The sequence below is a fragment of the Pseudomonas sp. GG8 genome (genome assembly GCF_052976945.1).
The window spans coordinates 4942244-5057586 of the sequence record NZ_JBRIIP010000001.1; the positions used below are offsets into that span (position 1 = coordinate 4942244).

82 protein-coding genes, 3 tRNA genes, 4 rRNA genes and 1 pseudogene (2 of these 90 running past the window's edge) are annotated in these 115343 nt (G+C 57.6%); 43 read left to right on the forward strand and 47 right to left on the reverse strand.

What is annotated here, in order from left to right; all coding sequences use genetic code 11:
- A protein-coding gene (gene mgrA, locus ACVBEG_RS23370; protein ID WP_322177283.1) for an L-glyceraldehyde 3-phosphate reductase crosses the window boundary here: on the reverse strand, positions 1-745 show its 5' portion. Its footprint begins 293 nt before the window's first position; the window shows 745 of its 1038 coding nt (coding positions 1-745); the start codon lies at positions 743-745; the stop codon falls past the left edge of the window.
- A 270-nt stretch (positions 746-1015) separates the two neighbouring features.
- On the opposite strand from mgrA, the gene ACVBEG_RS23375 reads away from it, so the two are divergent.
- A complete protein-coding gene (locus tag ACVBEG_RS23375) occupies positions 1016-1783 on the forward strand; it encodes an SDR family oxidoreductase (protein ID WP_447108345.1) in 768 nt (255 codons plus the stop codon).
- A gap of 38 nt (positions 1784-1821) precedes the next feature.
- Here ACVBEG_RS23375 and betT read toward each other — a convergent pair whose 3' ends face one another.
- Together betT and epsC are read right to left on the reverse strand one after the other, a co-directional pair.
- Positions 1822-3822: a choline transporter BetT gene (gene betT / locus ACVBEG_RS23380; protein ID WP_322218883.1), complete on the reverse strand. Its 2001-nt coding sequence runs from the start codon at positions 3820-3822 to the stop codon at positions 1822-1824.
- A gap of 273 nt (positions 3823-4095) precedes the next feature.
- A complete protein-coding gene (gene epsC, locus ACVBEG_RS23385; protein WP_322177281.1) occupies positions 4096-5049 on the reverse strand; it encodes a serine O-acetyltransferase EpsC in 954 nt (317 codons plus the stop codon).
- Positions 5050-5264: 215 nt separating this feature from the next.
- Between epsC and ACVBEG_RS23390 the strand changes: the two genes are divergently transcribed.
- From ACVBEG_RS23390 to ACVBEG_RS23445, 12 genes are all read left to right on the forward strand, one after another.
- Entirely contained in the window at positions 5265-6263 is a 999-nt protein-coding gene (locus tag ACVBEG_RS23390) for a D-cysteine desulfhydrase (protein WP_322177280.1), read from the forward strand.
- Positions 6264-6495: 232 nt separating this feature from the next.
- Positions 6496-7293 (forward strand): cystine ABC transporter substrate-binding protein, encoded by a 798-nt coding sequence (gene tcyJ, locus ACVBEG_RS23395; RefSeq protein WP_219063744.1) that lies wholly within the window; start codon positions 6496-6498, stop codon positions 7291-7293.
- Positions 7293-7958: a cystine ABC transporter permease gene (tcyL, locus tag ACVBEG_RS23400; protein ID WP_219063783.1), complete on the forward strand. Its 666-nt coding sequence runs from the start codon at positions 7293-7295 to the stop codon at positions 7956-7958. Before tcyJ ends, tcyL begins: the two co-directional genes overlap by 1 nt.
- Positions 7959-7961: 3 nt before the next feature.
- Entirely contained in the window at positions 7962-8705 is a 744-nt protein-coding gene (gene tcyN, locus ACVBEG_RS23405; RefSeq protein ID WP_322177279.1) for an L-cystine ABC transporter ATP-binding protein TcyN, read from the forward strand.
- A 286-nt stretch (positions 8706-8991) separates the two neighbouring features.
- Positions 8992-9711: a hypothetical protein gene (locus tag ACVBEG_RS23410; protein ID WP_322218879.1), complete on the forward strand. Its 720-nt coding sequence runs from the start codon at positions 8992-8994 to the stop codon at positions 9709-9711.
- Between the two features lie 238 nt (positions 9712-9949).
- A complete protein-coding gene (locus tag ACVBEG_RS23415; protein ID WP_323565796.1) occupies positions 9950-11191 on the forward strand; it encodes an SfnB family sulfur acquisition oxidoreductase in 1242 nt (413 codons plus the stop codon).
- A 19-nt stretch (positions 11192-11210) separates the two neighbouring features.
- Complete coding sequence (locus ACVBEG_RS23420; RefSeq protein ID WP_322218875.1) at positions 11211-12416, forward strand: SfnB family sulfur acquisition oxidoreductase; 1206 nt, start codon at positions 11211-11213, stop codon at positions 12414-12416.
- A complete protein-coding gene (locus tag ACVBEG_RS23425) occupies positions 12416-13777 on the forward strand; it encodes an LLM class flavin-dependent oxidoreductase (protein WP_323565798.1) in 1362 nt (453 codons plus the stop codon). Before ACVBEG_RS23420 ends, ACVBEG_RS23425 begins: the two co-directional genes overlap by 1 nt.
- Before the next feature lie 67 nt (positions 13778-13844).
- Positions 13845-14633 carry a MetQ/NlpA family ABC transporter substrate-binding protein gene (locus ACVBEG_RS23430; RefSeq protein ID WP_416151983.1) on the forward strand — a complete coding sequence of 263 codons (789 nt, stop codon included), beginning with the start codon at positions 13845-13847 and terminating at the stop codon, positions 14631-14633.
- Between the two features lie 2 nt (positions 14634-14635).
- A complete protein-coding gene (locus ACVBEG_RS23435; RefSeq protein WP_322177274.1) occupies positions 14636-15757 on the forward strand; it encodes a methionine ABC transporter ATP-binding protein in 1122 nt (373 codons plus the stop codon).
- Positions 15747-16391, forward strand: a complete 645-nt coding sequence (locus tag ACVBEG_RS23440; RefSeq protein WP_322177273.1) for a methionine ABC transporter permease — start codon at positions 15747-15749, stop codon at positions 16389-16391. Before ACVBEG_RS23435 ends, ACVBEG_RS23440 begins: the two co-directional genes overlap by 11 nt.
- 63 nt (positions 16392-16454) lie before the next feature.
- Positions 16455-17081, forward strand: a complete 627-nt coding sequence (locus tag ACVBEG_RS23445) for a class I SAM-dependent methyltransferase (RefSeq protein WP_322218867.1) — start codon at positions 16455-16457, stop codon at positions 17079-17081.
- On the opposite strand, the gene ACVBEG_RS23450 is transcribed toward ACVBEG_RS23445, so the two are convergent.
- The 10 genes from ACVBEG_RS23450 to ACVBEG_RS23495 form a co-directional block, all read right to left on the reverse strand.
- Positions 16996-19338, reverse strand: coding sequence for a glycoside hydrolase (locus ACVBEG_RS23450; RefSeq protein ID WP_323565806.1), 2343 nt, complete (start codon positions 19336-19338; stop codon positions 16996-16998). The two genes, ACVBEG_RS23445 and ACVBEG_RS23450, sit on opposite strands and share 86 nt — an antisense overlap.
- Positions 19339-19467: 129 nt before the next feature.
- Positions 19468-20487: an ABC transporter substrate-binding protein gene (locus ACVBEG_RS23455; RefSeq protein WP_323565799.1), complete on the reverse strand. Its 1020-nt coding sequence runs from the start codon at positions 20485-20487 to the stop codon at positions 19468-19470.
- A gap of 39 nt (positions 20488-20526) precedes the next feature.
- Positions 20527-21381 carry an ABC transporter permease gene (locus ACVBEG_RS23460; RefSeq protein ID WP_323565800.1) on the reverse strand — a complete coding sequence of 285 codons (855 nt, stop codon included), beginning with the start codon at positions 21379-21381 and terminating at the stop codon, positions 20527-20529.
- Between the two features lie 188 nt (positions 21382-21569).
- On the reverse strand, positions 21570-22451 hold the full coding sequence (locus ACVBEG_RS23465) for an ABC transporter ATP-binding protein (protein WP_322218858.1): 882 nt from the start codon (positions 22449-22451) through the stop codon (positions 21570-21572).
- 16 nt (positions 22452-22467) lie between these two features.
- Positions 22468-23364: a TauD/TfdA dioxygenase family protein gene (locus tag ACVBEG_RS23470; protein ID WP_322177268.1), complete on the reverse strand. Its 897-nt coding sequence runs from the start codon at positions 23362-23364 to the stop codon at positions 22468-22470.
- A gap of 197 nt (positions 23365-23561) precedes the next feature.
- Positions 23562-24344: a MetQ/NlpA family ABC transporter substrate-binding protein gene (locus tag ACVBEG_RS23475; protein WP_219063730.1), complete on the reverse strand. Its 783-nt coding sequence runs from the start codon at positions 24342-24344 to the stop codon at positions 23562-23564.
- Between the two features lie 206 nt (positions 24345-24550).
- Positions 24551-25501 (reverse strand): sigma 54-interacting transcriptional regulator, encoded by a 951-nt coding sequence (locus ACVBEG_RS23480; RefSeq protein ID WP_330201616.1) that lies wholly within the window; start codon positions 25499-25501, stop codon positions 24551-24553.
- A 126-nt stretch (positions 25502-25627) separates the two neighbouring features.
- Positions 25628-26209, reverse strand: a complete 582-nt coding sequence (locus ACVBEG_RS23485; protein WP_322177266.1) for an alpha/beta hydrolase — start codon at positions 26207-26209, stop codon at positions 25628-25630.
- A 263-nt stretch (positions 26210-26472) separates the two neighbouring features.
- The gene (locus ACVBEG_RS23490; RefSeq protein ID WP_322177265.1) at positions 26473-27135 is read right to left on the reverse strand and encodes a response regulator; all 663 of its coding nucleotides are present in this window, start codon (positions 27133-27135) and stop codon (positions 26473-26475) included.
- Positions 27136-27163: 28 nt separating this feature from the next.
- The gene (locus ACVBEG_RS23495) at positions 27164-27856 is read right to left on the reverse strand and encodes a Crp/Fnr family transcriptional regulator (RefSeq protein ID WP_322177264.1); all 693 of its coding nucleotides are present in this window, start codon (positions 27854-27856) and stop codon (positions 27164-27166) included.
- A gap of 90 nt (positions 27857-27946) precedes the next feature.
- Between ACVBEG_RS23495 and ACVBEG_RS23500 the strand changes: the two genes are divergently transcribed.
- Positions 27947-28471: an Mpo1 family 2-hydroxy fatty acid dioxygenase gene (locus ACVBEG_RS23500; protein ID WP_447108346.1), complete on the forward strand. Its 525-nt coding sequence runs from the start codon at positions 27947-27949 to the stop codon at positions 28469-28471.
- A gap of 89 nt (positions 28472-28560) precedes the next feature.
- On the opposite strand, the gene ACVBEG_RS23505 is transcribed toward ACVBEG_RS23500, so the two are convergent.
- From ACVBEG_RS23505 to dibA, 6 genes are all read right to left on the reverse strand, one after another.
- Complete coding sequence (locus ACVBEG_RS23505) at positions 28561-29550, reverse strand: sulfate/molybdate ABC transporter ATP-binding protein (protein ID WP_323565803.1); 990 nt, start codon at positions 29548-29550, stop codon at positions 28561-28563.
- A gap of 3 nt (positions 29551-29553) precedes the next feature.
- Complete coding sequence (gene cysW / locus ACVBEG_RS23510) at positions 29554-30426, reverse strand: sulfate ABC transporter permease subunit CysW (protein ID WP_322177261.1); 873 nt, start codon at positions 30424-30426, stop codon at positions 29554-29556.
- 10 nt (positions 30427-30436) lie between these two features.
- Positions 30437-31258: a sulfate ABC transporter permease subunit CysT gene (gene cysT / locus ACVBEG_RS23515; RefSeq protein WP_219063721.1), complete on the reverse strand. Its 822-nt coding sequence runs from the start codon at positions 31256-31258 to the stop codon at positions 30437-30439.
- A 91-nt stretch (positions 31259-31349) separates the two neighbouring features.
- A complete protein-coding gene (locus tag ACVBEG_RS23520; RefSeq protein WP_322177260.1) occupies positions 31350-32357 on the reverse strand; it encodes a sulfate ABC transporter substrate-binding protein in 1008 nt (335 codons plus the stop codon).
- A gap of 95 nt (positions 32358-32452) precedes the next feature.
- A complete protein-coding gene (gene oscA / locus ACVBEG_RS23525) occupies positions 32453-32635 on the reverse strand; it encodes a sulfur starvation response protein OscA (protein ID WP_322218840.1) in 183 nt (60 codons plus the stop codon).
- Between the two features lie 195 nt (positions 32636-32830).
- Positions 32831-34750 (reverse strand): phosphodiesterase DibA, encoded by a 1920-nt coding sequence (gene dibA, locus ACVBEG_RS23530; RefSeq protein WP_447108347.1) that lies wholly within the window; start codon positions 34748-34750, stop codon positions 32831-32833.
- 154 nt (positions 34751-34904) lie between these two features.
- On the opposite strand from dibA, the gene desA reads away from it, so the two are divergent.
- Together desA and ACVBEG_RS23540 are read left to right on the forward strand one after the other, a co-directional pair.
- Positions 34905-36089, forward strand: coding sequence for a delta-9 fatty acid desaturase DesA (gene desA, locus ACVBEG_RS23535; RefSeq protein ID WP_447108348.1), 1185 nt, complete (start codon positions 34905-34907; stop codon positions 36087-36089).
- A gap of 139 nt (positions 36090-36228) precedes the next feature.
- A complete protein-coding gene (locus ACVBEG_RS23540) occupies positions 36229-37218 on the forward strand; it encodes a GGDEF domain-containing protein (protein ID WP_447108349.1) in 990 nt (329 codons plus the stop codon).
- Positions 37219-37288: 70 nt separating this feature from the next.
- Here ACVBEG_RS23540 and ACVBEG_RS23545 read toward each other — a convergent pair whose 3' ends face one another.
- From ACVBEG_RS23545 to gabD, 3 genes are all read right to left on the reverse strand, one after another.
- Positions 37289-38500: an HDOD domain-containing protein gene (locus ACVBEG_RS23545; RefSeq protein WP_447108350.1), complete on the reverse strand. Its 1212-nt coding sequence runs from the start codon at positions 38498-38500 to the stop codon at positions 37289-37291.
- A 131-nt stretch (positions 38501-38631) separates the two neighbouring features.
- Positions 38632-39912, reverse strand: a complete 1281-nt coding sequence (gene gabT / locus ACVBEG_RS23550; RefSeq protein WP_322177254.1) for a 4-aminobutyrate--2-oxoglutarate transaminase — start codon at positions 39910-39912, stop codon at positions 38632-38634.
- A gap of 140 nt (positions 39913-40052) precedes the next feature.
- Positions 40053-41495 (reverse strand): NADP-dependent succinate-semialdehyde dehydrogenase, encoded by a 1443-nt coding sequence (gene gabD / locus ACVBEG_RS23555; RefSeq protein ID WP_322177253.1) that lies wholly within the window; start codon positions 41493-41495, stop codon positions 40053-40055.
- 352 nt (positions 41496-41847) lie between these two features.
- On the opposite strand from gabD, the gene ACVBEG_RS23560 reads away from it, so the two are divergent.
- Positions 41848-41924, forward strand: a tRNA-Arg gene (locus ACVBEG_RS23560).
- A gap of 263 nt (positions 41925-42187) precedes the next feature.
- Positions 42188-43468: a bifunctional O-acetylhomoserine aminocarboxypropyltransferase/cysteine synthase gene (locus ACVBEG_RS23565; protein ID WP_322177252.1), complete on the forward strand. Its 1281-nt coding sequence runs from the start codon at positions 42188-42190 to the stop codon at positions 43466-43468.
- A gap of 117 nt (positions 43469-43585) precedes the next feature.
- On the opposite strand, the gene ACVBEG_RS23570 is transcribed toward ACVBEG_RS23565, so the two are convergent.
- From ACVBEG_RS23570 to ACVBEG_RS23585, 4 genes are read right to left on the reverse strand one after another with little or no spacing between them, the layout of a single operon-like run.
- On the reverse strand, positions 43586-43774 hold the full coding sequence (locus tag ACVBEG_RS23570; protein WP_322177251.1) for a YgaP family membrane protein: 189 nt from the start codon (positions 43772-43774) through the stop codon (positions 43586-43588).
- A gap of 13 nt (positions 43775-43787) precedes the next feature.
- Positions 43788-44207: a DUF6691 family protein gene (locus tag ACVBEG_RS23575; protein ID WP_447108351.1), complete on the reverse strand. Its 420-nt coding sequence runs from the start codon at positions 44205-44207 to the stop codon at positions 43788-43790.
- A 2-nt stretch (positions 44208-44209) separates the two neighbouring features.
- Positions 44210-44680: a YeeE/YedE family protein gene (locus ACVBEG_RS23580; protein ID WP_322177249.1), complete on the reverse strand. Its 471-nt coding sequence runs from the start codon at positions 44678-44680 to the stop codon at positions 44210-44212.
- A 20-nt stretch (positions 44681-44700) separates the two neighbouring features.
- Entirely contained in the window at positions 44701-45585 is an 885-nt protein-coding gene (locus ACVBEG_RS23585; RefSeq protein WP_447108352.1) for an MBL fold metallo-hydrolase, read from the reverse strand.
- Positions 45586-45683: 98 nt separating this feature from the next.
- On the opposite strand from ACVBEG_RS23585, the pseudogene ACVBEG_RS23590 reads away from it, so the two are divergent.
- The 6 genes and pseudogenes from ACVBEG_RS23590 to ACVBEG_RS23615 form a co-directional block, all read left to right on the forward strand.
- A pseudogene (locus ACVBEG_RS23590) lies at positions 45684-45917 on the forward strand (AAA family ATPase); the annotation flags it as partial.
- Between the two features lie 147 nt (positions 45918-46064).
- A complete protein-coding gene (gene cydP / locus ACVBEG_RS23595) occupies positions 46065-46226 on the forward strand; it encodes a cytochrome oxidase putative small subunit CydP (protein ID WP_369124888.1) in 162 nt (53 codons plus the stop codon).
- Positions 46223-47809: a cytochrome ubiquinol oxidase subunit I gene (locus ACVBEG_RS23600; RefSeq protein WP_322177247.1), complete on the forward strand. Its 1587-nt coding sequence runs from the start codon at positions 46223-46225 to the stop codon at positions 47807-47809. The genes cydP and ACVBEG_RS23600 overlap by 4 nt, the downstream gene beginning before the upstream one ends.
- Positions 47810-47820: 11 nt before the next feature.
- Positions 47821-48963: a cytochrome d ubiquinol oxidase subunit II gene (gene cydB / locus ACVBEG_RS23605; RefSeq protein ID WP_322177246.1), complete on the forward strand. Its 1143-nt coding sequence runs from the start codon at positions 47821-47823 to the stop codon at positions 48961-48963.
- A gap of 12 nt (positions 48964-48975) precedes the next feature.
- The gene (gene cydX / locus ACVBEG_RS23610) at positions 48976-49092 is read left to right on the forward strand and encodes a cytochrome bd-I oxidase subunit CydX (RefSeq protein WP_322177245.1); all 117 of its coding nucleotides are present in this window, start codon (positions 48976-48978) and stop codon (positions 49090-49092) included.
- Entirely contained in the window at positions 49082-49369 is a 288-nt protein-coding gene (locus ACVBEG_RS23615) for a cyd operon YbgE family protein (RefSeq protein WP_322177244.1), read from the forward strand. Before cydX ends, ACVBEG_RS23615 begins: the two co-directional genes overlap by 11 nt.
- 115 nt (positions 49370-49484) lie before the next feature.
- Here the strand turns inward: ACVBEG_RS23615 and ACVBEG_RS23620 are convergent, their stop codons facing one another.
- Positions 49485-50438, reverse strand: coding sequence for a threonine dehydratase (locus ACVBEG_RS23620; protein ID WP_322177243.1), 954 nt, complete (start codon positions 50436-50438; stop codon positions 49485-49487).
- 88 nt (positions 50439-50526) lie between these two features.
- Between ACVBEG_RS23620 and ACVBEG_RS23625 the strand changes: the two genes are divergently transcribed.
- Positions 50527-51915: an aminotransferase-like domain-containing protein gene (locus tag ACVBEG_RS23625; protein ID WP_322177242.1), complete on the forward strand. Its 1389-nt coding sequence runs from the start codon at positions 50527-50529 to the stop codon at positions 51913-51915.
- A 52-nt stretch (positions 51916-51967) separates the two neighbouring features.
- Positions 51968-52252, forward strand: coding sequence for a hypothetical protein (locus ACVBEG_RS23630; RefSeq protein ID WP_257604449.1), 285 nt, complete (start codon positions 51968-51970; stop codon positions 52250-52252).
- A 121-nt stretch (positions 52253-52373) separates the two neighbouring features.
- Here ACVBEG_RS23630 and ACVBEG_RS23635 read toward each other — a convergent pair whose 3' ends face one another.
- Positions 52374-53867: a YdgA family protein gene (locus ACVBEG_RS23635; RefSeq protein ID WP_322218823.1), complete on the reverse strand. Its 1494-nt coding sequence runs from the start codon at positions 53865-53867 to the stop codon at positions 52374-52376.
- Positions 53868-53979: 112 nt separating this feature from the next.
- Between ACVBEG_RS23635 and ACVBEG_RS23640 the strand changes: the two genes are divergently transcribed.
- The 4 genes from ACVBEG_RS23640 to ACVBEG_RS23655 all read left to right on the forward strand — a co-directional run bounded on the left by ACVBEG_RS23640 (position 53980) and on the right by ACVBEG_RS23655 (position 58882).
- On the forward strand, positions 53980-54666 hold the full coding sequence (locus ACVBEG_RS23640; protein ID WP_322177240.1) for an HAD-IA family hydrolase: 687 nt from the start codon (positions 53980-53982) through the stop codon (positions 54664-54666).
- A gap of 337 nt (positions 54667-55003) precedes the next feature.
- Positions 55004-56494 carry an OmpA family protein gene (locus ACVBEG_RS23645; RefSeq protein WP_323569261.1) on the forward strand — a complete coding sequence of 497 codons (1491 nt, stop codon included), beginning with the start codon at positions 55004-55006 and terminating at the stop codon, positions 56492-56494.
- Positions 56495-56516: 22 nt separating this feature from the next.
- Entirely contained in the window at positions 56517-58049 is a 1533-nt protein-coding gene (locus tag ACVBEG_RS23650) for a hypothetical protein (protein ID WP_322177238.1), read from the forward strand.
- Complete coding sequence (locus ACVBEG_RS23655) at positions 58049-58882, forward strand: hypothetical protein (RefSeq protein WP_322177237.1); 834 nt, start codon at positions 58049-58051, stop codon at positions 58880-58882. The genes ACVBEG_RS23650 and ACVBEG_RS23655 overlap by 1 nt, the downstream gene beginning before the upstream one ends.
- Positions 58883-59231: 349 nt before the next feature.
- On the opposite strand, the gene ACVBEG_RS23660 is transcribed toward ACVBEG_RS23655, so the two are convergent.
- From ACVBEG_RS23660 to ACVBEG_RS23685, 6 genes are all read right to left on the reverse strand, one after another.
- Positions 59232-60725, reverse strand: a complete 1494-nt coding sequence (locus ACVBEG_RS23660; protein ID WP_322177236.1) for a TolC family protein — start codon at positions 60723-60725, stop codon at positions 59232-59234.
- 36 nt (positions 60726-60761) lie between these two features.
- Positions 60762-67733 carry an Ig-like domain-containing protein gene (locus tag ACVBEG_RS23665; RefSeq protein ID WP_447108353.1) on the reverse strand — a complete coding sequence of 2324 codons (6972 nt, stop codon included), beginning with the start codon at positions 67731-67733 and terminating at the stop codon, positions 60762-60764.
- A gap of 64 nt (positions 67734-67797) precedes the next feature.
- On the reverse strand, positions 67798-68619 hold the full coding sequence (locus ACVBEG_RS23670) for a sulfotransferase family protein (RefSeq protein WP_447108354.1): 822 nt from the start codon (positions 68617-68619) through the stop codon (positions 67798-67800).
- 244 nt (positions 68620-68863) lie between these two features.
- Entirely contained in the window at positions 68864-70960 is a 2097-nt protein-coding gene (locus ACVBEG_RS23675) for a site-2 protease family protein (protein ID WP_447108355.1), read from the reverse strand.
- Positions 70961-72280 (reverse strand): efflux RND transporter periplasmic adaptor subunit, encoded by a 1320-nt coding sequence (locus tag ACVBEG_RS23680; RefSeq protein WP_322218810.1) that lies wholly within the window; start codon positions 72278-72280, stop codon positions 70961-70963. It abuts the gene before it with no gap.
- Positions 72277-73059: an efflux RND transporter periplasmic adaptor subunit gene (locus ACVBEG_RS23685; protein WP_322177232.1), complete on the reverse strand. Its 783-nt coding sequence runs from the start codon at positions 73057-73059 to the stop codon at positions 72277-72279. Before ACVBEG_RS23685 ends, ACVBEG_RS23680 begins: the two co-directional genes overlap by 4 nt.
- Positions 73060-73237: 178 nt before the next feature.
- Here ACVBEG_RS23685 and ACVBEG_RS23690 point away from each other — a divergent pair, with 178 nt between their 5' ends.
- Positions 73238-74245 (forward strand): aldo/keto reductase, encoded by a 1008-nt coding sequence (locus tag ACVBEG_RS23690; RefSeq protein ID WP_322177231.1) that lies wholly within the window; start codon positions 73238-73240, stop codon positions 74243-74245.
- A 33-nt stretch (positions 74246-74278) separates the two neighbouring features.
- Here the strand turns inward: ACVBEG_RS23690 and ACVBEG_RS23695 are convergent, their stop codons facing one another.
- From ACVBEG_RS23695 to ACVBEG_RS23705, 3 genes are read right to left on the reverse strand one after another with little or no spacing between them, the layout of a single operon-like run.
- The gene (locus ACVBEG_RS23695) at positions 74279-75655 is read right to left on the reverse strand and encodes an HlyD family type I secretion periplasmic adaptor subunit (RefSeq protein WP_447108356.1); all 1377 of its coding nucleotides are present in this window, start codon (positions 75653-75655) and stop codon (positions 74279-74281) included.
- Positions 75645-77798, reverse strand: a complete 2154-nt coding sequence (locus ACVBEG_RS23700; RefSeq protein ID WP_322218803.1) for a type I secretion system permease/ATPase — start codon at positions 77796-77798, stop codon at positions 75645-75647. The genes ACVBEG_RS23695 and ACVBEG_RS23700 overlap by 11 nt, the downstream gene beginning before the upstream one ends.
- Before the next feature lie 47 nt (positions 77799-77845).
- On the reverse strand, positions 77846-79192 hold the full coding sequence (locus tag ACVBEG_RS23705) for a TolC family outer membrane protein (protein WP_322177228.1): 1347 nt from the start codon (positions 79190-79192) through the stop codon (positions 77846-77848).
- A gap of 562 nt (positions 79193-79754) precedes the next feature.
- On the opposite strand from ACVBEG_RS23705, the gene ACVBEG_RS23710 reads away from it, so the two are divergent.
- The gene (locus ACVBEG_RS23710) at positions 79755-91538 is read left to right on the forward strand and encodes a retention module-containing protein (RefSeq protein WP_447108357.1); all 11784 of its coding nucleotides are present in this window, start codon (positions 79755-79757) and stop codon (positions 91536-91538) included.
- 98 nt (positions 91539-91636) lie between these two features.
- Positions 91637-91975, forward strand: coding sequence for a tryptophan synthase subunit beta (locus tag ACVBEG_RS23715; RefSeq protein ID WP_322177226.1), 339 nt, complete (start codon positions 91637-91639; stop codon positions 91973-91975).
- Between the two features lie 58 nt (positions 91976-92033).
- On the opposite strand, the gene lapD is transcribed toward ACVBEG_RS23715, so the two are convergent.
- Both lapD and lapG read right to left on the reverse strand, forming a co-directional pair.
- Positions 92034-93980 (reverse strand): cyclic di-GMP receptor LapD, encoded by a 1947-nt coding sequence (lapD, locus tag ACVBEG_RS23720; protein WP_322177225.1) that lies wholly within the window; start codon positions 93978-93980, stop codon positions 92034-92036.
- 8 nt (positions 93981-93988) lie between these two features.
- Entirely contained in the window at positions 93989-94699 is a 711-nt protein-coding gene (gene lapG, locus ACVBEG_RS23725) for a cysteine protease LapG (protein ID WP_369124889.1), read from the reverse strand.
- A 310-nt stretch (positions 94700-95009) separates the two neighbouring features.
- On the opposite strand from lapG, the gene ACVBEG_RS23730 reads away from it, so the two are divergent.
- The 5 genes from ACVBEG_RS23730 to ACVBEG_RS23750 all read left to right on the forward strand — a co-directional run bounded on the left by ACVBEG_RS23730 (position 95010) and on the right by ACVBEG_RS23750 (position 102201).
- Positions 95010-95783, forward strand: a complete 774-nt coding sequence (locus tag ACVBEG_RS23730) for a GntR family transcriptional regulator (protein ID WP_322177223.1) — start codon at positions 95010-95012, stop codon at positions 95781-95783.
- Between the two features lie 711 nt (positions 95784-96494).
- Positions 96495-97271 (forward strand): DUF3050 domain-containing protein, encoded by a 777-nt coding sequence (locus ACVBEG_RS23735; protein ID WP_322177222.1) that lies wholly within the window; start codon positions 96495-96497, stop codon positions 97269-97271.
- Positions 97268-98224: a diiron oxygenase gene (locus ACVBEG_RS23740; RefSeq protein WP_322177221.1), complete on the forward strand. Its 957-nt coding sequence runs from the start codon at positions 97268-97270 to the stop codon at positions 98222-98224. The genes ACVBEG_RS23735 and ACVBEG_RS23740 overlap by 4 nt, the downstream gene beginning before the upstream one ends.
- Positions 98221-101694: a non-ribosomal peptide synthetase gene (locus ACVBEG_RS23745; protein ID WP_322177220.1), complete on the forward strand. Its 3474-nt coding sequence runs from the start codon at positions 98221-98223 to the stop codon at positions 101692-101694. Before ACVBEG_RS23740 ends, ACVBEG_RS23745 begins: the two co-directional genes overlap by 4 nt.
- A gap of 21 nt (positions 101695-101715) precedes the next feature.
- Positions 101716-102201: an SRPBCC family protein gene (locus tag ACVBEG_RS23750; RefSeq protein ID WP_322177219.1), complete on the forward strand. Its 486-nt coding sequence runs from the start codon at positions 101716-101718 to the stop codon at positions 102199-102201.
- A 71-nt stretch (positions 102202-102272) separates the two neighbouring features.
- Here the strand turns inward: ACVBEG_RS23750 and rrf (ACVBEG_RS23755) are convergent.
- The 8 genes from rrf (ACVBEG_RS23755) to ACVBEG_RS23790 all read right to left on the reverse strand — a co-directional run bounded on the left by rrf (ACVBEG_RS23755) (position 102273) and on the right by ACVBEG_RS23790 (position 110718).
- Positions 102273-102388 (reverse strand): 5S ribosomal RNA (gene rrf, locus ACVBEG_RS23755).
- Positions 102389-102496: 108 nt separating this feature from the next.
- Positions 102497-102612, reverse strand: a 5S ribosomal RNA gene (gene rrf, locus ACVBEG_RS23760).
- Positions 102613-102758: 146 nt separating this feature from the next.
- Positions 102759-105649: ribosomal RNA gene (locus tag ACVBEG_RS23765) — 23S ribosomal RNA — on the reverse strand.
- A 236-nt stretch (positions 105650-105885) separates the two neighbouring features.
- Positions 105886-105961 (reverse strand) — tRNA-Ala (locus ACVBEG_RS23770).
- Between the two features lie 30 nt (positions 105962-105991).
- Positions 105992-106068: transfer RNA gene (locus ACVBEG_RS23775), tRNA-Ile, on the reverse strand.
- Positions 106069-106151: 83 nt separating this feature from the next.
- Positions 106152-107690 (reverse strand): 16S ribosomal RNA (locus ACVBEG_RS23780).
- Together the 16S, 23S and 5S rRNA genes with 2 tRNA genes alongside form the textbook arrangement of a ribosomal RNA operon.
- Positions 107691-108269: 579 nt before the next feature.
- The gene (locus ACVBEG_RS23785) at positions 108270-109490 is read right to left on the reverse strand and encodes a CaiB/BaiF CoA transferase family protein (RefSeq protein ID WP_323565625.1); all 1221 of its coding nucleotides are present in this window, start codon (positions 109488-109490) and stop codon (positions 108270-108272) included.
- Between the two features lie 46 nt (positions 109491-109536).
- Complete coding sequence (locus ACVBEG_RS23790; protein ID WP_322177217.1) at positions 109537-110718, reverse strand: acyl-CoA dehydrogenase; 1182 nt, start codon at positions 110716-110718, stop codon at positions 109537-109539.
- 161 nt (positions 110719-110879) lie between these two features.
- On the opposite strand from ACVBEG_RS23790, the gene ACVBEG_RS23795 reads away from it, so the two are divergent.
- The 5 genes from ACVBEG_RS23795 to ACVBEG_RS23815 form a co-directional block, all read left to right on the forward strand.
- The gene (locus ACVBEG_RS23795) at positions 110880-111800 is read left to right on the forward strand and encodes a LysR family transcriptional regulator (protein ID WP_322177216.1); all 921 of its coding nucleotides are present in this window, start codon (positions 110880-110882) and stop codon (positions 111798-111800) included.
- Between the two features lie 425 nt (positions 111801-112225).
- Entirely contained in the window at positions 112226-113347 is a 1122-nt protein-coding gene (locus tag ACVBEG_RS23800; protein ID WP_322218782.1) for a Re/Si-specific NAD(P)(+) transhydrogenase subunit alpha, read from the forward strand.
- Positions 113348-113358: 11 nt separating this feature from the next.
- On the forward strand, positions 113359-113682 hold the full coding sequence (locus ACVBEG_RS23805; RefSeq protein WP_322177214.1) for an NAD(P) transhydrogenase subunit alpha: 324 nt from the start codon (positions 113359-113361) through the stop codon (positions 113680-113682).
- Positions 113679-115115, forward strand: coding sequence for an NAD(P)(+) transhydrogenase (Re/Si-specific) subunit beta (locus ACVBEG_RS23810; RefSeq protein ID WP_322177213.1), 1437 nt, complete (start codon positions 113679-113681; stop codon positions 115113-115115). Before ACVBEG_RS23805 ends, ACVBEG_RS23810 begins: the two co-directional genes overlap by 4 nt.
- A 203-nt stretch (positions 115116-115318) precedes the next feature.
- A protein-coding gene (locus tag ACVBEG_RS23815; RefSeq protein WP_322177212.1) for an acetyl-CoA hydrolase/transferase family protein crosses the window boundary here: on the forward strand, positions 115319-115343 show its beginning. 1469 nt of this gene lie beyond the right edge of the window; the window shows 25 of its 1494 coding nt (coding positions 1-25); the start codon lies at positions 115319-115321; its stop codon lies off the right edge, out of view.

Below are 115343 nucleotides of genomic sequence, written 5' to 3' on the forward strand. Positions count from 1 at the left end.
CGCCCGGGCGATTGACCCGCGAATCCTTCGGCACGCCATTCAGGTATTTGTCGGTCAACAAACCTTGCGCCAGTGCCGTAAAGGCGATCACTCCTGCGCCGAGTTCTTCGGTGGCGTCCAACAGGTCTTTTTCGACCCAGCGGTTGAGCAGGTTGTAAGCCGGTTGATGAATCAGCAGCGGCACTTTCCATTCGTTGAGCAACGCCGCCATTTCGCGGGTTTTCGACCCGGAATAAGACGAGATGCCGATGTACAGGGCCTTGCCTTGCTGCACGGCGGTGGCCAGGGCGCTGGCGGTTTCTTCCAGCGGGGTCAGCGGGTCGAAACGGTGCGAATAAAAGATATCGACGTAATCGAGGCCCATGCGCTGCAAGCTCTGATCGAGGCTGGCCAGCACGTATTTGCGCGAGCCGCCGCCCTGACCATAAGGCCCCGGCCACATGTCCCAACCGGCTTTGCTGGAGATGATCAGCTCATCTCGGTAATGCTTGAAGTCTTCGCGCAGCAGACGACCGAAGTTGATCTCGGCGCTGCCATAGGGCGGGCCATAGTTGTTGGCCAAATCGAAGTGGTTGATGCCCAGATCGAAGGCGGTACGCAGCAGTGAACGCTGAGTGTCCATCGGCGTGCTGTCGCCGAAGTTGTGCCACAGCCCAAGGGACAAGGCCGGTAAAACCAGGCCGCTACGGCCGACGCGGCGGTACGGAATGGATTCATAACGGTTTTCGGCAGCGATATAAGTCATCGAATCCTCTCTCGTTAAAGGTGCATGGGTGCGACCCCTGAACGTAGCTCGCAGTTCCTGCTTTTTTTAATACACCGATTGCTGCAACGGGGTCAGGCGAGCTGGCCGAGCATACCCGTAAGCGCCCCACCCCAATAGTCCGACTAATCAAGACGCCCCCGTACTGCACTGTATTGTTGAGATTTATTGAACAGTAAAGGCAATTTACGGCCATTTATCGCCCTGAATAAACATGTGAATCTACAAACACATTCAGTCAGGAGGTGCAGCATGATCCCTACTACCCAGAATCAGGCCACTCACACCCGCGCGCGCAAAGTCGCTATGGTTACCGGCGCATCACGCGGCATTGGCGCTGAAATCGCCAAGCGTCTGGCTGCCGACGGTTTCGCCATCGCCGTCAACTACGCCAACAGTGCTGCCGAAGCCGACACCTTGGTCGCCCGGATCGTCGCCAACGGCGGCCAGGCTGTTGCCATCAAGGCTGACGTATCGAACGCGGCCGACGTGCGCACTCTGTTCGACGTGACCGAACAGCAACTGGGCCGTGTCGACGTGCTGATCAATAACGCAGGCGTGATGAATCCCTCCCCCTTGGCCGACACCAGCGACGAGTTGTTCGAACAGACCTTCGGGATCAACACGCGTGGCACCTTCAACACCCTGCGGGAAGCCGCTACGCGGATGAATGACGACGGTCGTATCGTCAATTTCTCCAGCACCGCCCTGGCACTGAACCTGCCGGGTTACGCGATCTACAACGCCACCAAGGCGGCCGTCGAATCCTTCACCCATGTGTTTGCCAAAGAACTGCGCGGCCGCAACATCACCGTCAACGCCGTCGCGCCTGGGCCCGTTGCGACTGAGTTGTTCCTGCACGGTAAAAGCGAAGAGCAGATCCAGCAGTTCGCCAAGATGCCACCGTTGCAACGCCTGGGTCAGCCAGAAGACATCGCCAACGTCGTCTCCTTCCTCGTCGGCCCGGATGCCGGCTGGGTCAACGGGCAGATTTTGCGCGCCAACGGCGGGCTGGCCTGAAGCCCGATCATCGGGGCATTCAGGCGCTTTTTTTTGCATCAGCGCACCAAATGCAGGAACTGCAAGTGCCGCTCGTATTGGTCAAGGATGTCGTTGATCACCTGCTCCCTGGTGTAGCCGACCAGATCGTAATCCTGACTGCCTTCACTCAAGTGAACTTCGGCGCGGTAGTAACGCCGATTGTTCATGCCTTTCGAACCCATGCCGGCGCGAGCAAAGGTCGGCGTGAAATAACCGCGCATCATCACGTGATAGATGAACGGACGCTCGTCGCCGTGGCCGACTTCCAGGCTGACGCTGTCGTTGCTCGGATCGGGCTGGGTCACCACCTTCAGGCCCTTCTCGACGAACACCGCCGTGACCTCTTCGATGGCCGGACGCACCGTCTGCTCAAGGAAACGATAGACCTCGTCGCGTGACGGGAAGTGCACAGCCTGGGTCAAGCGCTGTCGCCACCCGCCACGCCCAAGGCGCGAGCCGGACACCGGCGCCAGCGAATGCAGCTGGGCGATTTGCCGCTGCGACTCCAGATAGAAAGCCTTGTGCAGCCCCCACATCATCAGCAACAGAATCAGCGAGAACGGCAACGACGTCAGCACCACCGCCGATTTCAGCGAATCGATACTGCCAGCAAACAACAACCCGCTGGTGATCAGGGCAGTCGCTACGCCCCAGAACACCCGCAGCCATTTCGGTCCATCCTCGTCTGCACTCCCGCCACGCGCGGACAGGGTCGACAGCACCACGGTGCCAGAATCCGCCGAGGTGACAAAGAACACAAAGCTGATGAACACCGTCACGGCAATGACAGTTTTGCTCCACGGGTAGTTTTCCAGCAGCAGGTAGAGGGTCATCGAAGGGTCGTCGATGGCTGACTGCCCGAGCGCGACCATGCCGTGATTGAGTACCTGGTCAATGGCGCTGTTACCAAAAATCGACATCCAGGCCAAGGTGAAACCCAGCGGAATCAAGAGCACGCCGCAGACGAACTCACGGATGGTGCGGCCACGGGAAATACGCGCAATAAACAGCCCGACAAAGGGCGACCACGCGATCCACCATGCCCAATAAAACACGGTCCAGCTGCCCAGCCAGTCGCCGGTTTTATCGTAGGCGTAAACATCGAAACTCTTGGTGGGCAGCGCGCCCAGGTAATCACCGATGTTCTGCACCAGCGTGTTCAGTAGATGCTGGGTGGGACCGGCGAACAACACGAACAGCAGCAGCGCGCAGGCCAACAACATGTTGATGTCGGACATGACGCGCACGCCCTTGTCCACGCCCGCGATGGCCACCAGAATCGCCGCCCCCATCATCAGGGTGATCAACCCCACCTGAATCCATTGGGTATGTGGCATACCGAACAGATAGTCGAGGCCTGAATTAAGGTGCAGTACGCCAAAGCCCATGTCAGCGCCCAGCCCGAACACCGTGGCGATGATGCCGAAACCATCCACCGCATAGCCAATAGGACCGTTGATGCGCTTGCCGATCAGCGGGTACAACGCCGAGCGCAAGGCCAGCGGCAGGTTATGCCGATAGGCGAAATACGCCAACGCCATGCCGACAAACGCGAACACACCCCAACCATGCAAACCCCAATGCAGAAACAGCAGCTGCATGGCCTGTCGCGCCGACTCGGTGGTACCGCCCTCGCCCTGTGGCGGTTGCAGCATGTGGGTGAGCGGCTCGGAAACGCAGAAAAAGAACAGGGTGATGCTGATCCCGGCAGCGAACAACATGCCGGCCCAGGACAAATAACTGAACTCGGGTTCGTCGTGGTCGGCACCGAGCTTGATCTTGCCGTAGCCAGACAAGGCGGTGACCACCACGAAGACCAGATACAGGGTCATCGCCAGCATGTAATACCAGCCGACCGTGTTGGCCGCCCAGTTTTGCGCCGCCAGTAACCACTCGCCGGAGCGTTGCGGAAAGACAATCACCAGCAGCCCGAACAGCAAAATGAAACCCGCCGCAAAATAAAAAACCGGCGGATTCATCCGAACTTGGCTGCTGACCTGCGGGGTAGGCGCACTCATAGGGACTGCGCCTCATGGAAGAGGGAAGTAACCGGGAAAAACGAACTCAAGGGGTAAGCCTCCTGTTGTGAGCGGGCAGCGAACCACCGAATTTAACTTGAACGAACGGTCAAGTTAAACATAAATGGCCCCGCGAGGACTAATCGCAGGCGGGTTGTCGCTCGCTTGGTATGGAGGTGTGACGCATGGAGAGCACTAATCGTTCCCACAGAAAAGCAATCTCTGTGGGAACGAATTCATTCATGAGAATGAGGTGTCAGGCGACTCAGCGCCCTACTTCTGACACCCATCATCCTGCTGCAACAGGTTAGCCTGGGTCAGGTTGCAGCCAGCCGGTACGCTGCGGGTCAGCCAGACGTTGCCGCCAATGGTCGAACCTTCGCCGATGGTGATGCGCCCAAGAATGGTCGCACCGGCATAGATCACCACGTCGTCTTCGACTATCGGATGACGGGCGTGGCCTTTTTGCAATTGACCGTCTTCGTCCGCCGGGAAGCGTTTCGCGCCCAGAGTCACAGCCTGATAGATGCGCACACGTTCGCCGATGATCGCGGTTTCACCGATGACCACACCTGTCCCGTGATCGATAAAGAAGCTCTGGCCAATCTGCGCGCCGGGGTGGATGTCGATGCCGGTGGCCGAGTGTGCAATCTCCGAACTGATCCGTGCCAGCAACGGCAGGCCGGCGCGGTACAGGTGGTGCGCCAAGCGGTGATGAATGACCGCCAGAATGCCCGGATAGCACAGCAACACTTCGTCGACGCTGCGCGCAGCCGGGTCGCCGTGGTAGGCCGCCAGCACGTCGGTGTCCAGCAAACGGCGAATCACCGGCAAGGCGCTGGCGAAATCCTGAATCAGCTGCACCGCGTGCGTGTCGGCAGCGGCGACGTTCTTGCCATGTTGACGCGCCACATAGCGCAGTTCCAGGCGAGCCTGCGCCAACAACGCATTGAGGGACACGTCGAGGGTATGGCCGACGTAGAAGTCCTCGCTCTCTTCGCGCAAGTCCACCGGCCCCAGGCGCATCGGGAACAACGCCCCACACAGTGCTTCGAGAATGTCGCGCATGGCCGCTCGTGAGGGCAGCTCACGACCGCCATGCTCACCACTCACACGCCCATTACGCGTGCGCCAGTCATCACGCGCCGCACGCAATTGGTTGACGATTTGCTGCAACTGCCAGTTATCGGTACGGCTGTCGGCCGATGCCTCTGGAATATCGCTCACGCTCACCACTCCTTCTGCATTCAAGGTAAAAGAGCCACGTTCACGGTCGCACGATAACGGCCGCTGATGCTCCCACTCTACGGCAAACTTTTGCGACGAAAAATTAACAATTTCCGTAGGGCCTTTGCCGAACACCGTCCATTCCTGCAAATGTTGCACAGGGCTCAGTCGGTTGCCTATAGTCCATCGACTCACTTCCCGGCCAATTGACCACCATGATCAAACAACAGCTCGCTCGTTTTAACCGCCTGAAATTGCTCGGCGCCCCCACTCCACTGGAAAAACTGGAGCGTCTGTCTGCCTGGACCGGCCGGGATATTTATGTCAAACGCGATGACACCACCACACTGGCACTGGGCGGCAACAAGGTGCGCAAGCTCGAATACCTGGCTGCCGACGCGTTGGCCCAAGGTGCCGACACGTTGATTACCGCCGGAGGAATCCAGTCCAACCACGTGCGCCAGACGGCCGCGCTGGCTGCACGTCTGGGCCTGGGTTGCGTCGCGCTGCTGGAAAACCCCATCGCCAGCACCGACACCAGCTACTTGAGCAATGGCAACCGCCTGTTACTGGACCTGTTCGACGCCAAGGTCGAGCTGGTCGAGAACCTGGATAACGCCGATGAGCAACTGCATGCCCTCGCCGCCCGTCTGCGGGCTGGCGGCAAAAAGCCTTATTCGGTGCCGATTGGTGGCTCCAACGCGTTGGGCGCGCTGGGGTATGTGCGCGCAGGGCTGGAGTTGGCCGAACAAATCGAGCAGACCGGGCTGACATTTGCCGCCGTGGTCCTCGCGTCTGGCAGTGCTGGCACGCAAAGCGGCCTGGCCTTGGGACTCAGCGAAGCGTTGCCCCGGTTGCCTGTGGTGGGCGTTACCGTGTCACGTAGCGAAGAAGCCCAGCGGCCGAAAGTCGAAGGACTGGCACAGAGAACTGCAGAGTTACTGGGCATCAATCTGCCGAGCAGCTTCAAGATCGACCTGTGGGATGAATATTTCGCACCCGGTTACGGCGCACCCAACGCGGGCACCCTGGCCACAATCAAGCTGGTCGCCAGCCAGGAAGGCCTGTTGCTCGATCCTGTGTACACCGGCAAAGCCATGTCTGGGCTGCTCGACGGCATCGGTCGCCAGCGCTTCAATGAGGGTCCGATCATCTTCCTGCACACGGGCGGCGCGCCGGCCTTGTTCGCTTATCCCGGCGCCTTTTCGGGCTGATTTTCCAGCCAGCCTCCATATTCCAATTAGAAATATATAAATTATTTTTAATTATTTTAATTCATATGCAGCAGCCCCTATAGTCACACGGCGTGCAGGATTAGCCACGCCCTGTGAAGGCTCACTAAGGGAATAAAGTCGCCTGAAATAACTGGATTAAGTTTCAAGGCCGCAGTAGCGTTCATTGGGTCTGATTCTTGCCTGTCGCTCAAAACACCATAAGGGGCTCGTCATGAACATTGCTGCCATCCGCCGGACATTTCTTCTTTCCACATTGAGCCTTGTGCTCGGCTCCAGCCTGATCGGGCAAGCCGTCGCCGGGGACCAGCTGCAAAAAATCAAGGACAGCGGCACGATCAATGTCGGCCTTGAAGGCACGTATCCGCCGTTCAGCTTCGTGGACGAGAAAGGCGACCTCAACGGCTTTGAAGTCGAGTTCTCCCAAGCCCTCGCCAAAGAGCTGGGGGTGAAAGCCAAACTGCAACCGACCAAATGGGATGGCATCCTCGCGGCGCTGGAATCCAAACGCCTTGATGTGGTGATCAATCAGGTGACCATCTCCGAAGAGCGCAAGAAGAAGTACGACTTTTCCGAGCCCTACACAATCTCCGGGATTCAAGCGCTGACCCAGAAGAAGGACGCAGGCAAGTTCCCGACACCTGACTCCCTTGCAGACAAAAAAGTCGGCGTCGGCCTGGGCACCAACTACGAACAATGGCTCAAGGAAAACGTGCCTAAAGCCATCGTCAAAACCTATGACGATGACCCTACCAAATTCCAGGACCTGATCGCCGGCCGCACTGACGCGATCCTCGTTGACCGTCTGGCCGCATTCGAAATGGTCAAAAAAACCAATGACAAGCTAGCCGTGTCCGGCGCGCCGTTTTCCCGCCAGGAATCCGGTATCGCGATACGCAAAGGCGAGCCCGAGTTGGTCGCCGCCATCAACAAAGCCATCGACAAACTGCGTGCCGACGGGACCCTCGCCAAGTTGTCGCAGAAGTACTTTGGCTCTGACGTGACCCAATGATTGAAGAGAGTCTGAAGCTAGCGCTGGACTCCGCGCCCTTTCTGCTCAAGGGCGCATATTTCACGGTCATCCTCAGTCTGGGCGGGATGTTCTTCGGCTTGCTGCTGGGCTTCGGCCTGGCATTGATGCGTTTATCGCACCTCAAGCTGCTGAGCGGAATTGCACGGGTATATGTGTCGTTCTTTCGCGGCACACCCTTGCTCGTCCAGTTGTTCATGATCTATTACGGCCTGCCACAACTGGGGATAGAACTGGACCCGCTGCCCGCAGCGCTGATCGGTTTTTCCCTGAACATGGGCGCTTATGCCTGCGAAATTCTGCGTTCAGCCATTGGCGCAGTGGATCGCGGACAATGGGAAGCTGCGGCCAGCATCGGCATGACCCGTGCGCAAACCATGCGCCGGGCGATTCTTCCGCAAGCCGCGAGAACCGCTTTGCCGCCGCTGGGCAACAGCTTCATTTCACTGGTCAAGGACACCGCGTTGGCGGCAACCATTCAGGTGCCCGAGCTGTTCCGTCAGGCACAGTTGATCACTGCGCGGACCTTCGAAATTTTCACCATGTACCTTGCCGCCGCACTGATCTACTGGATCCTTGCCAGCCTGCTCGCGCACCTGCAGCACCGCCTGGAAGCGAGGGTCAACCGACATGATCAGGAGTCTTGAAGCATGATCGTGGTTGAAAAACTGACCAAGAAATTCAAAGGGCAGACGGTACTCAACGGCATCGATTTGACCGTCGAAGCTGGCGAGGTTGTGGCCATCATCGGACCCAGCGGTTCCGGTAAAACCACCCTGTTGCGTTGCCTCAATTTTCTCGAAGAACCCACCAGCGGCAAGATCATCGTCGGTGACATCGAGATCGATGGCAGTCGCCCGCTGAGTCAGCAGCAAGGCTTGATTCGACAACTGCGCCAGCACGTGGGTTTCGTCTTTCAGAACTTCAACCTGTTCCCCCATCGCACCGCGCTGGAAAACGTGATGGAAGGCCCGCTGGTGGTAAAAAAAATGCCCCGCCCGCAAGCCGAGGCGCTGGCGCGTAAGCTGCTGGCCAAGGTCGGCCTGGCCGGCAAGGAAGACGCGTACCCACGGCGACTGTCCGGCGGCCAGCAACAGCGGGTAGCGATTGCCCGCGCCTTGGCCATGGAGCCCGAGGTCATTCTGTTCGATGAGCCCACCTCAGCGCTGGACCCGGAGTTGGTGGGTGAAGTATTGACGACCATCCGCGCCCTGGCGGAAGAGAAACGCACCATGGTCATCGTGACTCACGAGATGAGTTTTGCCCGGGATGTCGCCAACCGGGTGATCTTTATCGACAAGGGCGTGATCGTTGAACAAGGCGACGCCAAGGCGCTGTTTGCCAACCCTAAGGAAGAGCGGACTCGCCAGTTTCTGGAACGAAGCAGGCACTGATCAACCCTGCAGATAACAAAAAACAGCGCTCACCCGGCGCTGTTTTTTTTCGCGCCTGACATTTCTTGGGGTTGCTGAGTAGGACGCAGTACTGAGACCCAAGTAACCCACAAGCCGTACAAATGTAGGAACTGTCTGATTCCATCCGAAGCTCGCGTTTCACGCTCGCACTGCCTTGACACTCGTTCCCATCCTCTCTTAGCTGGCTATCACGATTCATTGATATCCATTCATAGAGGTATCCGCGGCGCCGCGTGTTAGCCGCTGATCACGAGGAGTATTCAACATGGCTTGTGCGACCCAAACGTCCCATCAGATCAAACTGCATGCCCCTTATTTGCCCCAAGCAAACAAGCACGGTATTGGCGTGAGTGCCGCCGCGCATCTGCGGGTCACTATCAAGCCTTATGCGGCCATGGACGAGGGCGACCTGATCGAACTGTTCTGGGGTGGCCGTTACGTTGCATCAAAGCTGCTGACGACCGCAGATATCGGCGAGACCCTGGCACTGCGTGTCCCGGAAAGTTTTTTACAGAGCGGCAAGGTCAAAATCTGGTACCAGATCCAAAAAATCGGCAGTACGCCGTCGCTCTCCGCGAGCATAGATGTATGGGTAAAACTCGATTGTCCTGGTGGTCACCCCAACCCGTTGAGCCCAGAAGAAAACCAGAGCCTCGCGCCCTTGGCTGTACCCGACGCCCTGCTGCGCCACGGGCTCACCGCAAAACAGCGGAGAAGGGGTGTTGAGCTGACCATTGAGGCGTACCAAAACATGGCCGCCAAAGATGAAATCACCCTGCGCTGGGGGGATGTGCGCATGGATCTGCCAGCCATCGATGCCAGCGATGTGGGCAAGCCCATTACATTGAATATTCCGCCGGCATTGATTCTGGAAGGAGGCGAAGACCATCAGCTGGAAGTGACTTACTGCATTATCGACCGGGTGGGCAACACGTCACGCTGGGCACCACCACGCGCACTTAACGTCAGTGGCGTCGCTGATTAATACACCACGGAGCTTTAAATCACGATCTGCAACTCTCCCGTCTATGCTTATTCCAAAAAGTAAGTTTATTTAATTTTTATACACGCTTAGGGTATATATACCGGACCACCGGACCACCGTCAGTTTGTTTTCGCCGCAGAGACGCGGCTTATGTCGATGTGAGGTTTGGAATGGTCACTTTCACAATTACCCCCGTGCAGATCGCCAGGGCATTGCGTACCGCCACGGAGCGGCGCTGATGTCGGATCTCGTGGCTACACCTCTCCAGAGCGATCTGGACATCGCCCCGCTGCTATTGCCAGCGAAGGTCCTGAGTAACGACGCCCAAGCCATCGCCGCTGCCCATGAATTGGCGCAGCTCGCGCGCTTGCAGGCGGCACAGCGTGATCGTCAGCGCAAACTGCCGTGGGCCCAAATAGAACACTTCACCCGTAGCGGGCTGGGGAGCATTTCCATCCCCCGGGAATACGGCGGCCCGCAGGTTTCATTCGTGACCCTGGCGGAGGTGTTCAAGATCATTTCCGCCGCCGACCCTGCGTTGGGGCAGATCCCGCAGAATCAGGTGGGCATCCTCAATTCGTTGTTGGGCAGCGCCAACGAAACACAAAAAAAACAGGTGTTTCAAAGCGTGCTGAACGGCTGGCGCATCGGCAATGCCGGGCCTGAACGCGGCACCAAAAACACCCTGGATATCAAAGCTAGAATCACCGCCAAGGGCGACGGGTTTGTCCTCAACGGCCAGAAGTTCTATTCCACCGGGGCGCTGTTCGCGCATTGGGTGGCAGTCAAAGCACTGAACGATGACGGTCGACAAGTGCTGGTATTCGTCCCGCGTGGCACACCGGGTTTGCGCATTGTCGATGACTGGTCCGGCTTTGGCCAACGCACCACCGCCAGCGGTACGGTGCTGCTCAATAACGTGCCGGTGGAAGCCGAGCACATCATCGAGAACTGGCGCCTGGCGCATACGCCGAACATTCAGGGCGCCGTGTCGCAATTGATCCAGGCGGCCATCGATGTCGGGATCGCTCGCGAAGCCATCGACGACAGCATTCGTTTTGTCCGCGAGCGCTCGCGCCCATGGATCGATGCCAACGTCGAACGGGCCAGCGACGATCTGTACGTGATCGCCGACATCGGCAAACTGAAACTCGAACTGCACGCCGCCGAAGCATTACTGCGCAAAGCGGGTCAGGTGCTGGATGAGGTCAACGCCGCGCCCGTGGACGTAGCCTCTGCCGCTCGCGCCTCGATTGCCGTTGCAGAAGCCAAGGTCCTGACCACTGAAATCTCCCTGCTCGCCAGCGAAAAGCTGTTCGAGCTGGCAGGCAGTCGCGCCACTCTGGCCGAGTTCAACCTCGACCGCCATTGGCGCAACGCTCGCGTTCACACGCTCCACGACCCGGTGCGCTGGAAATACCACGCCGTCGGCGCTTACCACCTGAACGGCACAGTGCCGGCCCGGCATTCCTGGATCTGACCAGAGCACTGGAGAACGTATGAGCCTTATATCTCACCTGCCGCAAACGGCAGCAGTGATCGACAGCGACGCCCAAGCCTTGAACATGGCCGCCGATCTGGCTGAACATTTTAAGCGCGACAGCGCCCTGCGTGACCGTGAACGCCGCTTGCCACACGAAGAACTGGAACTGTTTTCCCGCTCCGGTCTGTGGGGCATCAGCGTGCCAAAAGCTTTCGGCGGTGCGGGCGTTTCCATCGTCACCCTGGCCAAGGTCACACAACTGATCGCCGAGGCTGACTCGTCCCTCGGACAGATTCCTCAGAACCATTTCTATGCCCTTGAGGTGCTGCGCGTGAACGGCAGCGCTCAACAGCAAAAACGCCTGTACGCGGAAGTACTAGCCGGGCAACGCTTCGGTAACGCACTGGCCGAGTTGGGCACCAGAACCGCTCACGACCGCACTACGCGCCTGACCCAGGACGGTGATGGCTATCGCATCAACGGCCGCAAGTTTTACGCGACCGGCGCCTTGTATGCGCAGCGCATACCGACCTCGGTGGTGGACGAACAAGGTGTGCAACAACTGGCCTTCGTCCCGCGTGACGCTGCGGGCCTGACGGTGATCGATGACTGGAGCGGCTTCGGCCAGCGCACCACCGGCAGCGGCTCTGTGGTGTTCGATAACGTGTTTGTCAGCGCCGATGACGTGGTGCCGTTTCAAACTGCCTTCGAACGCCCCACTACCGTAGGCCCGCTGGCACAGATTCTTCATGCGGCCATCGACACCGGCATCGCCCGCGCGGCCTATGAGGACGCCTTGCACTTCGTCCGCACTCGCACCCGGCCATGGATTGATTCCGGTATCGAAAAAGCCGTGGACGATCCATTGACCCTGCACAGCTTCGGCAAGCTTGGCGTTCGCCTGCACGCGGCCGAAGCGCTACTGGAACGCGCCGGTGAGTTTCTTGATCGCGCCCAAGCCGACAGCACCGCTGAAAACGTCGCCGCCGCGTCCATTGCGGTGGCCGAAGCACGCGCCATCAGTACCGAAATCTCTCTCGCAGCGGGCAGCACCTTATTCGAGCTGGCGGGCAGTCAAGCCACATTGGCCGAGCATGGCCTAGACCGTCACTGGCGCAACGCCCGCGTGCACACCCTGCACGACCCGGTGCGCTGGAAATATCACGCCATCGGCAATTACTACCTCAATGATACAAACCCGCCACTGCGGGGGACCCTCTGATGACCAAGAAAAAAATCCTCCTCAATGCGTTCAACATGAACTGCATTGGCCATATCAACCATGGCCTTTGGACGCATCCCAGGGACAACTCCACCGAGTACAAGACTCTCGAATACTGGACTGAGCTGGCGCAACTGCTGGAGCGCGGCCTGTTCGATGGCTTGTTCATCGCCGATATCACCGGTGTGTACGACGTGTACCAGAGCTCGGTGGATGTAACGCTCAAAGAGTCGATCCAGTTGCCGGTCAATGACCCGCTTATGCTGCTGTCGGCCATGGCGGCGGTCACGAAAAATCTGGGGTTCGGCCTGACCGCCAACCTCACGTATGAAGCGCCGTATCTGTTTGCCCGACGCATGTCGACCCTCGACCACCTGAGCCGTGGCCGCGTGGGCTGGAACATTGTTACCGGTTATCTGGACAGTGCAGCCAAGGCCATTGGCCTGAGCGAACAGGTCGAACACGACCGTCGTTATGATCAGGCCGATGAATACCTGGAGGTGCTGTACAAACTCTGGGAAGGCAGCTGGGAAGATGACGCGGTGATCAATGATCGCCAGCAACGGATCTATGCCCAGCCCGAAAAAGTGCACAAGGTTCGGCACAAAGGCGAGTTCTACCAGGTCGAGGGTTATCACCTTTGCGAACCGTCACCGCAGCGCACCCCGGTGTTGTTTCAGGCAGGCACTTCTGATCGCGGTTTGCAGTTCGCCGGGCGCCATGCCGAGTGCGTTTTTATCAGCGGACAAAACAAGGTCGCGACCCGCGAGCAAGTGGACAAGGTTCGCGCCAGCGCCAAAGCCGCCGGGCGTAACCCCGAGGACATCAAGGTGTTCATGGGCTTGAATGTGATCGTCGGCGCCACCGAGGAACTGGCCCGCGCCAAGCATCGGGAGTATCTGGAATACGCCAGCGCCGAAGCAGGCGTTGCGCATTTTGCGGCCTCTACCGGGATCGACTTCGCGGAATACACACTGGACGAGCCGATCCAGTACGTGAAAAGCAACGCGATCCAGTCGGCGACCAAGAGCCTGAAAAACAATGATTGGACCCGCCGCAAACTGCTCGATCAACACGCGCTGGGCGGGCGCTACTTCACCCTGGTCGGCTCGCCGGAACAGGTGGCTGACGAACTGGAATCCTGGATCGCCGAAACCGGTCTCGACGGCTTCAACCTGACCCGCACCGTGACCCCGGAAAGCTATGCGGATTTCATCGATGTGGTGATTCCGGAACTGCAACGCCGTGGTTCTTACAAAACCGCTTATGGCAGCGGCACCCTGCGCGAGAAGCTGTTTCGCGAGGGCCCACGTTTACCTGCGTCGCATGCGGGAACGGGGTATCGACATGCGGGGAAATAACAATGCAACTGTTGCGCACGGTCAGACAACATCAACTCCAGCCCTTATTACGCCCAGGATTTCAGCCATGACCAAAACAATAATCACCCTGGCCCTCGCGCTCTTCACTCTCAACGCCCACGCCGACGATAAACCGCTCAAAGTCGGCACTACCGCCGCCTTTGCCATCCCGCTGGAAGCGGCCGTCGCAGAAGCCGGCAAGCAAGGCCTGAAGGTCGAACTGGTGGAGTTCAGCGACTGGATCGCCCCGAACGTCAGCCTCGCGGCAGGCGATATCGACGTGAATTACTTCCAGCACGTCCCGTTCCTGGAAAATGCCAATGCCGCAGCGGGCTTCCATCTGGTGCCTTACGCGTCCGGGATCATCAACAACGTCGGGCTGTATTCGAAGAAGTACAAAAGCCTCGATGAGCTGCCGACTGGCGCCACCGTGGCCATCGCCAACGACCCGATCAACAGCGGACGCGGCCTGCAACTGCTGGCCAAAGCCGGGCTGATCACCCTCAAACCTGGCGTCGGCTACAAGGCCACCGAAGAAGACATCGTTGCCAACCCGAAAAAAATCAAACTGATTCAGGTCGAGGCTGTGCAACTGGTGCGCGCCTACGATGACGCTGATCTGGTGCAGGGCTACCCGGCCTACATTCGCCTGTCGAAAACCTTCGATGCCGGTTCCGCGTTGCTGTTCGACGGTCTGGATCATAAGGAATACGTGATCCAGTTCGTGATCAAGCCCGAGAACAAAAATGACCCGCGTCTGGCCAAGTTCGTCGACATCTACCAGCACTCGCCCGTTGTTCGCGCCGCCCTGGATAAAGCCCATGGCAAACTCTATCAAGCCGGCTGGGAAGGCTGAACATGAACGCGACCGCCCAACGCCAGTTACAGCATGAATCGCCCAGGGCCGAGCAGCCCTCGGAGCTGCACCCGGACTTGAATCGGGCCCATGTGCGTTTTATCAACCTGGGCAAAACCTATGACAGCCAGCACGGGCCGGTGGATGCACTGCAGAACATCGACCTGGCGATTCAACGCGGTGAGGTGTTCGGCATCATCGGCCGTAGCGGCGCGGGCAAGTCTTCATTGATTCGGACCATCAACCGCCTGGAGCGCCCGAGCAGCGGTCGGGTGCTGATCGATCAGGTGGACATCAGCGAGTTCGACGAAGACCATCTGGTGCAGCTGCGTCGGCGTATCGGGATGATCTTTCAGCACTTCAACCTGATGTCGGCCAAGACCGTGTGGCAGAACGTCGAACTGCCGCTCAAAGTCGCCGGCGTGCCACGTGAACAGCGCCAGCGCAAAGTCGCCGAACTGCTGGAACTGGTCGGTTTGCAAGACAAGCACAAGGCCTACCCGGCACAACTGTCGGGCGGACAAAAACAGCGCGTGGGGATTGCCCGCGCCCTGGTCCATGATCCGGCGATTCTGCTGTGCGATGAAGCCACCTCGGCGCTGGACCCGGAGACCACGCAATCGATTCTCGGTCTGCTACGCGAGATCAATAAACGGCTGGGCCTGACCATCATTTTGATCACCCATGAAATGGCGGTCATCCGCGATATCTGCGACCGGGTGGTGGTGCTTGAACACGGTCAAATCGTCGAGCACGGCCCTGTGTGGCAGGTGTTCGGCAACCCTCGGCACGACGTCAGCAAAACCTTGCTGGCGCCGCTGCAACACGGGCTCCCCGAGGATGTGCAAGCGCGCTTGAACCCCGAGCCACAGCACCCCACGGCTGCGGTGGTACTGGACGTGCATTTCACTGGCGTTGGCGGCGAAGAACCGGACCTGGCCGCGCTGTTCAATTCCCTTGGCGGGCGGATCAGCCTGTTGCAGGGTGGGGTTGAGCGCATTCAGGGCCGCGCACTGGGACATCTGGTGATCGAGGTCGCCCACTCGCCCCATGACCTGGACGAGTTACTCAATCGCGCCCGCACACTGGCGCAACGCGCGGAGGTATTGGGTTATGTGGTTTGATCGACTGCTTCAAGGTGTCATCGATACGTTTTTGATGGTCGGTGTATCGTCATTGATTGCCCTGCTGCTGGGCATTCCGCTGGCAGTGATTCTGGTCACCAGCGCCAAAGGCGGAATCTACGAAGCGCCCACTCTGAATCGCGTGCTGGGCGCCTTCGTAAATCTGTTCCGCTCGATTCCGTTCCTGATCCTGATGGTCGCGCTGATTCCGTTCACCCGGCTGATCGTCGGCACCACCTACGGCGTCTGGGCGGCCGTGGTGCCGCTGACCATCGCAGCGACGCCGTTTTTTGCGCGCATCGCTGAAGTCAGCCTGCGAGAGGTCGACCATGGCCTGATCGAAGCCGCGCAAGCCATGGGCTGCCGCCGATGGCACATCATCTGGCATGTGCTGCTGCCCGAAGCGTTGCCGGGTATCGTCGGCGGCTTCACCATTACACTGGTGACGATGATCAACTCGTCGGCCATGGCCGGGGCTATCGGCGCAGGTGGATTGGGTGACATCGCCTACCGCTACGGTTATCAGCGCTTCGACAGCCAGGTGATGCTCACTGTGATTGCCTTGTTAGTGGTGCTGGTCGCAGTGATTCAGTTTGGCGGTGATCGGCTGGCTCAGGTGCTGAACAAGCGTTGAGTGATTGAACAACGGCTGGGCGGGGGTATATTCATCACTTACCCACGCCCAGACAGACCCGCAATGAAACTCGCCCCGCAGGACCTCGCCAAAATCACCGCCACCACCGTCGGCCACTACAACGAAGTGGCTGACGACTTCCGCGAAGGCACCCGTGACCACGACGTCAGCCAGAACATAGCCGCGCTGCTGCGACATATCGAAGGCGAGGCGCCGTGGCATATTCTGGATTTTGGCTGCGGACCGGGACGCGATCTGAAGACCTTCAGCGCCATGGGTCATAGTGCGGTGGGTCTGGACGGCGCCGAGCGTTTCGCCGACATGGCCCGTGCCGAGACCGGCTGTGAAGTCTTGCAGCAGAACTTTCTCGAACTCGATCTACCGGCCGAGCGCTTCGACGGGATCTTCGCCAACGCAGTGTTGTTCCACGTCCCCCGCCAGGAACTGCCACGGGTCCTGCGCGAACTGCACGCAACGCTGAAGCCGGGCGGCGTGCTGTTCAGCTCCAATCCAAGGGGCGAAAATCAGGAAGGCTGGAACGGCAGCCGTTATGGCTCCTATCACGACCTGGAAGCCTGGCGCGAACTGCTCAATGACGCGGGCTTCACCGAGCTTGAACACTATTACCGCCCCGAAGGACTGCCCCGCGAGAAACAGCCGTGGCTGGCGAGTGTGTGGCGCAAGGCTTGAAGGACTTCCCACAGAGATTTTGGTCGGCAATATATTCCGTCACCTGCCCGTCCGCCTCAAACGCTGTAATAGACTGCCCGGCAAAGCGCTTGCCGACGACCTCCCGCACCTGGCGATCAAAGTTGGCCACCAATCGCGTGCCATCGGTAAACGTGGTCTGCTGAACTTGCCGATCGGGCGTCAGCCAGCGGAATTCCGTCAAAGACTGAGTCCCCAAACGTTGGTGCAAAGGTTGGAAAAAAGCGTTCTGGCGCTCAATCAGCGGCAACCGATGCTTCAGCGTGTCAGCACTCAGGTGGTAAAGCGGCGGCACGTTGTAGAGCAGTTGTGTCAACTCGTTCTCCGCTCTCACGTTACTCAGCTTGACGTTGTCGAACAGCCAGTGATGAGTGGTGATCACCGAGCCATGGAACACCGCCTGATACAGGGGGAGCCTCGTAGCGGGATCGAAATGGACGGTTCGATAGGGTTCTTTGATCGGAACCTGCTTGAAGAATACGCTCGGCTGTTCTGGTGGGTACCAGTCACCCAGATAGTACGGTGACTGTTTGTTTTTGCTGAGGTCCGGATCGCCCCAACCAATAACCGGCGTCTGCATACCATGAGCGAACAGGATGCCTTGGGCGGTGACAGCATTTCCGTCTTCAGAGCCTGCGACCAGCTTCAAGGTTTCAGCGATCCAGCGTGAGGCATCAATATTGCCAGCGGCATTTTGCGCTTGGGTCATGCTGGCGTCAGGACGATAGCTGTCGAACAACATGCTGGTCGCGTAGGCATCGAGGAACCAACTGTTGAACCCGGCTTTAGCCTGAATCGCCTTTATTCGAGCCTCAAGTAAAGGCCGCACGCAGCGCGGGTCGGTGTAATGTCCTGACTGCTGGAACCCACTCTTGAACTCGCCGCGCTTCAATAATATGGCGCAATCGCGATAGGCGTCGTTTCCCAGATGCGCGGTAGTCCAGTCCGGGTTTTCCGTCGACGACAATGCCGTTTGATAAGAGTCGTATGGGGCCATCAGATAGCCGGCCAGTACGCCGGCGCGTATCGCCTCGGGATGCCACAGGCCGCCTTCCCAACCTTCGGCCACTCCCAGCCACAAACGCGTCAGCTTGGCGGCCTGGAGTTGCTTGATCGTCGTCTCGGACATGATGCTGCCCCACCGCTCAGGCTGCGGTGTCAGCGCAGTGACGAAAGCCTTCGCGAGTTCCTCGCGCAGTTCTCCGTAGCGATTGGCCAACGCCTGCATATCCGGTCTGGCCGCCCCCTGCCAACTTTCTCGCGCTTTGGTGTTCAGGGCTTGATTAAGGCCGCTCAACAGGGTGGCCTGTTGGTAACGGCTAAGCGGGGGCTGGGCGATTTCCAGCATCTGCGTGGCTGCAGCATCAAGATAACCGCGCAACGCTGTAGCCAATGTTCCTTTGCCGCGCAGTAGTTCAAGCAAGCGCGGCCAACTGCGTACATCATCCGGCCCGAGTAAATCATTGCCCCATAAATAGATGTGACTGGCTCCCAGCAACTTCGCGGCTTCTGGGGTCTTCCGCAGTTTGTCGCTGAAGGTTTCATAGCGTCCAGCTTGAATCAGCCCCTGTCGATAGCGTTTGGCGCCAGCCAGCGGGTCGGCCTCGCCCAAATAGAGGCTAAAGGTCAGCGGCGTCAACGGGGCCAGCGAGGTGAATTCATGACTGGCCGCAATCGCCAACCCCAGGCCTTCGGCGCTCAATGTCAGGCGGTTATTGTAGGGATTCGTCATCAGCCAGTTCAGGGTGAAACCGCCATGATCGATACCCCACAGCGGCAAGCTGAGGTCCTGAGTGGTATTGAATTCGCCCTGATCCAGCAGGAACCGCTGCCACACTGGATCACCTGCCGGGACGTAACGCCCTTCAGCAAGCGGCCATATCAAGCCCTTCCCCATCGCATGACCGGGTTGCCGGAGAAAAACCAGCTCACCGGGGTCTCGGGCTTGAATAGTCAGAGAGAGTTCACGCTGATCCAGCGTTGCGCTGAGCTGCCAGGCACCGTCATCCCACAGCCAATTGATGCGCTCCGCATGCTTATCCAGAGCGCTGACCCGATGCGCAACCACTCCGGCGGAGGCTTGCACTGCTGCACCCCGGGCAGGAATGGCACGAATCGCCAGTGTTGCCGGGTCTATCTCTATTCGCCAATAGTCGTTTTCCAACCAGGTATCGGCGGCGGCCCATGGCGCCATTAACAGGGCGCAGATCAGCAGCCCTGAATACAAACATCGGTTCATGTAAAACATGCTGCCCCCGCGCGCCCGAAAATCGGCAACTGACTCGAAGTAGCAGAAATTAGTGGAAAACAAAAAAACTGTCTGTAGTACCGGTCCTAAAAGATCGCAGCCACCATCTATGAGTAGAAATCAGCTTCCCGGCGCGCCATGTGCTTCTTCGAAGAAGAAGTCTTTCCAGCTGTCAGCCTTGTTTTTCAGCACGCCCAATTCCTGCAATTTGCTGGCGTAGATGAAGGTGCGCTGAGGGGTGATGGTGAAATCGATTTCCGGGTCGGCGACGATTTTTTCGACGAAGGCCAATGGCAATTTCGATTGCTCCACACGAATGTAGGTCTGAGCAGCGGCAGGCTTGTCGGCCTTGATGATGTGCTCGGCTTCAGCCAGGGCGTCATAGAACGCTTTGTAGGTTTTGGGGTTTTCGTCGTGAAATTTTTCAGTGGTGTAGAGCACGTTGAACGTGGCCTGACCGCCGAGCACGTCATAGGAGCTGAGCACCTTATGCACCTTCGGGTTTTCCAGCTCCTGATACTGGAACGGCGGGCTGGAAAAGTGTGAACTGATTTCAGACCCGCCGGCGATCAACGCCGAGGTAGCATCCGGGTGCGGCAGGCTGACGGAGATCGTATCGAAGCGTTTGAAGTCGGCATCGCCAAACTGTTTGGCCGTTTCGATCTGCAACGTGCGTGACTGGAAGCCGACACCTGCGGCAGGCACGGCGATACGGTCCTTGTCAGTGAAGTCTTTCAAGCTCTTCACGTCCGGGTTGTTGCTAAGCAGGTAGTTAGGCATCGAACCCAGCGAAACGATGGCCTTGACGTTCTGTTTGCCCTTGGTGCGATCCCAGAGGGTCAACATCGGAGGAACCCCGGCCGAGACCACATCCAGCGCACCGGCCAGCAATGCTTCGTTCATGGCCGTAGATCCCGAGATGCTGTTCCAGTCGACCTTGATGTCCAGGCCCTGCTGTTTACCGTGTTTCTCGATCAATTGCTGATCGCGCACCACGTCGAGAATCAGGTAACCGATACCGAATTGTTGGGCGATGCTGATCTTGCCTTCTGCTTGCACGCCGCTGCTCAGGAGTGCCCCGAATAAACCGAATGCCGTCGCAAGTGCTGTCAGCGCCGGACGCTTGAAAGAAGTGGCCATGTGATCCTCGCAATGCAGATAAGAAGGTTACGCGTGTTGTCAGCGCTGCATGCCCCAGCGTTTTACGGTCAGGCGTTCGATGTTGTTGAACAGCAGGTTTTCCACCAGCAAGCCGATCAAAATAACGGCGGCCAACCCGGCGAATACTTTGTCGGTATACAGCTCGTTGCGATTCTGAAAGATGTACCAACCCAACCCGCCTTTACCCGACGACGCACCAAACACCAGCTCTGCGGCGATCAACGTGCGCCAGGCGAAGGCCCAGCCAATTTTCAGCCCGGCCAGAATCGATGGCAGCGCGGCAGGGATCAGAATGAACCAGACGAAGCGCAGCCCCTTGAGGCCATAGTTACGCCCGGCCATGCGCTGGGTTTCCGAGACACCGAGAAAGCCCGCATACGTATTCAGTGCCAGCGCCCACAGCACCGAATGCACCAGCACGAAAATCAGGCTGTTCTCACCCAGGCCAAACCACAGCAGCGACAACGGCAGCAAGGCAATCGCAGGCAACGGGTTGAGCATCGCGGTCAGCGTGCTGAGCAGGTCGCGGCCCAATTGCGTTGATACCGCCAGCGTCGTCAAGCCGAACGCAAGGATGATCCCGATCAGGTAGCCCTTGACCAGCACGGTCAGGGAAATCCAGACCTTGTTCAGCAACTCACCGGTGATGATGCCGTCGTAGAAAGCAGCGGCGGTCTGCAAAAAACTCGGCAGCAGCAGGTCATTGTTTTGCACACGCGCAGCCAGTTCCCAGATCACCGCCAGGGCGATCAGGATCACGCTTTTGCGCACCCAGCTCAGTTGCCAGATACGTTGCGTCAGCGGGATATCACCCGCCAGTGCCGCCTGAGTAAAAGGCGTCAGCGTGATTTCGTATTCCTCTCGGATGCTCATGCTCGAATTCTCTTGGTGGATCATGTCCAGGTAGGAGCTGACTTGTCTGCGAATCGGCTGCGCAGCAGTCGCAAAATGGCTGGATTCATCCCCGTATGAAGGTCCTCCGGGGCGGCCGCGACCCCAGCCTTTCGCAGACAAGTCAGCTCCTACAGGGGTTAGCGTTTTTCTGGGAGTCGGGGTCATGGTCAGTACGCTATGCGCACATCCTGGAAGCTCAGTTCGCGGTCCACCGGTTCGGTCCCACCCTCATCGAACAACAGGCGATGAATGCGTTGCGCGGTGTTTTGAAAACCGGCACCGCCGAGGCTGTTCAGGTCGTATTGATGGCTGTTGATTTCAGCCCGAACGCGGCCTGGATGGGGCGAAAGCAGCAAAATTCGGTTACCGACCACCAGCGCTTCTTCGATGGAGTGGGTGACGAACAACAAGGTGAAACGCACCTCGTCCCACAGCGCCAGGAGTTCTTCCTGCATCTTGCGTCGGGTCAGTGCATCGAGGGCGGCAAAGGGTTCGTCCATCAACAGGATTTTTGGCTGCATGGCCAAGGCGCGAGCAATCGCCACCCGCGCTTTCATACCGCCGGACAAGGTGTGCGGGTAGGCGTCGGCAAACGCGCTCAAGCCGACTTTGTCCAGGTAGTAACGCGCACGCTCTTCGGCCTCGCGACGCTTGAGAGTGCGAGACGCCACCAACGGGAAAATCACGTTCTGGATCACGGTTTTCCAGGGAGGCAACTGATCGAACTCCTGGAACACCACTATCCGGTCCGGGCCAGGTTCTTTGATTTGCACGCCCGCCAGACGGATCTGCCCTTCACTGGGCTGAATGAAGCCGGCCACAGCTTTGAGCAAGGTGGATTTGCCGCAGCCCGAGGGCCCCAGCAGCACGAAGCGATCCGCAGGGTCGATTTCAAAACTCACTTGATGAGTCGCCCGCACCACCCGCTCGGGGGTGCGGTACTCCAGGCTCACGCCCTGGACGTGCAACAAGGGCTCAGCCGTCTGCTGATTGACCTTGTGTGCGATAAAACTATCGCTGGCCGTGTGGTCCTGCAAAACAGCGTTCATGAAACAACTCCATCGATCAGAACGGCGCATCACCTTGAATCGTGGTACGGAACAGCTTGCGGCGCAGTTCAGTGGGGCAACCCGCAGCCAAATGGATCAGCGAGCGGTTGTCCCAGAACACCAGATCATGGGGCTGCCATTGGTGCCGATAGACATGCTCTGGACGCACGCTGTGGGCATAGAGTTGATCCAGCAACTGGCGACTTTCGTCTTCCGGCAGGCCGACGATGCGCGTGGTGAATCCTTCGCTGACGAACAACGCCTTGCGCCCGGTTTCTGGATGGGTGCGCACAATCGGGTGAGTCACTTCAGCCACTTGTGCAAGCTGCTCCGACGTCAGCGCCGGGCGCCAGTTGGCGGCATTTTTGCCGTCGCTGTAGCGCGAGGTGTAGGAATGCACCGCCGAGAGGCCTTCGACCGCCTCACGCAGGGCGTGCGGCAACGTATCCCAGGCAACGTGCAGATTGGCGAACAACGTGTCACCACCTTCGTCAGGCAGCTCCTGGGCGTGCAGCATCGAACCGAGGCTCGGCAGTTCCTTGTAGGACAGGTCCGAGTGCCAATACTTGCCGGCATCGCCCAAGCCAATCGGCTGACCGTCCTCGACGATGTTCGAAACGATAAGAATTTCCGGATGGTTTTTTAGCAGAAACTGCTTGAGTACATGGATTTGCAGGATGCCGAAACGCCGACTGAAATCAATCTGCTGCTGCGGGGTGATGTGTTGATCGCGAAACACCACGACGTGGTAGTCCAGGTGCGCCTGATGGACACGGGCGAAGTCCGCATCGCTGAGAGGCCGGGACAGATCCAGGCCGATGATTTCCGCACCCACTTTTTCGGCGAACGAGCGTATGTCGAATGCTTGATCGGCTATGTATACAGATGAGGACGCTTGGGAGGCTGCTGGCATGAGAACTCCGACTCCGGGTGTGCTGGGTAACAAGAGTCAGAACTTTATAGGTATAAGAAACTTAATTTAAATACCGTTGAGGAATATAGATATCACTGAACACACTAGCGATCCGCCGGGCAGGTCAGTTCCAAACGCAAAAACGCCGACGCTAATGAAAGCCGCCGGCGTAAAAAACGTTAACGCTTGAATTCAGATCAGAACGCCGGCAGTACCGCGCCGTCGTACTTCTTGGCAATGAATGCTTTGACTTCAGGGCTGGTCAGCGCCTTGGCCAGTTTCTGGATTGCATCGCTGTGGGCGTTGTCTGGACGCGCCACCAGGAAGTTCACGTAAGGCGAATCAGCGCCTTCGAGAATCAGTGCATCCTTCTTCGGGTTGAGCTTGGCTTCCAACGCATAGTTGGTGTTGATCATGTCCAGATCAACCTGATTGTAAGCGCGCGCCAACATGGCCGACTCCAGCTCCTTGAACTTCAGGTTCTTGGGGTTGGTCTTGACGTCCTTTACCGTTGCCAGTGCGTCAGTCGGGTCGTTCAGGGTGATCAGACCGGCTTTCTCCAACAGCAGCAGTGCACGGCCAGCGTTGCTGCCTTCGTTTGGAATGGCAACAGTTGCGCCGTCCGGCAGGTCAGCCAGGGATTTGTACTTGGACGAGTAGCCACCGAACGGTTCGACGTGAACGCCGACGACGGTAACCAGATCAGCCTTCTTGCCTTTGTTGAAGCCATCCAGGTACGGCTTGGTCTGGAAGTAGTTGGCATCGAGCTTCTTCTGGAAAACCTGCAGGTTCGGCTGCACGTAGTCGTTGAAGACTTTGATTTCCAGGTCCACGCCTTCTTTTGCCAGCTCAGGCTTGATCAACTCAAGAATCTCGGCGTGCGGAACAGGCGTAGCGCCGACGACCAGTTTTTCACCGGCGTGGGCCAGGCCAATCGAAAGCGCAGCAGCGAGGGCGGTCAACAACAACGTCTTTTTCATGCGGTGTCCTTAGTGAAAGTCGCGGTCGTCACAAACGACGGCTTATCAGTGAGTTGCCGCTGATCATCGGTTGAACCTTATGACTCAGCGGCGTGAAATGGACATTACCGATATTTCTTATTCCATGACAATACTTTTTACGCCAATGGTTATGCTTTTTTGTGCTGACTAGCATTAAGCGCCACTCTCTCCGCGAAACACAGCGTCTAACGTGGGGTTTGCGACACGCGTTGGCTCAGGCGCTCCAGCAATCGCTGCAATTCCGACAGTTGCCCGGGATGCGCGAAAGCGAGCAAGTGCTCCGCTTGCTGCTCGATCTGCGCCAGAGGATTCGCGCTGTCGGGCAGATTAAGGTGTTCGGGCAAAATTTCATCGCCACTGCTGACCAACAGCGCGAAATGAATAACGTTCTCCAGCTCGCGAGTATTGCCCGGCCAACTGTGCCGCTCCAATACCTGTTGCGCAGTTTCACTGATCAGTGGCACCGGCAAGCCCAAACGCTGGCTGTAAATGCCGAGAAAATATTCGGCCAAAGACAGGATGTCACCCACTCGCTCGCGTAACGCAGGCAGGTCCAGTCGACCTTCGCTGAGGTAGTGATAAAGCCGCTCGTTAAATTTACCGACGGCCACCGCCTGCGCCAGATCGATGCTGGTGGCGGCCACCAGACGCACGTCCACCGGGCTGGGTTGCTGGGCGCCAACGCGGGTCACTTCATGGTTCTCCAGCGCCGCCAACAGCTTGATCTGTATCGGCAGCGGCAAATCGCCGATTTCATCCAGGTACAAGGTCCCGCCATTGGCCGAACCGAACCATCCCGCACGACTGCTGGCGGAGCTGCTGTAAGCGCCGGCGGCATAGCCGAACAGCTCGGCATCGGCGTACGTCGGGCTGATCGCTCCGCAGTTCACTGACACGAATAAGCCCCCACGGTCGCTGGCGCGATGGATATGCCGGGCCAGCAGTTCCTTGCCGCTGCCGGTTTCGCCACGGATCAGCACCGGTAACGAGCGCGGTGCCAGTTGCTCCAGCTCTTCGCGCAACTGACGCGAGCGCGGGTCGACGAACACCAGCGCTTTGGCGCGAATGCTCAGCGGGCTTTTTTCCGCATCGGGGAAGGTCAATAACGGCTGACCAAAGGTTTCGTGAAGGCTCATGGCAAACTCCCGCCTGAGCCCTTGCGACGACTCACGCGTTAAAAATAGACAATAGGGCCCGAGGGTCCGGCGTGAAAATTATTGAGGTCGATGAGTAAAGCATGGCGTCTGCCGCGCCGATCGAATTCAGGCGCGACGCCGAGCGTGGTGTTCCATTCGGTTTTGCAGGCGGTACAGATAGGCGAAGCCCTGCTCCCAGCGCTGATGGCCGGACTTCACATTGATGTGCCCCGCCCCCCTGAGAATGCCTGCTTCTGCGCCCCAGTTATGAGCCAGCTCCAGCGCGCGCTGAGTACTGACCGCCGTGTCGTTATCCGAGCTGACCACTTGGGTCGGAAACGGCAGCAGGTGCCCAGGAATCGGTGCGAAATTACGTAACGCAGGCGAGCAGTTCGGCCGTTCAACGTCAGCAGGCGCCACCAGCAAGGCACCGCGCACCTGACGCAGCGACTGCAAAGGCGCGAGTTCGGCCCAATGCGCAACGGTGATGCACCCCAGGCTATGAGCGATCAGGATCACCGGCGTGCTGTCAGCGACAATCGCGCGCTGCAATTCACCGACCCAATCCTCGCGCCGTGGTTTGAGCCAGTCGGCCTGCTCCACGCGCGCGCTGTTGGGCAAACTGTTCTGCCAATGCGTTTGCCAATGGTCGTCAGACGACCCTTGCCAGCCTGGCACGATCAGATAGCGGATCGACTCGTTACGCATGGGGTGCGCCTCCTGCCTGTTTGCGTTCATGGGCAAAGTATAAGGACGCGACATATATTCGTTAAGGAATAAGAAGCTATTTATTAAGACCTTAAAAGAATATAAGGATTATAGATTCGGCAGGCAAAAAAAAGGACCGCCCCCTGCCTAAGGAGCGGCCCATAAAAAACTTACAATTCGAGCTTATCCAAACGCTGTGACAGAAACGTTACCGGGCAGAAAGCTGCCTATAGTGCATGTTGGAGTCAGCCAACAGAGCTCAATCAGCCTTCCAGCACCTCCAACTGATAGCCCACAACACCCACGGTATGAATCAGTTTCGGCAAGTAGCGCTCATCGATTTTAGAGCGCAGGCGATGGATGGCGATTTCGACCTTGTCCATGTCATTGTTGAACACCTGCGAAGCGATCAGCGCGCGTGAAATGACATCACCCTGACGGCTGACCAGCAACTGCAGCAGTTCGAACTCCTGATCGCTCAACGAGATCCGTTGCCCGCCACGACTAACGCGCTGGAGTGGTACGTCGATTTCCAGATCGGCAATAGAGTAGCTGTCGGCAGTACCGGTTGGCCCACGCCGCAGCAAGGTCCGAACCCGGACCAACAGTTCCTCAAGGGTAAAGGGCTTGAGCAGGTAATCATCGGCACCCAGTTCCAGCCCGCGCAACCGGTCTTCCATGGTATCGCGGGCGGTCAGGAACAACACGGGCGTATTGCCGCGCTGACGGACCAGTTGCAGCAGTTGCCAGCCATTCAGGCCCGGCAACATGGCATCGAGGATGATCAGGTCGTAGGCATTCTCTTCGACGAAATGGCGGCCGGACAGGCCGTTATCCGCGACGTCGACCCTAAACCCCGACTCGCCAAGCCCCTTGGCCAACTGATTGGCGGTACTGAGATCGTTTTCCACTAACAGCAAACGCATGGTGCACCTCATTTATCGTGCGTCTAGGCTAGGCTGATTGCGAGGCCGCCGCACGCAGTTTATCCAGGTCAAGAATCCTGATTTCGCCATAACTGATGTCCAGGACACCCTGAGTCTGAAAATCGTTGAGGATTTTGTTGATGGTCTGGCGAGACATCGACAGCATTTGCGCCAACGGCTCCTGAGGCAGCTCGATCACCTCTCGCGAGCGATTGATCTCGCCATACCCTTCGGCGATCAACAGTAAGCGACAGGCCACGCGCGCGGCGGCAGGCAACAAGCTTTGCTGCTCGAGATGAACGAACGTCAGGCGTAGTTTCTGACTCATCAACAAGGCGAAATGGCGCCAATACTGAGGCTCTTTTTCCAGCAGAGTCACCAGCGCCGACTGCGGGACCTGCAACAGAATGCTGTGGGCTTCGGAAAATGCGTCATGGGTGCGCGGCAGGCCATCGAACAACGACACCTCGCCAAACCAGTAAGGCAGCTCGATCCGCGACAGCAACGTCTGCTTGCCTTGCTCGCTGACCGAGCCAATACGAATCGCGCCTTCGAGCACCGCATACAACCCGCACGGCGGATCGCCGCGCCGGAACAACGGCTTACCTGGCGTCAGGCGTCGCGTTTTCGCGGCATTGAGCAAGCTATCCTGTAAACCAGCCGGCAGATTGCTGAACCAGTACCCGGTCAGCAGTCGGGTCCGCCATACGGCTCCGCTCATATGAACTCCTTAATTGCAGACTTTGTCGGGTAACGGACAAAGCTCTTTCAAATCCCGAGGCATGATCATCGTTCCACAGGAGGAATAACAATGAAAAACCTCGTTGATCATCTTAGTCAATACGCCGCCTACCATCGCGACACACGCAACATCGTCAGTCACTTTATCGGCATTCCGCTGATTGTCATTGCGGTGGCCGTGCTCCTTTCGCGTCCCGGCGCCGTGATAGGCGGCATATGGCTTTCGCCCGCAACCCTGCTGGCACTGGGGTCTACAGGGTTCTACTTGCGCCTGGATATGCGGTTCGGTGTGGTGATGGGCGCCCTGCTCGGCCTATCCCTTTGGACAGGACACACGCTTGCCGTGCAGTCGACGCTGGTCTGGCTGAGCAGCGGCGTCGGTTTGTTTGTCGTCGGTTGGGCGATTCAATTTGTCGGCCATTTTTACGAAGGGCGTAAACCGGCGTTCGTTGACGATGTGTCGGGGCTGATCGTCGGGCCACTGTTCATGGTGGCCGAAGTGGCGTTTTTGCTGGGGCTGCGACAGTCACTCAAGCACGCCATGGAAGAGCGTGTCGGGCCTACCGGTATTCGCGGGAAGAAAGCGCTGGTTTGATTGACGTCATTCGCGAATGCGTTCGCTCCACACAGCCGGCACAGGCGAATGGTTTGACGCGGTGTGCCGAACACACCGCGTCAAAAAGATCAGCTATCCGCCAGTTTCTGCCAGACCTTCGGCTTGAAGAACAAGGTGTCACCACGTGTCAGACCGATCAGGCTGTCGTGGTCTTTCACCACTTCGGCTTCGATCAGTTCGCTTTGACCTTCGACCTTCAAGGTCACGCGAGTGGTGGCGCCCAGCGGCCGGATATCACGCACTTCGGCCGCGTGGTGGTCTTCCAGTTCATGCCGCGACAACGACACCTCATGCGGGCGGAACAGCACGTGGTTATCGTCGCCCAGGTGCAGACGGTTGGAGTCACCCAGGAAGTGGTAAACGAAGTCGCTGGCCGGGTTTTCATACACCTCGCCCGGTGAGCCGATCTGCTCGATCACGCCCTTGTTCATCACCACGATGCGGTCTGCCACTTCCATGGCTTCTTCCTGGTCGTGGGTCACGAAGACCGAGGTCAGGTTGATGTCTTCGTGCAGGCGCGCCAACCAGCGGCGCAGCTCTTTACGGACCTTGGCATCCAGTGCGCCGAACGGTTCATCGAGCAGCAGCACTTTGGGCTCGACCGCCAACGCACGGGCCAGCGCGATACGCTGACGCTGACCGCCGGACAGTTGCTCCGGATAACGGTCCGACAACCAATCGAGCTGCACCATGTTCAGCAGCTCATGAACCTTGACCGCAATCTGACTTTCGGTCGGACGTTGGTTCTTCGGTTTCATGCGCAAACCGAACGCGACGTTGTCGAACACCGTCATGTGGCGAAACAGTGCGTAGTGCTGGAACACGAACCCGACATTGCGATCACGCACATCGTGCCCGGAGACGTCTTCTCCGTGGAAAACGATGCTGCCCTCATCAGGGGTTTCCAGGCCGGCAATAATACGCAGCAAGGTGGTTTTGCCACAGCCTGACGGGCCCAGCAGGGCCACCAGCTCACCGCTTTGAATGTCCAGATTGATGGAGTTCAGGGCCTGGAAGGCGTTGAAACGCTTGCTGACGTTACGGACTTCGATCGACATGAATTATTCCTCCGCCGCACTTTGGCGCAGACGGGTAATGCGCGACTCGCTCCACTGCTTGAGCAGCAGGATGAACAGCGCCAGGATCAGCAACAGGCTCGCCACGGCAAACGCTGCAACGTGGTTGTATTCGTTATAAAGGATCTCAACGTGCAACGGCAGGGTGTTGGTGACGCCGCGAATGTGCCCGGAAACCACCGAGACCGCGCCGAACTCACCCATGGCCCGCGCGGTACACAGCACCACGCCGTAGATCAAACCCCACTTGATGTTCGGGACCGTGACGTGCCAGAACATCTGCCAGCCGTTGGCCCCCAACAGCCGCGCCGCCTCTTCTTCCTGCGTGCCTTGCTCCTGCATCAACGGGATCAGCTCGCGAGCAACAAACGGCACGGTCACGAAAATAGTCGCCAGCACGATACCCGGCAAGGCAAACACGATCTGGATGTCGTGATCCTGTAGCCAAGGCCCGAACAAGCCTTGAGCGCCGAACATCAGGACGTAGACCAGACCGGCGATTACCGGTGACACCGAAAACGGCAAGTCGATCAGGGTCACCAGCATACTTTTGCCACGGAACGAATACTTGCTCACGCACCAGGCAGCGCTGACGCCGAACACGACATTGAGCGGTACCGAAATCAGCACGGCGATCACGGTGAGTTTGAGCGCCGACAATGCGTCCGGCTCGAAGATCGCGGTGAAGAACGCACCCAGTCCGTTTTTCAGGCCTTGAGAGACCACAATGAACAACGGCAGCCCCAGAAACAGGATAAAAACCAGCCAGCCAAGACCGATCAGAATCCTTCGAGACACTGCGCTGCCACGACGGGCAGCGTTGGCGGAGGCGGCAGCAGAAACAGTTGAGTAAGACATACGCGCCTCCTTAGGATGGGGTTTCGATGCGACGCTGCAACAAGTTGATCAGCAGCAGCAGGACGAAAGAAACCATCAGCATCATCACGCCAATGGCAGTGGCGCCGGTGTAATCGTATTGATCGAGCTTGACCATGATCAGCAGCGGCAGGATCTCGGTTTTCATCGGCATGTTGCCGGCAATGAAAATCACCGATCCGTACTCGCCTACGCCACGCGCAAAGGCCAGGGCGAACCCGGTCAGCCATGCGGGAAGCAGGGCCGGCACCAGAATATAGCGGAACACCTGCAACGGCCTCGCGCCCAGGCAGGCGGCGGCCTCTTCGACTTCACGCGGGATATCGGCCAACACCGGCTGCACCGTGCGCACCACAAACGGCAGCGTGACAAAGGTCAGGGCGAGGGTGATGCCAAGCGGGGTGTAAGCAATCTTGAAGCCCAGGTCGGCGGCGAACTGCCCTACCAGGCCTGTCGGCGTATACAGCGCCGTCAGGGCGATACCGGCAACAGCAGTCGGCAGCGCGAACGGCAGGTCGATCATCGCATCGATGATCTTGCGCCCGGGGAAGGTGTAACGCACCAGCACCCAGGCCAGCAGTGTGCCAATCACGCCATTGATGATGGCGGCATAAAATGCGGTGCCAAAACTCAGCTTCAAGGCGGCAACCACACGCGGGGCAGTGACGATGGCCCAGAATTGATCCCACGTCAGCTGGGCAGCATGGATGAACATGGCAGCCAGCGGGATCAACACAATCAAGCTGAGGTACACCAAGGTGTAGCCCAGCGTCAGCCCGAAGCCGGGTATGACGGGGGAAATACGACGCGACATAAAAGTCCTTGGTTAACGCACGAAGCCCGGAAATGAATCCGGGCTAAAGGCCAAACTAGGCGATACGCTTTTCAACGTAGCGCTGCACAGGCTATTGCGCCTGGTAAATCTGGTCGAACACGCCGCCATCATTGAAGAATTTCGGTTGCGCAGTTTTCCAGCCACCGAAGTCTTTGTCGATAGTCACCAGGTCCAGTTTAGGGAATTGCCTGGCATATTTGGCCGCCACTTCTGCGTTACGTGGGCGGTAGAAGTTTTTTGCGGCAATTTCCTGACCGGCCGGGCTGTACAGATGCTCCAGGTAAGCAGTGGCAATTTCACGGGTGCCTTTCTTGTCGACGTTCTTGTCGACAATCGATACCGGCGGCTCGGCCAGAATCGACAGCGAAGGTACGACGATGTCGAACTTGTCAGCGCCACCGTCTTCTTTCAGTGCCAGGAACGCTTCGTTTTCCCATGCCAGCAACACGTCACCCTGACCATTATTGACGAAGGTAATGGTTGAACCGCGAGCGCCCGTGTCGAGAACCGGCACATGCTTGAACAAGGCCTGCACGTATTCCCGCGCCTTGGCTTCGCTACCACCGGCCTTCAGACCATAAGCCCACGCGGCAAGGAAGTTCCAGCGTGCGCCGCCAGAGGTTTTCGGGTTAGGGGTGATGACCGACACGTCATTCTTGATCAAGTCGCCCCAGTCTTTGATGCCTTTAGGGTTGCCCTTGCGTACCAGGAACACGATGGTTGAAGTGTATGGCGTGCTGGCATCCGGCAGGCGGGTTTGCCAGTTCTCGGGCAAGGTTTTGCCGATTTTCGCAATTTCGTCGATGTCGCCAGCCAGGGCCAAAGTCACCACATCCGCGCGCAGACCGTCGATCACCGCACGCCCCTGCTTGCCTGAACCACCATGGGATTGCTGAATTTTCACAGTATCGTCAGCGTGGGTCTTCTTCCAGAAACTGATGAACTCAGCGTTGTAATCTTGGTACAGCTCGCGCGTCGGGTCGTAGGACACATTCAGCAGCTCAATGTCCTTGGCAACGGCGGAACCTGCAAAAACAGCGCTGGCGAGCGCGGCCAAGGCAAAGCGACGAATAGACATGGTGAAGCTCCTGGACAATTCTTTGATTGTTGGCTTTTGCTTGATGGGTCGAACTCATCTCCCTGTGGGAGCTGGCGAACGCCTGGATCCGCAGGTCAACTGGTCTTGTTGCTCGGGGTCTGTAGGCGGAACTTTTCTTTGCGTTCGATCTGAACCACTTGCGCGTTATGCACAGTGATTTCCACTGCGCCGAAGCGCAGGTCGCGCAACGCACTCTGAATTTCGCGCAGGATGCTTGCTTCGTCCTGGCCGTCAACACTGCGTAGAGATGCGCTCATGATTCTTCTCCTTGATAAGAGGTGCCTGCAGTAGCGATTCGCGGGCAACTGCTTGTGGCGTGGAGGTAATCTTAGAGAGGCGCAGTTATTCTTAAAAAGACTATTTAAGAATGCAGATATAACCAAAAAGAATTTAGAGATATTTCCCGGCAAGGAAACGTATTGCGCGTTTCCAGCAACGTGACATTCGGGTGCTCAGGACAACGTCACCACATGGTGTAAATCCAGCTTTTCAGCCGGCTGTGGACGGCCAAACCAGTAGCCCTGGCCCTGCTCGCAATGGTTTTCCAGCAGGAAACTCGCCTGATCGGGACGCTCGATGCCTTCGGCCAGCACCTGCATTCCCAACGTTTTCGCAAGGGCGATGATCACTCGAACGATGGCGACATCATCCTCGTCATGGGGCAAACCGGCGATAAAGCCCTGATCGATTTTCAGTTTTTGCACCGGCATGCGTTTGAGCCGCAGCAACGATGAATAGCCCGTGCCAAAGTCATCAATGGCCAGTCGCAGGCCCAACTCGCGCAGGCGATGCAGTTGCTCGATGGCCATGTCCGGATCTTCCATCACCGCACTTTCAGTGACCTCCAGTTCTAGAAAACGCGAATCAAGCCCCGTGTCGCGAAGCACCTCCGCGACGTGCTGATACAAATCGCTACGACCAAACATCCGACTGGAAACATTCACCGCGACAAATTCAAGGCCGACCCCGGCCTCGCGCCAATCACTCATCTGCTGGCAGGCGTGCTTGAGCACCCAAATGTCGATATCGGCGATCAAGCCACTTTGTTCGGCAACCGGAATGAAGTCGCCCGGGGACACCAGCCCCCGATCAGGATGCTGCCAGCGGACCAGCGCTTCGACCCCGGACATACGGCCGCTGGAAAGGTCATGTATCGGCTGATAAAACACCCGCAACTCCTCGTGCGCTATGGCGCGACGGAGCTCACTGGCCAATTCGACCCGCTGCTGCGCATGCGCGGTCAGCTCTTCGGTATACAAGGCATATCCTTCGCGGCCTTCGCTTTTAGCCTTGAATAACGCCGAATCCGCGTTGCGCAGCAGTTGCTCGGCATTCAGGGCATCACTGGGGAACAGGCTGATGCCCACGCTTGCGCTGATAAACAGCTGATGGCCCTCGAACACGAACGGTTTCTTCAAACCCTCGATGACTCTTTGAGCCAGTTCTGCGGCCTGTGCCACCTGCTGGCAGTTTTCTGCCAACACGGCGAACTCATCCCCCCCGAGCCGAGCCAGGGTGATGCCGTTGCCGAGCAATGTATTCAGGCGCTCAGCCACAATTTTGAGCACCTGATCGCCAACGTTATGCCCAAGACTGTCGTTGATGTTCTTGAAGTGATCCAGATCGATCAGCAATAACGCACAGCCACGCTTGTTGGCCTGGGCATGCTCCAGAGCTTGCTCGGTACGGTCGGTAAACAATAGACGATTAGGCAGACTGGTCAGCGGATCGAAGTGCGCCAGGTGCACCAGTTCGCGCTGCGAACGCTTGATGGCGGAGATGTCCGAAAATACCGCCACATAATGGCTGATTTCACTGTTCTCATCCTTGATGACGCGGATGCTTTGCCATTGCGGAAAAATCTCGCCGTTTTTACGACGGTTCCAGATCTCACCGCTCCATTGACCGCTGGCGTTCAACGCCTGAAACATGGTCTGGTAAAATTCAGGTCCGTGGCGGCCAGACTTGAATTTTTTCGGGTTAAGCCCGAGCACTTCGTTTGCCTGGTAACCGGTAATTTCCATGAAGGCCCGGTTCACATGCACGATCAAACCCTGCTTGTCAGTGACCACGACGCCTTCGCACGTGCAATCGAACACCGCCTCCGCTTGGCTCAAGCGCTCCTGGTCCTGCTTTTTCAGCCCGGCTCGGGCAGCGGCGGCCATGCAGCCGAGGAGCCGGGTGCGGGCGAAAAAAATCAGCACGGCGCTGAAAATCAGCCATGCATAGGCATTTACCAACTGCCATTGGTCGAAACTAGCCTGATCCTGGATCAGATGCCGAAGCGAGGCATTGCTGATCTCAAGCCACAAAGCCGACACCAGCGCGTAGAGCAGGGCCGTCCGCAGCGCATTGCGAGAAGAAAGTGACATAAAATTAAAAAAACCTTACGAAAGGCGCGGATTATAGAGTAGAAACATCCGGCGACTCTTATCTAAAAGTGCGACTGGTTTTATCAGCTGAGTCAGTGATAATGCCTGCTGCTGCTTTTATATTCATCGAGCATTTTTGAGGGCAACACATTTTATGTGGAACAACGGTCTTCTTGATTTATCAGTTTGGCAACTGGTGGTAGCCATCCTGTTGATGACCCATGTGACCATTGTCGGCGTCACGGTTTATCTACATCGCTACTCCGCCCATCGTTCGTTGGAACTCAACGCTGGGCTCAAACACTTTTTCCGTTTCTGGCTGTGGCTGACCACTGCCCAGAACACCCGTGAGTGGACCGCCATTCACCGCAAGCATCACGCCAAATGCGAAACCGTCGATGATCCACACAGTCCTGTGATCAAAGGGCTGTCTACTGTACTGCGCAAAGGCGCCGAATTGTATCGCGCTGAAGCGGAAAATCCGGACACACTTCGCATCTACGGCAAAAATTGTCCGAACGACGGGATCGAACGCCACTTGTACACTCGTTTCCCTCTCCTCGGGATCTCGATAATGGCGGTGATCGACCTCGCGTTGTTCGGCGTGATCGGCATCACCGTCTGGGCGATACAGATGATGTGGATTCCCTTCTGGGCCGCAGGCGTCGTCAATGGTCTTGGTCATGCCGTGGGCTACCGTAATTTCGAATGCCGTGACGCGGCGACCAATCTGGTGCCATGGGGCATCCTGATCGGCGGCGAAGAGCTGCATAACAACCATCACACCTACCCGAACTCGGCCAAGTTGTCGGTCAAGAAGTGGGAGTTCGACATGGGCTGGGCCTGGATCAAGGTTTTCAGCTTCTTCCGTCTGGCTAAGGTTCAACGCGTTGCGCCTATCGCCCACCGGGTTGAAGGCAAGGGCCATGTTGACATGGATACCGCCATGGCAATCCTCAACAATCGCTTTCAGATCATGGCTCAGTACCGCAAATTGGTGATCGCGCCGCTGGTGAAACAAGAACTGACCAAGGCCGATGTGTCGGTACGCCATCAGTTCCATCGCGCCAAGCGCCTGCTCTCTCGAGAAACCAGCCTGCTTGATGACAAGCACCATCTGCACATCCAGACCATGCTTGAACACAGCCAAGCACTGAAAGTGATCTACGAGAAGCGCTTGGCATTGCAACATATCTGGCTAAAAACCAGCACCAACGGTCACGACATGCTCGCCGCGATCAAAGAGTGGGTTCATGAAGCCGAAGCCAGTGGTATCCAGTCACTGCGTGATTTCGCCAGCCAACTGAAAACCTACTCGCTACGGCCTGTCGCCGCCTGACACCGTTGATCGGCGCGCCCCGCCCGGGAGCGCGCCTGCTGGAACTTCGTGTCCTACTTTCTATCTGAATGAATAGCTCACTATTTCGGTGGGCTCACTTGTGGCTGTGCGCCGCACATCTTCTAGAGATGCAGTGCTCATGGACAGACAGACACCCATTAACCAGCCCTCTCCCACCGACCTGCCGCCTTCCGCGGAAACCCTCCTGGCGCTGATGCATGCCCAAGCAGAAGTCGCACGCCTGAGCGAACGAGAACAGCTTTTCAGTTCGCTGCTAGTCAGCGTCAACGCGGTGTTATGGGCGTTCGACTGGGAAACCCAGCAAATGATTTACGTCAGCCCGGCCTATGAGCAGATTTTCGGACGCTCGGCCGGCCTGTTGCTCGCAGACTACAACGAGTGGCGCGATAGCATTTACCCCGACGACCTGGACTATGCCGAACGCAGCCTGACCCAAGTGCTGGACAAGGGCTCCATCGAAGACCGCGAATACCGGATCATCCGTTCAGACGGGCAGGTTCGCTGGCTGAGCGACAAATGCTTTATCAGTCGCCAGGAACTCGGACAGCGTCTGATTGTGGTGGGTATCGCCGAAGACATCACCGAAAAGAAGCAGCTTGAAGGCGAACTTCAACGTCTCGCCACCACTGATGTACTGACCCAGAGCAGTAACCGTCGGCACTTTTTCGAATGCGCTCAGCATGAGTTCGAACAGGCTCGCTTGCAGGGCTTGCCCTTGGCGTTTTTGCTCCTGGACATCGATGATTTCAAGTTGGTCAACGATACATACGGCCATCAGGAAGGCGATCAGGTGTTGCAACGCATCGCCGAGAGTGGACGTTCAGCTCTGCGTCGAGGCGATGTGTTCGGACGTATCGGCGGGGAAGAGTTTGCCGCCGTGCTCCCCGGGTGCGCACCGGACATGGCCAAGCAAATCGCCGAACGGCTGCAGCGGGAAATCCAGCGCTTGAGCTTCCAGTGCAACAACCAGGCATTCGGCATCACCGTAAGCCAAGGCCTGACCAACCTCCGCGACGACGACCTTGGCCTGGAAGTTCTCTATGCTCGGGCCGATGCCGCGATGTACCAAGCCAAACGTCAGGGCAAGAATCAGATTGTCTTGGTCTGAAGGTTTTCTGTCCCTGATGCAGCCTTTTCGCGATTTTTTCGCGAAAAATGGCCTATCGGCCAACGAAGACTTACGTCTTGCGCAACCGTCCCAGCTCTGATGCCCCGATCTTCAAGAGACGGGCCGGTTTGCTGTTGGCCAGCGCCTCAACGCCCTCTTCCGGGCCGAGCAGCGCCAGTTGCGCCGCCACGTTCATAGCCAGGGCCTCGCGCGAGTACACGCCTCCACCGAAGTGATAGACCGCCGCGATCAACTCACGCAGTTCCAGTGGCAAGCGCCAGCGCGTGCGCAGAGCCGAACCGAACCCCGCACCGAATTGCGCCAACGACTCGCTGACCGCCTTCTCATCCAGCTCACCACCGGCAAGCATCCAGTCCTGCAAGCAACGCAATACCGTCAAATCACCCAGACTGTGCAGCAGTCCGGCACAGAAACAACGCTCTTGGTCCAGATCCAGCAAACGCGCAAGCGAGCGGGCGTATTCAGCCGCTCTGCTCGATTGCTCCCAAAAACGCTGGGCGTGGGTGATCAGCCCTTTGTCCGTCAGCCTCGCCCCGCGCTTCATGGCCAGGCCAAGGAGCAGATTGACACTCTGAGTCGGACCCAGCGCCTGCAGCGCCTGCGGCAAGGTCTGCACGCCTTTGCCCAAGTGCTGCGCCGCACTGTTGGCCGCAGCGATCAATACTGCCGTGATATGCGGGTCAGCTCGCAGTTCCTGCTCCAGCAGCCTCAAATCCGCGCCGGTCGCACCCTGACTGCTCCTCAGCGCCTGATGCACATCCACCCGCAAGGGCGCACCATCTGCGGTTTCCCGGCGACTTTCAAGGAACTGCGACAGACTCAAACCAGGTGCCAATGCCGGAATTTCGACAGCGACCGGCTCACTCGACTGAAGCAGCAAATCTTCCAGGCGTTGGCGCAGACCGTCCATATTCAAGGGCTTGGTCAAGTAAGCGGTGGGCGCCAGCGGCAATGCCTCGCGCACGCTGGCGCTGTCATTGCGGCTACTCAGCAGGATAAAAGGCAACGTCGGCTGACGACGCTGTTGACGCACCCCGCGCAGCAGGTTCAAGCCATCGGAGCCCGGCAGTTCCCAACCGGCAATCACCAGATCGGGGTAGTGATGACTCAACCAGTCTTGCGCCTCCAGCCCTTCGGAGCACACTTTCAGATCAGCATCACCGCGCACGCTCAGGACTAATTCGGTCAGCATGTCGCGCACCCAAGGGTCAGCCTCAGCGATCAAAACACGGGGTGCAGTGGGCGGTTCAAGAACAGTCATTCCGGGCTCTCCGACAGCGATACCCGCACTCTATCCAAACAAACCGTGGGGATATAGGCGCTAAGCGCAAATGCTTGTCCTAAAACAAGAAAAACCCGCCGAAGCGGGTTTTTTTGCTTACTTACTCACACTTATGCGAGTTCAGCGAAGCACTCTTCCATGATCGCCAGGCCTTTGTCCAGCAACTCGTCAGGAGCAGTCAGAGGCACCAGAACGCGCAACACGTTGCCGTAAGTACCGCACGACAGCAGGATCAGACCCTTGTCGCGCGCTTTGGCTACAACCTGAGCCACAGCAGCCGCGTTAGGCTTGTGCGGATCACCGCCTTCAAACAGCTCGACAGCGATCATCGCGCCCAAGGCACGAACGTCACCGATTACTGGGTACTTGGCTTGAATCGCGCGCAGGCCCGTCACCAGGCGCTCGCCAACCGCTTTGCAACGCTCCAGCAGGTGCTCTTCTTCAAACACGTCCAATACGGCCAGTGCAGCAGCGCATGCAATCGGACTACCTGCATAAGTGCCACCCAGGCCGCCTGGAGCGATGGCATCCATGTACTCAGCTTTGCCGCAAACGCCAGCCAACGGGAAACCGCCAGCAATCGACTTGGCGAAGGTGGTCAGGTCGGCAGATACGCCCATCTGTTCCATCGCGAAGAACGTACCGGTACGACCAGCGCCAGTTTGAACTTCGTCCGCGATCAGCAGAATGCCGTGCTTGTCGCACAGGGCACGCAGGCGAATCATGAACTCTTTCGGCGCAACGTAGAAACCACCTTCGCCCTGAACAGGTTCGATGATGATTGCGGCGATATCACGTGGCTCGGCGTCATTCTTGAAGATGCGCTCGATGCTGGCGATGGAGTCGTCAACCGTCACGTCGTGCAGTGCACATGGGTACAGCGCGCGAAAGATGCCGCCTGGCATCAGGCCCATGCCGGCCGAGTAAGGCACGACTTTACCGGTCAGACCCAGGGTCATCATGGTCCGGCCGTGGTAAGCGCCAGTGAACGCGATGATACCGGCACGGCCAGTGGCGGCGCGGGCAATTTTCACAGCGTTTTCTACCGCTTCGGAACCGGTGGTGACCAGCAGGGTTTTCTTCTCGAAATCACCTGGCACCTTGGCGTTGATCTTTTCGCACAGCTCAACGTACGGTTCGTAGGCCAACACCTGGAAACAGGTGTGGGTCAGCTTGGTCAGTTGTTCTTGCACGGCCGCGATAACTTTCGGGTGCAGGTGACCGGTGTTGAGTACCGCGATACCGCCCGCGAAGTCGATGAACTCACGACCTTCAACGTCGGTAACAGTAGCGTTTTTCGCGGAAGCCGCGAAGATCGGGTGGATCTGGCCCACGCCGCGCGGAACAGCGGCATTGCGGCGTTTCATCAAGGATTCGTTGGTCTGGCTCATAATGTCCTCATTCACCGCTCATCGGGCGGCGTAGTTCAAGGATTAAGCAGTCGGGTGGCAGTTGCAGCAGCATACGATGATCGACTGCTGCAACGTTCCAACTACAGGTGGAATTACGTGTCGCTACTGTGCTGACAGAATTAGATGCCCAGGCACAGGTACTTGATTTCCAGATAATCTTCGATGCCGTACTTCGAGCCTTCACGGCCCAGACCCGACGCCTTGATCCCGCCAAACGGCGCGACTTCGTTGGAGATCAGGCCTGTGTTAACGCCAACCATGCCGTATTCCAGTGCCTCGGAAACACGGAATACGCGGCTAAGGTCGCGGGCGTAGAAGTACGACGCCAGACCGAATTCGGTGTCATTAGCCATCGCGATCACTTCGTCTTCATCTTTGAAGCGGAACAGCGGAGCCAGCGGACCGAAGGTTTCTTCCTTGGAGACAGCCGCATCTTTAGACACGTTGACCAGAATGGTCGGCTCGAAGAAGTTACCTTCCATGCTGTTGCCGCCAGCCAGTACGGTCGCGCCTTTGCTGATGGCGTCAGCGATATGTTCCTTGACCTTGGCCACGGCTTTTCCGTCGATCAACGGGCCGGTAGTGGTGCCGACTTCCAGGCCATTACCGATCTTGAGCTTGGACACCGCGACTTTCAGCTTCTCGGCGAACGCGTCATAGACTGCGTCCTGCACGTACAAGCGGTTGGCGCAAACGCAAGTCTGACCGTTGTTACGGTACTTGGAGATGATCGCACCTTCGACCGCCTTATCCAGATCGGCGTCGTCGAACACGATGAAGGGCGCGTTGCCGCCCAATTCCAGGGACACTTTCTTGATGTCCTTGGCGCATTCAGCCATCAGTTGGCGACCGACTTCAGTCGAGCCTGTGAAGGACAATTTACGCACGATAGGGTTACTGGTCAGTTCGCCGCCGATGTCGCCAGCACTGCCGGTGACAACACTGAACACACCATTCGGGATACCCGCGCGGTGCGCCAGCTCAGCCAACGCTAGAGCCGAGAACGGAGTCTGCGAAGCCGGTTTCAGAACCATGGTGCAGCCAGCAGCCAACGCCGGGCCCGCTTTACGGGTAATCATCGCTGCAGGGAAGTTCCACGGCGTAATCGCCGCCGTCACGCCGATTGGCTGCTTGATCACAATCAAACGCTTGTCTGGCTGGTGACCAGGAATCACATCACCGTAGATGCGCTTGGCTTCTTCAGCGAACCACTCGAGAAACGAAGCGGCGTAAACGATTTCGCCCTTGGCTTCAGCCAGCGGCTTGCCCTGTTCCAGGGTCATCAGGCGAGCGAGGTCGTCCTGGTTTTCAATAATCAGTTCAAACCAACGACGCAGCTTGTTCCCACGGTCCTTGGCGGTCAACGCACGCCAGGCCGGCAGCGCCTTGTTAGCAGCTTCGATCGCGCGACGGGTTTCAACAGCACCCATCTTCGGAACAGTCCCGAGGATCTCATTGGTAGCCGGGTTGTTCACCTTGATCGTCTGACCATTGTCCGCATCCAGCCAAACGCCATCGATAAAGGCTTGCTGACGGAACAATTGGGTGTCTTTAAGCTGCATGTCGGTCTCCTAAACAGCACCGCGCACGCGCGGAGCGAATTTTTTTGTTTGTTCAAAGGCGCCTATAAAAGGCTGCCGTCAGGAAATCATTCACCGTACTCAAGCACAAATAGCGCACTGATCGTAGAACGTGCGGTTCAGCACCCAGCCAAAAGCGTTTGAAATCTCAAACGAATCCTAGGGTCTGCGGGGGTAAAGGACAATAGTCTGTTCGAAAAAAAGAACGAAAACGGAGTTTAGCCGATTAGTTTCAGATCAACGTCACGTTCACACCCTGTTACGTGCGAAATCAACAACAGCACTCACCAGCATGGACGCCCGCCAGCCAGATGAGTATCATGGCGCCCGCATTGCACCAGTAGCTCAGCTGGATAGAGTACTGCCCTCCGAAGGCAGTGGTCGTGGGTTCGAATCCCGCCTGGTGCACCAAATAGCTGTTTCTGGCTGTCTCAGACAGTCTACGAAACACCCCAAGAAGCCCGCCCTGTGCGGGCTTTCTTGTTTCTGGCTATCCCTCCCTACCCCTATAACTTCACGCCGTGTATGCCCCCTCGTATGCTTTGCATTCCTTGAACTGGAGACATACACGCAGTGATGCGCACTGAAATCAAGCGCCATTCCCTAACTTGACTACCGCCTTTGCTCAACACATTCTTCGGGGACACCTACAACTCCTGAAGGAACGCGCGAGCATGAAACTGGAAACCATGGCTATCCACGCAGGCTATAGCCCCGACCCGACAACTAAAGCAGTAGCGGTGCCGATCTACCAAACCGCGTCCTACGCGTTCGACGATACCCAGCATGGTGCCGACCTGTTCGACCTGAAAGTCGCAGGCAATATTTACTCGCGCATCATGAACCCTACCAATGACGTGCTTGAAAAGCGCGTTGCAGCCATGGAAGGCGGTGTCGGTGCGTTGGCGGTTGCGTCAGGCATGGCCGCGATTACCTATGCGATCCAGACCGTGGCCGAAGTGGGTGACAATATCGTCTCGGTGGCCAAGCTTTATGGCGGGACTTACAACCTGCTGGCGCATACCCTGCCGCGCTTTGGTATCCAGACGCGTTTCGCTGCCCATGACGACATCGCGGCGCTTGAGGCGCTGATCGACGACAAGACCAAGGCGGTTTTCTGCGAATCCATTGGCAACCCGGCCGGCAATATTATTGACCTTCAGGCACTAGCCGACGCTGCCCACCGGCATGGTGTGCCGCTGATCGTCGATAACACCGTTGCCACGCCAATTCTTTGCCGCCCCTTCGAGCACGGTGCCGACATCATTGTGCACTCGCTGACCAAGTACATCGGCGGACACGGGACCAGCATCGGCGGCATCGTCGTCGACTCCGGCAAATTCCCATGGGCTGACAACAAAGAACGTTTCCCCCTGCTTAACACGCCCGACCCGTCCTACCATGGCGTGACCTACACCGAAGCCTTCGGCCCAGCCGCCTTCATCGGCCGCTGCCGGGTAGTGCCACTGCGCAATACGGGGGCGGCGCTGTCGCCATTCAACGCCTTCCTGATCCTGCAAGGCCTGGAAACGCTTGGGCTGCGCATGGAGCGCCACACAGAAAATGCGCTCAAAGTCGCGCACTATCTCAAGGCTCATGAAAACGTCGCGTGGGTGAAATACGCCGGGTTACCCGACCATCCAGAGCATGCACTTGCTTTGCGTTATACCGCTGGTAAACCCGCATCGATCCTGTCGTTCGGTATCAAGGGCGGACAGGAGGCCGGGGCACGCTTTATCGATGCCTTGAAACTGGTGGTGCGCCTGGTCAACATCGGCGATGCCAAATCACTGGCCTGCCATCCTGCGTCCACCACTCATCGCCAGTTGAACGACGAAGAGCTGGAAAAGGCCGGCGTGCCAAGGGATATGGTCCGACTCTCCATCGGCATCGAACATTGCGATGACATCCTCAGCGACCTCGCCCAAGCTCTGGAGGCTGCGGTTCCCCGGTAACTTTTTGAAGCTGAGGACTGGCGCCTGGCGTCAGTCCCGGAGCTCAAAAAAAAATCCCATCAAAGCGACTTGAGCGATTCAAGGCCTGAAGGGATTCCTTTCACATCGGACGACGCATCAATCACGTTTGCAGGTTTTGATGCCCAGCAGTGAATAGGCTGGGCAAAAGCGGAAGATGCCGGTCGCCAGTGGTACTACGCCAATCCAGCCCCACACGCCAATGACCCCGAATACGGTCAGCCCGATGAGAATAACGCCCAGTGCGATGCGCAGGACGCGGTCGATGGTTCCAACGTTTGCGTTCATGGTGATCTCCCGATCAATGTGCGCGCCGGGCTTCCAGCGCGGTGAATAACAACATGCCGACCACCATGGCCAACACGAAAACAAAAGCTTGCCAGTGAGCCGTCAGCAAAAGGACGACTGCCGGCCCCGGGCATATCCCGGCGATGCCCCAACCGATACCGAACAGCAGGCTGCCACCGATCAAGCGCGCATCCAGCTCGCGTTTGACGGGCAGTTGCATCGGCGCACCCAGCAACGATGTCGATTGTTTGCCGGCCCAGTTGAACGGCACGCTCGCCACGGCGATGGCGCCGACCATCACAAGCGCCAGCGACGGATCCCAAGCGCCTGCCAGATCGAGAAATCCCAGCACTTTGCCCGGGTTGGCCATACCGGCGAGCAAGAGGCCGATACCAAATAGCAGGCCAGCAATGAAGGCTGTCAGTTTGCGCATGATTAGCTCCCGAGAAGATGACGCAGGACAAAGACGGTGATGAATCCCGCGAACATGAAGGTGATGGTGGCCGCGATAGAGCGCGGGGAACGCCGGGAAATCCCACACACCCCGTGCCCACTGGTGCAGCCCGAACCGTAGCGGGTGCCGACGCCCACCAGCAAACCGGCCACTGCCAGGCCAAACCAACCGCTTTTGAACGCTATTAGCGGCAAGGCAGCAAACAGTCCCCACACCAGTGGCGCAATCAATAGGCCGAGCAGGAAAAGTGCCTTTTCGCTACGGCCTTCGCTGTCGGGCTGTAGAAGGCTGCCGAGCAGACCGCTGATCCCGGACACCCGTCCATTGGCCAGAACAAACAGGCTGGCGGCCAGCCCGATCAGCGCGCCTCCGGCCAACGAAGTCCAGGGTGTGAAATTTAACCAGTCGATCATCGTTGCGTCCCTCCGGTGCAGCAGGTTGTGTTCGTTCATTTTTCCGCCTGAGCCCATATTCAAATCGCGTTAAGCGGAATTTTCAGATAGCGGACGCCGTTGTCTTCGGGCTCCGGCAGAAGACCGCCGCGCATATTGATCTGCACCGATGGCAAGATAAGGACGGGCATTTCCAGGGTGGCGTCGCGTGTTTCGCGCATCTTGACGAAGGCATCTTCATCGATGCCGTCGTGTATATGGATATTGCTGGCGCGTTGTTCCGCGACGGTTGTCAGGTACTTGAGTTCGCGGCCATTGGGCAAGTAGTCATGGCACATGAACAGCTGGGTCTGTGGAGGCAGACTCAGGATCTTTTTTATCGAGCGATACATCGTTCGTGCGTCGGCACCGGGAAAATCACACCGTGCAGTACCGTAGTCCGGCATGAACAGTGTGTCGCCCACGAAAGCGACGGTTTCGCCTTCGACTTCGACGACATAAGTCATGCACGCAGGTGTATGCCCCGGCGTGTGCATCGCCCTGGTCCGCAGCGAGCCAATGCTGAAGTGCGCGCAGTCATCGAGCAGTACATCGAACTGACTTCCATCACGGGCAAAATCGCTGCCGGCATTGAAGAGCTTGCCGAACACTTCCTGCACGACGGTTATCAGGCTACCAATGGCGGTTTTTCCGCCGAGCGTTTTCTTCAGGTAGGCTGCGGCGGAAATATGATCGGCGTGCACGTGGGTTTCCAGTATCCACTCTACCGATGCGCCCAACTCACGAACCCGTGCGATCAATTGGTCGGCCGAATCGGTATGGGTGCGTCCTGACTTGGGGTCGTAATCCAGCACGCTGTCGATCAGCGCACATTGTTTCGTAGCACGGTCCAGCACCAGATAACTGACCGTCCACGTATGGCTGTCGAAGAACGCTTCTACCTGCAGTTGGTCACCGATGATCACTGCGGCTCTCCTGATGGTTGGGTGACACGCGACTGGCCACCTGTATTCATCTCAATCAGCATGCCAATCTTCTATTATCTGAATAAACTTACAACTAACTGTTTTTATTGAGTTTTCATACGTCAACCCAAGAACAGCACGAGCGGGTGTTGTATCTCGAACTTAAAAAACAGTCGACCATCATTCTGAATACCGACTACAACATCATAGCTGCCAACGTGGCTTATCAGCGTTAGTTCGGTACCCAATACTGTCGTGTATCACACCCGTTCTCGGTTCCCTACGATCAGGCCGACGAGCATTGCCCGGTGCGGACAGCTCATGCGTCTCGCGGCCTGGGTGTGACGTTCCGTCACTCCCGTTGCAGTTGAAAATATTGATCCAGATCAATATTAGCCACCGTCGCCGTCAGGACAATTCCGCCATCCCTGCGAGTACCCGTCATGCCAGGCCCCTTCGATTTTCTAAAAAAACCATTAATGAAGGAAATTGGCCTGATATTGCTTATCAAGCTCGTCTTGTTGTTGGGGATCCGAAGCATCTGGTTCAGCGCTCCGGTTGAGGTCATGGATGACGGCGTCAAAGTAGGCCAACACATGCTTGGCCCCCCTCCCGCACTTCCTGAGAAGAACCCCCAATGATCTCGGAATCAGTCGTCGACTTATCTCGACTGCAATTCGCTATGACCGCGCTGTATCACTTTCTGTTCGTCCCTCTGACCCTGGGTTTGACCTTCCTCCTGGCCATCATGGAGTCGGTTTATGTGATGACCGGCAAGCAGGTCTACAAGGACATGACCCGGTTCTGGGGCAAGCTGTTCGGCATCAACTTCGCCCTGGGCGTCACCACCGGCCTGACCATGGAGTTCCAGTTCGGGACCAACTGGGCGTACTACAGCCATTACGTGGGTGACATTTTCGGCGCCCCGTTGGCGATTGAAGGCTTGATGGCGTTCTTTCTGGAATCGACCTTCATCGGCCTGTTCTTTTTTGGCTGGGATCGTCTGACCAAAGTCCAGCATCTGGGGGTTACCTGGCTGGTGGCCATCGGTTCGAACATGTCGGCATTGTGGATCTTGATCGCCAACGGCTGGATGCAAAACCCGGTCGGCGCAGAGTTCAACTTCACCACTATGCGGATGGAACTGACCAGTTTCAGCGCCTTGCTGTTCAACCCCGTGGCACAGGTCAAGTTCGTCCACACCGTTGCGTCCGGTTACGTGACCGGCGCGATTTTTGTCTTGGCTATTTCAAGCTGGTACCTGCTCAAGGGCCGCGATATAGGGTTCGCGCGGCGCTCCTTTGCCATTGCATCGGCTTTCGGCATGGCGTCGATTTTTTCGGTGATCATTCTGGGCGACGAGTCCGGGTATGAAATCGGCGATGTTCAAAAAACCAAGCTCGCGGCAATCGAGGCCGAGTGGGATACCGAGTCCGCACCTGCAGCCTTTACCCTGTTCGGGCTGCCGAATCAGGCCGAGCAACGTACCGACTACGCGGTAAAAATCCCTTATGTCATGGGGATTATTGCCACGCGCTCGCTGGACACGAAGGTGACAGGCATCAAGGACCTGGTTGCCCAGCATCAGGTACGGATTCGCAATGGCATGGTTGCTTATGATCTGCTTCAGCAACTGCGCGCCGGGGATAAAAGCGAACAGACGGTCTCTGCCTTCAATGCGGTGAAAAAGGACCTGGGCTATGGTCTGCTGCTCAAGAAATACACGAACAAGGTGGTCGATGCCAGCGACCAACAAGTCAAGCAGGCCGCGCTGGACTCTATCCCGGGCGTGGCTTCGATTTTCTGGACCTTTCGCCTGATGGTGCTCAGCGGTTTCCTGATGCTGGCCCTGTTCGTCTGTGCGTTCTGGGCGTCTACCCGCAAGAACGAAATGAGCAAACCCTGGCTGCTCAGGTGGGCCCTGTTCAGCCTGCCACTGCCGTGGGTTGCCACGCAGACCGGCTGGTTTGTCGCGGAGCACGGTCGTCAGCCTTGGTCCGTGGGTGAAATACTCCCGACCCATCTGTCCGCTTCAAGCGTGTCGACCGGTGATGTCTGGGGTTCTCTGCTGGCGCTGATCGCGTTCTATAGCGTGCTGTTGGTGATCGAGATGTACCTGATGATCAAGTTCGCCCGACTCGGGCCGAGCAGTCTGCACACGGGTCGTTATCACCTGGAACGCGAGGCAACACCCGACAACGCCACACAGCCGACCCTGGTCTGAGGAGCACAACGATGTTCGACTATGAAAGCCTCAAACTGATCTGGTGGGTACTGGTTGGCGTCTTGCTGATCGGCTTCGCCCTGACTGATGGTTTCGACCTCGGCGCCGCCGCGCTGATGCCCTTCGTCGGCCGCAACGATAACGAACGACGCGTGGTGATCAACACCATCGCGCCGCATTGGGATGGCAACCAGGTTTGGCTGATTACCGCCGGCGGGGCGTTGTTCGCCGCCTGGCCATTGGTGTATGCCGCCGCGTTTTCGGGCTTCTACTGGGCCCTGCTGCTGGTACTGTTCGCCTTATTCGTTCGCCCCGTAGGCTTCGATTATCGGAGCAAACTGAGCAACACCCGATGGCGGCAAAGCTGGGACTGGGGCCTGTTCGTTGGCGGCGTGGTGCCTTCGCTGGTATTCGGTGTGGCGTTCGGCAACCTGCTCCTGGGCGTGCCCTTCCAATTTGACGATACCCTGCGCTCCAGCTACCACGGCAGCTTCTGGCAACTGCTCAGCCCATTCGGGCTGCTCGCTGGCGTCGTCAGCTTGAGCATGCTCTGCCTGCACGGCGGCACATGGTTGATGATGCGTACAGAGGGTGACATCGCCCGGCGTTCTCGCAGCGCTGCTCAACTGTTCGCGGCGGTTTACCTGCTCGCCTTCATCGGTGCCGGAGTCTGGCTCTTGCTGGGCGGCATTGAAGGGCAAACCATCACCTCAGCCTTCGAACCCGGCATAGCCTTGAATCCGCTGAGCAAAACCGTGGCCGCGAGTAATCCGGGCTGGATGGTGAACTACGGGAAATACCCACTGACCATCATTGCGCCGGTCTTGGGGATAGTCGGCGCGCTGCTGGCCCTGCTCTCGGCCAGCGGCGGTCACAGTCGCTGTGCGTTCCTGGGCAGCAGCCTGGCCATCGTTGGCACCCTCTGCACAGCCGGTTTCGCCCTGTTTCCGTTTGTCATGCCGTCGAGTATCGACCCTGCCTCCAGCCTGACCGTGTGGGATGCTGTTTCCAGCCGCATGACACTCAATATCATGCTGGTTGCGGCAGCGATTTTCGTGCCACTGATCCTCTGCTATACCCTTTGGTGCTACGCCAAAATGTGGGGAAAAGTGACCACCAAACACATCGACGCCAACACTCACAGCCTTTACTGAGGAGCACACACTATGTGGTATTTCGCCTGGATCCTCGGTGTCTTATTGGCCTGTAGCTTCGGCATCATCAACGTCATGTGGCTCGAGGCCACCGACACGCTGGACAAGGAGCCAGCGGGTGACATCTGAAGCCACACCGCGGTTGCGACGCGCCAGCAGCAGGGTCTTGTCCCTGCTGCTGGCCGTTCCGTTGAGCCTGATTCTACTGATCCACCCCATCACCATCCTCAACGCCCAAGGGCACTACAACCACAACCTGCTGATGCTGGTCATGTGGGGCGTGGCTGCGGGGTACGTGCACGGCGTGGGCTTCGACCCGCATGCACGCGTGTGGCAAGTGGTGTTTCATCCGCTGGTAGCCTGGGGTCTGATGACCTTGGGCTATGCAGTGATGTGGGTGCATTAGGGCATGTCTGAAGCCCGTACCGGGCTTATTCGCAGACAAGTCAGCTCCCACAGATGATGTTCTATTTCAGAGGGTTATTGGTAGGCGCAAGAAGACGTAATCCAACACTGAAAACTCACCCCCCAAGCACCCGCGCATAAACCTGCCGATCAATATTCGCCCCACTCAAAATCACCGCCACTTTGGCACCTTGTTGGCGCTCACGCTCTTTGATCAGCGCCGCCAGGCCCGCAGCTCCGGCGCCTTCGGCGGTGTTGTGGGTGTCTTCGTGGAAGATCCGGATCGCGCTGGCGATTTCGTCGTCATTAACCCGGACGATTCGCGCTGCGCCTCGGCGGATGATGTCGAATGCTTGCGGCAATGGCAGGCGACAGGCCATGCCGTCGGCGAAGGTGTTGGCGGTTTCGGTGGTGATGATTCGGCCTTGTTCGACGCTCTGCGCAAAGGCGTCGGCGTGTTCGGATACGACACCGACGATTTCGGTTTTCAGGCCCAGTAAGTTGCGAGTCTGGATCAGGCCGCATATGCCGGAACCCATACCGATGGGGACGTAGACCGTCTGCAGACCCTGCACCGCCTCCAGCAATTCCAGCGCGTAGGTCGCGACACCTAAAATAAGGTCAGGATGAAACGCCGGGACACTCTCGTAGCCCTGCATTTCGGCTTGGCGCGCGGCTTCTATCCGCGCCTCGTCGAAGTCTTGCCCGTACTCGATAAGTTGCGCGCCCATGGCCCGCATCGCGGCATTTTTTTCCTGCGAATTGCCGAGGGGCACAACGATGATAATCGGCAGCCCTGCGTTGCGTGCGGCCGTTGCAAGGCTCTGCCCATGATTGCCTCGGGTGGCAGTCACCAGCCCGGTAACGTCAGGTTTGCGCTTGAGCAATCCCTGTACGTACAGCAGGCCACCACGAATTTTGAAGGCGCCGGTCGGTGCGTGGTTTTCGTGTTTGACCCAGACCTCACAACCCAGACGCTCGGCCAAGCGCGGCCATGCGTATTGGGGGGTAGGCGGAACCAGTGGGCGAATGGTTTGCGCGGCGTGGCGTAACGAGGCGAGGTCAAACATCAGGTCACCGGGTTGTGGGTGGGTTTGACCTGATCTTAGGGCCGGGGCATTGTATGGGTTAAACCTTATATTGCATGAGCAACAATAAATGTGGACGCCGACGCTCAACGACAGTGCGCAGCCGAAGTACCTGGCCTTGGTTGAAGCGATCACGCGCGCGATAGAAAGCGGCGAGTTAAAAGTCGGCGAGCGGCTGCCACCGCAACGACGTCTCGCCTGGAACCTGGGCCTGAACCCAAGTACGACGATGCAGGCCTATCGTGAGGCCGCGCGGCGGCATTTGGTTTCGGGTGAAGTGGGGCGCGGCACTTATGTATTGGCCGGGAGCAAAGAGGCGACGTTGTTCCGGCTCAAGCAACCAAGCGAACGCCCTGCCCTGATTGATCTTTGCACCAATGTGCCGGTGACCGATGAGGACAGTCAGGACGAAGTCTTGGCGCTCTCTACGCTGATCAATAACGGACAAGCACAGCGCCTGCAACGCTACCTCACGGCTGACGACCTGGCAGTTGGCCGGGCTCAGGGTGCCGCCTGGCTGCAAGCCCGGGGCCTGAACGTGCCCACAGAAAACATCATGCTGTGCAACGGCGCCCAGCAGGGGTTGTTCACGGCGTTGCTGTCGCTGTGTCAGCCCGGCGAGCCGGTCATCGTGGAAGCCTTCACTGCGCCAGGGATCAAAGCGGCCTGCCGCCAATTGCGCTTGCCCATGCATGGCGTTGCGCTTGATCGATGCGGCATCCTCCCTGACGAACTCGACCGGATGGCGCGGGCCACCGGGGCAAAAATCGTCGTGCTGACGCCCACGCTACAGAACCCGACGTCAACGATCATGTCGCCCCAGCGGCAATTCGAGATCGCGGAAGTCGCAAGACAGCATGACCTGCTGATTATCGAAGATGATGTCTATGGCGCGCTGACCTCCTCACCTCCACTGACGCGACTGTTGGGCAAGCATGGCCTGTTGGTGACAAGTCTGTCGAAAACGGTCGCGCCCGGTTTACGGGTTGGCTGGATCACGGCCGAACCGTCCGTGCTTGAACGTATCGACCCCCACGCGCAGGCCACGCACTGGGGCGTTTCACCGCTCTGCCTGAGTATCGCCTGCCAATGGATCAACGATGGAACCGCACAACGTCGTCTGGCGTGGCAGACCGAAGAAACCACCCAGCGCTGGCGCTTGGCAAAAAAGACACTCGGCGCGGCGTTGTATCAGGCACAAAGCCCGTCTCCTCACATTTGGGTCACCAGCTCACTGCCCTCCATGAAGCTGGCCGAGGCCTGCCGTGCAGCACAGGTCGACGTGGTGCCTGCTGAGGTTTTCGCAGTCAAGGAACACGATACCCATGCCGTACGCATCAGCCTGTGTGCAGCCAGCAATCGAGCACAATTGAAGATCGCATTGGAGCGGGTGGCGCAGATTGTTGGGACCAACGGTACGTTGCAAATTGAGCAAGACGGATCTACTTTTAATAGATAAATACGTCTTGTTTTTACTCCTGTACCGCAATCACTGCGAAGGAGATTTACCGATGGTTACTCACTACAGGCTCGCCGGGCACATCGCCTGCGGCCGCCACGGCGACAACATCATCTCCACCACTGAGCTTGGACGTGTGAAGTGTCGCAACTGCCGTAACACCGATGCCTTCAAAGAGGCGAGGAAAACCGTGCGAAACGCAGCACGCAGAGCTGCGAGGAAAGCAAGGACTGCTCATGCATCGAGCGACTGGCGTGCCTCTTGGCAACAGCGGCTCACGGATATGCCCGGACCGCAGCGACTCCCTCGAGGGTTTCATGGTCAGCCCTTCGTCTAACCCTATGGAATGGCATACATCGGAGCGCTGATCTCGTCGGCATCGCTGACAGTAAACATGCAGAAAAAGGGCGAGTTTATTTTCGATAAATAAACTCGCCCCTCTTTGCTGACTCGGTGACTTACTGATCCGTTGTGCTCAGCCCGCCAAGTCTGCTCGTCACCATGCTGAAGAACTGCTGCACGGTCATTTTCTGGCCGTTGAAGTCAACGATGTCGTTGGCATAGTGAAGGTCCGAGACAACGTTCTCGCCCTCGACCTTGGCCAACTGGGTCATCACCGCCATGCCGCTGACCATGTCGCTCGCGCCCTGCGCCTGTTCAGCGATCGCTTTGGGGTCGGTCAGACCGTTGAGGCTCGCTTGCAGACTGGCGACATCCTTGATCATGGGTTGAGACAGCAGCAATTTGGCGTTCAGTTCGCCGATCATTTTTCTGCCCACTTCTGCAGGCGGTTGATCGAGCGGCCCGGGATTTTTCAGGTCCACCGCAAGGCTGAAGTGGCTTTCGCCGTTGGCGGTCTTGAGCGATATTTTTTCCAGTTCGATGTGCGGCTTGGCGTTCAGCAGTTTCGCCAGGTCGGCATTCATTTTTGCCTGATCGGCATCGCTCAGCTTCAACTTGAACGGTATACCGGCCTGCGCGGCAGCCTGTTGTTGAGGCTGGACTTTCTCCTGGAAGAAATGGAGCAGTGCTTGTGTAGACGCTACGTCGAAGTTGCCGAACTTCCACAGCATCTGCGAGGCGCCAATGTCCTTGCCGTTGTAGTTGATCATGCCGATGTCATAGGTCACTTGAGCCGACAGGTTGCTGTCTGCCTCTTGCATCAAGCTGGTGTTCACAAAGTCTTTGAACAGCACCGGAGGCTTGTCCCCGATCTGGAACAACGCGCTGGCCACTTTGAGGTTGCTATGCCCAAGATAGAAACCCGAGGCGCCTTTGGTGCCACCGGTGTCGAAGGTCACGCCGTGGAGTTCAACACTCACAGGGCCCTGTTCCGAGGCTACGTTGAGTTGCAGGTTGTCCATATTCCCGGTGATCTTGAGCTTCTCTGCATCGGCACTGGCCGCCACAGCGAGGTCGAGGCCGGAGAACTTGAACATGCCGTCTTTGTCATTGATATCCAATGGCAGCAATTGCAGGGTGCCTTCGGTAGCGCGGTCGTAGCCGATGCTCGCACTGCCTTTGAGCGGCGCGGCACCATTAGTCATGGCAAACCACTTTTCGGAAAAAGCGTTTTTCTCGATTTCATAATTGCTGGAAGCCATGACCGGCAGCAGCTTCAACGACCTCAGTCGCGAAAAAGGCAACGGGCCGTGCTCAATGTTATCCACGAACAACAGCTCGATCTTTTCGTTGTTTTTGCCCAGGCTTTTGCTTTGAACATTCACACGATAGTGCGCAGTGCTGGTGAACAGATGGCGCTCGAGCGACACCAGCTCGACGCTCATGCTGTCGTCGGTTCCGCTAAAAGACGACTTGAACTGTCGGTTGGCGTTGTCGATCGAATCGCGCAAAACACCATCCAGTTGAGTCCCGGTGTACCACGCCCCAGCGGTGCCCAGTGCCGCCACCGCAATGACGACGCCTACTGCAACGTTTGCTGATTTGCTCATCTTCCGCCCCACTTCGCTGTCCATAATCGACCGAGATTATCATCCGCCGCTAGCCACGGTCTTCCCTCAGACGGTAGGCTGATGTTCGAATTTGAAAACGGGATCAAACGAGATGAGTGAGCAACGCACCGTTTTTGGCCCGATCAAGGCCGTTATTTTCGATATGGATGGCTTGTTGTTGGATACCGAGGGTATCTACACCGAAGTCACTCATATTATTGCCAGTCGTTACGGTCGGACGTTTGACTGGACGATCAAGCAGAACACCATCGGCCGTGGGGCGCGGGATTTCGCCGGTTACGTGATCGGCGCGCTGGAGTTGCCGCTGTCCATCGATGAGTTTCTGACCACTCGCGAACCCATGCTGGATGAGCGCTTCCCACGTTCACCCGCAATGCCAGGCGCCGAGGCATTGGTCCGGCATTTGGCCGCGCACAATATCCCCATCGCCGTGGGCACCAGCTCGTCGATCCACTACTTCAAGGCCAAAACCACCCTGCATCGGGCATGGTTCGAGCTGTTCGACACCGTGGTAACGGCTGACGACTCGGAAGTGGGCGCCGCCAAACCCGCACCGGATATCTTCCTGGTCGCCGCCCGCCGCCTGGGCGTTGCCCCAAAGGACTGCCTGGTGTTCGAAGACTCGCCCTTCGGCGTGACGGCCGCCAAGGCTGCGGGCATGTCCGCCGTGGCCGTGCCGGACGCCCATATGCCAATCGAGCAATACGTTCACGCCGATCTGCGCCTTGAGTCGCTGTTGGATTTCCCGCTTGAAGCATGGGGGTTGCCGGCGTTCTGATGCGCAGCCCCTTGCGTCTGCGAGCGTCTGCGGCCACCCCTCGAACGTGTTTCTGGCAGGCATCGATTGCGGGGCAACTTCGTTGCCCCGGCTTCAATGAAAGTGGCCGCCGACTGTTTTATTGACATCGAAATGCTACTACTATCCCCCGACATTTTGTAACACCCGTCAAAGCACGCACTCTCGGATGCGACGCCAGCCTGATTAACCGTCGGGCCGCCTACTCTGGCATGGTGGCGTTCGTTGTGTGATGACACGGGATAGCAACGCGTTTTGCGTGGTATGGCATACCGACAAGTCTGTCAGGTGCCAAGGACAAAAAAGGAATCAGCAAGGGATGTTGAACTCAAGGAATGTGCGCCCGACAGCACTGGCTATGGCCATTGCTCTCGGTGTAACCGGTTGCGCCAGCGTCGATAACCAATTGGGCGGAATGGATAAGACCTCAGCATGCGTGGCTGGCGGCATGTTGGGTGCCGTGCTGGGCGCGGGTGTGGCGGTTGCCCTGGGCAAGAACGCTGCGGGCGGTGCGATTGCCGGTGCCGCTGTCGGATGCGGTGCAACGTTGGCGTATCAGGCACGCGTCAAGCGTCTGCAGGCGATTGCCACCGAGGAAGGCATGAGCATGCAGATCAAGGAGCTTGCAACGGCCCAGGCTCCCACTGCAGGTAAAAGCGCCCCCCAATTGCAACCCGTGGGCATAGAGGCGCAGGTGCAGGACAGTGCAATGTTTGCCACCGGCTCTGCCGTGCTGACCGCCAATGGGGAACGTCAGTTGCGCAAGATGGCTGCGGTACTTGCGGAAGGCCAGAGCGGAACACAAACGGCGCCGAAGAAAATCCTGGTAGTGGGCCATACCGACTCCACCGGCAACGCCGAGCTCAACCAGCGACTCTCGGAACAACGTGCCCGCGCCGTGAGCACAATCCTCGCCCAGGCCGGTTTGCAGCCCGCAGACATCTATTACCAGGGTGCCGGTGCCTCGCGACCTGTGGCGGCCAACATCACGACCGAAGGTCGGGCGCAAAACCGTCGAGTGGAATTGACCCAGGTCGATAACCAGCAACTGTTGGTTGCCCGCGTACGCGCCGAGCGCAACAACCCCAAATACCTGGAACACGGCACCCGGACCAGCCCGGCGGCAACAGCTGCCAGTGCACCGGTCAAAACACCGACCCTGAGCAAAGCCGACAAAGCCGAGTCCTCGCCCGCGACAGCCCAACCTGCGCCTTCCACAGGCATTCCGGTTCAGGGCAAAGGTGGTATCGATTTTGGCGGCCATCAGGTCGTCAGTATGGAGTCGGCACTGGCGCGCGGTATCGAGCCCAAGAAATCGGTATTCAGCGTTATCTCTCCGGCCTACGCCTCGGCTCCGGTAGGTTCCTGCGTCGCCGATATGCCACGTATGGCGGGCGAAGTAAAAAACCTGGCCACTGATCGAGCGCTGGTGGATATCGCCACCACTGACTACCTGCCTGGGATGAACGGTCGCCCTTGGGGCCAGGCCATCAACGGGCATGTCGCCTTGGTCGGGCCAGTCGCCATTCTCAAAGAAGATGCGACGGTGGCAGTACAGCCGTTCATGCAATTCATCCCTGACTACAAGACTTCAAAAAAGCAGTCGGAAAAGATTCAGTCGATTGCCAATACCTTCGACGGTGAAACCAAGGTGCTGTACCGGGTTTTCGCAGTCGATGCATCGAAGTCGCCGGTGTCCTGCATGGACATCGTGTTCGACAAAAGAACAGGCGCCGCGACAGCCGGGGAACTGTTCTATCCAAAACAAGGCGAGGCTTTCGTCGCTGAATTCGAGCCGGTTCGTCGCTAACCAGATGAAATAGGGAAATAACATGCTGCAGACAATTCAGGCGTTCTTCATCGCCTACTGGTACATCGTTGTGCCTCTCCTGGCGACGCTCTTTCTCATGATTCCGGTGGTCATCTACTGGAACAAAGTGCGTTACGGCTTAATGCTGGCCCGGCACAACGTCCCGCTGTTCGGGAAGATCAAACATTGGGTCAATCATCCGGGCGAACAGAACCCGAAAACCCACTTCCTCGACGCCGAAACCCAGCTGTGCAGCGCCTACTACCACTACTACGAGGGCCATGTAAAAAATGGTCAGTTCTTTCAGAAGTGCGAAGACTATCTGATGAAAGTCAGCGAGGATCACCGCATCGAAAAAAGCATGTGGCTGTGGATGCTGGTGATCATGCTGATGGTGATCGAAGCCTCTGCGTTCGGTTACGCGTTGTCGCCATACGCCATGACACTCGCCACGCCCAACACCGCGCTGGCGGGTGCGTTTGGTATTGGTCTGGTCATTTCGATCATCGCCTTGCTGCTGTCTGAGCTGACCGGTCGCCAGTTGTACCTGAACCACATGGTCGGCCAGATCATGGCCTACGCCACCATGCGCAAGAAAGGTGAGGAAGGCGACTTCATCAAAAAAGACCGGCTTAATATCGACAAAACCTACGATGATAATGACCGCCCGGCGTACCAGCAGATGCTCAACCGCATCAAGGTCAACTACAGCAAGCAAACGCCAGCCAAGTCCTTCGGCATCACTGTCGCCTATGGCGTTTTCATCCTGATTCTGGCGGTTGCAGCCTTCTGGGTGCGGGCTGAAACTCTGCAGGCCCAAGAGGCCGAGTTGATCGCCAACCCTCCGGCCATCAGTGCTTCGGCCGATGACTTCCCGTCCTCGAATGACTTCCCGATCACCGACGACATGAAGTCGCTGGGCAACGATTCGAAAACCAAAAGCGCTCAGGACCAGATTGATTCGATGCACCGCGCGTCGATGATCACTTTCGGCGTGCTCAGCGCACTGTTCGTGTTCATTCAGTTCACCAGCACTTACCTGGCGTACTCCCGAGGTTTTGTTGGCAGCAAATCGAAAGAGGCCTGGGAGCAGACCGTCGGTTTTGCCAACGCCGATGAATATGTGGCCTATCACCGCCGCCTCGTAAGCTCCATTGCGGTTGACGCACAACAGGCACTGAGCACGCTGCAAGCGCTGCTGTCGGCCCAGTTCCATATCTCTGGCACTGATCACAGCGAGAAGGAATCGAACAAACACGCGCGGACCTTTGAGCGCTTCATCGAAAACAAAAGGTCCGAAAACCTGTCGGCCATCCCTGACCCCATCGCGGCCGAAACACGGCAAGCCGCTGTGGTGACCTCCGCGGTCGATGTCACGCCAGAACCCATTGCACACGTCTCCACCAAGACGGCCGGTTTCGACCCGCACGCCTGGGGCAAGCTGACCGGCTATGAGGAGGAAGACCTAGCCTATGTCGCGGGCAAAAAAGGCGTGGACGAAACGCTGATCCGCCGTGCTTACAAACTCCAGATGCTGGACGAGCAGGAAAGCTGATGATGATCAAAACACTGATCGCTGTGCTGGCCTTTGTCCCGCTAATAGCATGGGGCGCTGAGCGCAACGACGTGCCCAGCTGCTATGAGCAAAGCAAGTTGACCGAGTTCAAGGCGCCCTCTTCGGGGCGCTTGTTGACGGTTATCATCGACCAGACCACGCCGCTGACCAAGGAGCTGCAGCAAACCGCCTGGAGCCACATCAAGCGGTTCATTCAGCCTGGGGACAAGCTGCGGCTTTACAGCTTCAGCGCCTACCTGGAAGGGCACTACACCCGACTGCAATTCTCCGGAACCCTGGAAAATCCGTTGCAAGACAGTGTCATTGGCGATGTGCCGATGATGCCTGCGCGCAAACTGGGCAACTGTCTGAAAGCTCAACCGCAGGTGCTCTGGCAGAACTTCGGCAAGGCATTCGCAGCGACCATGGGCACCTCCAGCACGGACATTCCGCGCAGTGAGATCCTGTTCAGCTTGCGGGAAATTTCCGCCGATTTGCGCAACGCCAAAGACGCCAACGAACAGGTCATTTTCTTGATGTCCGACATGCTCGAATACAGCGACTTCGGCAGTTTCTATGCGGCTAATCGGATACGCGATATCAACCCCGCAGCCGAGTTGGCCAAGGTCGAAAAGCAGAATTTGTTTGCCGACTTCGCGGGAGCCCGCGTCTATGTTCACGGTGCTGCGTTCGTCCCTCAAGACAACAAGAACGGCTACCGCTCCGGCAAACTGATCCAGAACTTGCAAAGCTTCTGGACGGGTTACTTCGAACGCTCGCATGCCGAACTCAAAGGCTTCGGTACACCCGAGCTGACTGCGGTCGTGGAATAGTTACAACAGGCTGCAACGGCTAATGATGAATGGCCGTTGCGCCGACCTTGTTGCACTTTCCTGCCCCGATTTCGGTCAAAAAATAGAACGCTGCGAGCATCGAAAAAACCACACCCCTCGCACTACTCCTTCGCATCGCCCGGAAAAAAATCGCTAATCCTATGATCAGTATGATTTTTCCGGACTATCAATATCAGCGATGACCACGTCGGTACAAACCGTGTGAGCTAACACCTTATGCAGGTTCTTTCAGCCCGGCTTTTGCCGGGCTTAATTTTGGGCGATGGAAAAGCGCAGCGTTCAAACGCGCCGACAGAGCGCCTGTCAGGCGACGTCGAACGCATCCCACTCATGGCGTCGAGATCTTACCCTGCGCCCAGCCGTCTTCACGCGTAGCCAACGCGCTGGCAATGGATTTTATTTCCGTCGATTCCAACGTCACTGGCAGCGGATCAAGGCCGGCACTGGCGAAGATTTGCCCATAGGCGTTGCGCAAGTCAGCGTAGGACAAGTCACGGCGCAAATCGGCTTGCAGAGTATTGAGTTCACCCTGAATCAAATCGAGTTCGCCAATGCTGTTGGCCTTATAGCGATTGCGCAGTTGGCCGACAATCTGCCCGTCGAGTTTCGACAATTGCTGGCTGGTCTTGAACTGACGCAGGGCCTCTTGGTAATTGGCGTTGGCAACATACAACTGCGCCAGAATCGCAATCGACATGGCCTGCCGACGAGCTGAAGCCACGGATTCCCCTGCCTTGGCAACGTTGATGGCGGCGGGCGCCGAAATCACGTTGAACAGGTTCCAGGTCACCTTGACGCCGTAATCAGCCCAGCTCTGGTTGACCAGAAAGGAGTTGCTGTCGTAATGCCCGCCAGCAGAGAACTCAAGCCCCGGCAACATGCGCAGCATGGCTTTACGGGTTTCTGCAGCGCTGATGCGCGTCTGATAATCCTGTTCGCGCAGTTCAGGACGGCTGGCCAAGGCCTCGTCCTCCAAACGAGAAAGGCCCACTTTCAGCACGGGGACCTCGTAATCACTTTGCGCTGCCAGCTTCAGATCGGAACCCAATGGCAGATTGATCAGGGTTGCGAGCTCGGTTTTGGCCAAGGATAAAGCGCGGCGCTGGTCTTCCAGTTGCCGGGTCGCTTCGATCAGGGCGCGCTGATAGCTCAGGGCCTGAACCGGGTCACCCACGCGCTGGTCGCTCATGGCCTCGCTGTTGGTCTGGGCCTTTTCGACGCGCGCCATCAGACTGTCGATTTGCGTGAGCAACCGTTCAGCAGCCAGAGCACGCCAGTAAGCAGAACGCACGTCCTGGACGATAGTGTTAACCACCTTGCGCCGACGCTCCTGCACGATCAGGCGCTGATCGCCCTGTTGCTTGGCACTGATGTAGCTGACACCAAAATCGAGCACGTTCCAGACCATGGTCAAGTCGGCAACCCGGCGGTCGCGGTCCTGGGAGGTCGAGGGTTCCAACGACTGGGTTCCGGTCTGGATACTTTGGCTGCTGGAGGCTCCGACGTTATTACGCCCGGCGTAACCGGCACTCATCGCCATGCGTGGCAGCATGTCAAAGCTGGCCAGATCGACCTGACGCTGAGCCATGGCCTCTTCCATGACTTTAAGGCGGGCTTCGAGGTTATATTTCACCGCGCGAGCCATCGCCTCATGCAAGGTCAGCGGACCATTGAGCGGCTCCTGATCCTTGTACATATCGACCAGATCACTCTTGGCGCGCTGCTCGCTTTCACTTCGATCGATCGGCTTACTGGTGACCGCACAACCACTCACAATCAACGCCAGCAAGCTGACGCTGAACAACTTCTGAGCCTTATTCATCCCTAACCCCTAGTACGGCAAACAGCTTCTTTATAGTCAGGCCTGCGCTTCACTCGCGCCGATCTGCACAAGCGCCAACGTCAATTCGCGAATCTGGCGTTGCTCGTTTTCTTTGAGTTGATGCAATTGCTGGCTCAGTGTCGGCGCGCCAAAAATTCCGCGCACCCCTTCGCCTGCATTTTTGCTACTGCTGTTCCATTGCTTACCGTCGAACACGTTCAGCGGCGAAACATCAGGCACCGAGTCCCGACCAAATACCCCGGAAATCGTGCTAGTACCGAACACTCCACCGTCGCCCCCGCCAGCACCATGAAAGCCACTGGTTACGCTGCCCGTGCTGTCGCTGCTACCGAAAACCTGGGCAATATAACTTGGCGCCAGCGCCTGATTATTGATGAAGATGTTGCCTAGGGCCGGTACATCGCTGCCCAGGGTCGGCGACTGAAACAGCGAGTTGAAGGCCAACGGTGAGCCGAGATTGCCGGGCGGCGCAGCGAACACGTTCGGTTGCAGCGCCACGTTGGACACGCCCGGAAGCGCAGCTGGCGTAATACTGGTGCGGAATTCCGGGTCACCGGTCATGGAAATACTGTTGATGCCAAAGCTATTGGAGTTTGTACTGCCGGTGCCAGCATTGCCTGCCAGGTCCGTCACGCCGAGGGTGTTCAGGCTGACCAGATTGCTGGCGACGTTGATATTGGCCGTCGGCGTCAGGGTGGCAGTCCAGGTCTGGCCGCCATCGTGGCTGGACAAGTTCGACAGCGTGCCATTAGTGGCGCTCAGGTCGGACAGATCGAAACCACTCACGGCCTCGCTGAAGGTGATGGTCACCTGCGACGTCTGTCCTGCGGTCAACGCCGAACTGGCGACCACAACACTGGCGGTAGGCCGCTGGGTGTCGACGGCGTAGTTGTTCGAGTCGGTACTGCCCACTCCGGCGTTGCCTGCCAGGTCACTGACGCCGCTATTGTTCAGGGTGATCCGGTTACTGGCGCCGGTGATGTTACCGGTCGGGGTGAACGCTGCGGTCCAAGTCATGCCACCATCGCGGCTGCTGACGTTGCTCAGGGAACCGTTAGCTACCGTGAGATCACTGTTGTCGAACCCGCTGACCGCCTCGCTGAAGGTGATGGTCACCAGCGAGGTTTCGCCGATGTTCAGGGCGTTGTCCGCCACCACGATGGTTGCGGTCGGGCGCACCGTATCGATGGTGAAGTTGTTCGAGTCGGTCACGCCGACCCCACTGTTGCCCGAAGCGTTGGTCACACCCCGATTGTCCAGGCTGATCAGGTTGGTACTGTCCGTCACGTCAACCGTTGGTATGAAGGTCGCGGTCCAGGTAATGCCGCCGTCGCTGCTGCTGACGTTGCTCAAGGAGCCATTGGCAATGGTCAGATCGGCGTTGGTGAAACCGCTCACCGCTTCGCTGAAGGTGATGGTCACCCCTGAGGTTTCGCCGGCCTTGAGGGCGTTATCTGCCACCACGATGGTCGCGGTCGGAACCTGGGTTTCCACCACATAGTTGGCGGAGTCGGTGGTGCCCACACCCGCATTGCCAGCCAGGTCTGAGACGCCAGTGTTATTCAGGGTGATGACGTTGGTGGTATCAGTCAGGCCCATGGTCGGGGTGAACGTAGCGGTCCAGGTGATGCCGCCGTCGCTGCTGTTCACCGTACTTAAAGTGCCGTTGGCGATGGTCAGATCACTGTTGTCGAAGCCGCTCACCGCCTCGCTGAAGGTGATGGTTGCCAGCGAGGTTTCCCCTGCTCTCAGGAGCGTATCGCTCAACACAATAGTCGCTGTCGGGCGTTGGCTGTCGACGGCGTAATTGTTGGAGTCGGTGGTGCCGCTGCCCATATTGCCGGACAGATCCTGAACGCCGGCATTGCCCAGCCGGACGATGTTGCTGGTGTCGGTGATGCCGGCTAACGGCGTCAATGTGGCGGTCCAGGTAATGCCGCCATAGCTGCTGGTGACATTGCTCAGGGTGGCGTTATCGATGGTCAGGTCGCTGTTATCGAACCCGCTCACCGCCTCACTGAAGGTGATAGTGACCTGCGTGGTCTGGCCGACGCCCAAGGCAGGGTCGGTCACCACGATGGTTGCGGTTGGACGCGCCGTATCGATGGCAAAGTTGTTGGAGTCGGTGGTGCCACTGCCGGTATTGCCTGAGGCGTTCTGCACACCGCTGTTGTCCAGGCTGATCAGGTTGCTGCTGTCGGTGATGGCGTTGGTTGGCGTGAACGTCGCCGTCCAGGTGATACCGCCGTCGCTGCTGGTCACGGCGGTCAATGTGCCGTTGCTGATCGTCAGGTCGGCGTTGCTGAAGCCGGTCACGGCTTCGCTGAAGGTGATGGTCACCAGCGAGGTTTCGCCGATGTTCAGGGCGTTGTCCGCCACCACGATGGTTGCGGTCGGGCGCACCGTATCGATGGTAAAGTTGCCCGAATTGGTGATGCCGGTGCCGGCGTTATTGGCCAGGTCCGTATAGCCCGCGTTGTTCAGGCTGATCAGGTTGGTGGTGTCGTGAACGTTGCTGGTCGGGGTGAAAGTCCCGGTCCAGGTGATGCCGCCGTCGCTGCTGCTCACCGCGCTCAGGGTACCATTGGGCACGCTCAGATCGCTGTTGTCGAACCCGGTCACCGCCTCGCTGAAGGTGATGGTCACCAGCGCGGTCTGCCCGGCCGCCAGGGTCGGGTTGGCGACCACGATGGTCGCCGTCGGGCGCACGCTGTCGACGTCGTAAGTGTTCGAGTTGGTGGTGCCAGAGCCGGCGTTGCCAGCACCATCGGCCACGCCACTGTTGTCCAGGACAATGAGATTGTTGCCCTGGGTGATACCCGCCGCTGGCGTCAGGGTCGCGGTATAGGTGATGTTGTCGCTGGTGCTCAGGCTGCTCACGGTACCGTTGTCGATCGTCAGGTCGGCCAGGCTGAAACCGGTCACCGCCTCGCTGAAGGTGATGGTCACCAGGGATGTACCGCCGATGCCCAGATGATCGGTCGCGACCACGACAGTGGCCGTCGGACGCTGGGTGTCGATGACATAGTTGTTGGAAACGCTGCTGCCGCTGCCGACATTGCCCGAAACGGCCGCCTGGACCCCAGTGTTGTCCAGGGTGATCTGGTTGGTGGCATCGGTGATGCTCGCCGACGGGGTGAACGTGGCGGTCCAGGTAATGCCGCCGTCGCTGCTGCTCACCGCGCCCAGGGTGCCGTTGGTAATCGACAGATCGGCATTGCTGAACCCGGTCACCGCCTCGTTGAAGGTAATGGTCACCAGCGAGGTGTCGCCGATTTTCAGAGACGGGTTCGCCATCACGATGGTCGCCGAGGGCAACACGGTGTCGATGCTGAAGTTCGCCGAGTTAGAGGTGCCTGCGCCAGCGTTGCCAGCGATGTCAGCGATACGGGTATTGGTCAGGGTGATGGCGTTGGTCGCGCTGCTGGTATTGGTGCCCGGAGTGAAAGTCGCGGTCCAGGTGATACCGCCATCGCCGGTGCTCAAGCCACTCAGGCTACCTTGACTCACACTCAGGTCGGCCAGGGTGAAGCCGGTCACCGCTTCGCTGAAGGTGATGGTCACCAACGAGGTTTCGCCGGCCGTGAGCGCAGGATCGGCGACAACAATGGTCGCGGTCGGACGCTGGGTATCGATGGCGTAGTTGTTGGAGTTGGTGCTGCCGGTCCCGGCGTTGCCGCTGGTGTCGCTATAGCCGGTATTGTCCAGGGTGATGACGTTGCTGGCGTTTGTGATGCTCGCCGTCGGGGTGAAGTTCGCGGTCCAGGTGATGCCACCGTCGCTGCTGCTCACCGCGCTCAAGGTGCCGTTGGCGATCGTCAGGTCGGCGTTGCTGAAACCGACCACGGCTTCCGAGAAGGTAATGGTCACCAGCGAGGTCTGGCCAATGATCAGGGAGTGGTTCGCAACCACCACAGTCGCGGTCGGACGCACGCCGTCGATGACCACGTTGTTCGACGTGGTAGTGCCGCTGCCGGCGTTGCCCGCCGTATCCTGGACCCCAGTGTTGTCCAGGGTGATGTGGTTGCTCGCGCTGACGATACTCGCTGTCGGGGTGAAGGTCGCGGTCCAGGTGATGCCGCCGTCGCTGCTGCTCACCGCGCTCAGAGTGCCATTGGAGACTGTCAGGTCGGCGTTGGTGAAACCGGTCACGACTTCGCTGAAGGTGATGGTCACCAACGACGTTTGGCCGATACCCAGGTTGGTGTTGGCGAACAAGACGGTCGCGTTCGGCCGCTGGGTGTCGACGGCGTAGGTATTGGAGTAGGTGGTGCTGGCGTTGGTATTACCAGCAGCATCGACCACGCTGCTGCTGCTCAGGGTAATCACGTTGATTGTATTGCTCACCCCGCTGTTTGGGGTGAACGTCGCGGTCCAGGTGATGTTATCGCTCGTTGTCAGCCCGCTGAGCACACCATTGACAACCGTCAGGTCGGCTGCGGTGAACCCGCTGACCGCTTCGCTGAAAGTGATGGTCACCGGTGAAGTTTCGCCGATGCTCAGCGCCGTGTCGGCCACCACAATGGTCGCGGTCGGCCGCACGGTATCGATGGCGTAGTTGTTGGAAACAGCCAGCCCGACACCGGCATTTCCCGCCGTATCGGTATAGCCGGTGTTGTCCAGGGTCATCGTGTTGCTGGCAGTGGTAATGCCATTGGTCGGAGTGAGGGTCGCGGTCCAGGTCTTGCTGTCGCTGGTAGTCAGGGCGCTCAGGGTGCCGTTGGTGACGCTCATGTCGGTGCTGGTGAAACCGCTAACCGCTTCGCTGAAGGAAATGGTCACCGTGGACGTTCCACCCACGTTCAGCGCAGGGTTCGAGACAACGACAGTCGCCATCGGCCGCACGGTGTCGATGGCGTAGTTATTGGATGTGATGATGCCAGCCCCTGCATACCCTCCGACCAGCACGCCTGTGTTATCGAGCGTAACAACGTTGGTGCTGTCCGTGATTGCTGCCGTCGGGGTCAGGGTCGCGATCCAGGTCTTGCCTCCGTCGTTGGAACTGATCGCGCTAAGCGTGCCGTTAGCAATGGTCAGGTCAGCGTTGGTGAAGTCGGTCACCGCCTCGCTGAAGGTGATGGTCACCTGTGACGTTTCGCCCACTTTCAAGGTATTGCTGGCGACCACTATGTTGGCGGACAAATAGTTAGGGTCGAGCGTGCCACCGTCATTGAATATCCCGTTGACGGAGGCCTGGTTAGCGCCGCTACCATAAGAGTAGGAAGTTCCGGCAATACCGCTCGCGCCTGCGTTACTGCTGATGGCCGCAACGTTAGCGGCGGTAATCAGTAATGTGCCTTTGTTCCATATCGCGCCGACGCCCTCACCGCCATCACCGCCGATGGCACCCGAATTATAACCGCCGCCTCCGCCTCCTCCACCAGCCCCCAGGTTGTTGGAGATGACCGAGGTACCGACAATTTTCAAGATGCCGGTACGGGCATTATAGATACCACCCGTTGCGTTCCCACCATTACCACCTTTAACATTATAGCCGGCGCCACCGCCGCCGCCGCCAATAGACAGGCTGCCGTTACTCGCCGTGCCACCTGCCGAGCCGCCCCCGAAACCAAAGGGACTGTTCGCTCCTGAACCTCCCACGCTAGAACCACCAGCGCCGCCGATACTACTTGAATACCAGGAAGGGGCACCACCTCGGCCTCCGAGGTTGCTGGTCCCTGACACGCCCGCGTAGCTACGGTTGCCGTAGGAGCCACTGCCACCGTTACCGCCTTTCCCGCCCCCGATACCGCCACCACCGCCACCGCCACCGACAGCAGTCCAATAGTAGTTGCCGCCCCCGCCCCCGCCCCCGCCCGATGCTGCGTTTCCGGTCACCGTGACGTTATGCAGGGTCAGATCACCTGCGTTTGAAATCCCGCCGCCCATTGATGCCGTAGCGGCAATGCCTACGCCAGCGTTCGAGCCATTACCGGCCACCAGCCCTTTAGTGACAATCAGGCCATCCAGGGTCACCGTCGCGCCTGTAGTCACCTCAATGACACGACTTTTGTATTGACCATCCAGCGTTACGTCGGCAACGCCATCGTTGTTCAGGTCGCCATCGATGGTGATTTTTTTGCTGATGAGTAGTTCCGCACTGAGCTGAATGGTGCGCCCGGTGTCGAAGGTGATGATGTCTCCATCCACCGCATGACTCAGCGCATAACGCAATGAGAGTGGGTCGAGGACGTCGTCCGACGAGTCCTTCACCGTCAAGGTTTGAAGCCCCCACTGATAATCAGCCATGGCCTGTTGCGACAGCACGTTATGGCTCTCGATCACCCCAGTGGCAATTTCCAGCGTCCAATCGCCACCCACACCCGTGCGGTTGGTGGACGCGGCAATGTCACGCCCGGTCAATTGCGCCAGCGAGTCGACGAAGGCCATGCCGCTTGCGCCCTCGGCGGTGTTGCAGGCGTAGATCGAAATATCGCCGCCAGTGTTCATGTCCTTGCCAATCTCGGCCAACACGGCGCTGCGTGCGGCCAGGTTATCGGCGGAAATGTAGCTATTGCCCAACCACAGGTCGCCCGCGTTGCCGTGTGCCAGAATCTCCACCGAGCTCACGCCATGATGCTGGTCCAGGTAATCGGCGATTTGCTGCAAGCCATCTTTGGTAGCGTCGAGCTGGACCACCTGGGTACCGGCCGAGACGCCTTTGAGCAGGCTGTCGGAATCCTTGACCCGCGAATCGACGAACACCACGGTCTGCCCGGGGATGGCAGGCGGTGTCGGTGTCGGCGTTGCGGCCGTATCGGTCTGGGGATGGCTATCGTTGCTGGTAGCATGATCGGTCGCCGCCGCTGGCTTGGCGGCGTCCGTGGTGGCATGGCTGTCGGCGTGAGCGGTGTCCGCAACCGTCGCGGCGACCGCACCGTCGAACAGCATTCGCGGCTCAAGCGACATGATCAATGGCGCAGCCAAAGCTTTCGCCCGTGGCGCTACCTGTCTTGCACTCGACGACTTAGCTTTATTCCACCACATGAGGCTCACCTGCGCTCGACACTCAGACTCTCAAACGAATGACCGCTATCAGTTGATAACGACTTCAGTTTTTTATACGGATGACGTTGGCGGCACTGGACCGACCATCGTTCCAAAAGGACAACTCTGCGTACTTCTCGAAAATATCTGGCGGCAGGATCGTGCGCCGCTGTGTCATCTCGACCTTGCGTCTTACTTTGTGCAGACCACTCATGCCGAGACCTTGATCGAACTCCGGCGCGTCATAGACCAGGTTCTCGAAGTCATGTTCGAACCAAGGCTCGCCGATAAAGTCGTAGACCAAGCGCATGACCAACTCGGGGGCCTGACTCAGCAGGTCGTAGTCGACGATCAACACCGAGTCGGCTTGCTCACCGTAATAGGCTTCTTTAAGCGCGGACCAGGCGAACCCTACCAAGCGGTTGCGTTGAGCCAGGGTTTCGACGCGGCTCTCAACGGTATTGCGCTCACTCGCATCGGAAAACAACTTGGTGTGCTCGAACGGATTAGCGCGGTACAACCGCTCGATGCTATCCATCACCCAGGCAACGTTACGCACACAGGCAATGGTCTTGGCCTGGGGGAACAGTTCTTTGAGCGCAGGTAAACGTGCACACCATTGGCGGTTGGTGTCGAAGATAACGGGCTTGTCGGCTTTATCGGCGTAGTAGGAATCGAACAACCCACGCAGCAGGCGCTGGCGCATGCCGGTGTCAATAACCGAGCCAAATTCACTGCCAGCGCTGCACTGTTCGAGCACGCCGGAAAACAGCGATCCGAGTGGGCTGGTCATACCGGCGTGGAATTTTGGGTTTTGCAGAAGGATGGCGGAGAGCAGGGTAGACCCGGAACGCGGCAAGCCTGAAATAAAATGAAAACCTGCCAATCTCTTCACCCACTACGGAAGTCCATTTGTAAGGGAAGATTACTGGATCGCCGAGTTTACAACTAGTGTTGTTTTGATATTGCCGAGTACTTTTTCAGGATGGAAACCCCCGTAAATACAGGCTTATGCGGCATTTTTCTGACGACAGAAAAACACATAGGCCGCCCCTCGGTAGCAACCTGAAAGAATAGTGCTTTATAACAGCATGCCGATGGCATTTGGCGGCAAAGTGCTCTCGCTATTCTTAGAAGCCGCTTTCCCGCACGCCCAATGCCGCCAATCGACGCCAGGCATTACCCAGCAGCGACTCACTGCGACCCTGCAACACCACCAAGCCACGCAGAGGCTTATTCGGCGTAAGCGTGGGTTGCAGAATGCTTAATCGTGCGCCGTATTGCGCTTGCACAGGTTCGGCGCGGTGGCTTTCATCGCGGCGCACGGCAATCGGCCCATGGTGATCGGAGGTCAGGGCTTCCAGATCCAGATAGTTCACGCCGTTGGCGTCCACTTCCAGGAGCGCCACAGGGATAGCCCGGCGCATCGGATCATCGGGAATAAAACGCCCCTCAGCGCCCGGCGCAACACGCCACAACGCTTCCTCAGCCAGATAGCCTCGCAGCCGGACACCGTCCTCCACCACGCGCGCCAATGGCAGCTTGGTCGATACCCAACGCCCGACGCTCAGTTCTGGTAACAGATCACGCACCTGTCCGGCCTGCGGCGCACGCACCAGCAGACGCTCACGCTGCGCCACCAGTCCACGGTATTGAGCCACCGCTTCAGCCAGCCGCTGCTCCAAGATGCCCACATCGGCCACCGTTTCACTACGTCCGGCCTGACGCCGTAATTGCAGCTGCAGAATATCTATCTCCCGACGCACGATGGTCTGGCGCGAGTCCAGATCCGGCGACTCCAGCTCGATCAAAACCGCCCCTGCCTCGATGCGCTGCCCGTCCTGCACGTTCACTCGTTTGACCCGCGCCGCGATAGGCGTGTGCAGCGCACTGACACGTCCGGCTTCAAGCATCGCCGGCAACTCGACACTGCTGCGCCATGGCAATACCAGTACGGCAATAACTGCCAGCAAACCCAGCAAACTGAACAGGGCGCGAGCGTTATGGGCGTATTCGCGACTTTTCCACCAGATGCGCATTTCTTTCCAAATCGGCAGGAAGATGAACCACACCAACTCGACCATCATCAGGAAGATGCCGAGCAGCTTGAAGAACAGGTGATAGACCGCCAGCGCGATGCCAAAGAACAACGCTGCGCGCCACAGCCAGGAGAAATACCCCCACAACAACAGTCGACGTTGCATGGCGGGAGACCACGGCTCCGGTGCCGGTTGCTGATAACCGAACAGGACCTCACGCAAGCGCCAGCGGCACAGAGCGAAGGCGCGACCTTGCAGGTTGTCCACCTGCCACAAATCACTGAGCAGAAAATAACCATCAAAGCGCATGAATGGGTTGAGGTTCACCGCCAGCGTGGTCAGCCAGGTCGCACTGGCCAGCATGAACGCAGCGGTACGCGCCGGGCCGTCGGGCAGCAGTGACCAGACCAGCAAGGCGATGCAGGCCAAGACCAACTCAGCCAGCACGCCACCCGCGCCAATGAGCAGCCGTGAACGGCGATCATTGACCCGCCAGGCATCGCTGACATCGGTATAAAACAACGGCAGCATAACCATGAATGCCACGCCCATGCTTTGTACCCGGCAACCGGCACGCTTGGCCATGAATGCATGACCGAATTCGTGACACAGTTTGGCGAAAAATAACGCGATGCCGAACGCCATCGCGCCGCCGAGACTGAACAAATGCGGAAACGTCGACAGAAAACGGTCCCAATCACGCGCCACCAGAAACACGCCAGTTCCCAGGGTGAGGGGTAAGCCATAGCGCAGCAGACGCGAGCCATAACGTTCGAGCCACGGCCAGACGCGATTGAGGAAAGCATCGGGGCGCCACAGCGGGATTCGGAAAAACAGGTATTGATGCAGCAGCATCTGCCAAACGCCCTGACGCTGGGCGGCCGCCTTGCGCATATAACTGTCGCGCTGCTCCTGATCCAGTGCGGCAATCAGGTCATGGGCGCGCAGAAAGCTCAGCAGCTCGTCAAGCTCATGCCCGACCAATGGAAGACCAGGTTCCTGATTGGCAGCAGCCAAAACTTTGCTGGCATCACCCAGCGACCAATGGCGCAGCAAGCGAATTGCCGCCGCACCGAGCTTGAAGTAACGCCCACGCACCGGGTCAGCCAGGGTCCAGCGTGGCGAACCGTCCAGCGCCGGGGCAGCCGCCGACAGCTGCAAATCCGCTCGCAGCGCGGGCACGTTCATTTAAAGGCCTACGCTCTGACGCAACGCTGCCAGAGGACGACGCAGCAGATAGAGCCCCACTGGCGCGCGCTCACCGAAGAGTTTGGCGGTGCCACGCAAACCAATTCGCGGCGGCGCTTCGCTGAAGCTCGCGTCCAGCCGGTAGGCCAATTGCCCCGCAGCGGTAGGTTGTGCCTCGTAAGCCGCACGTTCCAGAGTTGCCTCATAGCGGTGCAAAGGATCGCTGTCGAGAAAGAGTGCCACCTTTGCACCAGGCTCAAGCTCAATGGCATCGCCAACCGCCAGTTCGATACGCAGCTCCGCTTGGGTCGGGTCGGCAATATCCAGGAGGCGCTCGCCCGTCTGCACCGGTTTTCCGGTCCAGCGCTCTGCGTCAGCAAATACCGCGATGCCGTCACGTTCGGCCCGCACTTCACTGCGTTTGAGCAACTCACGCGCGTAATCACGCTCGGCGCGCTTTTGTTCGGCGCGCGCCGCCAGCAGGTCGATGCGCGAGCTGGATTCGGCATCAGCGAAGGCCCGCTGTGCGTTGGCCTTGAGCTCCGCTTCGGCCACACCCAAGGTCCGCTCAGCAACATCTGCCTGCGCTTTGAGCGTGGTACTTTCGAAGCGCAGCAACAGGTCGCCAGTTTTTACCGGCTGGTTGGGCTTGACCAAGAACTCGGCGATCACTCCGTCCAGCGGTGCCGCCACCACGCGGCCACCCAATGGCACCACTTCGGCGGGTGCGAGCACCGATTGACGCACAGGTATCAACAGACACAGCAACAACACCCCGACCAACGCCAGCTGCTTTTTCCCGGACCAATGCAAACGCCACGGCTTGCGCGGTTGCAACGCCAGCCAGGCGTGACTGTAGGTGTCGCCCAACCGCGCCAGAAGCATTTGCTCAGGCTGTGTCCAGGCTTGTTCGCGGGCCAACCACAACCCACCAAATACCAGGCCTTTGCGATCAAGCAAGGGGAGCCAGAACACTTGGGTCGCCGACAGCGCCTGCACCTCCGCCTGGTCCTGCCCACCCAGCTGTTCGATGGCGACAGAACCCGGCTGGTTTAACTGATTTTTTTTGAACAGGTCTGCCACAGCGTGCTCGACGAAGGCGACAAAGGGCGCATTGGGTTCAACCATGCTGACGCCCGTCACTGCGCGCACCTTGCCAGCGATCAACAGCGCTGCGTGACGAAAACTGAACAGGGCCTGACCGTCATTGACCAGGCTGTAGGCCAGTTGATCGATATCTTTGGCGGCGCGGGTCTGACGCTCCAGATCGAGAAATTGCGCGAAAACCCGTTCGGCTATGCCTGGCGCCGCAGCGTTCACTTGGCGGACGCCAGATGCGCGGTACCACTCATGCCCGCCAGCAGGCCCTTGACGTCAGTCAGCGAGGCGACCAGCAACAGCGTTTGGCTACCCTCATCGATGCGCGCACCCAATCGCTTGACCGTTGCGGTCAGTGGCTGACCAGTTTCATCGGGGGTAAAGCTGAAGGTTTGCCCAGGCTTGAGTCGTGACATCCAGCGCGACGGCACCAACAGGTGAATTTCCAGGGTGCGGTTGTCGACAATTTCCATCAGCGGCGCGCCAGCCGAAACGCTTTCATAGCGCTGCGCCTTGCGTAGCACTACTTGACCATCATATGGCGCGACCACGCTACAGCGCTTGACCTGAACCTGATAGACCTGCGCTTGAGCCTGCACTTCAGCCAGTTTGGCTTCGGCTCGCGCCACTTCGAAACGGCCAACGGAGTTGAGCGAGGCCAGTTGTTTGTTGTGCGCCAACTCTTCACTGGCGCCGCGAATGCCTGCCTGGGCGGCATTGAGCTGGGCCTGATAAGCGGCACAGTCGAAGCGCGCCAGGGTATCGCCCTTGTTGAAGGCCTCGCCTTCGCTGAACGGCATGTCGACGATTCGCCCGGACAATTCGCTGGCAAGCACCGCCTGATCACGAGCCCGCAAGACGCCACGGGCTTCGCCGGTGGTCACGGTCTGCGCGCTGGGGGGAGCACTGTCCAACAATGGATCATTCGATTGGGAAGTGTCTGCCTGTGCCAAGCCAGCAAGACAGGCAAATCCGTAAGCCCAACAACGCAAGTGGCGCATAGCCTTTACTCCCGACTAAAGGCGGCAGTCTACGGTAGCGGTGCTGGCCGTCAAGGGTGTCGAATGGCCCAGAGCCATTCATAAATACCCTGCATTTGTAATGGACCGCGACGTGGCGAGGTTCTATGTTTGGAAACATTCTGTTTTTCCCTTCCACTCATTGAAAAGGATATCGAGCATGACTTATCGCATTCTTGGCCAATCCGGCCTGCGGGTTTCTACGTTGACTCTCGGCTCCATGATGTTCGGCGAGCAGACCAGTACTGAAGAGTCCCTGCGCATCATCGACAAGGCCTGGGATCAGGGCGTCAATTTCATCGATACGGCGGATGTTTATGGCGGTGGGCGCTCCGAGGAAATAGTCGGGGAGGCCATCGCATCACGGCGCAATGACTGGGTAGTAGCGACCAAGGTGGGCTATGGTCCCGCCAAGGGTGCGCCCAACTCCAGCGGGCTGAGCCGCAAACATATTTTCAATGGCATCGAGGCCAGCCTGAACCGGCTGGGCACCGATTACGTGGACATTTATTACCTGCACCGCGAAGACCACGATACGCCGCTGGAGGTGACGGTGTCGGCCATCGGCGACCTGCTGCGCCAAGGCAAGATTCGCTATTGGGGCCTATCCAACTATCGCGGCTGGCGCATCGCAGAAGTCGTGAATATCGCCCAGCGCATGGGGGTGGACAAGCCCGTGATCAGTCAGCCGCTGTACAACATCACCAACCGAATGGCCGAGATTGAGCAAATCACCGCTGCGGCTTTTCATGGTTTGGGCGTGGTGCCTTACAGCCCTCTGGCGCGCGGTGTGCTCAGCGGCAAATACGCTCCAGACGTCACCCCCGACAGCAGCACCCGCGCAGGGCGCCAGGACAAACGCATCCTGGAAACCGAATGGCGGGTCGAGTCTCTGCGTATCGCGCAGAAAATTCAGGAGTACACCCAGGCCAAAGGCGTCGGCATCGTCGAGTTCGCCATCGCCTGGGTACTGAACAACCAGGCCGTCACTTCCGCGATTGTCGGGCCGCGTACCGAGCAACAGTGGGATGGCTACATCAAAGCCATGGACGTGAAAATCACTGCCGAAGACGAAGCATTCATTGATTCGCTGGTAACACCGGGGCACTCGTCTACACCGGGTTACAACGATATCGCGCATTTTGTTTCGGGCCGGGTGGTGCGTTGATGGGTTGATGTTTTTTCGGTGACTGACGCACGGCTACCGCTCGTGCATCGCTTCAGCGCGTGCTTTAAGCACGGGTTTTAGCAGGTAGCTGAGGATGCTTTTCTTGCCAGTGATGATGTCGACCGAAGCAATCATGCCGGGGATGATGAGCAACGGGTGCTCATCGGTCCCCAAGTGGCTGCGATCAGTGCGCAGTTTGATGACATAGAAGGTGTTCTTCTTCTCTTCATCCTGGATAGTGTCGGCGCCGATCTGTTCAAGCTTGCCTTTCATCCCACCATAGATGGTGTAGTCGTAGGCCGTGAATTTGATCATTGCCTCTTGACCCGGGTGCAGGAAGGCGATGTCTTGCGGGCGAATGCGCGCCTCAATCAGCAGGGTGTCGTCGAGCGGAACGATCTCGGCCAGATCGCTGCCTGGCTGGATGACGCCGCCCACGGTATTGACCAACATTTGCTTGACGATGCCACGAACCGGCGAGGTCACCATGGTGCGATTGACCCGGTCTTCCAGGCCTTTAGCCGTGGACTGGGCCTTGCTCAGGTCAGTGCGGGCCTCGTTCAGCTGGGTCAACGCTTCGCTACGGAACCTGCCACGGGTCTCGTCGATTTTGCGCTGCACCTCATTGATCGCCGCCTGTGCCCGAGGAATGGCCAGCGTGGTGCCATCGAGCTGACCACGGGTTTCCACTTCCGAACGCTTGAGGCGCAAGACTTCAACAGGCGAAACAGCGCCCTGTTTGACCAACGGTTCGGACATGCCGATCTCTTGGCGTAACAGGCTCAGGCTGTTGCGGTACTGCTCCTGCTTGGAACTGAACTCGCGCAACTCTTGCTGGCGCTGGATCAGTTGCTGCTGCAAACCGCCTATCTCGTCAGCCAGTTGCTGGCGACGGCTCAGGTACAGCGACTCTTCGTTGGCCGCCTGATTAGGTACTGCCTTGCGCGCTGCAGGGGTGATGTTCAACAGCCGGTCGTCCACTACCGCACTCAAGCGCTCTACGCGCAGCTCCATCGACACCCGATCAGCCTCGGTCTCGCCTACGTTAGAGGCAAAACGCGTGTCGTCCAGACGCACCAACGGCGCGCCGGCTTCGACGATCTGGCCTTCGTGAACATAGATTTGAGCAACGATACCGCCCTCAAGGTTCTGGATTTTCTGGATCTTGGAGGATGGAATCGCCTTGCCTTCACCCTTGGTCACTTCATCAATGATCGCAAAGTGTGCCCATAAAAGAAGAAAGACGAAAAACGCGATGATCCCCCAAATGGTCAGCCGGACGATGCGCGGGGCATCGTCGATCAGGGCCTTTTCGACCTCTGGCATCGGTTGCCCGTCGAGGGAGTCAGACCCCTTGAAGTAACCAAAAATTGCGTCTTTGAAGCGGCCTGGACCGGACTTAAGCAACACTGATCTGCCCCTTCTTCAACGCTTCCATGACGGCGGCTTTAGGACCGTCGGCGAGAATCTGCCCGCGGTCGATTACCAGCAAGCGATCAACCAGGCTGAGCAGTGAGGCGCGGTGTGTGACAAGAATCACGGTCTTGTTCTCGATGACGGCTTGCAGGCGCTGTTTCAAGCGCTCCTCGCCGGTGTTGTCCATGGCGCTGGTCGGTTCGTCCAGCAATAGAATCGGCGGGCTGAGCAGCAATGCGCGAGCCAGCGCAACGTTCTGCCGCTGGCCACCGGAAAGGTTCTGGCCGCGCTCGCCGACTTGAAGTTCATAGCCTTGCGGGTGCAACCGGGCGAACTCATGCACACCGGCCAGCTCTGCTGCTTGCAGCACCATTTCGTCGTCAACGTAGCGAGCGCCCGATACCAGATTGTCGCGCAAGGTACCTGCCAACAACTGAATGTCCTGCGCCACATAACCAATGTTGTGGCGCAGCTCACTCACGTCAATCTGGCGAATGTCGACGCCGTCTACCATCAAGGCGCCAGAATCAGGCTGGTACAACCCGACCAACAATTTCGCCAGGGAGCTTTTGCCCGAGCCGCTACGGCCAATGATGCCGATTTTTTCGCCGGGGCGAACCACCAGATTGATGCCCTGCAAGGCAAGCGTCTGCTGGTTGGGATACGTAAAGTTCAGGTTGCGAAACTCCATGGCCCCCTGCAAGACCTGACGGCTGAACGGGCGCTCGTCGAAATTGCGCTCTTGCGGCAGCTCCATCATCTGATCCACGGAAACCATGGTGACCTTGGCCTGTTGGTAGCGGGTCAACAAGCCCGACAGCTGCGCCAAAGGCCCCAAGGCACGGCCACTGAGCATGTAGCAAGCCACCAGTCCGCCCATGCTGAGGTTGCCGGCAATAATCTCGTAAACACCGAAAATGATCATCGCCACGCCAGCGAGTTGCTGGATCAGCAAGGTGATGTTCATGGCCAGACCAGACAGAACCTTGACCCGCAGCTCAAGGCGGCTGAGGGTGCCGATAGTTTGCTCCCACTGATACTGGCGCTCACTTTCGGCGTTGTTGACCTTCACCGCATCCAGACCGGCGAGGGTCTCGATCAGGCTCGACTGGCGTTCGGCACCCAGCGCCATGGTGCGTTCCAGGGTTGCCGTTAACGGCTTCTGCAAAAAGTGACCGATACCCAACGCCAACGGAAACGCGACGATGGGAATCCACACAAGGTTTCCGCCCAGCAGAGCGATCACCAGCAGAATGATGAGGGTGAACGGCAGGTCGATCAGGCTGGTCAGGGTCAGCGAGGTCAGAAAGTCACGCATGCCCTGAAACTCGTGGATGTTCTGGGCAAAGCTGCCCACACGAGCAGGGCGAAACTTCATGGACATGCCGACAATGCGCTCGAACAGCGTTGCCGAAATGATCAGGTCAGTCTTCTTGCCTGCCAGGTCCAGGCACAGGCTGCGCAGCCCCTTAAGCAACAAGTCGAAAAGGTAAGCGCCGCAGATACCGGCGGCCAGCACCCATAAGGTCGTGGTTGCCTGATTGGGCACGACGCGGTCGTAGACGTTCATCACGAACAACGGCGCGGCCAACGCAATCAAGTTGATTACCAGGCTGGCGGCAATCGCGTCGGCGTACAGCCAGCGCGAGCGTTTGAGTGTGTCGCGAAACCAGGAGCGCGCCCGAGGAATGAGCGAGCCCTTGGTCACGTCGAATTTATGCTGCGGTTGGGCAAAGAACACCCGACCGCTGTAATCCTCAGTCAGCACATCACGGCCGACGTGTACCTCGCCACCGTCGCTTTCGCTCAGCAGCAGGCGCGCAGTATCACCCTCCCAACCCAACAAAACCGCGCAACGCGCGTCCTTGAGCAACAACATGGCGGGTAAGGCAATGGAAGGAATCTGCTCAAGACGACGCTGCAGCAGACGCCCCTGCAAACCGGCTCGCGCCGCCGCACGGGGTAGCAAGTCGGCACTCAACCGCTGCGACGGCAACGGCAGGCCGGTGGTCAACATCGCCCGGCTGGCTGGCTTGTGATGTAGAGAGCAAAGTGTCAGCAGGCCGTCCAGCAACGGGTCATCATGCTGGCTGCGAGGATCATGGCTGAGTTGAACTGCACTTAATTCCGAATCCACGCTGACACTCTCTTTTAAGCAATTGAATGACCTGACTCAGTCAAGAATCAGTTCATGCCTGGCAGGTTTACCGACGGTTTCATATCGTTTTGCACAACTGACGCCATCGGCGCTACGACACCCTGACTTTTAAGCAACTGACCCATGTCGGCCTTGATGCGGTACTGAGTGTAAAGCTGCTGGTTCTTGATTTGCACAAGACGCTGCTGAGCGGTGAACAATTCGTTCTCGCTGTCGAGCAAGTCAAGCAGGGTGCGCTCTCCCAAACTGAACTGCTGCTGGTAGGCAACACGCACACTGTTGCTGCGGTCAACGTATTGCTGGGCAATCGGCAATTGCGCGTTGGCGTTGTTGTAGGCGTTCCAGGCCAGGCCGACTTCTTCATTCAACTGGCGCAGTGCGTTGTTGCGGATGTCCAGCGCCTGATTGGCCTGGTAGGACTTGGATTCAAGGTCCGCTTTGTTGCTGCCACCCGAATACAGGTTAAACCGCATGCGCACCATCGCTTCCCAGCTATTGTTATGGCCTTGTTCGCCGCCAATATTATTGTCGGCAGTGCGGCCAAGCTCCGCATCGAAACGTGGGTAGAAATTCGACTTCGCGGCCTGATATTGCTTCTCGGCGGCGGCAATGTCTGACTCAGCAGAGCGCAGAACAGGACTGTTCTCGATCATCTGCTGGCGCGCTTCGTTCAAATTTGCCGGCATCAAGGCGATAAAGCCTTGTGGCGGGCTCAGTTGATCGGGCATTTCGCCGACGGCGCTGAGGTAGTTGGTCTGAGCATCAGCCAAGTTGGCCTGCTCGGTCAGTAAGTTGTTTCGTGCCTGAGCCAGTCGCGCTTCGGCCTGGTCCATGTCAGCCATTCTCCCGACGCCACGCGTTGTACGCAACCTGATCTGATCGAAGATCCGTTCGTGGCTTTTCAAGTTATCTTCAGCCAAACGCACCATCTCGCGGCGGGTCAGAACGTCCAGATAAACTTGTGCAACGGTCAGCGCTGTACGCTCAGACGTATTCAACAACGCATAGGCACGAGAGTTGACGGTGGCTTGCTGACGACCTACTTCACTGCTGGTGGCAAAGCCATCAAACAGCATCTGTTGCATACGTACGCTGGACTCCCCTCGGTTCATGGTGTCCCAGCCGTTAGTGTTAACACGTGAGCTCGGAGAGTCAGAACCTTCCCGCCCGTAACCGGCCAATACATCTACACGCGGCAAATAGCCACCCTTTGCAGCCCGTAAATTGTAGTCAGCAGCAAGGCGGCTATTAACTCCAGCCTGGACTTCTGGATGAACGTCCAAGGCCTTCTGCATGGCCTCTGGCAGACTTTGTGCCTGGACGAAACTGGCGGTCAGAGCGAAAGGAAGAGCCTTAAAGAAGTACGCACGCATGTAAATTATATCCCGAGGACTTTCTGGTTTCAAAACACAGCAAAAACCGACCGCTGCATCGGAAAAATGGCAATCAAATGGACCGTTGTCGGAATGTTCTGAATAGGAACTGGATCACACAACAGAAAGCCGCGTTGCCATTTAAATATCAATGTGACATTACGAAGCGGATTGTTTAGGATGGCGCCGAATAGGTCAATAGTTTGGCAGAAAGTTAATTTTTGCAACAGTGAGCGCTAGTAAATTGACGCCAAATATACACTAAACGTTATTGAACATAGTTGAACATAGTTGAACACTTCAGTGCTGCGTGTTGCGACGCGACATATAAAACATACGCTGATAATTTGACGCCAAATATGCGTCGAACATAGTTGGACAGTTCAGTATTGCAGGTTACAACGCAACGTAAAAACACACGCTAATAACTTGACGTCAAACATACACCAAACGCTATTGAATATAATTGAACACTTAAGTACTCCACGTTACGAAGCGGCATATAAAAAAGCCGGTCGGCATAATGGATACCCACTGACGGTAAAACCGGAGAGTCCCCCAAATGAGCAGTGTTGTTGCCATCGTCAAAAGCATTGTTGGCCAAGTAATCGCAGTTTCCCCTGAAGGGATTCGTCGTGTGCTCATCGAAGGGGATCGGCTGTTTGCCGGGGAGCAAGCACTGACGGGGCCTGAAGGTGCCGTGACGCTTGAACTCGCGGACGGCCGCAGCATTGATCTGGGCCGTGACACGCAGTGGAGTGCCGATGCACCGGACTCAGCCACCAACCTAGCGGAAGCTACCGCGCAAGCCGCGCCTTCGGTTGCAGAGTTGCAGCAGGCCATCGCCGCCGGTGCTGACCCGACGCAAGACTTTGAAGCGGCTGCCGCTGGCCCGACCCCAGCAGGCGCTGGTGGTGCTGCCGGTGGCGGCCATAGTTTTGTCGTGCTGGATGCCACGGCAGGTGTGGTCAACCCTACAATCGGTTTTCCCACTGCAGGCATTGGCTTTTCTACCCTGTCGACCACCCAAAACGCTGGCGCCGTGGATACCAGCGCACCTCTGCGCGCCTCGACCTTGACCGTGACCGCCACCCCGACCTTGACCGAAGCTGGCGGTACGTTGGTATACACCGCGACCGTAACCCAGGCGCCACTGACCGACCTGACCATTACCTTGTCCAATGGCCAGACCATCGTGATCGCTGGCGGCCAGACCACGGGCAGTAGCTCCCTCCAGATCCAGGACCACAACACGCCTTACATAGATCCAAGCCAGATATCGACCACAGTGACCGGCACCACCGGCGGGGGGGGCCTGGTACTGACCATCGACCCGACGCCCGCAGTAACGCAGATCACCGACACCATCGACAAAACCGCCGTCACCTTGACCGCGTCCGACACCGTGGCCGAAGGCGGCAGCATCAACTACACCGTTTCGGTCGCCAATGCACCGAAGACCGACCTGATCCTGACCTTGTCCAATGGTGATCAAGTCACCATCAAGGCCAACGCCACGTCAGCCACCTTTACGGTGGCCGCACCGGCAGATGACGTCTACAAAGACGCCGGCCCGACCACCCTGAGCGTAACCGGGGTTGCCGATGGTAAAGACGGTCAGCTGGAAGGCCTCGATCTGAGCAAGGCCTCGGCAACGGTCAACGTCACTGACACGATCAACACCACGGCCGTTACCTTGACCGCTGACAGTTCGGTGGCCGAAGGCGGCAGCATCAACTACACCGTTTCGGTCGCCAATGCACCGAAGACCGACCTGGTCCTGACCTTGTCCAATGGTGATCAAGTCACCATCAAGGCCAACGCCACGTCAGCCACCTTTACGGTGGCCGCACCGGCAGATGACGTCTACAAAGACGCCGGCCCGACCACCCTGAGCGTAACCGGGGTTGCCGATGGTAAAGACGGTCAGCTGGAAGGCCTCGATCTGAGCAAGGCCTCGGCAACGGTCAACGTCACTGACACGATCAACACCACGGCCGTTACCTTGACCGCTGACAGTTCGGTGGCCGAAGGCGGCAGCATCAACTACACCGTTTCGGTCGCCAATGCACCGAAGACCGACCTGGTCCTGACCTTGTCCAATGGTGATCAAGTCACCATCAAGGCCAACGCCACGTCAGCCACCTTTACGGTGGCCGCACCGGCAGATGACGTCTACAAGGACGCCGGCCCGACCACCCTGAAAGTCACCGGGATCGCCGATGGCCAGGACGGTCAACTGGAAGCCCTGGACCTGAGTAAGGCCTCGGCAACGGTCAACGTCACTGACACGATCAACCCCACGGCCGTTACCTTGACCGCGTCCGACGCCGTGGCCGAAGGCGGCACGATCCACTACACCGTTTCGGTGGCCAACGCACCGAAATCCGACCTGGTCCTGACCTTGTCCAACGGTGATAACGTCACCATCAAGGCCAACGCCACGTCAGCCACCTTTACGGTGGCTGCACCGGCAGATGACGTCTACAAAGACGCCGGCCCGACCACCCTGAGCGTAACCGGGGTTGCCGATGGTAAAGACGGTCAGCTGGAAGGCCTCGACCTGAGCAAGGCCTCGGCAACCACGGCGGTTACCGACACCATCAACCCCACCGCCGTCACCTTGACGGCGTCCGACACCGTGGCCGAAGGCGGCAGCATCAGCTACACCGTCTCGGTGGCCAATGCGCCGAAATCCGATCTGGTCCTGACCTTGTCCAACGGTGATAACGTCACCATCAAGGCTAACGCCACGTCAGCCACCTTTACGGTTGCCGCACCGGCAGACGACGTCTACAAGGACGCCGGCCCAACCACCCTGAAAGTCACCGGGATCGCCGATGGCCAGGACGGTCAACTGGAAGCCCTGGACCTGAGTAAGGCCTCGGCAACGGTCAACGTCACTGACACGATCAACCCCACCGCCGTCACCTTGACGGCGTCCGACACCGTGGCCGAAGGCGGCAGCATCAGCTACACCGTCTCGGTGGCCAATGCGCCGAAATCCGATCTGGTCCTGACCTTGTCCAACGGTGATAACGTCACCATCAAGGCCAACGCCACATCAGCCAGTTTCACCGCTGCCGCGCCGGCAGACGACGTCTACAAGGATGCCGGTCCGACCACCCTGAGTGTGACCGGGGTGTCCAACGGTAAAGACGGTCAGCTGGAAGGTCTCGATCTGAGCAAGGCTTCGGCAACCACGGCTGTTACCGACACCATTAACAAAACGGCGGTCACCTTGACCGCTGATAGTTCGGTGGCCGAAGGCGGCACGATCCACTACACCGTCTCGGTGGCCAATGCACCGAAGACTGACCTGGTTCTGACCCTGTCCAACGGTGATAACGTCACCATCAAGGCCAACGCCACGTCAGCCACCTTTACGGTTGCCGCACCGGCAGACGACGTCTACAAGGACGCCGGCCCGACCACCCTGAAAGTCACCGGGATCGCCGATGGCCAGGACGGTCAACTGGAAGCCCTGGACCTGAGTAAGGCCTCGGCAACGGTCAACGTCACTGACACGATCAACCCCACGGCCGTTACCTTGACCGCGTCCGACGCCGTGGCCGAAGGCGGCACGATCCACTACACCGTTTCGGTGGCCAACGCACCGAAATCCGACCTGGTCCTGACCTTGTCCAACGGTGATAACGTCACCATCAAGGCCAACGCCACGTCAGCCACCTTTACGGTTGCCGCACCGGCAGACGACGTCTACAAGGACGCCGGCCCGACCACCCTGAAAGTCACCGGGATCGCCGATGGCCAGGACGGTCAACTGGAAGCCCTGGACCTGAGTAAGGCTTCGGCAACCACGGCGGTTACCGACACCATCAACCCCACCGCCGTCACCTTGACGGCGTCCGACACCGTGGCCGAAGGCGGCAGCATCAGCTACACCGTCTCGGTGGCCAATGCGCCGAAATCCGATCTGGTCCTGACCTTGTCCAACGGTGATAACGTCACCATCAAGGCCAACGCCACGTCAGCCACCTTTACGGTGGCCGCACCGGCAGATGACGTCTACAAAGACGCCGGCCCGACCACCCTGAGCGTAACCGGGGTTGCCGATGGTAAAGACGGTCAGCTGGAAGGCCTCGATCTGAGCAAGGCCTCGGCAACGGTCAACGTCACTGACACGATCAACACCACCGCCGTCACCTTGACCGCTGACAGCTCGGTGGCCGAAGGCGGCACGATCCACTACACCGTCTCGGTGGCCAACGCACCGAAGACTGACCTGGTTCTGACCCTGTCCAACGGTGATAACGTCACCATCAAGGCTAACGCCACATCAGCCAGTTTCACCGCTGCCGCGCCGGCAGACGACGTCTACAAGGATGCCGGTCCGACCACCCTGAGCGTGACCGGGGTGTCCAACGGTAAAGACGGTCAGCTGGAAGGTCTCGATCTGAGCAAGGCTTCGGCAACCACGGCGGTTACCGACACCATTAACAAAACGGCGGTCACCTTGACCGCTGATAGTTCGGTGGCCGAAGGCGGCACGATTCACTACACCGTCTCGGTGGCCAATGCACCGAAGTCCGACCTGGTCCTGACCCTGTCCAATGGTGATAACGTCACCATCAAGGCCAACGCCACATCAGCCAGTTTCACCGCTGCCGCGCCGGCAGACGACGTCTACAAGGATGCCGGTCCGACCACCCTGAGTGTAACCGGGGTGTCCAACGGTAAAGACGGTCAGCTGGAAGGTCTCGATCTGAGCAAGGCTTCGGCAACCACGGCTGTTACCGACACCATTAACAAAACGGCGGTCACCTTGACCGCTGACAGTTCGGTGGCCGAAGGCGGCACGATTCACTACACCGTTTCGGTGGCCAATGCACCGAAGTCCGACCTGGTCCTGACCCTGTCCAATGGTGATAACGTCACCATCAAGGCCAACGCCACATCAGCTACCTTTACGGCTGCCGCACCGGCAGACGACGTCTATAAAGATGCTGGCCCAACCACCCTGAGCGTGACCGGGGTGTCCAACGGTAAAGACGGTCAGCTGGAAGGTCTCGATCTGAGCAAGGCTTCGGCAACCACGGCTGTTACCGACACCATTAACAAAACGGCGGTCACCTTGACCGCTGACAGTTCGGTGGCCGAAGGCGGCACGATTCACTACACCGTTTCGGTCGCCAATGCGCCAAAATCCGACCTGGTCCTGACCTTGTCCAATGGTGATCAAGTCACCATCAAGGCCAACGCCACGTCAGCCAGTTTCACCGCTGCCGCACCGGCAGACGACGTCTACAAGGACGCTGGTCCGACCACCCTGAGCGTGACCGGGGTGTCCAACGGCAAAGACGGCCAACTGGAAGGTCTCGACCTGAGCAAGGCTTCGGCAACCACGGCTGTTACTGACACCATTAACAAAACGGCGGTCACCTTGACCGCTGACAGTTCGGTGGCCGAAGGCGGCACGATTCACTACACCGTTTCGGTCGCCAATGCGCCAAAATCCGACCTGGTCCTGACCTTGTCCAATGGTGATAACGTCACCATCAAGGCCAACGCCACGTCAGCCAGTTTCACCGCTGCCGCACCGGCAGATGACGTCTACAAAGACGCTGGTCCGACCACCCTGAGCGTGACCGGGGTGTCCAACGGTAAAGACGGTCAGCTGGAAGGTCTCGATCTGAGCAAGGCTTCGGCAACCACGGCGGTTACCGACACCATTAACAAAACGGCGGTCACCTTGACCGCTGATAGTTCGGTGGCCGAAGGCGGCACGATTCACTACACCGTCTCGGTGGCCAATGCACCGAAGTCCGACCTGGTCCTGACCCTGTCCAATGGTGATAACGTCACCATCAAGGCCAACGCCACATCAGCTACCTTTACGGCTGCCGCACCGGCAGACGACGTCTATAAAGATGCTGGCCCAACCACCCTGAGCGTGACCGGGGTGTCCAACGGTAAAGACGGTCAGCTGGAAGGTCTCGATCTGAGCAAGGCTTCGGCAACCACGGCTGTTACCGACACCATTAACAAAACGGCGGTCACCTTGACCGCTGACAGTTCGGTGGCCGAAGGCGGCACGATTCACTACACCGTTTCGGTGGCCAATGCGCCAAAATCCGACCTGGTCCTGACCTTGTCCAATGGTGATCAAGTCACCATCAAGGCCAACGCCACGTCAGCCAGTTTCACCGCTGCCGCACCGGCAGACGACGTCTACAAGGACGCTGGTCCGACCACCCTGAGCGTGACCGGGGTGTCCAACGGCAAAGACGGCCAACTGGAAGGCCTCGACCTGAGCAAGGCTTCGGCAACCACGGCTGTTACTGACACCATTAACAAAACGGCGGTCACCTTGACCGCTGACAGTTCGGTGGCCGAAGGCGGCACGATTCACTACACCGTTTCGGTCGCCAATGCGCCAAAATCCGACCTGGTCCTGACCTTGTCCAATGGTGATAACGTCACCATCAAGGCCAACGCCACGTCAGCCAGTTTCACCGCTGCCGCACCGGCAGATGACGTCTACAAAGACGCTGGTCCGACCACCCTGAGCGTGACCGGGGTGTCCAACGGCAAAGACGGCCAACTGGAAGGCCTCGACCTGAGCAAGGCTTCGGCAACCACGGCTGTTACCGACACCATTAACAAAACGGCGGTCACCTTGACCGCTGATAGTTCGGTGGCCGAAGGCGGCACGATTCACTACACCGTTTCGGTCGCCAATGCACCGAAGACCGACCTGGTCCTGACCTTGTCCAACGGTGATAACGTCACCATCAAGGCCAACGCCACGTCAGCCACCTTTACGGTGGCCGCACCGGCAGACGACGTCTACAAGGACGCCGGCCCGACCACCCTGAAAGTCACCGGGATCGCCGATGGCCAGGACGGTCAACTGGAAGCCCTGGACCTGAGTAAGGCTTCGGCAACCACGGCGGTTACCGACACCATCAACCCCACCGCCGTCACCTTGACGGCGTCCGACACCGTGGCCGAAGGCGGCAGCATCAGCTACACCGTCTCGGTGGCCAATGCGCCGAAATCCGATCTGGTCCTGACCTTGTCCAACGGTGATAACGTCACCATCAAGGCCAACGCCACGTCAGCCACCTTTACGGTGGCCGCACCGGCAGATGACGTCTACAAAGACGCCGGCCCGACCACCCTGAGCGTAACCGGGGTTGCCGATGGTAAAGACGGTCAGCTGGAAGGCCTCGATCTGAGCAAGGCCTCGGCAACGGTCAACGTCACTGACACGATCAACACCACCGCCGTCACCTTGACCGCTGACAGCTCGGTGGCCGAAGGCGGCACGATCCACTACACCGTCTCGGTGGCCAACGCACCGAAGACTGACCTGGTTCTGACCCTGTCCAACGGTGATAACGTCACCATCAAGGCTAACGCCACATCAGCCAGTTTCACCGCTGCCGCGCCGGCAGACGACGTCTACAAGGATGCCGGTCCGACCACCCTGAGCGTGACCGGGGTGTCCAACGGTAAAGACGGTCAGCTGGAAGGTCTCGATCTGAGCAAGGCTTCGGCAACCACGGCGGTTACCGACACCATTAACAAAACGGCGGTCACCTTGACCGCTGATAGTTCGGTGGCCGAAGGCGGCACGATTCACTACACCGTCTCGGTGGCCAATGCACCGAAGTCCGACCTGGTCCTGACCCTGTCCAATGGTGATAACGTCACCATCAAGGCCAACGCCACATCAGCCAGTTTCACCGCTGCCGCGCCGGCAGACGACGTCTACAAGGATGCCGGTCCGACCACCCTGAGCGTGACCGGGGTGTCCAACGGCAAAGACGGCCAACTGGAAGGCCTCGACCTGAGCAAGGCTTCGGCAACCACGGCTGTTACTGACACCATTAACAAAACGGCGGTCACCTTGACCGCTGACAGTTCGGTGGCCGAAGGCGGCACGATTCACTACACCGTTTCGGTCGCCAATGCGCCAAAATCCGACCTGGTCCTGACCTTGTCCAATGGTGATAACGTCACCATCAAGGCCAACGCCACGTCAGCCAGTTTCACCGCTGCCGCACCGGCAGATGACGTCTACAAAGACGCTGGTCCGACCACCCTGAGCGTGACCGGGGTGTCCAACGGCAAAGACGGCCAACTGGAAGGCCTCGACCTGAGCAAGGCTTCGGCAACCACGGCTGTTACCGACACCATTAACAAAACGGCGGTCACCTTGACCGCTGACAGTTCGGTGGCCGAAGGCGGCACGATTCACTACACCGTTTCGGTGGCCAATGCACCGAAGTCCGACCTGGTCCTGACCCTGTCCAATGGTGATAACGTCACCATCAAGGCCAACGCCACATCAGCTACCTTTACGGCTGCCGCACCGGCAGACGACGTCTATAAAGATGCTGGCCCAACCACCCTGAGCGTGACCGGGGTGTCCAACGGTAAAGACGGTCAGCTGGAAGGTCTCGATCTGAGCAAGGCTTCGGCAACCACGGCTGTTACCGACACCATTAACAAAACGGCGGTCACCTTGACCGCTGACAGTTCGGTGGCCGAAGGCGGCACGATTCACTACACCGTTTCGGTCGCCAATGCGCCAAAATCCGACCTGGTCCTGACCTTGTCCAATGGTGATCAAGTCACCATCAAGGCCAACGCCACGTCAGCCAGTTTCACCGCTGCCGCACCGGCAGATGACGTCTACAAAGACGCTGGTCCGACCACCCTGAGCGTGACCGGGGTGTCCAACGGCAAAGACGGCCAACTGGAAGGCCTGGACCTGAGCAAGGCTTCGGCAACCACGGCTGTTACCGACACCATTAACACCACCGCCGTTACCTTGACCGCGTCCGACACCGTGGCCGAAGGCGGCACGATTCACTACACCGTTTCGGTGGCCAATGCACCGAAGTCCGACCTGGTCCTGACCCTGTCCAATGGTGATAACGTCACCATCAAGGCCAACGCCACATCAGCCAGTTTCACCGCTGCCGCGCCGGCAGACGACGTCTACAAGGATGCCGGTCCGACCACCCTGAGTGTGACCGGGGTGTCCAACGGTAAAGACGGTCAGCTGGAAGGTCTCGATCTGAGCAAGGCTTCGGCAACCACGGCTGTTACTGACACCATCGACACCACCACTGTCAATTTCACCGCTGGGTCAACACAAGTGACAGAAGGCGCTACTGCCCACTACACGCTGACATTGAGCAACACGCCAACAGCAGATGTAACGGTCAAGCTTAGCTACACCGGCACCGCCACCAATGGCAGTGACTTCAGTGGCGTAACCACGGTGATCATCAAAGCCAACCAGACAACAGCGCTGCTCGACATCAAAGCCCTCACCGATGGGCTTGTAGAGGGCACCGAGAAGTTCACAGTCAAAATCGACTCGGCCACGGGTGGCAACTTCGAAAGCTTGGTGCCTGGCGCCAACAACAGCGTTACTACGAGCATCGTGGACGCGGATGCTCCGGTTTCAGCTGGCGGGAAGGCCACTGGCACCGAAGATCAGACGTTGACTCTGACGTGGGATAACTTCGGCGTTGCAAACCCGGTCAACGCAACAGCCGTTCCGAGCATCATCATTACCACGCTTCCGGGCAGCGGTACGTTGCTGCTCAACGGTGTTGCCGTCATTGCAAATCAGGTCATCAGCAAAGACGACATTGTCCAAAACAAGCTGACCTTTGTGCCGCTCAGCAATGAGTCGGGTATAGACAGCTTTGGCGGAACCGGTGTCGGTAACAAGCAAGCCGACTACGCGCAGATTCAGTTCAAACCGACCCTTGAGGGTGTAACGGGTACCGTGGCAACCCTGAAAGTCGATATCACTCCCGTTGCCGATCAGCCGAGCCTGGCGCTTGGCAGTGCAGTGATCAGCTCAACCGGACTGGTAAAGGACGTATGGGTTAATACCCTGACCGGTATGTCTGGTAGCGGCAGCGGCGCAACGGAGTCGATGATCAAGTTGGGCTTCAATACCACCATTACTCCCACCACACACACCGATACATCGATCACAAAGTCGACGGGAGATGTTGCAGTAGGTACCGCCACTAAAATTTCCGGACTTGTCTACCTGGAAGCTGGCAAGGTTTACAGCTTCGGCGGTACGGCCGATGACAGCTTGCTGATCACCATCGGCGGTAAGACGGTAGCCAACGCGGCGTGGGGCATCAACTCTGGGGCTATTTCCTCCAGCCAATACACGCCAACGGCAACCGGCTTCTACACGCTGGATATTTACCACTACAACCAGGACAACGTTGGAAACTACACCATCAATCTGACGGTAAACGGCGTGACCTCGGAGCTGAACAGCGCCAATGCATTGCTTTACCGTAACGTGAGCGATCTGACCAATGCAGGCCTGACCGTTTCCAGCCTGAACGAGGTGAATGGCGTCATCGGCGAGGGTTACTACGCAGGCTACGAACTCAACCACGGCGTAGGAAATACTGCGATCAAACTCAGTTCTGTCAGCGCGACGTATACCGATAACGACGGCTCAGAAACTCACATCACCACGATGTCCGGCGCACCTGCTGGCTCGGTATTGAGTGATGCGAATGGCCATAGCGTTATGGTGACCGATGCAACCACCAAGGTCGATGTCAGCAGCCTGGACCTGAGCAGCCTAAGCATCAAAACGCCGGATTACTACAGCGGTAAATTCACGTTGACCGTTACCGCGACCGCTACGGAAACTGCCAACCTGGACACCAAGACCGACGTCGTGAATATCTCCGTTACTGTGGATAAGGGGGATTACAAAAGCACCACCGGCCATGCAGGGACCGACACAATCAATGGTACGGTTGCCAACGATGTCATCGTCGGTGATATCAGCGGCACCAAAATCGTTGCTGGGCAGAACTACAACATTGCCATCATGCTCGACAGCTCGGGCAGCATGAGCAGCACAGCTATCACGAACGCGAAGACTGCTCTGACCTCCCTGTTCAATGACTTGCAAAGCAAGGTCGGCGGCAGCAACGGGGTCGTCAAGATATTCCTGGCCGATTTTGACAGCACCGTCCACAACTACGTCTCGGTGAACCTTGCAGACCCGGGTGCTCTCAAGCAGCTGCAAACGGTGATCGACTCCATTAGCAGTGGCGGTGCTACTAACTATGAGGACGTGTTCAAGCTGACCACCCAGTGGTTCGCCAGCGATATGGCGAAAAGTAACGCCAGTGCTCAAAACCTTACCTTCTTCATCACCGATGGGCAGCCTACCTATCACCTTGTGACTGGCGACGCCGCTAACACTTTCTTGGTGCACAACAATAGCAACAACAACTCTGTCAGCCTTGCCGACACAATGACGAGTTTTCACACCGGTACTGCAATCATGGCGGACGTCGGTGGCGTGAGTCGTACGCTGATCAGCGCCACAGGCGAAGTTTTCAGCTGGTCGAAAAGCGGCAACACGTGGACTCAGGACACCATTGGTGTGCTGCACAGCACTGATAGCACGGGTCATCTGATATACGAAGCTGTCGCGGGGGCTGGCGACTCGACCGATTACGCAACCAACACCGATTCGATGGCCAGCTATGCGGCATTAGCCAAGGTTTCAGTGGTCGAAGCCATTGGTATAACCAACGGTATCACTAGCGCCCTAAACAGTTATGACTCCGACAACACGGCGCATACCTCGATTGATGCAGCAGACCTTTCCGCCAAGATTGCTGCAACTACCTCAGCTATCGCGCCAGGTAATGACGTTATTAATGGCGGCGATGGCAATGACATCCTGTTCGGCGACATGATCACCTTCGGCACTGCGCAAGGTACTGCCGCGCTCAAAGCATTTGCCGAGAGCAAAGGCGCTGTCATCGCGGATGATCAAGCTCTGCATCAGTACATTACCGGGCACCTGAACGATGTCACCGCACTGGCAAATAGCTCGAACACTACAGGTTTGGCAGATGGCAGCGACACTCTACTCGGCGGTGCCGGTAACGATATCTTGTTCGGCCAGGGCGGCAACGACACCCTGACCGGCGGCAAGGGTAACGACATATTGATTGGTGGCGCTGGCGCAGATACCTTTGTCTGGCTCAAGGGTGATACCAATACCGGTACCGGTGTCGACGTGATCAAGGATTTCAGTACTGCACAAGGCGACAAACTTGACCTGCGCGATCTGCTGCAGGGAGAGACTGATGCGACCCTGACGAACTTCCTGAAAATCACCAACGACGGTACCAATACAACGTTGGACATCAGTAGCGCTGGCAAGCTGAACGCTACTGGCGGCGTCGCCAACGCCGACGTGCATATCAAGGTTGAAGGGGTGACTTGGAACAACGATATGATCAAGTCTCTGGTGGCCGGTACCGACACAACCATCAAGTATGACCACAGCTGATTAAGCCCGCCCGCGATGATGTAGAGTCTGAACTAACATCATCGCGGGCAGCGCCCTTCTGTTGTTTCGGGCGGGACTTACATTTCGAGGTTTTACCCATGTTCTACGTGCAACGTGATCAACAGGGGGAGCTGGTCCGCGTGGAGGGCGTTCCTTACGTGGAAGCGACTGAAACACTTCCTCCAGACAACCACGAGATTCAAGCCTGGTATGCGAACGATGTGATCGAGAACAGCCTCAAGCAGCTCAAGCAGAGCGACTTTGAGATGATTCGGGTGCTTGACGACCTGATTCAGGTACTGATCAGCAAGGGCGTGATCCGGGTGACCGATCTGCCGCCTGCGGCGCAGGCCAAGTTGATGGACCGTACCCAGGCACGGGAAACGCTGGGCGGGTTGAACCATTTGATCAATGATGACGAGACGGGTTTGATCTGATTCTGTTTATGGCTTGAGGGCCTATCGCCGACGCGCGATCAGGCCCGATTGGTCATCCTTACTTCCAGGGCGCCGGATCACCAAACAGCTGACCTTGCACACCTTCGATACCCATCTCGCAAATAATCTGCAGCTCAGCGTCGGTTTCCACACGCTCGGCAATCAACGGCAAATCGATGCTGTGCGCTGCGCGTTGGATGGCTTCGATAAACAGGCGTTTATGGCTTTCCTTATCGATGGTCCGAATGTAACTGCCATCGATTTTCAAGTACGCCAACCCCAAGTGCGCCAGGTTGCCGATCATGCTGAAACGGCCGCCGAAGTGTTGCACTGCCAAGGTGAACCCCAGTTCTCGCAGGCGTCGGGTCAATTGCTCTAGGACACGCTGTTCCGGCAGTTGCTCTTCACCGATTTCCAGGGTCAATCGAGGCCCGAGTCGTGCTTGCTGTTTCAGGGTCTCGAAGACTTTATTCAAGGCTTTTGGATCGGCAAGCGTGGCCGCAGAGAGGTTCAAGGCCAGCGCTTGATCATGCTGGGCCATCTGTTGCAGGACCAACTCAAGCATCAGTTGGTCCAGCCGCGTCGACCAGCCGAATCGTTCGAGCCAAGGCAGGAAACGCCCCGCAGCAATGGTCTGTCCCTGCTCATCAAGCAAGCGGGAAAGCACCTTGTAATGCAATACGTGTTGAGGATTACGACTGTCCACTACCGGCTGAAAGAACAGCTGGAAGCGACGCTGGGTCAGTGCCTGGTCCAGCAGGTTGTTCCAGGCGTGGTGATCGTCGCCCAAGCTGATGGCGGCGCTGTGCTCAATACAGCTCCAGCTACGCTCGCCCTCGCTTTCAGCCTGAGACAACGCCTGGTCGGCAAGGCCGAGCAAGGTTTGCGGCGAGTCGCCGGGGCTGTAGGGTGCCAGGCCGATGTACGCTACAGGCGTCACATCCGACGCCCCAGTGGCTTGCAGGCTGAGCAGCGCGCTTTCCAGATTTTGAGCAAGTTGCAGCGCTTCGGCGCGCAGCATTTTTGGCGCCAGCACGGCAAATTCGCCGCCACGGCTGCGGGTGATGAGGTTATTGGTTTCCGGATAATGCGCGCATTGCCGAACCAATTGCTCGCCCACCGCGCGCAGCAGTTCATCTGTGCGCTTGCCGCCCAGACGCTGGTTCAACCCGACCAAATCCTTGACCCGCAGCAACAGCAGATAGCCCGAACTGGCCTCTTCCAGGTTGCTGACCCTGGCGTTGAGCTGCATGTCGAAATAACGACGGTTGGCCAGGCCGGTAAGGCTGTCCTGATATGACTCGACCCGCAGCTTTTCACTGCGTTCAGTGTTTTCCTGAAACAGGGCTTTGAGCTTCTCGACCATCTGGTTCATAGCCTGGACCACGCGACGCAGCTCCGGGGTACGCGGCAGTTCGGGCAGGCTGAGGAATTCGCGGCGGCCGATAGCGTGGGATTGCGCCACCATATAATCAAGAGGCCGCAACTGCCGACGCAGCAGCAAAGCACCCAGAACTGCGCTGACCAGACCGCAGATCAGCAACCAGGCGAGGCTGCCTAGCGCGCTTTGCCAGAGCTTGGCCAATGCGAACATCGGATGGCTGACCACTTCGACCCGTGCAGCCTGCTGCCAGCCACGGCTGACAATCGCATCGCCACCAGCAGCTTCCAGGCCGATCAGTTTAACGAACCAGGCCGGTACGGTGCTGCTATCGGGGACGCCAGAACGCTCGACAATGATCTTGTCGGTGGCCAGATCGATGACGCGGATGCTCGAATAATAGCCACTGTCGAAGATTGAACTGACCATCAGCTCGACCATCGTCGGGTCATCGATATTGGACGTCAACGACAGCGCGAGAGAGGTCGCCGCATCTTGTGCATGGGAGCGCAATTGATTGACGTATTGCGTGCGCGAACTTTCCAGGCTGACTATGAAGCTGCCGCTAAAGGCGACAACCAGGAACACACAAATAGCGATCAACAACTGTTTGAACAGAGACATCGGAACTCCTAAAACTCGGGCTCAGCCGGGAAGCCTTCGGCTTGCATTTTTCTCAACACATCCTGCCAGCGTGACAATCGTTTTGTGTCGCTCACTCTCTTATTGCCTTTGGCGCCAGGCAACCACAACCCTTCACCATTGAATGCATACACCGGCAACAGGTCCGTTCGTTGGCTGGCGGGTTTGATTGCATCAATCAGGCTGTCGAGCACCAAGGGTTCAGCATTCGGGCTTGAGTAGTAGGTCAGCACCATGTGCGCACGATTCAGGCGCAAGGCTTTGACGTAAGTGATCAACAGTTTTTCGCTCGGAACGCCCAGCCGCCTGAGGCTAAAATATTTAGCGATAGCGTAATCCTCGCAATCGCCAGCCCCCTTCCATAGTGATTCGATGGGCGTCGCCCAATAGTCGATTTCATGCCAGTTATCTATGTCTTCTACATAACGAATTTGGCGGTTGAAGAACTGATTGACTACTTCCAGCTTTTCCCTTTCGCTGATTTGTTTCTCGGTCGACAACAGGTGCTGCCAGGCATCAATCCGCTGACGGCCCTCGCCCAACGGACCATACAAAGCCTCGGCCCGACGGCTGATCAAGGAAAAATCCCAATCGGCATGCAGGCCGCCCACCAACACACTGGCCAAGAGCAACGCAAAAGAGAGCCATCGCCCTAGTCGATGACAAGGCTCTCGCCGATAAAATGCAAAACGTGCCGCCAATTGAAGTTAATCCGTGCGGTCATCCGAGAACCGGTCGATGGTGCGGGTTCAATCAGGAAAAAACAATGGCATCGTGCGATCACTTACAGCGGAGAATCGGCTCATCCTGCAGCACTGAGAAGATGATGCGCACGCTTGCTCTGCAACCCTGGCGACATTAAATCCATTTCTGTCCTAAACTGCGGAAAGCCAAGCGCAACGGGTATTTCAGGGCGTTCAGATTACTTTCTTTCAAAGGTCTACACGTTTTCTGGCTGTCTTTATTGTGGGCTGGATCCAAAAAACAATTCAAATCTATAGAAGCGCGCGCATGTCAAAAACCGACAACGAAAGCTTTTTGAGCGGCGTCCTGGGACGTGAACAACTGCCTTCCCACTTGGCCAGAGCCGTCATCGAAGAAAAACTGCGCAATGCCATCCTCGACGGACGCTTACCCAGTGGTACGGCGTTGCGTCAGCAAGAACTGGCAACCCTGTTTGGCGTCAGTCGTATGCCGGTGCGCGAAGCGTTACGCCAACTGGAAGCTCAATCCCTGCTAAGGGTCGAGACACATAAAGGTGCAGTGGTTGCGCCACTGATTGCGGAGGATGCGGCCGATGCCTACGCCCTGCGCATCCTGTTGGAGTCGGAGGCGTTGCGCCTATCGATTCCTCATTTGGACGAAAGCGATATAGCAACAGCCCATCACTGTATTGAAAGGCTGGAAAGCGAAACCGATTACGCCGAAATCGGTATGCTAAACCGCATGTTCCATATGGCGCTTTACACCAAAGCGCCCAATAAAAGATTGCTGCGCCTGGTTGAAGACGGGCTCAATGAAGAAGAGCGCTTCCTGCGCTTCAATCTCTCGGAAATGGGCCTGGGTAAGCTCTCGCAGGATGATCACTGGGCGCTGCTCAATGCCGCCCGCGACAAAGCCATTGATAAAGCCGTGGCGATGCTCGAACACCACCTTAACCGGGGTGTTGAAGCCGTCACCCGATACTTGGGCAGTCGTTCACCCACCGCGCCACGCAGTGCCAAGGCACGTCGAGCGATTGCAGGCAGATCAGACCCGCTGAAGGATCCGCTACAACCGTTGTGAAACAAGCTTGATTAAGGTCCCCGACACCGGATCTCCTCCACGTATTCCGGGCGACCTTTTTCGCAACGCCCTCCCCTCTAGCGCCTCGCGCTGACCTGCTTCTACAAGCGCGACCGGCTTGCGGTCGCGTTCGTCTTCTCTTCATTGCCGCGTCTATCGCAGACTTTGCTTCGGCATCAGAGTAGAAACCTTCAAAACCCCTAGCGCTGTCCAAGGAGTTTGTCGAACGGGCAAGGACCCACTGGAAGGAATTCCAGCGCTGCCTAAAAAAACGAAAATATAACTTCTCCACTATTGAGTGACCCTGAGTGAGGCATTCACTCGTTAGTAAATATTCTGACTTTAATAGGCCGGAAGGGTTACTTGCTGCCAACTAAAACCTAGCCCATGGTTTTTAGCTGGCACGGTATTACTTAAAAAAGACGCCACCACAAATAATATAAAAATAACTTGCCTGACACTTTTGAAGTGCTTTAACTTTTCCTTCGTCGCCACTGACCATTCAATCGTGCTCCGCCTGAAGCCCTGCCGGGCCTGACCCTGCAGCCCAATGGACACAACCACCGACGGCAGATAACTGCTTATTCACGCATTCAACTTCGAGGCTTCTATTCGTCTAAATTAAAGAGCCACACCCCGTGCGCCGACAATGTTCACCCACTGAGTTAACCCACTGACCGTTGATTGAAAGTCCCCACTAAGGTGCTCCCCATGAACAACTTCGAACTTAGGCTTGATCGTAAAAAAGCAGCACTCAGCAATCACCCCATATTTTCTGAAATCGATTCAATTCAGGTGCTGCGACGTTTCATGGAAACCCATGTATTTGCCGTATGGGACTTTATGTCCCTGACCAAGCGCTTACAGCAAGAATTGACCTGCACCCAGCTTCCGTGGCTCCCCCCCAGAGACCCCAAGGCTGCGCGCCTGATCAATGAAATCGTATTGGGTGAGGAGTCGGACGCCAAATTGAGCCACGGTCATTACAGCCATTTCGAGCTGTACCTGGATGCCATGCGCGAAGTCGGCGCCAATACGCTGCCCATCGAGCGCTTCGTCGCACTGCAAAAAGAAGGCGTTAGCTATGAAACCGCGCTGCAGAATGTCGGTGCTGGACAGGCTGCTTATTGTTTCGTCAAACACACTCTCGACACCGCGCTGCATGCACCCGCTCATCGTGTGGCAGCAGCATTTCTGCACGGACGGGAAAGCGTCATCCCGCTGATGTTCCAGCGCATCCTCGACGATTGGGGCATCACCGTTGAGCAAGCGCCCACCTTTCACTATTACCTGCAACGCCACATTGAGGTCGACTCCGAAGATCACGGCCCTGCAGCTCAAGAGCTTCTGGCACGACTGGTCAATGGCGACGAACAGCGTCAGCGCGACGTTTATGAAGCTGCCATTGCAGCCATCGAAAGCCGGATGACCCTCTGGGACAAACTGCGCCTGAGCATGCGGGCTGAACAGATGGAGTCCCACGTATGATTGCCGATGACTATCAGTCCTTCGCCGATGCCTGGGAGGGTCGTGCGACGATTCGCACGCGCCCGCGCCGGATCATCGAAAACGATGAAAAGCTCATCTATCCACTCAGCCGCCAGCCCTTGGTCCTCAGTGAAACGTTCACCCGTGAGTGCGCACACTTGCGCGATTTCGCCCTGACGCAAAGCCTCTACAAATTCATCAATGACGTGGTGATTTTCGAGACAGAAATCGTCGACAAAACGGCGCGTGGGATCGCCAAAAACCACTTTGCGATTCGCTTCCCCTTTGCCTGTCGTTACGACGCCATGACCATCGTCGTTGATGAGGATTACCACGCCCTGGTCGCGATGGATTTCATGCAACAGACCATCGCCCTGACTGGCATCGAGCCCATCGAGCTACCCCGAGAAATCGAGCTGAGCCGGGCGATACCCGCCGCCCTGACCTTGGCCCCCGAGCATCTGCGCAGTGCGGTTGAACTGATTTGCGTGGCCATCGCCGAGAACACGGTGACTAACGATGTCGCCGCGTTCGCCAAGGACGAGTCGGTCAAACAATCGATCAAGGGGATGATGGCCGACCACCTGCTTGATGAGGGACGGCACTCCGGGTTTTGGGCGCGGCTGGTGCGTATCTACTGGCATACCGCGCCCGAGTCGGACCGCGAAAGCATCGCGCGGATCATGCCGGTATTCATCCGCCAGTACCTGACCCACGAGATCCAGAAGGGTTTCGACTTCACGCTAATCGATCACCTGGCGGTCGCCGAGTCAGTCAAACAAGCGCTCAAGGACGAAGCCTTGGCCGTGACCTTCCCGATCAATCGTCATCACCCGCTGGTGGGCAACATCGTGCGCTTTTTCAACAGCAGCTCGGTGCTCGAATCCCCCTGTGTACAGCGTGCGCTGGCTGACTATCTGCCCGGCTCTATCAGCCAAGGATCACTGCGATGAAACGTCTTGAGATTGTGCTGATTGGCCAGAGCCTGGCCTTGAACACACTGATTGCGGAGCTGGAGGAGCATGGTCATCAGTTGCATCGTTTGACAGATCCCCGGGCGCTGGACCTGTGCCTCTGTACCGACGCGTGCATGCTGATCGAGGATGGCAGCCTGACATTGACCGCACAGCAGGAGAAAGCCTTTGGCGCGCGCCCCCGTTTGGGTTTGCGCGTCGGGCTCGGTCCCGTTACGGATCATGGCCTGCCACAACTGGAGTTGCTCTGTTGGTTCGGTACTGCCTCCGGGCAACGCCTGATATCGCGTCAATTACTGGTCGCCGACACCTCGGGCAATGGTCGGGTATTACGCGACTCCGCGATTGCGACGCTGGTGGAGACCGTCGCGCTGCACGTCAGCCGTCTATCTCGCGATGCCGAGTATTTTCTTCAAGCACCCACTGTCGAGCCCCCTCACGCGGCGCAGCAAAAAGGGCTGGGCATACTCGAACAACTGGCGTTCGAACACCGATTCAACCGCACCGTTCAGCCACATCTGCTAGCGCTCGCCGAGATACCGATGATTGTGCGCCTGGATCAGAGTCTGTTGCGGTTTGCCGAGCGGACTGCGCTGAACATCGGCGGCAAGCAGATCAGCTATGAGGCTCTGCATGCGCACAGCCTGGCGATCCAGAAACGGTTGCTGAGCGTGCTGGCAGAACAGGGGACCGGGCCGGATGATGGCCCGCCGGTGATCGGTATCTGCATGCCGAAATCAGTCGCCCTGTTTGCCGCGATCCTCGCCATTCTTGGTTGCGGTGCTGTGTATTTGCCGCTGGACCCGAGCCAGCCAATCCAGCGTCAGCAGTACATTCTGGAAAACGCCGGTGCCGTGCTGCTACTCCATAACGGACAACATCCGCTCGGTGAGCAATGGCCAGGGCTAGACATCAGCCATGTGGGCGCGGATGAGCGCGACCCCATGCGCTCACTGATGCGCCAGCGTCCCACCCGTGAGGCGCCGTGCATGGCGCTCTACACATCGGGCACCACGGGTCACCCTAAAGGTGTATTGCTCAGCCAGCGCAACCTCAGCCATTTCACGGCCTGGTACGCCGAGCAGGTGAGCCTGTCCGAGCACAGCCGCGTGCTTCATTTCTCGACGCTTAGCTTCGACTCTTCAGTGATCGACATCTTCCCGACATTGCTCAGCGGCGCGGAACTGGTAGTGCCCAGTGAAGAACAGCGCCGCGATCCTCTGCTGCTGGTTGAGCTGCTTGGTCAACACATCAGCCACGCGTTTCTGCCACCCGCACTGCTGAGCATCCTGCCGCTCGAACGGCCACTGGGGCTTGACCATCTGATGACCGGTGGCGATGTCTGCGAGCCGTACGTCATCGAGCGGCTGGCCGGGCAATGCCGTTTCTACAACCTTTATGGCCCGACCGAGGCGACGGTGCTGGTCACCTGTGGGATGTTCCACGCGGACAGCAGCAATCGCAATCTGGGTCTGCCCATTGCCAATAGCCAGGTGCTGATCCTCGACGAGCAATTTCAACCCGTGCCCGAGCAGACGCCCGGCGAGCTGTATATCGCCGGACCGGGCGTATGCCTGGGTTACCTGAACAACCCGACACAGACTGCAGAACGTTACCTGAACCTGCAATTGCCTGGAGGCCGAAGCCTACGGGTCTACCGCACGGGCGATATCGGCAAATGGACCGACAGCGGCATCGAGATCTGTGGCCGACGCGATAACCAAGTGAAAATTCGCGGCTTTCGCGTCGAGCCCGAGGAAATAGAACATTGCCTGCGTGGCAGCCAGTTGTATCGGCAGGTGGCGGTGGTCGTCGATGCGCAACGGCGGATTATGGCGTTTGTTGCCCAGCCACTGCAGGACCAACCCAGCGTAGCTCGTCAGGCGCTGAGGGCTCATGCCGAGCGAATGTTGCCCGATTATATGCGCCCCGCCACGTACACCGAGTTGGTGAGTATGCCCTTCGCCAGCAATGGCAAGGTCGATCGTAAGGCGTTGCTGGAGCTGCCGGTCTCCTTCCTCGACGTGCAGTTGCGACGCCTGCCGGAAACAGCTGTAGAGCAGCAGCTACTCACTCTCTGGGCAGAGTTACTTGAGATGCCGTCTGCCGATATCTCCACGGAGGAAAGCTTCTTCAATCTCGGTGGCCACTCAATCCTGCTCTCACAGATGCTATTGGGGATTCGTGAACAGTTCGGGCGAGGCATCCCGATCAACCGCTTCATCGAAGCCCCGACACTGCGCACGCTTGCGACACTGATCGATAACGACGGAGCACAATCGTCCGCGTGCACCGTCAGCGCGCAAGCACTGCTTGATGCCAATCCTCAGCTGGACATGGCGGTATTGCCTATCAACCAGTTGGGAGATGTGCATAAGGTGGTTGTCACTGGCGCCAATGGCTTTCTGGGCGTGCATATTGTTCAAGCCCTTCTTGATTGGGGTGCCAGTGAGATTGTTTGTCTGGTTCGTGAAGGTGGCGGACAAAGTGCACAAGCGCGCTTCGCTCAATCACTGCGAGAAAACCGTCTCGAGCATCTGGACCTGAGCAGGGTGACGGTTTACCCCGCAGACATCACTCAACCGCAACTGGGCCTCAGCGCCGAAGTGTACGAATACATCGACCGTGAGTTCGGCGTACTGGTGCACAACGCAGCCAATGTTAACCATGTTCAGGATTACGAAACGCTGATCAAGGATAACGTCGAACCCATTTTCGAATGCCTGCGTCTGTGTGAAGGTCGTAGCAAGAAAATCTTTAATTTCGTTTCTACGCTATCGGCCTGCAGCACCATTGATGCCGCCGGCAACGTGCTGGAGCAACCGGCCGCCGCATCCCCACCGATCTATATCAAGAATGGTTACAACCTCTCCAAGTGGGTTGCCGAGCGCATCCTGCAACGCGCCAGTGATCAGGGCGTATGGGTAAACATCTACCGACCCGGCAACATCGCGTTCAACAGTGTCACCGGCGTCTGCCAACCCCACAAGAACCGATTGATGCTGATGCTCAAGGGCTCTATGCAATTGGGCCAGGTGCCCGAGTTCGCCATGAACTTTGATCTAATGCCCGTCGACTTCCTCGCCCGTTTCATTGGCTTTCATGCCAGCCGTTATCAAGCCAGTCATGCGGTATTCAACCTGCACAACCCCGAACTGCTGAGCTGGACTGACTACGTGGCTGCGTTCCGTGAGGCGGGGCGGGAGTTCGAGATGGTCAGCACTGCACACTGGCAAAAACAACTCAGCCGAGTCGACAACCAGAACGCGCTATTCGGGGTGCTGGGGTTCTATCTCGATGGCTTTGAAGAAGACATCGGCGATATCTCAATGATCCAGCACGACAACGCCCGAGCCGGTGTGCGGCGTATGGGCGAGTGCTATCCGCTAAAAACAGAGGCACTGCTGCACAAAGGTTGCGAGTACCTGAAAGAAATCGACTTTATCTAAACCAACCCGCTGGAGAACATCATGAATACCCTCAACACATTGGAAAATCTGCAACCGGACACCCTGATCAGAAACCCTGAAAGTTGCCGTGTGGTCTCTGCGGTAGAAGTAGCAAGTCATGCGCGAAGCGTGTGGGGTATCGTCGGTAATTTCGCTGGTTTTCCGGCGTTCATTCCGGCGCTGGACGCCTGCGAGATGACCGGAAGTGGCGTGCGTTCGATACGCAAAAAGCTGTTCAAGGATGGCAACGTAGTGGTCGAACAGCTTAACTCTCGCGACGATGACGCGCGTTATATGACCTGGTCGCTGATATACACCACCCTGCCTATCGGCAATCTATGGGCATCCATGACCGTAGCAGAGCAAGGTGATGATCAGTGCCGCGCGACGTGGACAATCGTCGGTGAGCCGTCTTCAGACTGGCCGGACTCATTGCCAGCGTTTCAAGCATTCCTGCAGGCTTTTGCCGACGATGCGATGAACAACGTGCGCACTATGTTCGCCTGACATCTACGCTTTAGTAAGCCGCAAAAACAAAACCCCTGTCTGCATCAGCAGACAGGGGTTTTGGAATTCAATCTTGACGATGACCTACTCTCACATGGGGAAACCCCACACTACCATCGGCGATGCATCGTTTCACTGCTGAGTTCGGGATGGGATCAGGTGGTTCCAATGCTCTATGGTCGTCAAGAAATTCTGATGCCGATCCGTTACAGGGGTAACGTGCCAGCTAATTTCGGTAACTCTCACTAAAACAAAACCCCTGTTTGCGTAAGCAAACAGGGGTTTCGGAATTTAATCTTGACGATGACCTACTCTCACATGGGGAAACCCCACACTACCATCGGCGATGCATCGTTTCACTGCTGAGTTCGGGATGGGATCAGGTGGTTCCAATGCTCTATGGTCGTCAAGAAATTCGGCTGCCGGATCGTCGTGCTTGCGCGCAACGGGCCAACTAATGGGGATGTGATAGATCTGTGGGTTGTTGCCAATTTTCGGTTTGTGTCGTCTTCACACACCGCAATCTGCTCTTTCGACGCAAATTGCTTGGGTGTTATATGGTCAAGCCTCACGGGCAATTAGTATTGGTTAGCTCAACGCCTCACAGCGCTTACACACCCAACCTATCAACGTCGTAGTCTTCGACGGCCCTTCAGGGGACTCAAGGTCCCAGTGAGATCTCATCTTGAGGCTAGTTTCCCGCTTAGATGCTTTCAGCGGTTATCTATTCCGAACGTAGCTACCCGGCAATGCCACTGGCGTGACAACCGGAACACCAGAGGTTCGTCCACTCCGGTCCTCTCGTACTAGGAGCAGCCCCTCTCAAATCTCAAACGTCCACGGCAGATAGGGACCGAACTGTCTCACGACGTTCTAAACCCAGCTCGCGTACCACTTTAAATGGCGAACAGCCATACCCTTGGGACCGGCTTCAGCCCCAGGATGTGATGAGCCGACATCGAGGTGCCAAACACCGCCGTCGATATGAACTCTTGGGCGGTATCAGCCTGTTATCCCCGGAGTACCTTTTATCCGTTGAGCGATGGCCCTTCCATACAGAACCACCGGATCACTAAGACCTACTTTCGTACCTGCTCGACGTGTCTGTCTCGCAGTCAAGCGCGCTTTTGCCTTTATACTCTACGACCGATTTCCGACCGGTCTGAGCGCACCTTCGTACTCCTCCGTTACTCTTTAGGAGGAGACCGCCCCAGTCAAACTACCCACCATACACTGTCCTCGATCCGGATAACGGACCTGAGTTAGAACCTCAAAGTTGCCAGGGTGGTATTTCAAGGTTGGCTCCACGCAGACTGGCGTCCACGCTTCAAAGCCTCCCACCTATCCTACACAAGCAAATTCAAAGTCCAGTGCAAAGCTATAGTAAAGGTTCACGGGGTCTTTCCGTCTAGCCGCGGATACACTGCATCTTCACAGCGATTTCAATTTCACTGAGTCTCGGGTGGAGACAGCGCCGCCATCGTTACGCCATTCGTGCAGGTCGGAACTTACCCGACAAGGAATTTCGCTACCTTAGGACCGTTATAGTTACGGCCGCCGTTTACCGGGGCTTCGATCAAGAGCTTCGCGTTAGCTAACCCCATCAATTAACCTTCCGGCACCGGGCAGGCGTCACACCCTATACGTCCACTTTCGTGTTTGCAGAGTGCTGTGTTTTTAATAAACAGTCGCAGCGGCCTGGTATCTTCGACCGGCATGGGCTTACGCAGTAAATGCTTCACCCTCACCGGCGCACCTTCTCCCGAAGTTACGGTGCCATTTTGCCTAGTTCCTTCACCCGAGTTCTCTCAAGCGCCTTGGTATTCTCTACCCAACCACCTGTGTCGGTTTGGGGTACGGTTCCTGGTTACCTGAAGCTTAGAAGCTTTTCTTGGAAGCATGGCATCAACCACTTCGTGTGCCTAAGCACACTCGTCATCAGCTCTCGGCCTTAAGATCCCGGATTTACCTAAGATCTCAGCCTACCACCTTAAACTTGGACAACCAACGCCAAGCTGGCCTAGCCTTCTCCGTCCCTCCATCGCAATAACCAGAAGTACAGGAATATTAACCTGTTTTCCATCGACTACGCTTTTCAGCCTCGCCTTAGGGACCGACTAACCCTGCGTCGATTAACGTTGCGCAGGAAACCTTGGTCTTTCGGCGTGGGTGTTTTTCACACCCATTATCGTTACTCATGTCAGCATTCGCACTTCTGATACCTCCAGCAAGCTTCTCAACTCACCTTCACAGGCTTACAGAACGCTCCTCTACCGCATCACCTAAGTGATACCCGTAGCTTCGGTGTATGGTTTGAGCCCCGTTACATCTTCCGCGCAGGCCGACTCGACTAGTGAGCTATTACGCTTTCTTTAAAGGGTGGCTGCTTCTAAGCCAACCTCCTAGCTGTCTAAGCCTTCCCACATCGTTTCCCACTTAACCATAACTTTGGGACCTTAGCTGACGGTCTGGGTTGTTTCCCTTTTCACGACGGACGTTAGCACCCGCCGTGTGTCTCCCATGCTCGGCACTTGTAGGTATTCGGAGTTTGCATCGGGTTGGTAAATCGGGATGATCCCCTAGCCGAAACAGTGCTCTACCCCCTACAGTGATACATGAGGCGCTACCTAAATAGCTTTCGAGGAGAACCAGCTATCTCCGAGCTTGATTAGCCTTTCACTCCGATCCACAGGTCATCCGCTAACTTTTCAACGGTAGTCGGTTCGGTCCTCCAGTTAGTGTTACCCAACCTTCAACCTGCCCATGGATAGATCGCCCGGTTTCGGGTCTATTCCCAGCGACTAGACGCCCTATTAAGACTCGCTTTCGCTACGCCTCCCCTATTCGGTTAAGCTCGCCACTGAAAATAAGTCGCTGACCCATTATACAAAAGGTACGCAGTCACCCAACAAAGTGGGCTCCCACTGCTTGTACGCATACGGTTTCAGGATCTATTTCACTCCCCTCTCCGGGGTTCTTTTCGCCTTTCCCTCACGGTACTAGTTCACTATCGGTCAGTCAGTAGTATTTAGCCTTGGAGGATGGTCCCCCCATATTCAGACAAAGTTTCTCGTGCTCCGTCCTACTCGATTTCACTGCAAAGAGATTTTCGCGTACAGGGCTATCACCCACTATGGCCGTCCTTTCCAGAACGTTCCGCTAATCTCAATACAGCTTAAGGGCTGGTCCCCGTTCGCTCGCCACTACTAAGGGAATCTCGGTTGATTTCTTTTCCTCAGGGTACTTAGATGTTTCAGTTCCCCTGGTTCGCTCCATACACCTATGTATTCAGTGTAAGGTAACGGTCTTATGACCGCTGGGTTCCCCCATTCAGACATCTCCGGATCAAAGTCTGTTTGCCGACTCCCCGAAGCTTTTCGCAGGCTACCACGTCTTTCATCGCCTCTGACTGCCAAGGCATCCACCGTATGCGCTTCTTCACTTGACCATATAACCCCAAGCAATCTGGTTATACTATGAAGACGACATTCGCCGAAAATTCGCAATTTAACTCACAAATTTTACCTTAGCCCGTAACACCACCAGTGAAAGTGCTGTCCGGTCTAACTTTCTATCACATACCCAAATTTTTAAAGAACGATCTAATCAAAGACTAGAAATCAACATTCACCATCGAACCGATGGAATGCTCATTTCTAAACTCTACAATACAGAAGCAGTAAGTGGTGGAGCCAAACGGGATCGAACCGTTGACCTCCTGCGTGCAAGGCAGGCGCTCTCCCAGCTGAGCTATGGCCCCGTATCTCTACAGGCGTTTCCCACACAAAATTGGTGGGTCTGGGCAGATTCGAACTGCCGACCTCACCCTTATCAGGGGTGCGCTCTAACCAACTGAGCTACAGACCCAATTTCGGGCTGCTTCTAAATCGTCTTTTTCAATGAATCAAGCAATTCGTGTGGGAACTTATGAAGAAGCTGAGGTCTTCGATTAAGGAGGTGATCCAGCCGCAGGTTCCCCTACGGCTACCTTGTTACGACTTCACCCCAGTCATGAATCACACCGTGGTAACCGTCCTCCCGAAGGTTAGACTAGCTACTTCTGGTGCAACCCACTCCCATGGTGTGACGGGCGGTGTGTACAAGGCCCGGGAACGTATTCACCGCGACATTCTGATTCGCGATTACTAGCGATTCCGACTTCACGCAGTCGAGTTGCAGACTGCGATCCGGACTACGATCGGTTTTCTGGGATTAGCTCCACCTCGCGGCTTGGCGACCCTCTGTACCGACCATTGTAGCACGTGTGTAGCCCAGGCCGTAAGGGCCATGATGACTTGACGTCATCCCCACCTTCCTCCGGTTTGTCACCGGCAGTCTCCTTAGAGTGCCCGCCATTACGCGCTGGTAACTAAGGACAAGGGTTGCGCTCGTTACGGGACTTAACCCAACATCTCACGACACGAGCTGACGACAGCCATGCAGCACCTGTCTCAATGCTCCCGAAGGCACTCCGCTATCTCTAGCAGATTCATTGGATGTCAAGGCCTGGTAAGGTTCTTCGCGTTGCTTCGAATTAAACCACATGCTCCACCGCTTGTGCGGGCCCCCGTCAATTCATTTGAGTTTTAACCTTGCGGCCGTACTCCCCAGGCGGTCAACTTAATGCGTTAGCTGCGCCACTAAGAGCTCAAGGCTCCCAACGGCTAGTTGACATCGTTTACGGCGTGGACTACCAGGGTATCTAATCCTGTTTGCTCCCCACGCTTTCGCACCTCAGTGTCAGTATCAGTCCAGGTGGTCGCCTTCGCCACTGGTGTTCCTTCCTATATCTACGCATTTCACCGCTACACAGGAAATTCCACCACCCTCTACCATACTCTAGCTCGACAGTTTTGAATGCAGTTCCCAGGTTGAGCCCGGGGATTTCACATCCAACTTAACGAACCACCTACGCGCGCTTTACGCCCAGTAATTCCGATTAACGCTTGCACCCTCTGTATTACCGCGGCTGCTGGCACAGAGTTAGCCGGTGCTTATTCTGTCGGTAACGTCAAAACACTAACGTATTAGGTTAATGCCCTTCCTCCCAACTTAAAGTGCTTTACAATCCGAAGACCTTCTTCACACACGCGGCATGGCTGGATCAGGCTTTCGCCCATTGTCCAATATTCCCCACTGCTGCCTCCCGTAGGAGTCTGGACCGTGTCTCAGTTCCAGTGTGACTGATCATCCTCTCAGACCAGTTACGGATCGTAGCCTTGGTGAGCCATTACCTCACCAACTAGCTAATCCGACCTAGGCTCATCTGATAGCGCAAGGCCCGAAGGTCCCCTGCTTTCTCCCGTAGGACGTATGCGGTATTAGCGTCCGTTTCCGAACGTTATCCCCCACTACCAGGCAGATTCCTAGGTATTACTCACCCGTCCGCCGCTCGCCACCAGGTACAAGTACCCGTGCTGCCGCTCGACTTGCATGTGTTAGGCCTGCCGCCAGCGTTCAATCTGAGCCATGATCAAACTCTTCAGTTCAAACATCTTTGGGTTTTGACAAAACCCTAAACTTAGCTCAGCAATCGTTGGTTACATCTTTGATTTCTCGCGGAGTAACTTGTGATGCTGATAATCAGTTGACTTCAGTCTTACAACACAAGCACCCACACGAATTGCTTGATTCAGTTGTTAAAGAGCGGGTGGTTGAGATCTTTCGTCTCAGCCGAGGCGCGCATTCTACAGCAGCCCTTGTTGCTGTCAAGCGGTTATTTTAACAAGTTTCAAAGTTTCCTTTGCAACTTCAACCACTTGCGCTTCGATCAACTTCACGTCTCTCGTTAGCGGGAGGCGAATTCTACAGCGTTACACGCTGCTGTCAACACCTCTTTTCTACCGCTTTCGATCCAGAAGATCAAAACCCCTTCCTCGCCGCTTACTCTGGATAACTCTTTGATTTACAAGGAGTTTTCCGTTTCGCCTGCTCCGGAAGAGGTGCGAATTATAGAGAGATTAGCTGGGGCGTCAACACCTAATTTCATAAACCTGTCACTTTGGTAAAACATGCCAGTAAACGCTAATGGATAGCCTTAAATCAGCCCTCTATATATAGCTATATGGCTACAGCACACCTGCCTGGCGCAGAACATCTACAGCGTCGGCATCCAGACCCAGGACACGCTCTAATACCTCCAACGTATGTTCACCCAATAGCGGCGGGGCAAAACGATACTCAACCGGCGTCTCAGACAACCGGATAGGGCTGGCGACCTGAGGCACACTTCCGGCCAGCGCGTGCGGCATAGTAATAGCCAGCCCGCGCGCCTGAACCTGTGGATCAGCAAACACCTGTGCCAGGTCGTTAATCGGCCCACACGGCACGCCGGCACGCTCGAGCGCAGTCACCCATTCAGCGGTGGTCTTGAAAACCGTCGCCTGGCGGATGAGAGGGATCAGTTCGGCCCTATGGGCAACGCGCAGGTTATTAGTCAGGAAGCGCGGATCTTCAGCCCACTGCGGTTGCCCGGCAACCTCGGCGAACTTTCTGAACTGACCGTCATTACCTACCGTAAGGATGAAGTTGCCATCAGCAGTGGGAAAATCCTGGTAAGGCACGATATTGGGATGAGCGTTGCCCAACCTGCGTGGCGCCACCCCGGTCGTCAGGTAGTTCATCGCCTGATTGGCCAGACAAGCCACTTGCACATCAAGCAAAGCCATATCGATATGCTGACCAACACCGCCCTGATCCCGGTGAGCGAGAGCCGCCAGAATCGCAACCGTCGAATAGAGCCCGGTAAGAATGTCCGTCAGCGCCACACCGACCTTGACCGGCCCGGCGCCCTCATCACCCTCCGGACGCCCCGTAAGGCTCATCAAACCACCAAGGCCTTGAATCATGAAATCGTAGCCGGCCCGCTTGGCATAAGGACCGCTTTGGCCAAACCCGGTGATCGAGCAATAGATAAGCTTGGGATTGATGGCTTTTAGCGCCTCATAGTCCAAGCCATATGCCGCCAACCCACCGACCTTGAAGTTCTCGATGACGATGTCGGACTTGGCAGCCAGCTCCCGCACCAACTTCTGACCCTCAGGCCGGGTGAAGTCTATGGTGACTGACTGCTTGTTCCTGTTGGCCGACAGGTAATACGCCGCTTCACTGGTGTTCTCGCCCTCGGCGTCCTTAAGGAACGGAGGGCCCCAGGCGCGAGTGTCATCGCCATTGCCTGGGCGTTCGACCTTGATCACCTCGGCACCGAGGTCAGCAAGAATCTGTCCGGCCCAAGGTCCAGCAAGAACCCGCGACAAGTCGAGGACCCGTAGATGTGAAAGCGCGCCCATCGGCTGACTCCTTTTCCTTTATAGATAGAAAGCTGAAAGCCGCTACTTAATAGAAGGCTTGAATGCCAGTCTGTGCACGACCCAGGATCAGCGCATGGACGTCATGGGTACCTTCATAGGTATTCACGACTTCCAGGTTGACCAAATGACGGGCAACACCGAACTCGTCGGAGATGCCATTGCCGCCCAACATGTCCCGCGCCATCCGTGCAATGTCCAGAGACTTGCCGCATGAGTTGCGCTTCATCATCGAGGTGATTTCGACCGCAGCAGTGCCTTCGTCTTTCATCCGACCCAAGCGCAAGCATCCCTGCAAGGCCAAGGTGATTTCAGTCTGCATGTCAGCCAGCTTCTTCTGGATGAGCTGAGTCGCCGCCAACGGGCGCCCGAACTGATGACGATCCAGGGTGTATTGACGTGCGGTGTGCCAGCAGAACTCGGCAGCCCCCAACGCGCCCCACGAAATCCCGTAACGTGCCGAGTTAAGACAGGTGAAAGGACCTTTCAAGCCACGGACGTCCGGGAAGATGTTTTCTTCGGGCACGAACACGTTGTCCATCACGATCTCGCCAGTGATCGAGGCACGCAGACCCACCTTGCCGTGGATAGCCGGCGCAGTCAGGCCCGCCCAGCCTTTTTCCAGAACGAAACCGCGAATGTCGCCCGCATCGTCTTTACCCCAGACAACGAATACATCCGCAATCGGGCTGTTAGTGATCCACATTTTGCTGCCAGACAGGCGATAGCCGCCGTCAACCTTCTTGGCACGGGTAATCATCGCGCCCGGATCGGAGCCGTGGTTAGGCTCGGTAAGACCGAAACAACCAATCCATTCGCCGGTGGCCAGCTTGGGCAGGTATTTCTGTTTCTGTGCTTCGGTACCGAATTCGTTGATTGGCACCATCACCAGAGAGGACTGAACACTCATCATGGAGCGATAGCCGGAGTCGACGCGCTCAACTTCGCGAGCGATCAAGCCGTAGCACACGTAATTCAGACCGCTGCCGCCGTATTGCTCAGGGATGGTCGCGCCCAACAGACCTATTTCACCCATTTCGCGAAAAATGGCAGGATCAGTATGTTCATGGCGAAAGGCTTCAAGAACACGCGGTGCCAGCTTGTCACGGGCAAACTGTTCAGCGCTGTCACGCACCATGCGCTCTTCTTCAGTGAGCTGTTGATCCAGCAACAGCGGGTCGATCCAGTTGAAGCTTGCTTTGCCGCCCATGAGCGAGTCCTCGTGAAGATTGGTCAAAAGTCGTGGGACTGATCCTAGGCTGGCTTAAGGAATACGGCAAACGAGGATTTTGCATGCTGTTGTGCTAATTTCTCACTCCGTGACGATCAAAAAAGGCTTTTTCCGGTGATCGACTAGTGAGGTAGAGGTACATGCGCAGAAAGATCCCCAGCACAACCGCACTCATCAGCTTCGAGGCGGCAGCCCGACACGAGAGCTTTACCAAGGCGGCGCAAGAGCTTTCCCTCACTCAAGGCGCCATTTGCCGACAGATCGCCGGTTTGGAAGAGTTCCTTAATGTCGAACTCTTCCGACGCTCACGCCGCGGCGTGAAACTGACCGAAGCCGGGCTTTCTTATAGTCGTCGCGTGGCAACACAACTGGATGCGGTCGAGCGTGACACGCTATCGGTCATGGGTCAGCAGGGCGCTAACGTGATTGAGCTGGCGGTTGTGCCGACCTTTGGCACTCAGTGGTTGCTGCCGCGACTCAAGGATTTCCAGCAATGCCATCCCGACGTAACGGTCAATCTCACCAACCGCACGCGGCCATTTCTGTTTGCCGACACCGACTTCGACGCAGCGATCTATTTTGGTGACGCGGACTGGTCCGGTACCGAGTCACATCGGCTGATGGGGGAAAACCCGATGCCGGTGTGCAGCCCCAATCTTTTGGGCAATTTCGACACGCTGAGCGCACAGGCAATTGCTGAATTACCTTTGCTGCAACAAACCACACGCCCCTATGCCTGGCGCCAGTGGTTCGGCTCTCTGAACCTGAATATTCCCCGCGACATGACAGGGCCGCGTTACGAGCTATTCTCCATGCTTGCCCAAGCCGCCATGCACGAGATGGGGATTGCCTTGATTCCGCCCTTCCTGATCCAGCGCGAACTGGCCGAGAAGCGCTTGGTCATTGCCAACACCCACGCGCTATCGAGTATCAAGGCCTATTACCTGATGATTCCGGAGCGAAAGGTGGAATCAGCGTCTTTACGCGCATTTCGCGACTGGCTCGTGGGACAGGCTCATAGCTATGCGCTAATCACCGAGCGGCCCGCAGCCATTAACTGACCTTGTAGTCAGCTGCTAGAGACGCCTACAGATGTACGAATATGTCGCTTTTACATCAACTGTACGGATGGCATCGGTAATGGCTCAAAAAGCCTGAAACCGCGGACTGCAGCTTGAGTTAAAGCACCGTAGGGTTATTCACACTGCGAATCCTGAATTTTATTAAACCTCATTAAAAGTCCCTGCGGGCCCGGCAATCATGAGCGTTAGCCCTGGCCTTGCGACATTGAGTCACAGGGTGACTTGTAGTTAATATTCAGTCACAGTTCAGAACTTGTTGAAGGGATCAAACTTCGCCTGCAAAATGCCGCCCCCGCCTTTCACGGCGGGATCGCGCTGATCTGACGCCCCGGCAGCACCATCCGTAGTGCGCTGGCCTATTTAAAATAGATAACAAGATAAAAAGATTACGCAGGAGATATAACGTGCACATTGGTATTCCTCTCGAAACCCATGCGGGTGAAACGCGGGTTGCCGCAACCCCGGAAACCATTAAGAAGCTGATCGGCCAAGGCCATCGGGTCACTGTGCAAAGCGGCGCAGGCGTCACTGCCAGTGTTCCGGACAGTGCCTATGAAGCGGCGGGCGCCACCATTGGTAGCGCCACGGATGCCTTCGGTGCCGAGCTGATTCTCAAAGTTGTCGCACCCAGCGACAGCGAGCTGACCCACATCAAGAGCGGCACGATCGTCGTGGGCATGCTCAATCCGTTCAACAACGAAACGATTGGCAAGATGGCAGAGTGCGGCATTACCGCCTTCGCCCTTGAAGCCGCGCCGCGTACCTCGCGCGCGCAAAGCCTCGACGTGCTGTCCTCGCAAGCCAACATCGCCGGCTATAAAGCCGTGCTGGTGGCCGCGCATCACTATCCGCGCTTCATGCCGATGCTGATGACTGCTGCAGGTACCGTGAAGGCCGCCCGCGTGCTGATCCTTGGTGCCGGTGTAGCGGGGCTGCAGGCGATTGCCACCGCCAAGCGTCTGGGCGCGGTGATCGAAGCATCCGACGTGCGTCCTGCGGTGAAGGAACAAATCGAATCCCTCGGCGCCAAGTTCGTCGACGTGCCTTACGAGACTGACGAAGAGCGTGAATGCGCGGTCGGCGTCGGCGGTTACGCCCGGCCGATGCCGGCCAGCTGGATGCAACGCCAGGCCGTCGCGGTCCACGAGCGCGCCAAACTGGCCGACATCGTGATCACCACCGCGTTGATTCCGGGTCGCAAGGCGCCTGTGCTGCTCAGCGCCGAGACCGTCGCGCAGATGAAACCAGGCTCGGTCGTCATTGATCTTGCGGCGGCTCAGGGCGGCAACTGCCCACTGACCGTGGCCGATCAAGTAGTCAGCGCACACGGCGTGACCATCGTCGGCTATACCAACCTGCCTGCGATGGTCGCGGCTGATGCCTCTGCGCTCTACGCACGCAACCTGTTGGACTTCATGAAGCTGCTGTTCACCCCTGAAGGGCAGCTGCAGATCAATCTCGAAGACGACATCGTCGCCGCGTGCCTGATGTGCCGCGACGGCCAAGTCATCCGCAAGAACGGCTAAGGATAAAAATAATGGAAGAGCTGATCTCCCCTGGCATCTACAACCTGATCATCTTCGTGCTGGCGATTTATGTCGGTTATCACGTGGTCTGGAACGTAACGCCTGCACTGCACACGCCACTGATGGCCGTGACTAACGCCATCTCGGCCATTGTCATCGTCGGCGCCATGTTGGCCGCCGCGCTGACCGTAACGCCGCTGGGCAAGACCATGGGCACCCTGGCGGTGATGCTGGCTGCCGTGAATGTGTTCGGTGGCTTCCTGGTCACCCGGCGCATGCTGGAAATGTTCAAGAAGAAAGCACCCAAAGCCAAGGTTGAGGTGCAGAAGCCATGAGCATGAATCTGGTCACTACGCTGTACCTGATCGCCTCGATCTGCTTCATTCAGGCGCTCAAGGGCTTGTCTCACCCCACCACATCGCGACGCGGCAACCTGTTCGGCATGCTCGGCATGGCGCTGGCAGTGATCACCACCGTTGGCCTGGTCTACAAACTCGGCTCCGAGATGGCCGCCCCCGGCATTGGCTACATCATCTTTGGCCTGTTGGTCGGCGGCACGGCCGGTTCGATCATGGCCAAGCGCGTTGAAATGACCAAGATGCCGGAACTGGTCGCCTTCATGCACAGCATGATCGGCCTGGCAGCTGTGTTCATCGCCATCGCAGCCGTCGTCGAGCCGCAATCGCTGGGCATCGTTCGGCACCTGGGTGACGCCATTCCAGCGGGCAACCGTCTGGAACTGTTCCTCGGGGCCGCCATTGGCGCCATCACCTTCTCCGGTTCGGTGATCGCTTTCGGCAAGCTCTCGGGCAAGTACAAATTCCGCCTGTTCCAGGGCGCACCCGTACAGTTTGCCGGCCAGCATAAACTTAACCTGGCCATTGGCCTGGCGACACTGACGTTTGGCGTCATCTTTATAGTGAGCGGCAATCTGAATGCGTTCGCCCTGATGCTGGCGTTGGCGTTCGTTCTCGGCGTGCTGCTGATCATCCCTATCGGCGGCGCAGACATGCCGGTCGTGGTGTCGATGCTAAACAGCTATTCGGGCTGGGCAGCGGCAGGGATCGGTTTCTCGCTGAACAACTCGATGCTGATCATCGCCGGTTCGCTGGTGGGCTCTTCGGGTGCAATCCTCTCGTACATCATGTGCAAGGCGATGAACCGCTCGTTCTTCAACGTCATCGGCGGCGGCTTCGGCGGTCATGCGGACGCGGCGGGCCCAGCGGGTGACAAAGAAGCGCGGCCGGTCAAATCCGGTTCGGCAGATGACGCCACCTTCCTCCTGAGCAACGCCGACACGGTGATCATCGTTCCAGGCTATGGCTTGGCAGTGGCTCGGGCGCAACACGCACTAAAGGAGCTCACAGAGAAGCTCACCCATCGTGGCATCACGGTGAAGTACGCCATTCATCCGGTTGCAGGGCGGATGCCGGGGCACATGAACGTACTGCTGGCCGAGGCAGAAGTGCCTTACGACCAGGTGTTCGAGATGGAGGACATCAACTCCGAGTTCGGCCAGGCTGACGTGGTTCTGGTGCTGGGCGCCAACGACGTGGTCAACCCGGCAGCGAAGAATGACCCTAAATCGCCAATTGCCGGGATGCCGATCCTTGAGGCTTACAAAGCCAAGACCGTGATCGTCAACAAGCGCTCTATGGCCAGCGGCTATGCAGGCCTGGACAACGAACTGTTCTACCTGGACAAAACCATGATGGTGTTCGGCGATGCCAAGAAAGTGATTGAGGACATGGTCAAAGCCATCGAATAACGCTTCGATACTGGCACGCTGCAAGTGCACGCTTCAAAACAATCCCTGGCACCGAAATCGCCGGGGATTTTTACATCTGTCACAACGGTGTTTTACATCACGCACTATAATTAGAGCACGTGAATGCGACCATGGTAGCGGGACGAAAAATGCTCAACTCACTAGACTGCAGGTCTTGCTTCCACCGCCCGAGATGAAAATCCATGTACCGTGACCGTATCCGCTTGC

Excerpts from the sequence above, each read along its gene's own strand:
- ACVBEG_RS23375 (WP_447108345.1), top strand. The coding sequence starts at position 1,016 with ATGATCCCTACTACCCAGAATCAGGCCACTCACACCCGCGCGCGCAAA.
- betT (WP_322218883.1), bottom strand. The coding sequence starts at position 3,822 with ATGAGTGCGCCTACCCCGCAGGTCAGCAGCCAAGTTCGGATGAATCCG.
- ACVBEG_RS23390 (WP_322177280.1), top strand. The coding sequence starts at position 5,265 with ATGATCAAACAACAGCTCGCTCGTTTTAACCGCCTGAAATTGCTCGGC.
- tcyJ (WP_219063744.1), top strand. The coding sequence starts at position 6,496 with ATGAACATTGCTGCCATCCGCCGGACATTTCTTCTTTCCACATTGAGC.
- tcyN (WP_322177279.1), top strand. The coding sequence starts at position 7,962 with ATGATCGTGGTTGAAAAACTGACCAAGAAATTCAAAGGGCAGACGGTA.
- ACVBEG_RS23410 (WP_322218879.1), top strand. The coding sequence starts at position 8,992 with ATGGCTTGTGCGACCCAAACGTCCCATCAGATCAAACTGCATGCCCCT.
- ACVBEG_RS23415 (WP_323565796.1), top strand. The coding sequence starts at position 9,950 with ATGTCGGATCTCGTGGCTACACCTCTCCAGAGCGATCTGGACATCGCC.
- ACVBEG_RS23420 (WP_322218875.1), top strand. The coding sequence starts at position 11,211 with ATGAGCCTTATATCTCACCTGCCGCAAACGGCAGCAGTGATCGACAGC.
- ACVBEG_RS23425 (WP_323565798.1), top strand. The coding sequence starts at position 12,416 with ATGACCAAGAAAAAAATCCTCCTCAATGCGTTCAACATGAACTGCATT.
- ACVBEG_RS23430 (WP_416151983.1), top strand. The coding sequence starts at position 13,845 with ATGACCAAAACAATAATCACCCTGGCCCTCGCGCTCTTCACTCTCAAC.
- ACVBEG_RS23435 (WP_322177274.1), top strand. The coding sequence starts at position 14,636 with ATGAACGCGACCGCCCAACGCCAGTTACAGCATGAATCGCCCAGGGCC.
- ACVBEG_RS23440 (WP_322177273.1), top strand. The coding sequence starts at position 15,747 with ATGTGGTTTGATCGACTGCTTCAAGGTGTCATCGATACGTTTTTGATG.
- ACVBEG_RS23445 (WP_322218867.1), top strand. The coding sequence starts at position 16,455 with ATGAAACTCGCCCCGCAGGACCTCGCCAAAATCACCGCCACCACCGTC.
- ACVBEG_RS23450 (WP_323565806.1), bottom strand. The coding sequence starts at position 19,338 with ATGAACCGATGTTTGTATTCAGGGCTGCTGATCTGCGCCCTGTTAATG.
- ACVBEG_RS23455 (WP_323565799.1), bottom strand. The coding sequence starts at position 20,487 with ATGGCCACTTCTTTCAAGCGTCCGGCGCTGACAGCACTTGCGACGGCA.
- ACVBEG_RS23460 (WP_323565800.1), bottom strand. The coding sequence starts at position 21,381 with ATGAGCATCCGAGAGGAATACGAAATCACGCTGACGCCTTTTACTCAG.
- ACVBEG_RS23465 (WP_322218858.1), bottom strand. The coding sequence starts at position 22,451 with ATGAACGCTGTTTTGCAGGACCACACGGCCAGCGATAGTTTTATCGCA.
- ACVBEG_RS23470 (WP_322177268.1), bottom strand. The coding sequence starts at position 23,364 with ATGCCAGCAGCCTCCCAAGCGTCCTCATCTGTATACATAGCCGATCAA.
- ACVBEG_RS23475 (WP_219063730.1), bottom strand. The coding sequence starts at position 24,344 with ATGAAAAAGACGTTGTTGTTGACCGCCCTCGCTGCTGCGCTTTCGATT.
- ACVBEG_RS23480 (WP_330201616.1), bottom strand. The coding sequence starts at position 25,501 with ATGAGCCTTCACGAAACCTTTGGTCAGCCGTTATTGACCTTCCCCGAT.
- ACVBEG_RS23485 (WP_322177266.1), bottom strand. The coding sequence starts at position 26,209 with ATGCGTAACGAGTCGATCCGCTATCTGATCGTGCCAGGCTGGCAAGGG.
- ACVBEG_RS23490 (WP_322177265.1), bottom strand. The coding sequence starts at position 27,135 with ATGCGTTTGCTGTTAGTGGAAAACGATCTCAGTACCGCCAATCAGTTG.
- ACVBEG_RS23495 (WP_322177264.1), bottom strand. The coding sequence starts at position 27,856 with ATGAGCGGAGCCGTATGGCGGACCCGACTGCTGACCGGGTACTGGTTC.
- ACVBEG_RS23500 (WP_447108346.1), top strand. The coding sequence starts at position 27,947 with ATGAAAAACCTCGTTGATCATCTTAGTCAATACGCCGCCTACCATCGC.
- ACVBEG_RS23505 (WP_323565803.1), bottom strand. The coding sequence starts at position 29,550 with ATGTCGATCGAAGTCCGTAACGTCAGCAAGCGTTTCAACGCCTTCCAG.
- cysW (WP_322177261.1), bottom strand. The coding sequence starts at position 30,426 with ATGTCTTACTCAACTGTTTCTGCTGCCGCCTCCGCCAACGCTGCCCGT.
- cysT (WP_219063721.1), bottom strand. The coding sequence starts at position 31,258 with ATGTCGCGTCGTATTTCCCCCGTCATACCCGGCTTCGGGCTGACGCTG.
- ACVBEG_RS23520 (WP_322177260.1), bottom strand. The coding sequence starts at position 32,357 with ATGTCTATTCGTCGCTTTGCCTTGGCCGCGCTCGCCAGCGCTGTTTTT.
- oscA (WP_322218840.1), bottom strand. The coding sequence starts at position 32,635 with ATGAGCGCATCTCTACGCAGTGTTGACGGCCAGGACGAAGCAAGCATC.
- dibA (WP_447108347.1), bottom strand. The coding sequence starts at position 34,750 with ATGTCACTTTCTTCTCGCAATGCGCTGCGGACGGCCCTGCTCTACGCG.
- desA (WP_447108348.1), top strand. The coding sequence starts at position 34,905 with ATGTGGAACAACGGTCTTCTTGATTTATCAGTTTGGCAACTGGTGGTA.
- ACVBEG_RS23540 (WP_447108349.1), top strand. The coding sequence starts at position 36,229 with ATGGACAGACAGACACCCATTAACCAGCCCTCTCCCACCGACCTGCCG.
- ACVBEG_RS23545 (WP_447108350.1), bottom strand. The coding sequence starts at position 38,500 with ATGACTGTTCTTGAACCGCCCACTGCACCCCGTGTTTTGATCGCTGAG.
- gabT (WP_322177254.1), bottom strand. The coding sequence starts at position 39,912 with ATGAGCCAGACCAACGAATCCTTGATGAAACGCCGCAATGCCGCTGTT.
- gabD (WP_322177253.1), bottom strand. The coding sequence starts at position 41,495 with ATGCAGCTTAAAGACACCCAATTGTTCCGTCAGCAAGCCTTTATCGAT.
- ACVBEG_RS23565 (WP_322177252.1), top strand. The coding sequence starts at position 42,188 with ATGAAACTGGAAACCATGGCTATCCACGCAGGCTATAGCCCCGACCCG.
- ACVBEG_RS23570 (WP_322177251.1), bottom strand. The coding sequence starts at position 43,774 with ATGAACGCAAACGTTGGAACCATCGACCGCGTCCTGCGCATCGCACTG.
- ACVBEG_RS23575 (WP_447108351.1), bottom strand. The coding sequence starts at position 44,207 with ATGCGCAAACTGACAGCCTTCATTGCTGGCCTGCTATTTGGTATCGGC.
- ACVBEG_RS23580 (WP_322177249.1), bottom strand. The coding sequence starts at position 44,680 with ATGAACGAACACAACCTGCTGCACCGGAGGGACGCAACGATGATCGAC.
- cydP (WP_369124888.1), top strand. The coding sequence starts at position 46,065 with ATGAAGGAAATTGGCCTGATATTGCTTATCAAGCTCGTCTTGTTGTTG.
- ACVBEG_RS23600 (WP_322177247.1), top strand. The coding sequence starts at position 46,223 with ATGATCTCGGAATCAGTCGTCGACTTATCTCGACTGCAATTCGCTATG.
- cydB (WP_322177246.1), top strand. The coding sequence starts at position 47,821 with ATGTTCGACTATGAAAGCCTCAAACTGATCTGGTGGGTACTGGTTGGC.
- cydX (WP_322177245.1), top strand. The coding sequence starts at position 48,976 with ATGTGGTATTTCGCCTGGATCCTCGGTGTCTTATTGGCCTGTAGCTTC.
- ACVBEG_RS23620 (WP_322177243.1), bottom strand. The coding sequence starts at position 50,438 with ATGTTTGACCTCGCCTCGTTACGCCACGCCGCGCAAACCATTCGCCCA.
- ACVBEG_RS23625 (WP_322177242.1), top strand. The coding sequence starts at position 50,527 with ATGTGGACGCCGACGCTCAACGACAGTGCGCAGCCGAAGTACCTGGCC.
- ACVBEG_RS23630 (WP_257604449.1), top strand. The coding sequence starts at position 51,968 with ATGGTTACTCACTACAGGCTCGCCGGGCACATCGCCTGCGGCCGCCAC.
- ACVBEG_RS23635 (WP_322218823.1), bottom strand. The coding sequence starts at position 53,867 with ATGAGCAAATCAGCAAACGTTGCAGTAGGCGTCGTCATTGCGGTGGCG.
- ACVBEG_RS23640 (WP_322177240.1), top strand. The coding sequence starts at position 53,980 with ATGAGTGAGCAACGCACCGTTTTTGGCCCGATCAAGGCCGTTATTTTC.
- ACVBEG_RS23645 (WP_323569261.1), top strand. The coding sequence starts at position 55,004 with ATGTTGAACTCAAGGAATGTGCGCCCGACAGCACTGGCTATGGCCATT.
- ACVBEG_RS23650 (WP_322177238.1), top strand. The coding sequence starts at position 56,517 with ATGCTGCAGACAATTCAGGCGTTCTTCATCGCCTACTGGTACATCGTT.
- ACVBEG_RS23655 (WP_322177237.1), top strand. The coding sequence starts at position 58,049 with ATGATGATCAAAACACTGATCGCTGTGCTGGCCTTTGTCCCGCTAATA.
- ACVBEG_RS23660 (WP_322177236.1), bottom strand. The coding sequence starts at position 60,725 with ATGAATAAGGCTCAGAAGTTGTTCAGCGTCAGCTTGCTGGCGTTGATT.
- ACVBEG_RS23665 (WP_447108353.1), bottom strand. The coding sequence starts at position 67,733 with ATGTGGTGGAATAAAGCTAAGTCGTCGAGTGCAAGACAGGTAGCGCCA.
- ACVBEG_RS23675 (WP_447108355.1), bottom strand. The coding sequence starts at position 70,960 with ATGAACGTGCCCGCGCTGCGAGCGGATTTGCAGCTGTCGGCGGCTGCC.
- ACVBEG_RS23685 (WP_322177232.1), bottom strand. The coding sequence starts at position 73,059 with ATGCGCCACTTGCGTTGTTGGGCTTACGGATTTGCCTGTCTTGCTGGC.
- ACVBEG_RS23690 (WP_322177231.1), top strand. The coding sequence starts at position 73,238 with ATGACTTATCGCATTCTTGGCCAATCCGGCCTGCGGGTTTCTACGTTG.
- ACVBEG_RS23705 (WP_322177228.1), bottom strand. The coding sequence starts at position 79,192 with ATGCGTGCGTACTTCTTTAAGGCTCTTCCTTTCGCTCTGACCGCCAGT.
- ACVBEG_RS23710 (WP_447108357.1), top strand. The coding sequence starts at position 79,755 with ATGAGCAGTGTTGTTGCCATCGTCAAAAGCATTGTTGGCCAAGTAATC.
- ACVBEG_RS23715 (WP_322177226.1), top strand. The coding sequence starts at position 91,637 with ATGTTCTACGTGCAACGTGATCAACAGGGGGAGCTGGTCCGCGTGGAG.
- lapD (WP_322177225.1), bottom strand. The coding sequence starts at position 93,980 with ATGTCTCTGTTCAAACAGTTGTTGATCGCTATTTGTGTGTTCCTGGTT.
- ACVBEG_RS23730 (WP_322177223.1), top strand. The coding sequence starts at position 95,010 with ATGTCAAAAACCGACAACGAAAGCTTTTTGAGCGGCGTCCTGGGACGT.
- ACVBEG_RS23735 (WP_322177222.1), top strand. The coding sequence starts at position 96,495 with ATGAACAACTTCGAACTTAGGCTTGATCGTAAAAAAGCAGCACTCAGC.
- ACVBEG_RS23740 (WP_322177221.1), top strand. The coding sequence starts at position 97,268 with ATGATTGCCGATGACTATCAGTCCTTCGCCGATGCCTGGGAGGGTCGT.
- ACVBEG_RS23745 (WP_322177220.1), top strand. The coding sequence starts at position 98,221 with ATGAAACGTCTTGAGATTGTGCTGATTGGCCAGAGCCTGGCCTTGAAC.
- ACVBEG_RS23750 (WP_322177219.1), top strand. The coding sequence starts at position 101,716 with ATGAATACCCTCAACACATTGGAAAATCTGCAACCGGACACCCTGATC.
- ACVBEG_RS23785 (WP_323565625.1), bottom strand. The coding sequence starts at position 109,490 with ATGGGCGCGCTTTCACATCTACGGGTCCTCGACTTGTCGCGGGTTCTT.
- ACVBEG_RS23790 (WP_322177217.1), bottom strand. The coding sequence starts at position 110,718 with ATGGGCGGCAAAGCAAGCTTCAACTGGATCGACCCGCTGTTGCTGGAT.
- ACVBEG_RS23795 (WP_322177216.1), top strand. The coding sequence starts at position 110,880 with ATGCGCAGAAAGATCCCCAGCACAACCGCACTCATCAGCTTCGAGGCG.
- ACVBEG_RS23805 (WP_322177214.1), top strand. The coding sequence starts at position 113,359 with ATGGAAGAGCTGATCTCCCCTGGCATCTACAACCTGATCATCTTCGTG.
- ACVBEG_RS23810 (WP_322177213.1), top strand. The coding sequence starts at position 113,679 with ATGAGCATGAATCTGGTCACTACGCTGTACCTGATCGCCTCGATCTGC.